Here is a 113,321-nt window from a genome sequence, read left to right as displayed (position 1 = left end):
GTGAACGCCGCCAGCGGCAGATCGTCGAAGCCGATCACCGCGACCTCGCCCGGCACCGACCGGCCCGCCTCCCGCAGGGCCCGCAGCGCTCCGGCCGCCATCGCGTCCCCGTGCACGAACAGGCCGTCGAAGAACAGCCTTGCCCGCAGCAGCCGCTGCGCGGCGTCGTAGCCGCCCTGCTCGGTGCCGTCGGCCTCGGTCACGCAACTGGCCCGCAGCACCGCCCCGGTGTCGGCCAGCCGGTCGCCGAAACCGGCCGCGCACTCCGCCACCGCCTCATGATCGGCAGGCCCTGTGATCATGGCCAGCTTCAGCCGTCCCGCCAGCAGCAGGTGCTCGGCCGCGCGGCGGCCGCCGTCGGCGTGGTCGGTGGCCACCGACGGCAGCCCGGACCCGCTCCCGGCGTCCACGACGACCACCGGCACCCCGCGCTCGCTGAGCTGCTCCAGCTCAGCGGTGGTGTCGGCGGGGCAGACCGCGAGAATGCCGTCGAAGGACTGCGCGGCGGCGCGGGAGGCGAACCGGTCCCAGCCGGTGCCGTCACCGGCCGGATGCAGTGACAGCGTGTAACCCACTGTCTGCATCGTCTCCGCGGCGCCGTGCAGCAGCTCGGCCAGCCAGGGCGTGCGGAGGTCCGGGGTGAGCACGCCGAGCGCGCGGGTGCGGCCCCGCGCCAGATCGACGGCGTGCGAGCTGGGCACGTACCCGGTGTCGGCCATGATCTGCTGAACACGCTGCTGAGTGGCCGGGTCGACATCGGGGCGGGCGTTGAGCACCCGGGACACCGTCGCCTTGCTCACCCCGGCCATCCGCGCGATGTCGGCGATGGTCGTGCGCATGGGCACCTCCGCTGCGGTACCGGTACCGGAAGCGGTAACGGTCACCTACGGTAAGGCTCGCCCGGCTCCGGATGTCAAGGGCCGGGATATCCGGTGGCGCCCGGTCCCAAACCTGGCACTAAGTTGGCGCCATGCCGTACATCTCCTCGGTCGTCATCCACTGCCGTGACCCGTATGTCATGGCGCCGTTCTGGAGCCTGGTCACGGGCCTGCCCATCGTGGACGAGGACGCGGTCAAGCTCGCCGACCGCTCCCTGGCCGAGCGGGAGTCGGTGCTGCTGCACGACCCGTCGGGCACCGAGCCCGACGTGTGGATCGCCGTGGCGGTCGACCTGCCGCCGGTAGGGCGGATCCACCTCGACATCGTCGCCGACGACGACGAGCGCGCCGAGATCGTCGCGGCCGGGGCGACCCTGGTCCGCGAGCAGGAGGACCTGACCGTCTTCGCCGATCCCGAGGGCAACGAGTTCTGCCTGCTGCGCGAGCGCCACTGAGGCGGCGGCATCCGGCCGTGGGCGTGCCGCCCCGGCCACTACGATGATCACATGCGCGCAACGGTGATCTACGCCCCGCACGACGTCCGCGTCGAGGACGTGCCCGACCCGAGCCTGCGGGAGCCGACCGACGCGGTGGTGCGGGTGACGCACGCCTGCATCTGCGGCAGCGACCTGTGGGCCTACCAGGGGGTGGCCAGCCGGCAGCCGGGCCAGCGCATCGGGCACGAGTTCCTGGGCGTGGTCGAGGCCGTCGGCGCCGACGTCAGCACCGTCAGGCAGGGCGACCTGGTGGTGGCGCCGTTCGTGTGGTCGGACGGGACCTGCCAGTTCTGCCGCGAGGGCCTGCACACCTCCTGCCCCGACGGCGGCTTCTGGGGCCAGCCCGGTTCCGACGGCGGCCAGGGCGAGGCCGTGCGGGTGCCGCACGCCGACGGCACCCTGGTGCCGCTGCCGTCCGGGCTCGGCGACGCGGAGCTGGTGAAGATCCTGGCGCTGTCGGACGTGATGTCCACCGGGCACCATGCGGCGCTCGCGGCGGGTGCCCGGCCGGGCGCCACGGTCGCGGTCGTCGGCGACGGCGCGGTCGGGCTGTGCGGCGTGCTGGCCGCGCACCGGCTGGGCGCTGAACGGATCATCGCGCTGGGCCGCCACGACGCGCGCACCGAGCTGGCGCGCCGGTTCGGCGCCACCGACGTGGTCGCCGAGCGGGGCGACGAGGCGGTGGCTCGGGTGCGGGAGCTGACCGGCGGGCACGGCGCGCACGCGGTGATCGAGGCGGTCGGCACCGAGCAGTCGATGCGTACCGCGATCGGCGTGGCCCGCGACGGCGGCGCGGTCGGGTTCGTCGGGGTGCCGCACGGCGGCTCGGCCGGAGTCGACATCGGCGACATGTTCGGCCGCAACATCGCCCTGCGCGGCGGGGTCGCCCCGGCGCGGGCGTACATCCCGGAGCTGCTGGCCGACGTGCTGGCGGGCAGGCTCGACCCGAGCCCGGTCTTCGACGTGTCCGTGGGGCTCGACGGGGTGCCCGACGGATATGCCGCGATGAACGACCGGAAGGCGCTCAAAGTGCTGGTGCGCCCCGGCGGGGGGTCGGTGTAGCTTGAGCGCCGTGGAAGAGACCGACCAGGCCATCGTTTCGGCCCTGACCGCCGACGGGCGGATGTCGTACACGGACCTGGCCGAGAAGGTCGGACTCTCCGTATCCGCGGTGCATCAGCGGGTGCGCCGACTGGAGCAGCGCGGCGTCATCACCGGGTACGGCGCGCGAGTGGACTACCAGGCGATCGGGCTGCCGCTGACGGCGTTCGTGGCGATCCGGCCGTTCGACCCGGCCCAGCCCGACGACGCCCCGGAGCGGCTGGCGCACCTGTCGGAGATCGAGTCGTGCTTCTCGGTGGCCGGTGAGGACTTCTACATCCTGCTGGTCCGGGTCGCGTCCCCGGCCGACCTGGAGCGGCTGCTGCAGGAGATCCGCACCTCCGCCAACGTCACCACCCGCACCACGGTGGTCCTGTCGACCCCGTTCGAGCAGCGCGCCCCGAAGATCAACCTCAAGGAGTGAGCTGAGTCGTCACCTCCGCATAAGTCGTATTTGAGTACGATTTATACAGTGCGGTAGTACGCTCGGGGAGCATGCGCCGGTAAGCGACAGCTCCCAGAGCGGGTGATGACGATGGCGAAAACGGCGACGACCGCGACCGCGACCGAGGAGTTCTTCGCGGCGCTGGGCCGCCGGGGCCACGAGCCGCTCCTGCGGCGGACCCGGGGCACGATCCGCTTTGACATCGGTCCGGCGGCCAGACCGCAGCGCTGGCTGGTCACTCTCGACCGCGGCGACATCGCGGTGTCCCGGCGCGGCGGCAAGGCCGACTGCGTCGTGCAGGCCGACGCCGACTCCTTCGAGAAGATCATCACGGGCCGGGACAACGGGATGGCGGCATACCTGCGCGGGGTGGTCATCGCGACCGGCCAACTGGAGCTGCTCCAGCTGTTCCAGCGCATGTTCGCGGGCCCGCCCGAGTCGGCCCGCCGGCGTGGAGCGGAGGTCTGACCATGGCCGACCAGGTGCGCATCCTCAACGGCAACACCTACGTCGTCAGCGACGAGCGCGGCGACATCGAGGCGACCTCCGCCGACCCGTCCGGGCTGTTCACCTGGGACACCCGGTTCCTGTCCACCTGGGTGCTCACCGTCGACGGCCAGCGCCTCAACCCGCTGTCGGTCGACGTGCTGCAGTACTTCGAGACGACGTACTTCCTCGTGCCCGGCACCGGGACGGTGTACGTCGACGCGAAGCTGTCGGTGATCCGGCGGCGCTCGGTCGACACCGGCGTCACGGAGACCCTTGAGCTGATCAACCACGGGGACGGTCCGACGGACCTGACGGTACGCATCGACGCCGCCTCCGACTTCGCCGACCTGTTCGACGTCAAGAACGACCAGAAGAAGAAGGGCAAGGTCTACCGCCGGATCGACGGCGACAAGCTCGTCCTCGGCTACCAGCGGGAGACCTTCCACCGCACCACCACCATCAGCTCCCAGCCCCGGGCCGACCTCGACGAGCACGGGCTGACCTGGACCATCCGGCTGCAACCGCAGCAGAGCTGGTCGACCACGATCCGGGTCACCCCGACCGTGGTCGGGCTCAACGGCAAGCCCGCGAACCTGGCCCTGACCGGACCGGTCGACCTGGCCGGAGACCTCGACCGGTGGCTGGCCGCGGCGCCCCGGCTGGAGTGCGACTGGGAGCCGCTGCGCCACACCTACCGCCGCAGCCTCATCGACCTGGCCGCGCTGCGGTTCTCCCCGCTGACCTCCGGCGGCCGCGCCCTGCCCGCCGCCGGGCTGCCCTGGTTCATGACCATGTTCGGCCGCGACAGCATCTTCACCAGCCTGCAGGCGCTGCCGTTCGCCCCGGACCTGGCCGCGACCACGCTGCGCGAGCTCGCCGAGCGGCAGGGCAGCCGGTTCGACGACTTCCGCGACGAGGACCCCGGCCGCATCCTGCACGAGATCCGGTACGGCGAGAGCGCGGCGTTCCTGGAGCAGCCGCACACCCCGTACTACGGCAACGCCGACGCCACCGCCCTGTTCGTGGTGCTGCTGGACGAGTACGAGCGCTGGACCGGCGACAAGACTCTGGTGCAGGACCTGGAGATCGAGGCCCGCGCCGCCCTGCGCTGGGTGCACGAGTACGCCGACCTGCTCGGCAACGGCTACGTCTGGTACCGCCGCCGCAACGAGAAGACCGGCCTGGAGAACCAGTGCTGGAAGGACTCGTGGGACTCCATCTCCTACCGCGACGGCCGACTGCCCGGCTTCCCGCGTGCCACCTGCGAGCTGCAGGGCTACGCCTACGACGCCCGCGTGCGCGGCGCCCGGCTGGCCCGCGAGATCTGGCGCGACCCCGACTACGCCCAGGAGCTGGAGCGGCAGGCCGCCGACCTGAAGAAGCGGTTCAACCGCGACTTCTGGGTCGCCGACGGGCAGTACTACGCCCTGGCGCTGGACAGCGAGGGCGGGCAGGTCGACGCGCTGTCGTCCAACATCGGGCACCTGCTGTGGAGCGGCATCGTCGACAAGCCGCGCGCCAGGGCGCTGGTCAAGCACCTGCTCGGGCCGCGGCTGTTCTCCGGCTGGGGCGTGCGCACCCTGGCCGAGGGGGAGCGGCGCTACAACCCGATCGGCTACCACGTCGGCACGGTGTGGCCGTACGACAACTCGTTCATCGCCTGGGGGCTGCGCCGGTACGGCTTCAAGCGGGAGGCGGCGCAGATCGCGGCGGGCATCCTCGACGCGGCCGAGTACTTCGACGGGCGGCTGCCGGAGGCGTTCGGCGGCTATCCGCGCGCCGACACCCGCTACCCGGTGCAGTATCCGACGGCGTGCAGCCCGCAGGCGTGGTCGACGGGGGCGCCGCTGCTGCTGCTGCGTACGATGCTCGGCCTTCAGCCGCTGGGTGACAGCCTGGTCGTCGACGCGGCGCTGCCGGAGGGCATCGGGCGCATGGAGCTGCTGGACATCCCGGGCCGGTGGGGCCGGGTCGACGCGTTCGGGCGCGGCCGGGTCAAGGTCGAGACGCCCAGCCGGCTGCGCCGGGAGCTCGGCACGGGCCGCCGCTGACGGCCCTGGCCAAACGCCGGTGCGGCCGCCGACAGCGGACCTACGATGCAGTTACGCGGCGGCGTGCGCCCGCCGCCCGCCATGGGGGGCGAGATGAAAGAGATCGAGGAGCTGGGCCCGGTCGACTACCTGATCCTGGAGTTTCCCGGCAACAAGATGACCGGTGAGGGCATCCCGCTGCTGCTGGACCTGGTCGACCGCGGCATCGTCCGCATCCTCGACCTGGCCTTCATCCGCAAGGACCTCGACGGCACCATCACGGCGGTCAAGGTCGAGGACATGGACTCCATGGGCGCCAAGGACTTCGAGGTGTTCGTCGGTGCCTCCTCCGGCCTGCTCGGCCAGGAGGAGTTCCAGGAGGCGGCCGAGGTCATCGAGCCCGGCAACTCGGCGGGCATCCTGATCTACGAGAACACCTGGGCGGCGCCGCTGGCCATAGCCTGGCGCAAGGGCGGCGCGCAGATGATCGCCACCGGGCGGATCTCGGTGCAGGCACTCATCGCCGCGGCCGAGTCCGGGACCGGCGTCGGCACCTGAACACGGACGGGGGAGAGATCATGGGACTTCTACGGGGAGTGGCGCGCACCGCGGTCATCGCGGGCACCGCCACGGCGGTCTCCAACCGCGTGTCACGCCGCCAGGCCGGCCGCTGGGCCGACCAGGAGCAGATGGAGCAATACCAGCAGGACCAGCAGATGCAGCAGCAGTACGCGGCCCAGCAGCAGTACGCGGCGCAGCAGCAGCAACTGGCGGCCCAGCAACAGCAGCAGTACGCGCCTCCGCCCGCGGCACCGGCCGCCGCGGCGGCCGGTGACCCGATGGCGGCGAAGCTGGAGCAGCTCAAGACGCTGGCCGACCTCAAGGCGCAGGGCATCCTGACCGACGCGGAGTTCGAGCAGCAGAAGAACGCGATCCTGGCGGGCTGACCCGCCGCGCGCACCCACGGCAGGTCCGGCTCCGGGCATCACCGGTGCCGGACCTGCTGCAACTGGGTACGGGAGCGGATGCCGGCCCGCCGGTAGACCCGCGTCAGCGCCGCCTCGACCGTCTTGACGCTGAGGAACAGCGCGGTGGCGATCTCGCGGTTGGAGGCACCTCCGGCGGCCAGTTCGACGATCCGGCTCTCCGTCTCGGTGAGCTGCAACCGCGCGTCGGTGTCGCGCCCGCGCTGGTGGCGTCCGGCCCCGGTGATCCGGGCCGCGGCAGCCCAGCCGGGCGCGCCCGCGTGCGCGAACACCTCCTCGGCGAGCTGCTGGGCCGCGAGCGCGGCGGTGCGGTGGCGGCGGCGGCGCTCGGCCGCGGTGAGCGCGACGAGGCTGCGCCCGCGCTCCAGCGGCAGCCCGAGCGCGGCGAACTGCTCCTGCGAGCGGCGCAGCAGCGACACCGCCTGCGCGGCGTCGCCGCGCGCGCAGTGGTGCAGCCCCTCGGCCCGGTCCAGCCCGGCGAGCACCCCGGCCCGGCCCAGCTCGGCGGCCACCTGCCGGGTCTCGATGATCAGCTGGTACGCCGCGTCGGCCTCGCCCGTGGCGGTGAGCGCCTCGGCGAGGTCGGCGTGCCACCGCAGCAGTGACGGATCGCGCACCTGCTGCGCCTGCTCCAGCGCCTGGACCCGGCGCAGCGCCGCCACGGCGCTGCCGGTGTCGCGCACCGCGAGGTGGATCTGCCCCGTGACGTGCCAGGCGCGGGCCAGGTAGACCTGGTCGCCCTCCTCCTGGGAGGCGCGGACCGCCCGCTGGGCGTACGACAGCGCCCGCGCGGGCGTGCCGGCCGCCAGTTCGGTGGTCGCCGCGGTGTACCAGCCGGGTCCGGGGGACAGGCCGCTCTGCTCGGCCAGCGCGACCGCGCGCATGGCTCGGGCGTGCGCGGCCTGGCAGCGGCCGCTGCGGACGTCGACCTCGGCGAGGCTGCGCAGGATGTCGACCACGTCCTCGGTGATCGCCGAGTCCTCGGCGGCGGGCAGCAGCTCCAGCAGCCCCGCGCGGGCCTCGGCGAGGCGGTCGTCGAACACGGCGTGCCGCAGGGCGACGTACGCGGGGGAGTTGTGGCGGCCGTACTCGGGCGGCGTCGGCGCCAGCGCCAGCGCTGCGGTGAGGGTCGCCTCGGCGGCGGGGTCGCCGAGGATGCGCTGCATGCGGGCCAGCATCGTGAGTGCCAGCGCCTCGATCGGGGCGTCCCCGGCCGCGCCCGCGTGGCGGGCGGCCTCGGCGGCGCGCTCACCCGCCCGGCGCGGTGAGCCTTCGGCGAGGTTGGCGCGCCACGCCAGGCGCAGGTGCACGGAGGCGAGCAACCGGTCGTCGCCGCCGGCCTCCGCCAGCGCGCGGGTGAGCATCTCGTCCTGGTCGTCCAGCGCCTGTCCCGCGGCGTCGGAGACGGCCAGGCGGGCCCGCGCGCGTTCGGCCGGCGCGGCGCCGTACTCCTCCAGCAGCGTCATCGCGCGCGTGGCCAGGTCGGTGCGGCCCGTCGCGGCGGCGGCCCGCGCGGCCGCGACCGCCCAGCCGACGACCTTGCTCCGGGGCGTGGCGGGTCCGGCCAGGTCGGCGGCGCGCAGTGCCAGCTCGGCGGCGCGGACGGGACGGCCGTTCGCGGCGGCGGCCTCGGCAGCCTCCGCGAGCGCCTCGGCGAGCGGGTCGTCCGGGGTCGTGCGGACGGCGGTGTGGTGCCACAGCCGGGTCGCGGCGTCGTCGGCGGCCGCGGCCAGCGCGTCGTGGCAGGCGGCCAGGCGGCCGGGGGCGGCACCGTGCCGCAGCACGTCGGCCAGCACCGTCGCGGTGAACACGACGCCGCCCTGCGGTCCGAGGGTGACCAGACCGGCCTGCCGGGCGCCGGCCAGATCCTGCTCCGCGGCCGCGTATCCGGCCCGGCGCAGCGTCCGCAGGCTCGGCCGGTCGGTGAGCGCCGCGGCGAGCAGCGTGTCGCCCACCGACGGGGCGACCGCGGCCAGCAGGTCGCGGACCGCCGCGACCACGGCCGCGTCGGCGGCCGCCGCATCGGGTTCGGGTCCTGCCGCCCCGACGGCCAGGGCCAGGCCCGGCAGGCCGCCGCTGGCGCGGTGGACCCGTCCGGCCAGGCGCGCGGGCAGGCCGTGCTCGTGCAGCAACCGGGCCAGGTGCGCCGGGTCCAGCGGGGACAGCGCCAGCGCGACGGTGCCCGGCAGCGGCTCGTGCCCGCTGCGCACGGACACGACCACGTGCAGGCCCGGCCCGGCGCGGTGCCACACGTACGCGAGCACGTCCCGGCTGTCCGGGTCGAGCAGATGCGCGTCATCGACGATGAGCATGCGCTCGCCCATCAGGGCCAGCACGGCCAGCCGCAGCGCGAGCGGATCGGCGGCGCCGGGCCGCACGCCCAGGACCGCCTCGACGGCTTCGCGCTGCCGACCGGACGGCAGCTGCCCGACCTGACCCGTGCTGCGCAGCTGCATCAGCAGGTCGGCCAGGGCGCAGAAGGCGACAGCCCGGTCGGCCGCCGCCGGGCGCAGGACCAGCGCGGCGCCGTGCTCCCGGGCCACCGCGTCCAGCAGCGCGGTCCGGCCGCCGCCGGACGGGGCGTGCACGGTCACGCGCCGCCCAGCGGCGAGCAGGTCGCGCAGGTCGGCGCGGGCCTTCTCGCGACCGATCAGTTCCACCATCGGCACACCACGTCGGGTCGGCGGCCGCCCTCCGGCGACCGCGGCCGGGTCGGCCCGGCTGAGCTCTGACAGTGGCGGCACGGCTGCCCGGACGCAAGAGGGGAAACCCTTGCCGTCGCGCGCGGGGTGCCCGCGGCCGCTGCTGCCCCCGTACCGGCACGCGGCGGCAGGCGGGCCCGGTGCTGACGGCCTCCGGGCAGGTCAGGGCAATCCCTTGTCTTCCGGCCGGCCCGCCGCGACGGGGTTCACCGGCCGGGCCGGACCGCCATATGGTCGGCCCGCCTCGCCCCCCGACAGCCCCATCCCCTGAAGGAGAACCCCCGATGCGAACACGCATACGCTTCACCGCCGCGCTGCTCGGCGCGGCACTCACCGGCGCGACCGCGATGACGGCGTGGCAGGCGGGCCCGGCCGCCGCCGTCCCCGCACCGTCCGCACCGGCCTCGGCGCCGCAGGCCGCCGCGGCCGGGCTGGCCCGAGCGCTGGGTGTCAGCACCGACGAGGCCCGCCGCCAGCTGGTGGCGCAGGACCGGGCGCACCGCCTCGCCGCGACCCTGCCCGCCGACCTCACCGCGCAGCTGGCCGGCAGCTGGTTCGACCCCGACGCGGGCGGCCTGGCCGTCGCGGTGACCAGCCCGGCCGCCGCGGCTCGGGCCCGCGCCGCCGGGGCCGTCCCGCACCTGGTCGCCCGCGGTCCGGCGGACCTGGCACGGATCCTGGCCCGGGTCCGGGCGGTCGTCGGCACCGGCGTCGCCGGAGTCTACGGCTGGGGCGCCGACGTCCGGGCCAACGACGTGACCGTGAACGTCGACACCACCCGTCAGACGGCCGCGACCGCCGCCGCCCTGGCCGCGCTGCGCGCCGTCGACGGCGTACGCCTGGTGTTCACCACCTCCGCGCCCCGGCAGCAGGCCGGTGACGTCCGGACCGGCAGCCCCTGGTGGCCGGGCAGCGAGTCGAACTGCTCGGTGGGCTTCCCCGCCACCGACAGCAGCGGCGGCAAGCACTTCCTCACCGCCGGGCACTGCACCAACGACGTGAACCAGCCCGCCTACGGCGCGTCGGGCCAGCAGAACCGGCTCGGCACGTCCAACGTCGGCGGCAGCCGCAGCGTCAACGGCCGCGAGGGCGACATGGGCGTGGTCGCGGTGACCGAGACGGGCTGGAACCTGTCCGCGTCGGTCAACACCTGGGACCAGCCCGCCATCACGCTCACCGGGTCGGCCGAGGCGATGGTCGGCGACCGGGTCTGCCACTCGGGCAACACGTCCAAGTGGCAGTGCGGCGTCGTCAAGTACACCCACAAGGCGGTCGACTACGGCGGTGGGCTGGTCATCGAGGACCTGACCTGGACCACGGCTTGCTCGCTGGGTGGTGACTCCGGTGGCGGCTGGCTGCTGGGCGACAAGGCCGTCGGCCTGCACGACGGCGGCCCGTCGCAGTGCGTGTCCAACCCGTCCGACGGCGAGCTGTCGATGTTCCAGCCGGTCAACGAGGCGCTGGCGAAGTGGAACCTGACCCTGGTCACCGGCGGTGGCGGCGGCGACACCGCGGCCCCCACGGCCCCGGGCAACGCCCGCTCCACCGCGACCACCGCGAACAGCGTCTCCCTGGCCTGGGACGCCAGCACCGACAACGTCGGGGTGACGGCCTACGACGTCTACCAGGGTGCGACGCTGGCGACCACGGTCACGGGCCTGTCCGCGACCGTGAGCGGGCTGAGCGCGGACACCGCGTACTCGTTCACGGTCAAGGCGCGCGACGCCGCGGGCAACACCTCCCCGGCGTCCAACACCGTCAGCGCGCGCACCCAGCCGGGCGGGGGCGGCGACACCCAGGCGCCGACCGCGCCCGGCAATCCGCGCTCGACGGCGAAGACGAGCAACTCGGTGACGCTGGCCTGGGACGCGAGCACGGACAACGTCGGGGTGACCGGCTACGAGGTGTACAACGGCACGGCCCTGGCGACCACGGTCACCGGGCTGACCGCCACGATCACGGGCCTGGCCGCCGACACGGCGTACTCGTTCACGGTCAGGGCGCGTGACGCGGCGGGCAACCGGTCGCCGGCCAGTGCGGCGGTGTCCGTGCGCACCGATCCGGGCACCGGGCGCACCTTCACCAACGGCACCGACTACGCGATCCTCGACAACCAGCAGTTCTACAGCCCGGTGCAGTCGACGGTGACCGGGTCGTCCCCGAGCACGGTGACGGTGTCCGTCACCGTCGACCACACCTGTGCCGAGGACATCGGCATCTCCCTGTACGCCCCCAACGGCTTCTCCTACCCCGTGAAGTACAGCGGCAGCGGGCAGTACACCTGCACCCCGTGGCACGGCACGAAGACCTTCACGGTCGCCAACGTGCTCAGCACCGCGACGGGGACCTGGCGCCTGCGGGTCACCGACTACGGCCCCGGCGACACGGGCACCCTCGACAGCTGGTCGCTCACCCTGTAGCACGGCCCGGGTGAACGGCGTGCCCACCCGGGCACGCCGTTCACCGTTTCACGGCCCGGTCGCGACTGCGCTTCCACCAGTAGTCCAGACCCACCCCGACCAGCAGGATCACGAGCAGGGTCACGGCGGTCGCGGGTTCGGCGACCAGTGTCGTGAACGCGAACGCCGCCAGCACCACGACCGTCGTCACCACGGCCAGCACCAGCAGCCACGCCTTCGCCCCGGTCTCACGCCGGACGCGCAGGTGGCCCGAAGTGGCCAGCGCGAACACGACCAGCGCCACCGCACTGCCGATCGAGGCGATCGCGGTCAGGTCGAAGCCGATGGCCATGATCGCGGCCAGGGCCGCGGTGACGAGCAGCCCCACCGAGGCGCCGGACCGGTGGCGGCGGCCCAGCGCCGGTGGGAACTGCCCGATCCCGGCCATGTGCTCGCACAGCCCGGCGGCCGGGTACAGGCCGGAGTTGGTCGCTCCCGCGGTGGCGAACAGCGCGGTGAGGGTCATCAGCGTGTAACCGGCCTGCCCGAGCGTGGGCTGGGCCGCGACGGCCAGCGCGGTGCCGCCCGAGGCGACGACCTGATCGACGGTGAGGGTGCCGAACACGCCCAGCGCCACCGCCACGTAGATGACCGTGGCGATGCCCAGGGCCAGGAACACCGCGCGGGGCAGCTGGCGGGCCGGGTCGCGCAGTTCGTGCGCGGTGAAGGTGATGACGCCGAAGCCGAGGAAGGCGAAGAACGTCAGCGCGACGCTGGAGACGATGTCGCGCGCCGGTGGGTAGTCGGCCGGTGCCAGCAGGGACGGGTTCGCGCCGGACAGCGTCACGGCGGCGAAGACCGCCAGGATGCCGACGACGACCACCACCACGACGGTCTGCGCATGGGCGACGGCCTGGGAGCCGAGCACGTTGAGCAGGGTCATCACCAGGATGACCAGGACGGCGAACAGCTTGATCAGCCAGGGGCCGCCGTGGAGGAGCCCGGCGGCGTAGCTGCCGAACGACACGGCCACCATCGCGGTGATGATGGCGTTGACGGCGTACAGCAGCCAGGCGACCACGCCGGTGACATGCCCGTTGCCGTAGCAGCGCACCAGGTAGTCGGCGAAGCCGCCCGCGGACGGGTAGCGCGCGCCGAGCTTGGCGAAGGAGTATCCCTGCAGCGCCGCGACGCCGCCCGCGAGCAGGAACGACAGCCACACAGCCGCGCCGGCGACCTCGCCCGCCGCACCGAGCAGGGCGAAGATCCCGGCCCCGACCATGGCGCCGACTCCGATGAAGGCGGCCTGCCGCACGCTGAGGGTCTGGCGGCCGCCGTCCGACGTGCCATCGACCATGATGACGCTCCCTAGCCGTGACCTCATCGTACGGCTGGTCACGGTCGTCACTGCCTGTAATCGGGTCTGTTGGTTTTCTGTGGGTCTTTCGCATATCCGCTGCACCCTATGGGTGCCGTAAATATAGTGTTCTACATCGGTACGCCGCCTACGCCCGTCTAGTCGGATTCGGCCCGGCTGTGGCTCGCGGGCGGCCGGTTCACCAGAAAGCGAGCGGCCATGGACGTGGATCAGGAGGCCGACAAGGGCAACCCCACGCCGTGGTACAGCCGCAGTGCCGCCGACGTCGCCCAGTCGTTCGACGTGCGGCCCGAGCGCGGCCTCACCGCCGCGCAGGCCGCCGATCGGCTCGCCGAGCACGGCCCCAACCGTCTCGCTGGCGGCCGGAAGGAGTCCGCGTTCGCGGCGTTCCTGCGGCAGTACCACGACTTCATGCAGATCGTGCTGCTCGCCGCGGCCGTGGTGAACCAGCTGGTCACCCGCGAGTGGGGCACCACCCTGGTGCTGGTCGGCCTGACCGTGTTCAACGCCGTGGTCGGCCTGCGCCAGGAGGCCAAGGCCGAGGAGAGCGTGCGCGCCCTGGCCCAGATGCTCAAGACCATCGCCCGGGTACGCCGCGACGGCCAGGCGGTCGAGGTCGACGCCGAGCAGCTGGTCCCCGGCGACGTCGTGCTCATGGAGGCCGGCAACCGGGTCCCCGCCGACGGGCGCGTCACCGTCGCGGCCACGCTGGAGATCGAGGAGGCGGCCCTGACCGGCGAGAGCCTGCCGGTCGCCAAGAGCGCCGAGCCCGTTCCCGGCACCGACGTGCCGCTGGGCGACCGGACCTGCGTGGCGTACATGAACACGTCGGTGACCCGGGGACGCGGCGAGATGGTCGTGACCGCGACCGGGATGGGCACCGAGATCGGCCACATCGCGCACCTGCTCGCCGCGACCGAGGCCGACAAGACGCCGCTGCAGAAGCAGCTCGACAGCCTCTCGAAGATCATCGCGACGATCGCGGGCATCGCGCTGGTGCTGGTCATCCTGCTCGGCCTGGCCCGGGGCGAGTCGTTCAACACCCTGTTCATCACCGGTGTCGCGCTGGCCGTCGCGGCGATCCCGACCGGCCTTCCCGCCGTGGTCACCGCGCTGCTGTCGATCGGCACCCGCGAGATCGCCCGCCGCAACGCCATCGTCAAGCGGCTGCCCGCCGTGGAGACCCTCGGCTCGACCTCGGTGATCTGCTCGGACAAGACCGGCACGCTCACCCTGAACAAGATGACCGCCCGCGAGCTGGTGATCCCGGGAAAGCACCGGTTCACCGTCACCGGCGAGGGCTACCGCACCGACGGCGAGATCAAGCACGTCGGCGGCCTGCGCATCGACCTCGACCCGTACCTGCTGCCGATGGTGCTGTGCGCCGACGCGGTGCTCGACGGCGACAACCTGATCGGCGACCCGACCGAAGGCGCGCTGATCGTGCTCGGGGCCAAGGGCGGGCTGGACGTCGAGGACACCCGGGCGGCGTATCCGCGCATCGCCGAGGTGCCGTTCGACTCCGACTACAAGTTCATGGCCACCTTCCACAACATGACGGGCGACGGCGGCCGGCCGGTGGTCCGCTGCTACGTCAAGGGCGCCCCGGACGTGCTGATCTCGCGCAGCACCTCCTACCGCGAACCCGACGGCACGGTCCTGCCGGTCACCGACGAGAACCGGCACCTGGCCCTGGACGCCAACGACCGCATCGCCGCCGCGGGCGAGCGGGTCATGGTGGTGGCCCAGCGCGACTTCGATCCGGCCGCGTTCGATCCGGCCGCGAACCTGATCGAGCAGGTCCGCGACCTGACCCTGCTGGCCATGGTCGGCATCGTCGACCCGCCGCGCCCGGAGGCCAGGGCCGCGATCGCGGAGTGCCGCAAGGCGGGCATCAGGGTCCGGATGATCACCGGCGACCATGCCGCCACCGCCGCCGCCATCGCCAAGGAGCTGGGCATCGAGGGCCGGGCGGTGACCGGCACCCAGTTCGCGGCGATGAGCGACGAGGAACTGCTGGCCCAGCTGCCGCAGATCGGCGTGATCGCCCGCGTCGCGCCCGAGGACAAGCTCCGCCTGGTCCGGCTGCTCAAGGCCAGCGACAACGTGGTCGCGATGACCGGAGACGGCGTCAACGACGCCCCGGCGCTCAAGGCCGCCGACATGGGCGTCGCGATGGGCATCACCGGCACGGAGGTCTCCAAGGAGGCCGCCGTCATGATCCTCACCGACGACAACTTCGCCACCATCGTCGGCGCCGTCGAGTACGGCCGCTCCCTCTACGACAACCTGCTCAAGTACCTGCGGTTCCAGATGTCGACCCTGGTCGCCTACATCGCGATCTTCCTGGGGGCGGGCATCCTGAACATCGCCGCCGGGGCGCCGCTGAACCCGCTGCAGATCCTGTGGCTGAACATGGTCATCGACATCCCGATCGCGATCGCGCTCGGCTTCGACCAGCCGACCGCCGGGCTGATGGACCGGCCGCCGCGCCCGGTCCGCGCCCCGGTGCTGTCGGCGGCGAACTGGGTGCGGCTGTGCATCCAGGGCGCGGTGATGACGATCGGGTCGCTCGCGGCATACCAGATCGGGCACGGCCAGGGCGGACCGGTCATCGGCGCGACCATGCTGCTGACCACGCTGTCGCTGTTCCACCTGGTCGGCGGCCTGCTCTCCCGCGACCAGCTCAACACGATCTTCAGCCGCGCGGCGATCCCGGGCATCGCCCAGCTGCGCCGCTACGGCTTCGCGCTGCTCGCCATCATCGCCGTCACGGCACTGGAGCCGCTGCGCCGGATCTTCGGCACCGCCTGGCTGAACCTCAACCAGTGGCTGATCTGCATCGGGATCGCGCTGACCCTGCTCGTCGTCGAGGAGCTGATCAAGCTGGTGCTGCGGCGGCGCGCCCACCAGACCCTGCCGGTCCTGGTCGAACCGGCACCCGCACCGGTCCCGGCCTGACCCGCCCGAGGAGGCACCCGCCATGGCGTTCAACCTTCGCAACCGCAGCTTCCTCAAGGAGCTCGACTTCACGCCCGAGGAGCTGCACTACCTGCTCCAGCTGTCGGCCGAGCTGAAAGCGGCCAAGCGCGGCGGCTACGAGCAGCCCCGGCTGCGCGGCCGCGAGATCGCGCTCATCTTCGAGAAGACCTCGACCCGTACCCGGACCGCGTTCGAGACCGCCGCCCACGACCAGGGCGCCCAGGTCACCTACCTGGAGCCGACCGGCTCGCAGATCGGCCACAAGGAGTCGATGAAGGACACCGCCCGGGTGCTCGGGCGCACCTTCGACGGCATCGAATACCGCGGCTCGGCCCAGGAGCACGTGGAGACCCTGGCCGCCTTCGCCGGGGTGCCGGTCTACAACGGGCTCACCGACGAGTTCCACCCGACCCAGATCCTGGCCGACATGCTGACCATGCAGGAGCACAGCGACAAGCCGCTGCACGACGTCGCGTTCTGCTACCTCGGCGACGCCCGCAACAACATGGGCAACTCGCTGATGGTCGGCGGCTGCAAGTTCGGCATGGACGTGCGCCTGTGCGCGCCCGAGCACCTGTGGCCGCGCGAGGACCTGGTCAAGACCTGTCACGAGATCGCCGCCGAGACCGGCGCCCGGCTCACCCTCACCGCCGACGTCGGCGAGGGCGTCCGCGGCGTCGACTACCTCTACACCGACGTGTGGGTGTCGATGGGCGAGGACCAGGGCGTCTGGGGCGAGCGGATCGAGCTGCTCAAGCCGTACCAGGTCAACATGGACGTGATCGGCCGCACCGGCAACCCGAAGGTGCGGTTCATGCACTGCCTGCCCGCGTTCCACAACCGGGACACCAAGGTCGGCGAGCAGATCTACCAGCAGTTCGGCCTCGACGCCCTGGAGGTCACCGACGAGGTGTTCGAGTCCCGGCACTCGATCGTCTTCGACCAGGCCGAGAACCGCCTGCACACCATCAAGGCCGTCCTCGTCGCCACGCTGGGCGACTGACCGTGCGCATCGTGGTGGCCCTGGGCGGCAACGCGCTGCTGCGGCGCGGCGAGCCGATGACCGCCGACGCGCAGCGCGCCAACGTGCGCGCCGCCGCGCCGATGCTGGCCGCGCTCGCCGGTGCGCACCAGCTCGTGCTCACCCACGGCAACGGCCCGCAGGTGGGGCTGCTGGCGTTACAGGGCGCCGCCTACGCCGGGGCCGAGCCGTTCCCGCTGGACGTGCTCGGCGCCCAGACCGAAGGCATGATCGGGTATGTCATCGAGCAGGAGCTTGGCAACCTGCTGCCCGAGCAGACCCCGCTCGCCACGATCCTCACCATGATCGAGGTGGACCCGGCCGACCCGGCGTTCGGCGACCCGACCAAGTTCGTCGGCCCCGTCTACGACCTGGAACAGGCCAAGCAGCTCGCCGCCGACAAGGGCTGGACCGTCAAACCCGACGGCGAGCACTGGCGCCGCGTCGTGCCGTCCCCGGAACCGAAGCGGATCTTCGAGATCCGGCCGATCCGGTGGCTGATCGAACGCGACGTGGTCGTCATCTGCGGCGGCGGCGGGGGCGTGCCGACCATGTACCAGCCGGGCGGCCGCACGCTCACCGGCGTCGAGGCGGTCATCGACAAGGACTTCGCCGGGGAGCTGCTGGCCCGGGAGGTCGACGCCGACCTGTTCGTGATGGCCACCGACGTCGACGCGGTCTACCTCGACTGGGGCACCGACCGGCAGCGCCGCCTGGACCGGGTCACGCCCGGCGAGCTGGCCGCGCAGTCGTTCGCCGCCGGCTCGATGGGCCCGAAGGTCGCCGCGGCGGTCCGGTTCGTGGAGCACACCGGCAGGCGCGCCGCCATCGGCAGCCTGGCGCAGATCGAAGACGTCGTGCACGGCCGGGCGGGCACCCAGGTGGTCGCCGCCGGCACGGCCGCGGAAGGAGCGGGGTGAGCATGGAAGGCTTCGGCGTCCACTCGGAGGTCGGCACGCTGCGCAAGGTGCTGGTGCACCGGCCCGACCTGAGCCTGCGGCGGCTGACCCCGTCCAACCATGACGACCTGCTCTTCGACGACGTGCTGTGGGTCGAGCGGGCGCAGTACGAGCACGACCAGTTCGTCGCCCGCATGCGCGAACGCGGCGTCGAGGTCTACCACCTGCAGGACCTGCTCGCCGAGACCCTCGCCGCCAGCGAACCGGCGCGGCAGCGGATGGTCGAGCTGTCGGCCTCGGAGTACACCGTGGGCATCTCGCTGGTCGACCCGGTCCGCGCCGCCCTGGACGCGCTGCCGCCGCAGGAACTGGCCCGCCACCTCATCGGCGGCCTCACCGTCGGCGAGGCCGGGCTCGACCTCGGCCTGTTCCGGGGCACCTCGCTCGGGGCGGCCGCCGCCGAGGACGACAGCGCGTTCATCCTGCCGCCGCTGCCCAACACCCTGTTCACCCGCGACTCGTCCTGCTGGATCTACGGCGGGGTCTCCGTCAACCCGATGTACTGGCCCGCGCGGCGGCCCGAGGCGTACAACGTCGCCGCGGTCTACCGGGCGCACCCGATGTTCGCCGACGCCAAGTTCGACTACTGGTATCCCGACCTCGGCGACGACGGCCGGTTCAACGTCGTCGACTTCGGCCGGTCCACGCTCGAAGGCGGCGACGTGCAGCCGATCGGCAACGGGACCGTCCTCATCGGGATGAGCGAGCGCACCCAGGCCCGCATGATCGAGGAACTGGCGCGGGCGCTGTTCGCCGCCGGTGCCGCCCAGCGGGTCATCGCGGTCGTGATGAGCAAGGACCGGGCCCACATGCACCTGGACACCGTCATGACGATGCTCGACCGCGACGCCGTCACCGTCTTCCCGAAGGTCGTCGAGAGCGTCCGGGCGATCAGCCTGCGCCCCGGCAGCAGCCCAGGGAAGTTCCACGTCACCCAGGAACGCGACCTGCTGTCGGCCATGGCCGACGCGCTCGGCGTCGGGCGGCTGCGCGTCGTGGAGACCGGCGGCGACGCCTACCAGCAGGAACGCGAGCAGTGGGACGACGGCAACAACGTGGTGGCGCTGTCGCCCGGCGTGGTCGTGGCGTACGAGCGCAACACCCACACCATCGCCAAGATGCGCGCCTTCGGCATCGAGGTCATCACCATCGAGGGCTTCGAACTCGGCAAGGGCCGCGGCGGCGGGCACTGCATGACCTGCCCGCTGCTGCGCGACCCGCTGTGAGGGGCCGCGCGATGCCCGACTTCCGCCGCGTGCTGCTGATCATCGTCGCGATCCTGGCGATCTTCATGCTGATGGCGTACGCCCGCGGCATCGCCCACCACCACGGCCGGCAGATCGACGGCCGACTGCCGTCGTCGGCGGCGGAACCGCACCATGGCTGAGGGCCCCGAGGCGGCGCTGCCGCACCGTCCCGTACGGCCGCCGACCATGCTGGACGCGCTCGCGCCCGTCGTGGTCCTGATCGCGCTGCTGGTCACCACCATCGCCCTGTTCGGCACCGGTGCCACCGACGGGCCGCTGCAGGTCGCGCTGCTGCTGGCCGCCGCGTTCGCCAGCCTGGTCGCGTTCAAGAACGGCCACAGCGTCGCGTCGGTCGCCGACGCCGCCGTCGGCGGGGTCACCTCGGCCATCGGGGCGGTGTTCATCCTGCTCGCGGTCGGCGCGCTGATCGGCACCTGGAACATGGCCGGGACCATCCCGACCGTCGTCGACTACGGCATCAGGCTGGTCAACCCGGCCTGGTTCTTCTTCACCACCGCGCTGGTCTGCGCCGTCGTCGGCATGGTCACCGGCAGCTCGTGGACGACCGCGGGCACGCTCGGGGTCGCGTTCGTCGGGATGGCCACCGTGATGGGCCTGTCGACCGCCGCCGCGGCCGGGGCGGTGATCTGCGGGGCGTACTTCGGCGACAAGATGACGCCCCTGTCGGAGACCACCATCCTGGTGCCGCAACTGGTCGGCCGGGGCCTGACCGTCGGTATGCACATCCGCAACATGGCCTGGACCGCCGGGCCCGCCCTAGGCATCAGCCTGATCCTGTTCCTGATCATCGGGCTGCGGAACCAGCCCGAGACCGCCGCCAGCACCGAAGCCGCCGAGCGGGCACTGGAAGGCGCCTACCGCGTCTCGGTGGTGTGCCTGCTCCCGCTGGCGCTGCTGGTCTACTTCGCGGCCCGCCGCTACCCGCCGTTCCTGGCGATCCTCGGCTCGGCCCTGTTCGCGGGCGTGCTCGCCCCGTTCACGCAGCCCGCCGCGGTGCGGGCGTTCGTGGACGACCCGTCGCTGGGCCCGGTCGCCACCGGAGTGGAGGCCCTGTTCAGCGCGATGGCCACCGGGTTCGTGAGCAACACCGGCGCCCCGAAGGTCGACCAGCTGTTCTCCCGGGGCGGCATGGCCAGCATGCTCACCACGGTCTGGCTGATCCTGGGCGCGCTGTCGTTCGCCGCGGTCATGGAGCACGCCGGGTTCCTCCAGCGGCTGCTGGCCCCGGTCGTGGCCCGCGCCCGCAGCCGCGGCTCGCTGATCCTGGCCGTCAACGCCAGCGGCGTGGGCCTCAACGTCATCGCCGGCGACCAGTACGTCGCCGACGTGCTGCCCAGCCGCATGTTCCGCGACGAGTTCGCCCGGCGCGGGCTGGCCCCGCAGGTGCTGTCGCGGGCGGTGGAGGACTCCGGCACGGTCACCTCGGTGCTGGTGCCGTGGAACACCTGCGGGGCGTACATCTCCGGGGTGCTCGGCGTCCCGACGGTGGCGTACCTGCCCTACTGCTTCTTCAACATCCTCAGCCCGCTGCTGGACGTCGCGTACGGCTACCTCGGCTTCAAGGTGCCGACCGCCGCACCGGAACCGGTTGCGGCGGGCGGCGGCCCGGCCCCGGCGGGAGGCGGCGATGACAGCCCAGAGCACTGAACCGGCGACACCGGCGGGCGGGCGGCGGAGGTTCACCCTGCCCTCGGCGTACACCATCCTGTTCGCCCTGATCGTGCTGATGGCGGTCGCGACCTGGCTGGTGCCCGCGGGCGCCTACGAGCTCGACGCCGACGGCAACCCGATCCCCGGCACCTACCACTCGGTCCCGGCCAGCCCGCAGCGGATCGTCGTCGACTCGCTGACCGCGCCCATCAACGGCCTCTACGGTATCGAGGACAAAGCCGGGAAGATCAGCTACTACAACTCCGGCGTGCTGTTCGGCGCGATCGACGTCGCGCTGTTCATCATCGTCATCGGCGGGTTCCTCGGCGTCACCATGCGCACGGGTGCGATCCAGGCCGGGATCGGCCGCCTGGTGCAGCGCCTGCACGGCCGCGAACGCTGGATGATCCCGATCCTGATGGCCGTGTTCGCCCTCGGCGGCACCACCTTCGGCATGGCCGAGGAGAGCCTGGCCTTCTACAGCCTGGTCATCGCGGTCATGGTCGCCGCGGGCTACGACACCCTCACCGGCGCGGCGGTGCTGCTGCTGGGCTGCGGCATCGGGGTGCTCGGCTCGACCATCAACCCGTTCGCCACCGGCATCGCGTCCGGGTTCGCGGGCATCCCGATCAGCCAGGGCTTCCTGCTGCGGCTGATGATCCTGATCGTGTGCCTGGCCGTCGGCACGGTGTTCGTGCTGCGCTACGCCGACAGGGTCAAACGCGACCCCGCCACCTCGGCCGTGTACGACATGAAGGCCGACAACGACGCCCACTTCCACCTGTCCGACGAGGCGTCCACCGCCGCGCTGACCGGACGCCACAAACTGATCCTCGGCGTGTTCGCGCTCGCCTTCGGCGTCATGATGTACGGCGTCATCCCCTGGTCGGACCTGGGCATCCCGCTGCCGACCCTGTGGTGGTGGTTCCCGGAGATGACCGCGTCGTTCCTGCTGTTCGCGATCCTGATCGGCCTGCTGGGCCGGATGCGGGAAGCGGCGCTGACCGAGGCGTTCGTCGACGGCGGCCGCGACCTGCTCGGCGTCGCCCTGATCATCGGCATCGCCCGCGGCATCACCGTCATCATGAACAACGGCCAGATCACCGACACCGTGCTGCACTGGGCCGAACTGGCCCTGGGCGACGTCGGCAAGGCCGCGTTCTCGATCGTCATGTACGTGCTGTTCCTGCCGCTGTCGTTCCTCATCCCGTCCTCGTCCGGGCTGGCCACCGTCGCGATGCCGATCATGGCGCCGCTGGCGTCGTTCCTCGGCGTCCCGCAGGACCTGGTCGTCACCGCCTACCAGAGCGCGTCCGGGCTGATGAACCTGTTCATCCCCACCTCGGCCGTGGTCATGGGCGGCCTGGCCATCGCCCGCGTGCCCTACGGCCGCTACCTGCGCTGGGTTTGGCCGCTGCTGGCGATCCTGGCCGGGGTCACCGTCGTGCTGCTCGCCCTCGCGGCCCTGCTGGCCTGACCGGGCCGAGTTCCCACCGCTGCGCGATCGGCGCCGCCGACAGCCCGTGCGCCAGCACGCTCAGCAGCACCGTCGCCGTGATCAGCACCGCCGTCAGCGCGGCCGCCGGTCCGCGCAGCTCCTCCACCGCCAGCAGCGCGAAGATCACGCTGGGCAGGCCGCACGGGCCCAGCCAGCCCAGCAGCAGCACCTCCCGGCGCGACCGGTGCGATCCGGCCAGGCTCAGCGCCACCGGCAGCATCCGCACCACGGTCAGGCTCAGCAGCGCGTACACCGCCACCTGCCAGTTCAGGGCGGCCATCGACTGCCACACCATCGACCCGAACACGAACCACACCCCGGCCGACAGCAGCATCACCACGTCGTGCACCGTCTGCACGTGCGCGGCGGGCAGGTCCCGGTCGGCGGCCCGCACCGCCAGCCCCGCCACGAACCCGGCCACGATCCCGTTGCCGTGCAGCGCGTGCGCGGCCTCGAACGCCAGCACCCCGACCGCCACGTACGCCAGCCGCTCGGCCGCCACCGCCGACCACGCCCGCTTGCGCGCCCACCGCAGCAGCCGCCCGGCGCCCGCTCCCGCCGCCACGCCGACCACCAGCGCGATCGCCAGTTCCCGGACGGTGTGCGACAGCAGCGGCGCCGTGCCCTCCTCATGCCCGGCCGCCAGCGCCCCGCCCAGGAAGAACAGCACCAGCGGGGCGGCCAGCCCGTCGTTGAACCCGCTCTCGACCTTCACCGCCAGCCGCACGTCGTGCGGGATCCGCTCGTCGTGCACCGCCGCCTCGGCCAGGCTCACGTCGGAGGCGGCCACCGCCGCGGCCACCAGCGCGATCACCCAGCCGCTCGCGGCCGGGAACAGCAGCGACCCGGCGAGGTATCCCAGCAGCACCGTCAGCGGGAAGGCGATCAGCAGCAGCCGCAGCGGCAGGTGCCCGGTCCCGCGCAGCCGCCCCAGCGCGATCCCGGTGCCGTCGGCGAACAGGATCAGCGCCAGCGTCGCCTGGAGCGGATGCTGCAACACGGTCGAGCTCGCGTCGATCGTGATCAGCGGTGCGGACCCGCCCGCCAGCAGGTGACCGGCCAGCATCAGCGCGATCGGGACCGTGATGCTGTAGCGCGCCGCCCGCCCGGACACCACGGCCCAGGCGATCAGGACCACGCTCAGTCCGATCAGTTCGTACACGGCTCAGCTCGCGCGGGGCTCACACCGTCGATTCTGTCATCGGACAAGCGGCGCATACCGGAAACCGGGCGTGGCCCGCCGGGCCCCGTCCGGCGTCAGCAGCAGCCCCTCGTAACCGGTCCCGGCCAGCAGCGACAGCCCGTCCGTGCCGCACGCGGCCACCGCGGTGGCGTACACGTCGGCCCACAGCAGCGACGGCCCGACCACGGTCACGCTCGCCACCCCGGTCGCGGCCACGCCCCGGTACGGGTCCACCAGGTGCGCCCCGCGCCGCGCCGTCCCCGACGTCGCCACCGCCCCCGCGGCCGTGTGCAGCACCCCGACCAGCCGCGCCGGGTCGGCCGGGTCCTCGATCCCGACCCGCCACGCCGCACCCCCGTCCCCGGCGGCCGCCACCAGGTCACCCCCGGCGTTCAGGCAGAACTCCCACCCGGCCAGCAGCCCCGCGGCCTCCTGCACCGCCCACCCCTTCACCAGCCCCGTCGGGTCGCACGGCAGCGTCCCGACCCGCCACGGGTCGAACCACCCGCCGGTACGCTCCCGCGCCTGCCCGCACAGCGCCACCACCTCCCGCACCGCCGCCGCACACCGCCCCAGCGGCAGCTCACCCCGGTTCCACCGGCACAGCTCGCTGTCCGGCCGGTACGGGCTGAGCAGCCGGTCCACCGACCGCAGGTGCGCGAACACCCGAGCCGCCGCGCGGGCCGCCTCCTCGCCGTGCACCCCGTCCCCGCGCAGGTGCACGCTCACCGGCAGGCCCATGATCTGCTCGACCCAGGCCCGCCGCGCCGCGGCGCTCACGCTCACTTCGCCGCCGCGTCCAGCGCCGCCTGCAACGACGTCAGGTACGCCTGGCTGGTGACCGTCGCACCCGTGACCGTGTCCACCTCGGCACTCTGCGCGGCCAGCACCGCCGCCCGCAGCAGCGGCAGCGCGTACTCGTTGAGCTCCAGCGAGTGGGCGTGGATGTCGTGGACCTTCAGCGGGACGACGTCGACCAGCCGGTTCCCGTCCAGTACGGCCCGGACCTGCACCGTGCCGAACTCCGTCGTGATCACCGGCCCGTCCACGTCCCGCGCACCCGGCGGCCGCGACGGCAGCGGCGAACCCGAGGGCGCTGCGGAACCCGACGCCGACGGCTCGGGGGAGTGCGGCGCCGCCGGGGCGGGCAGCGCCTCACCCCGGCTGGTCCGGTAGCTGAACAGCGCGACCAGCCCGGCCACGGTTCCGATCAGGAAGAACGCGATCTTACGCACGGCTCACCACCCGAACCGCTCGCTGTGGATCTGCCGCGCGGGCACCCCGGCGGACCGCAGCGCCGACCGCGCCGCGTCCATCCACGGCGGCGGCCCGCACAGGTACACGTCCCGCTCCGCGAGCCCCGGCACCAGCTCGGCCAGCACCTCGTGATCGGCCCGGCGCGCCGCCAGGTCGGCGGTCAGCCACGACACCCGGTCCGGCGGGGGAGGGCCGGGCAGGTACACCACCTCGGCGCCGCGCCGGGCCGCGATCTCGTCCAGCTCGGCCCGCAGCACGAGCTCCTGCTCGCTGCGCGCCCGGTAGATCAGCGTCAGGCCGCCGTCGCAGGCCATGCCCTCCAGCAGCGCCCGCATCGGCGTGATCCCGATCCCGGCCGCCAGCAGCAGCACCCCGCGCCCGCGCCGCCGGGACTCGGTCAGCGTCCCGAACGGGCCCTCCACCAGCACCGCCGTGCCCGGCGCCGCCGCGGCCAGCCGCGCCCCGTCGTCGCCGCCGGACCGGAACGTGAACCGCAGCCGGTCCGGCCGGGGTGCCTCCGACAGCGAGAACGGGTGCGCCCGCGTCCAGCCAGGACCCGTACGCAGCCGCCACAGCAGGAACTGACCCGGCCGCGCCGCCAGCCGGTCCAGCCGCCGCCCCGACAGGTACACCGAGTACACGTCCGACGCCTCGTGCGCCACCCGCTCCACCCGCAGCCGGTGCCGCATGCTGCGCCACCACGGCAGCGCCAGCCGGAACGCCAGCACCGAACCGGCCGCCGCCAGGTACAGCGTCCACCAGTAGGCGCGCGCGGCGGCGCCGGTGACGAACTCGGTGCCGTTCCACAGCTGGTGCGGCAGCGCCAGGCCGATGCCGAGATAGGCGTACAGGTGCAGCAGGTGCCAGTTCTCGTACCGCAGCCGCCGCCGCGCCGCCCGCACCGACAGCACCGCCACCGCCAGCAGCAGCCCGGCCCCGGCCGCCGCCAGCAGCATCCCCGGGTACGTCAGCACCAGCTGCACGAACCGGCGCACCGGCCCGGCGTCCGCCGTCGCCGCGTAGCCGACGCTGATCAGCGACAGGTGCGCCAGCAGGAGCCAGACCGAGGCGAACCCGGTCAGCCGGTGCCAGCGCGCCAGCCGGTCCTGCCCCCAGGCGCGTTCCAGCCACGGCACCCGCGCCATCGTGAACACCTGGAGCAGCAGCAGCGCCGCGGCGAGCAGTCCGGTCAGCCGACCGGCCGAGACATACGGCTGCGCGGCCAGGTCCCGCAGGCCGCCGCGGTCGAGCCACAGCGCGCACGGGCCGCCGAGCACGGCCGCACCCGCCATGGCGGTCAGGCCGCGCCCCAGCGCGGCGAGGTGGAGGAGGATCACGCACAGGCGAGTCCCCGGCGACGCCCGAGGTTCCGAGGAACTTTCCAGGCTCATGGGAGGTCGCAGCGGCAGTGGCGGATCACACCCGTCCGGACCCGTACGCCCGTATCGTGACGATATGGCGCAAACGGCCACCGCGCCGACCCCGGACGAGCTGGTACGGCGCCCGGACTACCTGCGACTGCTCGGGCTGGCCGGAGCGCTGGGCGTGCCGATCTCGCTGGCCGCGTTCGGCTTCCTGGCCGCCGTCCACCAGCTGGAGCACTGGGCCTGGGACACCCTCCCGCACGCCCTGACCGGCGGCACCGCCACGCCCTGGTGGTGGCCGGTGCCGCTGCTGCTCGTCGCGGGCCTGGCCGTCGGCGCGATCGTGTACACCCTGCCCGGCCACGGCGGCCACGTCCCCGCCGGGGGGATGGGGGCGGGTGTCTGCCCACCACCCGAACTGCCCGGCGTGGTCCTCGCCGCGTTCGCCAGCCTCCCGCTCGGCGCGGTCCTCGGCCCCGAGGCCCCGCTGATGGCCCTGGGCAGCGGCCTGGCCGCCTGGATCGCGGGCGGTCTGCGCATGGACCAGCGCCGCGTCGCCGTGATCGGAGTGTCCGGCGCGGCCGCCGCCATCGCGACCGTCTTTGGCAGCCCCGTCGTCGCCGCCATCATGCTCATGGAGATAGTGCAGCTCAGCGGCCTCGCCCTGTCGCTGGTCATCCTGCCGTGCCTGATGGCCGCCGGTATCGGCGCCGTCGTCTTCACCGGCCTGGGCGCCTGGACCGGCCTCCCATCAGCCACCTGACCCTGCCGCTGGCACCCGGCACGATCCGCCCCGACCCCGCCGACCTGCTGTGGAGCGTCCCGATCGCCCTGGTCGCCGCGCTGGGCGTCCGCTGGGTCCGGGGCCTGGCCCGCACGGTCGCCCCGTACGTCGCCGCCCGGCCGCTGACCCGCACCCCACTGATCGCCCTCGCCGTGGCCGCCTGCGCCTGCGCGTACGCCCTGCTCACCGGCCGCGACCCGATCGACGTCGCCTCCTCGGGCCAGCAGACCCTCGCGGCGGTGGCGTCCGCCCCGCAGAACTGGTCCGAGGCGGCGCTGGTGCTCCTGCTGCTGACCAAGGGCCTCGGCTACGCGCTGTCCCTGGGTTCGCTGCGCGGCGGTCCGGTGTTCCCGGCGGTCTGCCTCGGCGGCGTGCTCGGGGCCCTGGCCGCACCGCTGCCCGGCCTCGGGCTGATCGGCGGCCTCGCGGCAGGCATGGCCGCAGCCACGGTCGCCGCGCTGCCCGCCCCGGTCAGCGCCACCGTCCTGGTCCTGCTGCTGCTCGGCGGCTACGCGGTCGGCATGGCACCGGTCGTGCTGATCGCGGCCGTGGTCGCCTTCGTCGCCGAGCACATCTTCACCGACGGCCTGAACCGCGACCGAACTTCGGCCGGCTAAGCCCCACGCTCGTACCGCCGATCCACGCCGTCAATCTTTGATCTTGCTCGTGCGATGGACGACCAGGCGGGCAAACCAGTTGCCCGGCCGTGAAGGCGGCTGGCACCGTGAGCAGATGATCACGCGACCCACGCTCCTCCTGACGGTCGGCCTGCCGGGTGCCGGGAAGACGACGCTGGCGAAGCAGCTCGCGGATGAGCGGCGCATACTCCGCCTCACCCCGGACGACTGGATGGCTCCGCTGTTCGGAGACAGCGAGGCGGACGGTCGACGGGACATCCTTGAGGGCCGGATGATCTGGACGGCGCACGAGGTACTTCGCAGCGGAGCCTCGGTCATCCTCGACTTCGGGTGCTGGTCGAGCGACGAGCGGTACGCGATTCGGACGATCGCGGAGTCGACCGGTGCGGGATTCGAGCTGAGATATCTCAAGATCGACGAGTCGGAGCGCCGGGCGCGGGCGAGCCGTCGCTGGCGCGAGCACCCTGAGACGACGTTCCCGATGACCGACGCGGACCATGATCGGTTCCTGGCCCTGTGCCAGCCGCCCACGGCGGCGGAGCTTGACCAGGCACCGGTCCCGGCACCGCCGTCAGGTTTCGACAGCTGGCAGCACTGGGCCAGCGCCCGCTGGCCGACACTGCCGCGGCTGGACGGTCGCCGGGCCGCCTAGCCGGCCGCGCCCTCAGGCGTTCCAGCGCAGCAGCACAGGGGTCTCGCGTTCGTAGCCGAGCACGCTGGTCGTGCCGGTCTCCAGCCGGAACAGCGCGCCGTCGGCCGGAGGCAGTCCGAGCCAGCGGGAGGTGAGCACCCGCAGCTGGTGGCCGTGGCCGACCAGGGCGACGTCGCCGGTGGCCAGCATCGTGCGGGCGCGTTCGAGGACCCGGTCGGCCCGGGTGCCGACCTGCCCGGCCGTCTCGCCGCCGGGGCAGCCGTGCTGCCACTGCGTCCAGTCGGGACGTTCCAGCCTGATCTCGCTGGTGGTGCGGCCCTCGTACGCGCCGTAGTTCCATTCCAGCAGGTCGTCGTCGGTGGCGGTGACGTCCAGCCCGGCCAGCGCCGCGGTGCGCACGGCGCGCTGCAGGGGCGAGCAGAGCACGGCCGCGAACGCCCGCCCGGCCAGCTGCGACGCCAGCCGCCCGGCCTGCCGTTCGCCCTCGGCGGTCAGCGGCAGGTCGGTGAAGGAGGTATGGCGCCCGTTGGCGCTCCATTCGGTCTGCCCGTGCCGGATCAGCACGATCTCACGCATGATCACACGTTAGCGGTGCCTGGCCGCCTCCGGGCGCTATCCGCCGCCGAGTCGCATTCCCCACGTCACCGGATGCCCGCCTTCGGGCCGCGACATACCGAAGGGCGGGGCCGGGCGGGCCGGTGCGCTCCGAGAATGGAGAGGTGGGCGAACAGCCGCTCATCCCGCACTACGCCGTGGTGGACCGCACCCCGGCGGAGATCCGGGCGAGGATGGCGGCATACCTGGAGTCGGCGGCGGCGCACCCGTCGATCGGGCGCATCCGCGCGCTGGCGGCCGATGCGATGCGGCTGGCGCCCGGCCACCGGGTGCTCGACGGCGGCTGCGGGCTGGGCGAGGCGGTCTATCCGCTGGCGCTGCGGGTCGGCCCCGAGGGGTCGGTGGACGGCGTCGACAACTCGCAGAACATGCTCGCGCTGGCCGACCGCCGGTACGCGGTGTGGCTGAAGGCGCATCCGGGCGCGGCGCCGGTGCGTTTCGTCGCCGGTGACCTGACGGCGCTGGACTATCCGTCGAGCAGCTTCGACGCGGTGCGCTGCGAACGTACGCTGCAACATCTCGACGACGCCGAGGCGGTGGTGGCGGAGCTGGTGCGGGTGACGCGGCCCGGCGGGCGGGTGTGCCTGGTCGACACCGAACTGGGAGTCGCTGACGTTCGAGGGCATCGCCTACGAGGTGCTGACGCCGATGCTGTGGCGGATGCGGCAGCGGTCGGTGATGAGCAACCCGTCGATCGGGCGTACGCTGCGCAACCGGCTGAAGCAGGCCGGGGCGGTCGAGGTCGAGTGCCACCCGGTGACGCTGCACTTCTGCGACCCGGTCGAGGCACAGCACGTGGTGCCGTACTTCGAGCACGACCTGCTGATGCAGATCGTGGGCCACGATCCGGGCAACGACGAGATGGTGGGGCGATGGCTGGCCGCGGTGGCGGACGCGGCCGAGCGCGACGAGTTCCTGGTGGCGCTGACGATCTGGGTGGTGGCCGGGACGGCGCCGTCGGCCGGATACGCCGAAGGCGCCTGCTGAGCCCGGCAGGCGCCTTCGAAGGTCGTACGGTCAGGGTGGTCAGTCCTGGTGCTGCTGCTCCTCGACCTGCTTGCGCCACCACTTCTGGCCCGACTCGGGCAGGGTGTCGATCGGGTCGTAGTAGGCGTAGCGCTTGGCGAGCACCTCGGAGTCCTGGGTGGCCTCGATCGAGGTGCGGTAGTTCTTGGTCCAGTACGAGATGCCGTTGTCGCGGTCGTACTCGGTGAGCATGTGCACCCAGCGCTTGCCGACGAACGGCACGTCGCAGACGATGCGCGGGGTGGCGTAGCCGGGCAGGTAGCCCATGATGTCGTGCTGCAGGGCCTGGGCGTGCGCGACCGAGACGCGCCAGTGCTCGGCGTTGGGGATCATGTCGCACATGTAGAAGTAGTACGGCAGGATGTTGGCCTCGCCCTGGAGCGCGAAGCACAGGTCGAGCAGGTCCGGGCTGGTGGCGTTGACGCCGCGCATGAGCACGCCCTGGTTGCGCACGTCGCGCACGCCGACCTCCAGCGCCGTCTTGGCGGCGCGGGCGACGGTCGGGGTGATCGAGTTGACGTGGTTGACGTGGGTGTGGATGGCCAGGTTGACGCCGCGGCGGCGGGCGGTGCGGGCGACGCGCTCCAGGCCCTCGACGACGTCGGGCTGCAGCCAGTGCTGGGGCAGGCCCATCAGCGCCTTGGTGGCCAGGCGGATGTCGCGGATGGTGTCGATCTCCAGCAGCCGCATCAGGTACGACTCGAGGCTCTTCCACGGGACGTTGGCCACGTCGCCGCCGGACACGACGACGTCGCGCACGCCCGGGTGGGCCTTGAGGTAGGCGATGTGGGCGTCGTAGCGGTCGACCGGCTTGAGCTCCAGCTTGAGCTTCTCGACGGCGGGCGTGGAGTTGCCGACCAGGTCCATGCGGGTGCAGTGGCCGCAGTACTGCGGGCAGGTGGACAGCAGCTCGGCGAGCACCTTGGTCGGGTACCGGTGGGTGAGGCCCTCGGCGACCCACATGTCGTGCTCGTGCAGGCTGTCGCGGCTGGCGTGCGGGTGACTGGCCCACTCGGTGAGCCGGTCGGAGGCCACCGGGATCATGTAGCGGCGGACCGGGTCGGCGTAGAACGCCTCGGTGGTCAGCTCCTCGCGCGCCATGGTGTTGAGCATCTGCGGCGGGACCAGCATCGACATGGTGGCCATGTGCTTCTGGTCGGCTTCGAGGTCGGCGTAGAACCGCTCGTCGACGGTGTCACCGAGCAGGGCGCGCAGCTGCTTGATGTTCTTGACGCAGTTGACGCGCTGCCACTGTGCGGAGTCCCACTGCGCGGGGGTGACGTTCCGCCAGCCCGGGAACCGGGTCCAGTCGGGTTCGACGAGTTCCACGCGGCGGTACTCGTAGGGCTGCCCAGCGTTCATCGGTGGCCTCTCCTTTGCGGTCCAGATGACCATACTGGAACTTCTTCGGCTCACCAACTATTCTGCCGTAGAATTTCCCGCGACAACCATGTCGGGCAGCATATTTGCCTCCGTGATCGCGGGGGAGCGGCACTTTTTGAGGAGAAACGGACAATGACGTCACCGATCGGGCTGCACCGGGTGCTGGAGCCGAAGGGCGTGCTGCCCCAGGCGGCGCTTCGGCTGGACAATTCGGCGCAGATCGGGCAGGACGAGGTGCGCATCTCCGTCGAGCGCCTGAACCTGGACGCGGCGAGCTTCCGGCAACTGGAGACCAAGCACGCCGGTGACGGCGACGCCGTCCGCGCCGAGGTCCTGGACATCATCGGGGCGCGCGGCAAGATGCAGAACCCGGTGACCGGGTCCGGCGGCATGCTCATCGGCACCGTCGAGGCCGTCGGCCCGCAGTCCCCGCTCGGCCTGAGCGTCGGCGACCGCGTCGCGACCCTGGTCTCGCTGACCCTCACCCCGCTCGCCGTCACCGACGGGCTCAAGCGCTGGGACGGCCGCAGCGAGCAGGTGCCGTGCGAGGGCCACGCGGTCCTGTTCGCGCGTTCGATCGCGGCGGTGCTGCCCGCCGACCTGGACCCGGAGCTGTCGCTCGCGGTGATGGACGTGTGCGGCGCCCCGGCGCTGACGGCGCGGGTGGTGCGCCAGCACGCCGAGCGCGGCAACGCGCCCACGGTCGCGGTGATCGGCGGGGCCGGCAAGAGCGGGTCGCTGTCCCTGGCGGCGGCGCGGGCGGCCGGCGCGGCCCGTACCGTCGGGATCGTGCCGGTGGAGCGCGAGCGCGCCCTGCTGGAGCCGACCGGCCTGGCCGACGTCGTCGCGCTGGCCGACGCCCGCGACCCGGTGGCCCTGGCCGCGGCGGTGTCGGCGGCGCTGGGCGGCCCGGCCGACGTGACGGTGGTCTGCGTGGACGTGCCCGGCTGCGAGCACGGGGCGATCCTGTCGACCGCCGACGGCGGCACCGTGATCTTCTTCTCGATGGCGACGAGTTTCGCGGCGGCGGCGCTGGGCGCCGAGGGCCTGGCCGCGGATGTGACGATGCTGGTCGGCAACGGCTACGTGCCGGGGCACGCGGCGTACGCGCTGGGGCTGCTGCGGTCGGTCCCGGCGGTTCGGGAATTGTTCGAGTCCCGCCTGCGGCAGGAGTCCTCGTCGGCCGGGCCGGACACGGCACACTGACCACATGCAGACTTCGGTGACCCCCCTGCCGGCCGAGCCCACGACGCTGTGGTGCAACGCCGTCGTTCGCAGTCCCGCCGACCCGGCCGCGACGGCGATGCTGACGCGCGGCCAGACGATCGTGTGGCTGGGCCCCCTGGCCGACGCGCCGTCGGCCGACGTGCGGGTCGATCTCGGTGGTGCGCTGGTGACCCCGGCGTTCGTGGACGCGCACGTGCACGCCACGGACACGGGGCTGGCGTTGGCGGGGCTGGACCTGTCGGCCGTGCGCAGCGCGACGGACCTGCTGAAGGCGGTGTCGGGGTTCGCCGACGGGCTGGGGCAGGACGCGGTGGTGCTGGGACACGGGTTCGACGAGAGCACCTGGGGCGCGGCGCAGACGCCGCCGAGCGCGGCGGAGCTGGACCGGGCGGCGGGCGGGCGCAGCGTGTACCTGTCGCAGGCGTCGATCCATTCGGCGCTGGTCTCCTCGGACCTGCTGGCTCTGGCCGTCGGCGTGCCGGGCTACGACGAGTCGGGCTGGGTCCGCCGGGACGCCCACCATGTGGTGCGGGAGAAGGCGTTCGGGCAGATCACGTACGGGCAGCGGCAGCAGGCGCAGGTGACGGCGCTGCGGCATGCGGCGTCGCTGGGGATCGCGGCGGTGCACGAGTGCGGCGGCCCCGGCACGTCGAGCGAGAACGACTTCACCGACCTGCTCCGCCTGTCGGGCCAGGGCCTGCCCGAGGTGTACGGGTTCTGGGGCGAGCTGATGGGCGCGGCCAAGGCCCGGGAGCTCGGCGCGGTGGGCGCGGGCGGTGACCTGTACGCCGACGGCGCCCTGGGTTCGCGCACCGCGCACGTCACGAAGAACTACCTGGACGGCGAGCAGGGCTGCGGGCACGGCTACGTCACCGCCGAGCAGGTGCGCGACCACCTGCTGGACTGCCACGCGCACCGGATGCAGGGCGGCTTCCACGCCATCGGCGACGAGGCGATCTCCACGGTGGTGGCGGGGTTCGCGCTGGCCGAGCAGCGGCTCGGCGTGGACGCGATCCGCGACGCCCGGCACCGGGTGGAGCATGCCGAGATCATGGACAAGCGGCTGATCGCGGCGTTCGTGGAGTTCGGGATCGTGGCGAGCATGCAGCCGGCGTTCGACCGCCTCTGGGGCGGCACCGCCCAGATGTACGCCCAGCGCCTGGGCGTGGAGCGGAGCCTGGCGTCCAACCCGATGGGGCAGATGCACAACACCGGGGTGGCGCTGGCGTTCGGGTCGGACAGCCCGGTGACACCCCTGGACCCGTGGGGCAGCGTCCGGGCGGCGATGTGGCACTTCAACCCGCAGCAGCGGATGAGTGCGAAGTCGGCGTTCGCGGCGCACACGCGTGGCGGCTGGCGGTCGGTGCACCGCGACGGCGAGGGGGTGCTGGTGCCGGGGGCGCCGGCGACTTTCGCGGTGTGGCGCGCCCCGGCCGGGCTGCAGGGAACCCTTCCGATGCTTGGGCAGCATGACGAGCTGCCGGTTTGTGTCCGTACCGTCCTTCGTGGAGAAACCATCTATGCACAGCAATAAGCTGCATCTGGACCCGGAACTGGTCGCCCGTGCCCGTGCCCTGGCGGCACGGGCCGGGCGGCCGGTCGTGGACATGGCCCGCTCGCACACCACCGTGTCGGTGGAGCGGGCGGTGCTGCGGTTGGCCGGGATCACCGGCGCCGACGCCGACGGTATTCCGTGGGTGAACCGCCTGGTCGACGCGGTGCGCGCCGACGTGGGGCTGGGGCACGGGGTGGCGCTGCCGGTGTTCCACGCCGTGGCCGAGCACGGCCTGGCCGGGTCAGGTGCGGACCTGACGCTGCTGGCGCAGAAGGCGGCGTCGGGGTCGTTGCGGTTCGACCTGCCCGGCGGCAAGGCCGCGACGGCGGCGCGCAAGGCGTCGCGCCGGGCGGTCGCCGCCGGGATCAGGCAGGTCGACCGCAACCGCGTCGAACGCGACAAGATGATCAAGAAGTACGGCGACCCGAAGCAGCGCCCGTGGATCTACCTGATCGTGGCGACCGGCGACATCTACGAGGACATCCCGCAGGCGCAGGCCGCCGCCCGCGCGGGCGCCGACGTGATCGCGGTGATCCGCTCGACCGGCCAGTCGCTGCTGGACTACGTCCCCGAGGGCGCGACCCGCGAGGGCTTCGCGGGCACGTACGCCACGCAGGAGAACTTCCGCCTGATGCGCGCCGCCCTGGACGAGTCGAGCCGCGAGCTGGGCCGCTATGTGCGCCTGACCAACTACGCGTCGGGCCTGTGCATGCCGGAGATCGCGACCCTGGCCGGGCTCCAGCGGCTGGACATGATGCTCAACGACTCGATGTACGGCATCCTGTTCCGCGACATCAACCCGATCCGCACCTTCGTCGACCAGCGGTTCTCCCGCCAGATCCACGCCCGCGCGGGGATCGTCATCAACACCGGCGAGGACAACTACCTCACCACCGCCGACGCGGTCGAGGCCGCGCACACGGTCACGGTGTCGCAGCTGCTCAACGAGTACTTCGCGCACGAGGCCGGGCTGGCCGACTGGCAGCTGGGCCTCGGGCACGCGTTCGAGATCAACCCGGATCTGCCGGAGTCGTTCCGCCTCGAACTGGCGCACGCGCTGCTGGCCCGGGAGCTGTTCCCGGACGCGCCGCTGAAGTGGATGCCGCCGACCAAGCACATGACCGGCGACGTCTTCCGCGGCAACCTGCTCGACGGGTTCTTCAACCTGGTCGGGGCGCTGACCGGGCAGGGCATCCTGCTGGTCGGCATGATGACCGAGGCGGTGGTGACGCCGTGGCTGTCCGACCGCGACATCGCCCTGCAGAACGTCCGGTACGTGCTGAACGCGGCGGGCAAGCTGCACGAGGACTTCATGCCCGCGCCCGGCGGGTTCATCCAGCAGCGCGCCCACCAGGTCCTGGACGAGGCGATCGACCTGCTGGCGAAGATCGAGGACGACACCCTGCTCAAGGCGATCGCCGACGGCACGTTCGGGATCATGAAGCGGCCCGCCGACCGGGGCAAGGGCCGTGACGGCGTCGCCGCGCACGAGGACGGCTACTACAACCCGGCCACCGACATCCTGGAGCAGCCGGCCAAGGGGGAGCAGCAGTGAGCACGGTCATCCGCCCGTACGGCGACACCACCGGCGACGGCATGACCCAGGTCAGCTTCACGCTGCCGCTGCCGCACGACAAGAAGGCCGAGGGCGCGGCGCTCCAGCTGGCGGCGAAGATGGGCCTGGACCCGGCGATGCTGGTGCACGCCAAGCAGATGGGCGACGGGTTCACGTTCTTCGTCGTGTACGGCTCGGTCCGGCACCTGGTCGAGCTCGACAAGGTGCAGGTGGTCGAGCGGGACTTCCCGCTGCTGGGCGCGAAGGAGGTCAACACGGTCGTGAAGCAGAGGCTGCGGCGCAAGCTGTCGGTCGTCGGCGCGACCATCGGCACCGACGCCCACACCGTCGGCATCGACGCGATCCTCAACGTCAAGGGCATCGCGGGCGAGAAGGGCCTGGAGTACTACCGGGAGCTGAAGGTCGTCAACATGGGCGCCCAGGTCACGGTCCCCGAGCTGGTCGCCGCCGCGAAGGCGGAGAAGGCCGACGCGGTCCTGGTGTCGCAGGTCGTGACGCAGCGCGACGCGCACCTGCACAACACCCGCGAGATGTCGGCGGCGTTCCGGGAGGCGATGCCGGCCGACAAGCGGCCGCTGCTGATCGTCGGCGGGCCCCGCTTCGACGAGCTGATGGCCGACGAGCTGGGCGTGGACCGGATCTTCGGCCGCGGCACGACCCCGCGCGAGGTCGCCAGCTACCTCGTGCACGCCCTGATCACCCAGCGCGCCGAGCGCAAGAAGGAGAAGGCTGCCGCATGAGCGTCGGACTGACTGTCACGCACCGCCGGTATGTGCCCTACAGCCACGCCCACTACGCGGGCAACCTCGTTGATGGCGCGTACGCCCTGGCCGCGTTCGGGGACGTCGCGACCGAGGTGTGCATCCGCACCGACGGTGACGAGGGCCTGTTCGCGTCGTACTCCGACGTGCAGTTCAAGGCTCCGATGCGGGCCGGTGACGTGCTGGAGATCTCGGCGACGGTGACCAGGATGGGCACCCGCAGCCGCACCATCGACTTCGAGGCCCGGGTCGTGTGCCGGGGCCGGCCCGACGTGTCGGAGTCGGCGGCCGAGGTGCTGGACCCGCCGGTGGTCGCCGTGACCGCGACCGGCACCGTGGTCGTGCCGCCGAAGGCGTGACGTGCTGATCTGCTGCGTCGACGTCGGGTCGACGTTCACGAAGGCGGCCGTGGTCGACACCGACGGCGGGCGGCTGGTCGCCACCGGCAGCCACCGCACGACCGTCGGCACGGACGTGCTGCACGGCCTGGACGCGGCGGTCGCGGCGACCGGGCACACCCCCGACGGGCTGCTGGTGTGCTCGTCGGCGGGTGGCGGGCTGCGCCTGGCCGTCATCGGGTACGAGCGCCTGGTCACCGCGCAGGCGGGGCACCGGGTCGGGCTGTCGGCCGGGGCGAAGGTCGTCCACGTCGCCGCCGGGGTCCTCGACCGCGACGGCCTCACCGCGCTGCGGGCCGCCCGACCGGACGTGGTGCTCCTCGTGGGCGGCACCGACGGCGGCGACGCCGACACCATCACGGCCAATGCGACCCGCCTGGCCAAGGCCAGATGGCGGGTCCCGGTCGTGCTGGCCGGCAACGCCGACTGCCGCGACCGGCTGCACGCCCTGCTCGCCGACGCCGGGGTGCCGACGGTCGCGGTGGCCAACGTGCTGCCCGCCATCGGGACCCTGGATCCGGGTCCGGCGCGGGCGGCGATCCGGCAGGTGTTCCTCCAGCACGTCATCGGCGGCAAGAAGCTGTCGCGGGGTCCCCGGTTCGCGTCCCTGGTGCGGGCGGCGACCCCGGACGCGGTCCTGACCGGCGTCGAGCTGCTGGCCTCGAACCTGGGCCAGGATCTGCTGGTCGTGGATGTGGGCGGGGCGACCACCGACGTGTACTCGGTGCTGATCCCCGACGCCGAGCGGCTGGCCGGGGTCCGCGACGAGGTCGCCGGGACGCTGTGGGCGGCCCGTACCGTCGAGGGGGACCTGGGGATGCGCTGGTCGGCGCCCGGTGTCGTCGCGGCGGCGCTGGGGGAGAAGCTGCTGCCCCACGACGACACCCATGCGTTGCAGCAGGCCGCCGACCTGCGGGCCGAGCATCCTGGTTTCGTCGCCGACAGTGCCCTGGAGCAGGCTGTCGACTGGCGGTTGGCCGAGCTGGCGGTGACCGTCGCGCTGCGCCGTCACGCCCGGGGTGAGGCTGCCGTGACCGGCGGGCCGCGTCGTGGCGGTCGTGACCTGCGTGACGTGGCGCTCGCGATCGGGTCCGGCGGGGTGCTGCGGCACAACCCGCCGCCGGTGGCGCAGCGGATCCTGGCGGCCGGGTTGACCGACAGCGCGGGCGGGTGGCCCCTGCCACGTGCCCCCCGCACCTTCGTCGACTCGTCCTACATCCTGGCGGCGGCGGGGCTGCTGGCCGCCGAACATCCGGCCGCCGCGGGTGCGTTACTCGCCGCTGAGCTGCGGTGACGAGTCCCCGGACGGGTAATGGTCACGCTGCGTGCACGCATGCTCAAATTGACCCGGCGGTGCGCTCACGCGTACCGTCGTAAGGTCCTCCGCCGCATCAGCGATCGACTCGATGGTGCGGCAGGCGGCACGGCGGTGGCCAGTAGACAACGATCCGACGCCCGGCAGCCGGTTTGGCGCGGATCGGCCCGAAGGCCACCGGCCGCGGCCGCCTGTAGGAGTTGGGGAGTGCGGGGCGCGGCCGTCGGCCGCGCCCCGATTCTTGTGTAGCCTGTGCAGCACCCCGGGTGTGATCTTCCCTGGGCGGCGCGAAGCGCCCGACTGCGACAGATAGGTGAAGTGGTGACGGTGCAGACCCTGGCCCCGGCGACCCCGCCCGGCCCGCCCGCCCGCACCCCCGGCTCCGGCCCCCGGCTGTGGACCGCGTTCGGGCTGGCTGTCCTGTCGGGGCTGGCGCTGCTGGTGTCGTTCCCGCCGTACGGCCAGTGGTGGGCCGCCCCGGTCGGGGTGGCGCTGCTGGCGGTGGCGGTGCACGGGCGGCGGCTGCGCGCCGGTGCCGGGCTGGGTCTGATTTCGGGACTGGTGTTCTTCGCGCCGCTGCTGGCGTGGACGAACCTGCACGTCGGGTATGCGCCGTGGATCCTGCTGGCGCTGTTCCAGGCGTCGTACCTCGCGCTGCTGGGTGTCGCGCTCGCGTGGGTGACCCCGCTGGCGGCGCGCCGGGCCGGGCTGTGGCCGCTGGCGGTGGCGCTGCTGTGGACGGCGCAGGAGGCGCTGCGCGACCGGGCCCCGTTCGGCGGGTTCCCGTGGGGCAGGCTCGCGTTCAGCCAGGCCGACGCGCCCGCGCTGATGCTGGCCCGGTTCGGCGGCGCCCCCCTGGTGACGTTCGCGGTCGCGCTGTGCGGCGGCCTGCTGGCCGCGGCGTGGCTGGCCGTACGCGCACGTCCCGCCGACGGTGACGCCGTCGCCGGGCCGCGCTGGGGCGCCGTGGGCGCCTACGCGGCCGGGGCGCTCGTCGTGGCCGGGATCGGCCTGGCGGTGCCCGCCGCGACCCCCGCCGGTGCGCCGGTGACCGTCGCGATCGTGCAGGGCAACGTGCCGCGGCTCGGCCTGGACTTCAACGCCCAGCGCCAGGCCGTGCTCAACAACCACGCCCGTGCCACCCTCGACCTGGCCCGCCGCGTCGGCGCCGGTGAGCTGCCCCGTCCCGACCTGGTGATCTGGCCGGAGAACGCCTCCGACATCGACCCGCTGCGCAACATCGACGCCGCCGCCGCGATCGACCAGGCCGCGACCGCGATCAACGCCCCGATCCTGGTCGGCGCGGTCCTGTCCGGTCCGGGCGAGGGCCAGTCCCGCAACGCGGGCATGGTGTGGCTGCCCCGGCAGTCGGCGTACGGGCCGCCGCAGCAGATGTACCTCAAGCAGCACCCGGTGCCGTTCGCCGAGTACCTGCCGCTGCGCCCGATCGTCGAACCGATCGCGCAGGCGATCACGAACCAGGCGAAGCTGCTGCGTACGGACTTCGTCGCCGGGACCGAGCCCGGGGTGCTGACGCTGGGCCCGGCGAAGGTCGGCGACGTGATCTGCTTCGAGGTCGCCTACGACGACGTCGTGGCCGACACCGTGCGGCACGGGGCGCAGCTGCTGGCGGTGCAGACCAACAACGCGACGTTCGACGTCGCCGAGGCGACCCAGCAGCTGGCGATGGTGCGGCTGCGGGCCGTCGAGCACGGCCGCGACAGCCTGATGGCCTCGACTGTCGGTGTGTCCGGTTTTGTAACTGCTGACGGTTCTGTGCATGATGCAACTGGTTTCAATACCGAAGCGGTGGTGGTACGGCAGCTGCGGCTGGGCACCGGGTCCACGCTCGCGACCAGGGTGGGTGCGTGGCCGGAGGCCGCCGCGGCGCTGGCCGCGGCTGGGGTGCTGATCGCAGCCGCTGTGCTGCGCCGGCGCCGGTCGCGCGGAGCGTGACCGGCCCCGACCAGAGGAGGCCCCGGGTGGGTCAGGCAAGCGGCGAGGACGGCTACCCCGGTGTGGGCCGGGTCCTGGTGATCATCCCGACGTACAACGAGAAGGAGAACATCGGCTCGATCGTCGGGCGGGTCCGGGCCGCGACCCCGCAGGTCGACGTGCTCATCGCCGACGACAACAGCCCCGACGGCACCGGTGCGATCGCCGACGCGATGGCCGCCGCCGACGACCGGATCAAGGTCATGCACCGGCCCGGCAAGCAGGGCCTCGGGGCGGCGTACCTGGCCGGGTTCGCATGGGCCGACGAGCACGGCTACGACGCCGCGGTGGAGATGGACGCCGACGGCTCGCACGCCCCGGAGCAGCTGCCGCTGCTGCTGGACGCGCTGCGCGGCGCCGACGCGGTCATCGGGTCCCGCTGGACCAGGGGCGGCAAGGTCGTCAACTGGCCGCTGCACCGGCTGCTGCTGTCACGCGGCGGGAACCTGTACACCCGCACCGTGCTGGGCATGGGCGTCAAGGACGCCACCGGCGGCTACCGGGCGTACCGCACCGACGTCCTACGCAAGATCGAGGTCGAGACGGTGGCGTCGCAGGGCTACAGTTTCCAGGTCGAGCTGACCTGGCGCACGTTCCGCCACGGCTTCCGGATCGTGGAGGTCCCCATCACCTTCGCCGAGCGCGAGCACGGCGCGAGCAAGATGAGCGGGTCTATCGTGAAAGAGGCGCTGTGGCGGGTGACCGTGTGGGGGGCACAGGCTCGGCGGGACGCGCTGCGTCGCGCGTTCAAGCCCAGCGACCGCTGGCCGTGAGGCCGGCGCGGAGGTGAAACGGATTTGCGCAGGCTGCGGTGGGTTCCGGCGGCTGTCCTGCTCGTCGGGGCGGTCGAGTTCCTGATCTTCCTGTGGCTGGCGTCGCAGATCGGGGCGGGCTGGGCGCTGCTGCTGGTCGCGGTGCTGTCGATTCTCGGCATCGTGCTGATGCGCCGGGAGGGCATGGCGGCGTGGCGAAGGCTGCGCGCGGCCCGGCAGGGCGGCGATCCGCGCGGCGAGCAGGCCCTGGACGCGGTCGTGGGCCTGGTCGCGGCACTGCTGCTGATCATCCCCGGGCTGCTGACGGCGGTGGTCGGCCTGCTGCTGCTCATCCCGCCGGTGCGGCGGCTGGTGCGCTCGCGGGCGCGGGCGGCCACCGAGAAGCGGATCCCGGCGGGGGCGGCCAACAGCGTGTTCGGGCCGCGCCGGGTCCGGGTGACGACCACGACCCCGCACCACCCGCCCGCCCAGCCCCCGGGCGCCGCGCCCCCGACGCCGCCCGGCACGGCCTCGTCCGAGGTCATCGAAGGCGAGATCGTCGACTGACCCAGGGACCGGGGCGGAAACCTGGTGCGGTACGGGGCGGTCGGGGCGGAGAATGCCGCAGTGATGATCGACTACTGGCCCCTATACGGGCTGCGGCTGCGCACCCCGAGGCTGGAACTGCGGCTGCCCGTCGGGGACGAGCTGGCCGCACTGGCCGACGCGGCCGCCGCCGGGGTGCACGCGCCGGACCGGCGCCCGTTCCTGACCCCGTGGACCGAGGCCGCGCCGGCCGAGCGGGGCCGGGCGGTGATCCAGCGGCAGTGGCGCCGGATCGGCACCTGGGACCGGCAGGACTGGGCGCTGGGGTTCGCGGTGTTCCGCGACGGGCAGCCGATCGGGGAGCAGGAGCTGGCGGGGCGGGAGTTCGCCGTGCGGCGGGAGGTGCGCAGCGCGTCGTGGCTGGGCCTGGCCCACCACGGCCAGGGGCTGGGCACCGAGATGCGGGCCGCGGTGCTGCAACTGGCGTTCGCGGGCCTGGGTGCGGCCGACGCGACCAGCGCGTCGTTCGCCGACAACCCGGCACCGCTGCGGGTGTCGCAGCGGCTGGGCTACGAGCTGGACGGTCTGGTCCGCGATGTACTGGACGGGCAGGTGGCGCTCACGCAGCGGCTGCGGCTGACCCGGCAGCGGTGGGAGCAGGCCGCCCAGGTCCCGGTCGAGGTGGACGGGCTGGCGGCGTGCCTGCCCGAGTTCGGGCTCTGAACACGGCGAAGGCGCTGAACACGGCGAAGGCGCCCCGGTTCACCCGGGGCGCCTTCGTGTCGGTTCAGCGGCCGCGCTTGACGCGGACCTCGGCCAGGCGCTCGTTGAGGATCTCCTCGAGCTCCTCGATGGAGCGGCGCTCCAGCAGCATGTCCCAGTGGGTGCGCGGAGGCTTGACCTTCTTCTGCTCCGGCTCGGTGCCGTCGATGAGACGGGCGACGCTGCCGTCGAACTTGCACTCCCACATCGACGGGACCTCGGCGTCGACGGCGAACGGCACCTCGAAGCGGTGGCCGTTGGCGCACTGGAATTCGCGGATCTGCCGGGGCGCGAGTTCGGTGTTGCGGTCCGACTCGTAACTCACGGCTCCCAGTCGGCTTCCCCGCAGCATGCGCTCGCCCATACCAGCTCCTCACGTTGAGAACAGACTTCGGGTGGTGCAACACGCCGGACGGGTCCAAGATTCCCTCGAAGGTGACGCAGCGTGTCGTAGAACTGTAGCGGCCCCGGATTCGTGAGTCTGCCTCACCCGTACCCCCGACCGCGATATTGTCCGATTGGACCTGTATTGCGGGGAACATCACATCCGGGAGGACGCGATGGCCAGCACCACGGCGGCGGCCGCCGCCAGGCCGGTCAAGACCTGGATGGGTCACCCCGGCGGCCTGGTGGTGCTGTTCCTCACCGAGATGTGGGAGCGGTTCAGCTTCTACGGCATGCGGGCGATCCTCGTGCTGTTCCTGGCCGGTTCGGCCAGCGCCGGGGGCTTCGGCATGACCGCGGCCGCGGCGGCGGTGCTGTACTCGATCTACAACTCGATGGTCTACTTCATGGCCCTGCCCGGCGGCTGGGTCGCCGACCGGCTGCTGGGCACCCGCCGCAGCGTCCTGTACGGCGCCATCGTCATCGCCCTGGGCCACTACAGCCTCGCCGCCGGGTCGAAGGCCATGTTCTACCTCGGACTGGTGCTCATCGTGCTCGGCACCGGGCTGCTCAAACCCAACATCTCCGCCATGGTCGGCGAGCTGTACGACAAGCACCCCGAGATGCACGAGTCCCGCCGTGACTCGGGGTTCACCCTGTTCTACCTCGGCATCAACCTGGGCGCGTTCTTCGCCCCGCTGCTGACCGGCTACTTCGCCGCCAAGAACGAGTGGCATGTGGCGTTCGGCATCGCCGCGGTCGGCATGACCCTGGCCGTCATCCAGTACCTCTTCGGCCACCGGCGGCTGGAGGGGGTCGGGCTCAAGGCCCACAAGCCGCTGCTCTCCCACGAACGCCGGAAGCTGCTGACGGTCGCCGCGATCGTGGTGGCGATCGTCGCGGTGCTGATCATCGCCGACGTCGCCGCCGGCACGTTCCGGGCCCAGCACGTCATCACCGCGCTGACGCTGATGGCGCTGGTCGTGCCCGCGGCGTACTTCCTGATGATGTTCCGCGACAAGTCGCTGACCACGCAGGAGCGTTCCCGCGTCAGCGCCTATGTGTGGATCTTCATCGGCGCGGCGCTGTTCTGGATGATCTACGACCAGGCGGGCAGCCTGGTCAGCCTGTTCACCGAGAACGACGTCGACCGGCAGGTCGGCAGCTTCGAGATCCCCACCGCCTGGTTCCAGTCCATCAACCCGGTGCTGATCCTGCTGCTCGCGCCGGTGTTCGCCTGGCTGTGGACCAGGCTCGACCGGCGCCAGCCCGGCACCCCGGTCAAGTTCTCCTGGGCGCTGCTGGGCATCGGCCTGTCGTTCCTGGTCATGGGCGCCGCCGGGGCCGCCGCCGGGCGCGGTCTGATCTCTCCCTGGTGGATCGTCCTGGTCTACTTCATCCAGACCTGCGCCGAGCTGCTGCTCAGCCCCGTAGGCCTGTCGGTCACCACCAAACTCGCCCCGCTGCGCTACGCCAGCCAGATCATGGGCCTGTGGTTCCTGGCCAGCTCCGCCGGCAACGCCCTCAACACCTGGGTCACCCCGCTGGCCGAGAAGCTGCCCGCGGGCGTCTACTACGGCGGCCTGGGCCTGCTGGCGATCCTCGTCGGCATCTGCTTCTGGCTCGGCGCCCGCAGGATCGGCCAGCTGATGCACGGCGTGCACTGAGGAACGGAACCCGATGAGCCACGACACCGCGATCATGGATCTGCGCCGCGACCTGACCGACGAGGCCATGGTCCGGCTGCACGGCGACCTGGCCGACCTGGCCCGCCGCTACCCGGTCGAACCGGTCACCGCCGTGGCCGGGCAACTGCTGGAGACCCAGGAGCTCGGCTTCACCGCCCTGGAGGCCGGACCCGACCCCGACCGCGACCGGCACCGGTACGCCCTGGTGGCGGTCGCGACCGGGTTGATGGCCCACGTCAGCCACGACCTGGGCCGCAGCCATCAGGCGATGGCGCTGGCCCGCACGATGTACGCGTGCGCCGACAACGCCGACCACGGCTGCCTGCGGTCCTGGGCCCGCGGGATGCAGAGCATGATCGCGTTCTGGGCCGGCCGACCGCAGGAGGCGGTCCGGTTCGCCGAGTCCGGCAGCGCCATGGCCGCCGAGTCCACCGGCACCGTCGCCTGCTGGCTGACCAGCCTGCTGGCGCGGGCGCACGCGATGCTGGGCGCCGTCGAACCGACCCGCCTGGCCCTGGTCCGCGCCGACGACCTGCGGGAGCGCCACGTCAGCGACGACCTCGACGCCCTGGGCGGGCAGCTGACGTTCAGCCCGGCCCGGCAGCACTGCTACGCCGCCCACGCGTACGCGACGCTGCCCGAGTGCGCGCAACAGGCTGCCCACGAGGCCACCCGCGCCCTGGCCCTGTTCGGGTCCGGCCCGGCCGAGCAGCGCTCCTACCGCGACGAGGCGGCGGCCAGGTGCGCGCTGGCGCTGTCACGGGTGCACACCGGCGAACCCGACGGCGCCCGCGACGCGCTGGCCCCCGTGCTGTCACTCGACCTGCCCAGACGCGTCACCGAGGTCATGGTCAGCGTCAACCGGGTGTACACCGCCCTGCGCGAGCCCCGCTACGCCGACGTCGCCGTGGCCCGCCAGCTGCGCGACGAGATCGAGTTCTTCACCCAGCGCCCCGCCTCCGCCCTGACCAACTGACCGACCCGGCCCGGCCCCGACCGCCGGGCGCGGGGGTGCGTGCAATTTCGGGGAAAGTGCTGGAATCAAGGCCTCCTTTCGAGCACTTTCACCGAAACTGCGCGAACGCGTCCCGAACGCGGCGGGGCGGGGGCGGGGGCGGGGGCACGGCGGGGTGCGGCGTGTCACCTGGCGCTGCGGGCCAGGCGCACGACCGTGGCGTGGGCGTCGGCGACCACGTCGGCGTCGGGGCGGTGGCCGTGCAGCGCCCGGGCCGCGTCGCCCGCGGCGATCAGGGCCAGCACCGGCACGCCCAGCCCGTCGGTCAGGTCGGCCCACTCGTTCCACGTCGGCCGGTCCTCGCCCCACCACAGGTAGCCGCCCGGCGCGGCGGGCCAGAACCGCTCCCGGTAGCGCAGCAGCACCTTCTCGGCCTGGCCGGTGCCGACTCGCGCCAGCGCGGCCGCGTGCCCGGCCGGCAGCGGCGGCTCCAGCACCAGGGTCGGCAGCACCGCCAGCGGCACCGCGAGCACGGCCCGGTCGGCGCGCAGCCGCCCCCACGGCCCGTGGACGGTGACGCCGTCCGGGTCGGTCCTGACACCGGCCACCGGGTGGTCCAGGGCCACCTCAAGCCCGTCGGCCAGGGCCTCGCACAGCCGGGACATGCCCGCGGGCAGCCACCGGTCGCCCTCGCCGACCCCGGGCTCACCGAACGTCCCGCGCGCCGACGCGACGCTGAAGTCCAGCCCCGACTCCAGGGTGATCGCGGCGGCCACGGCGTAGTCCAGGACCCGGGCCCGTGCCGGGTCCAGGGTCGCCCGGTGGGCGGCCAGGACGTCGGCGACCGGCGCGTCGGCGGTCGCGGTGGCGGCCGCGGCGTGGGCGCGCAGCGCCGCCAGGGCCTCGTGCACCCCGGAGACCGGCCCGGCCGGTGACAGCGGCAGCGGGGCGCCGAAGTCGGTCGCGACCGCGACCAGGCCCAGGTCGGCGGCCACGCGGCCCAGCGGGTTGCAGGGGTACTGCTGAAGCCACGCCGCCCCCAGGTCGGCGCCGACCCCGCCCAGGTCGACGGTGCGTACCCGGCCGCCGACCCGGTCGCGGGCCTCCAGCACCCGCACGCGCAGACCGCGGTCGCGCAGCACCCGGGCCGCGGCCAGCCCCGCCATCCCCGCCCCCACGACGGCGACGGTCTCGCCGGGCCGGGCGGTGGCCAGCAGGTGCGCGGCGGCGGCGCGGCCGGACTCGTACGCGCCGTGGACCATCGCGGGGCTGGTCGGGTGCACACCCTCACCGGCGAGCACGAGCCGGTCGCCGATCGGGGCGGCCAGCCGGGCCCGGTCGGCGGCGGTGCCGCCCAGCAGCAGGCCGGTCCAGGCGCCGCGCGCGTACGGGTCGGTGCCCCACCGCGACACCGCCCACGCCACCGGCCCGCCGCCTCGGCTGTCGTCCATCAGTGCAGTGTGCCGCCCCGGGTGGGCCACCGCCGGGATTGCGGCGGTCAGCCGGGCACGGGGCGGCCGACGACCGCCTGGTACGCCTGCTCGTAGCGGTCGTCGTCGAGGTCCAGGTGCCCGGCGGCGTCGCGGTGGAACGCGCCGTTGGCGAAGCACGCGTTCACGACGGCGGCGAGCTGGGCGATGCTGTCGAACTCGATCGCGGCCGGGCCCGCCTCCGGCAGCACCGCCGCCACCGCCGGTTCGGCGCCGTCGGTCCACACCGCCGCGTACAGGTCGGTGCCGCAGCAGACCAGCAGCGGCAGCCACGCCCCGGCCAGCAGCGGGTCGTCGCCGCCGCTGTGGGCGGCTTTGACGGCCAGGGCCTCGTCCAGGCTCGCGTGCCAGTACCAGGGCATGGTGTAGGCCTCGTCGACGGTCTGGCCCGGGGCGTCGGCGACGCCGTCGCAGCAGGCGAACCACTCGACGACGGCGTCGGGGATGCCGGGGCCGAGCGCGGCCTCGATCTCGGCCCGGCTGCGGCCGGGCAGTAGCAGCGGCGCGGACGGCAGGTCGAGGCGGGCCAGCCAGGCCCGCCACTGGCCGAGCTGCTCGGTGAGGGTCTCGGTGCGGGGCACGGCGGCATCGTGCCACGCGCCGCGCCCGCGTGGGGGGCGGGCGTCAGCTGGGGCCGGTGGCCAGCCAGGTGGTCCCCAGGGCGTCGAGGCCGCTGCGCTGCGCGGCCGTCAGCGGGGTGCGGCCCATCGCGGCGCGCAGCAGGTCCGCCCGGTCGGCGCCCAGCAGGGCGGCGGCCGCGCCGGCCTGGTGGCCGAACAGCAGCCCGGTGACGACGTCGGCGGCCTGCGGGGTCAGCCACGGGTCCGCGCCGAGGGCGTCGGCCAGGTCCAGGCCGTGCACGGCCAGCTCCACCACCCGGGTCACCTGGAAGTCGGTCAGCCGCATCGGGTCGCCGTGCCGGGTCGCGACGAGCCGCTCACCGGTGGCGGCCACCCGCTGCACGACCGCCGTGCACTGCTGCTCGCACCAGTCGATCAGCTGCGGGCCGGTCCGGGCGGCGGCGAACTCGTGCGCGGCGGCGACCCGGGCGCTGTCGGCGGCCGGGGCGAACCGGTCGTCGGGGGCGTAGTAGGCGGGGGTGCTGATCGGCAGCGCCTGCGGCGGGTCGGCGTCGAGCATCTCCAGGGTGCGCCAGACCGCGACGGCGGTATGGGCCAGCTCGTCGCGCACCGACCAGGGCGGGCAGCAGGTGGGGGAGTCCAGGTCCGCCTCGGGGGCGGCCCGCAGCCCCGCGGCCAGGGCCGCAGCCTCGGCGGCGAGTGCGGCGTTGACGGTCTCGGCGTCGGGGACCAGCGACACGACCCGGAACCGTTCGGCCACGCACACGGTGTCGTCGCCGACGGTGAACCCGGGATCGCCCAGGTGGGCGCGCAACTGCTCGCTGTGCCAGAACCGCTCGTGCGCGGCGCGCCACTGCGCGACCGACGTGTAGCCCTCGCCCTCGTCGACGGCATGGTCGAGGTCGACGTCGGCGAGGGCGACCAGCCGTACGCCGGTGAGCTGGATGATCGCGAGCGGGGCGCCGGCGGAGTCGATGACGACGCTGCGCTCGCCGGGGGCGGGCAGGGGCTCGCCGTCGTGCTCGTACTCGGCGAGCAGGCCGGTGGAGGAGGTCTTGGCTCCGGCGAGGATCGCGGCGGTGAGCTGGTCGCGCAGCGGGCCTGGGAAGGCGAACTCGGCCACGGGCAGGTCGGCGTAGGTCACGGACGCCGAGCTTAGCCCTCGGGCGCCGGGTCGTGATCGGACGGTGCCGCCGGGGGGCTTGACGGTCTTGCTACGCGCTGCGATGCTACGCGCAACGTAATAGAAAGGTGGTGTCGTGGCAGGACTGTCCGACCTCGGCCGGTACTCCGAACCCGCCCTGTACGTGCTGATCAGCCTCGCCGAGGGCCCCAAGCACGGGTACGCGATGCAGGACGACATCGGCGCGCTCACCGGCACCCGCCCCGGACCCGGGACCCTCTACGGCGCCGTCCGGCGGCTGGAGGAGCACGGCTACATCGAGGCCCTGCCCGAGCAGGACCGGCGCAAGCCGTACCGGCTCACCGACACCGGCCGTGCCGCCCTGACCGCCGAACTGCGCCGGATCGAACACCTGGCCGGCACCGGCCTGCGCCGCCTGGCGGTGGCCTGATGCGCCGCCGCCTGATCACGCTCGTGCTCGCCCTGTACCCGCGCGGCATCCGCGAACGCTATGGCGACGAGATCGCGGACCTGCTGCATGACTCGACCCGCCCGTGGCGGGACCTGGCCGACGTGACCTGGTGCGCCCTCGGCGACCGGGTCACCCACCGAGCGGAGACGATCACCATGGCCCGTGCCCGCACCACCGCGCTGCGCGCCGCCTGGCTGCTGGCGTCCCCGGCCGCGCTGACCGCCGTCCTGGTCGCGTTCATGGCCGCGGCGGGCCCGGCCCTGTTCCTGGCCGAACGGTTCACCCGGGTCGACGAGCACGCCGCGCACACCGCGTACGCGGTGATGGTCCTGCCCACCGCCGCGCTGGCGGCGCTGCTGGGCGCCTGGACCGGTCGCCGCGGCGTGGCCCGGGCCTGGCTGACGGTGCCCGTCGCGATGGCGCTGGGCCTGGTGGCGATCGCGTCGGTGCCCGGGGCCGGGCAGATCCTCGGCGAGCACACCGGCGCCAGCGCGGCCGCGATCGCGCTGTGGGCGGCGGGCACGGCCGCGCTGGCCCGGCTCAGCCCGGCCCCGGGTGAGCGCGGCCGCGGCCGGTGGCGCCGGCCCGCGCAGGTGCTCGGGGCCCTGGCCGTGCTCGAACTGGCCACCATGGCGTACGTGCTGATCAGCCTCGACCAGGTCCGCGCCCCCCGCCACTACGCCCTGCTGTGGTATCCCGCGGCGATGACGAACCTCGACCGCGGCGTGGTCGACGGCGCGTACCTCCAGCTCGCCGACGTCATCAAGTTCCTGCCCGCGATGCTCACCGTGTGCACCGTGTTCGCGCTGACCGTGAGCGCGGTCACGGCCAAACCGGCCCGCGTCGCGGCACAACCGGCTTGACTCTCACGTAACGGCAGCCCACAGCCTTGTCCACGGAAGGGAGAGAACCGTGGCATACACCGTGGGAAAGGTCGCCGACCTGGCCGGAGTGACCGTGCGCACGCTGCACCACTACGACGAGATCGGCCTGCTGTCGCCCGGTGGGCGCTCGCACAGCGGCTACCGCCGCTACGACGACGCCGACCTGGAACGCCTGCAGCAGATCATGTACTACCGGGAGCTGGGGTTCTCACTGGAAGAGATCGCGGCCATCCTCGCCGATCCGCGCGCCGACGCCACGGCGCACCTGCGCCGCCAGCACGAACTGCTGACCGGCCGGATCAAGCGGATGCAGGAGATGGTCACCGCGATCGAGTTCGCGATGGAGGCAGACAAGGTGGGAATCCAGCTCACGCCGGAGGAGCGCTTCGAGGTGTTCGGGGACTTCAACCCCGACGACCACGCCGAGGAGGCGCGGCAGCGCTGGGGCGGCACCGACGCGTACCAGGAGTCGGCACGGCGTACCGCGCAGTACAGCAAGGACGACTGGCTGCGGCACAAGTCCGAGAACGAGGACTGGGGGCGGCGCGTCACCGAGCTGATGGACTCCGGTGCCGCCGCCGACAGCCCGGCCGCGAAGGAACTGGCCGAGGCGCACCGGCAGATCATCAGCCGGTGGTTCTACGAGTGCTCGTACGAGATCCACACCGGCCTGGCCGACATGTACCTGGCCGACGAGCGGTTCACGGCCACGTACGAGGCGATGAAGCCGGGGCTGACGCAGTTCCTGCACGACGCCATCCACGCCAACGCCGTCGACCGGGCGTAGGCACCCCGTACCGCCGCAGGTCCCGCCAGGTGCGCGGGCCTGCGGCGGTCAGTTGTCGGACTTGATGCGGGTGTCCGGGCCCGGGTACAGCAGGCCCTCGTGCTGGTCGTCCTCCCAGCGCACCGTGTACGGCGGGCTGCCGTCCTCGTGCGGCACCGCGACGATCACACCGATGCGGCGGTGGTCGCCGACGTGCGCGCCCTCGACGATGATCGTGTCCCCGATCTTGGCTTTCATGGGGCTCACCTCCTCGTCCATTGTCCGGTCGGTGGGGCTCCGCCGCAGGTCAATGCGAACCCGTCCAGCCGGGCAGGGGGAGGGACCAGCGCAGGGGGTCGGTTCGGGTGAAGCCGAGGCGGGCCAGGACGGCGGCGCTGGGCTGGTTGTCGAACTCCAGTTCGGCCGTGACCCGCCGGGCACCGGCCCGCGCGGCCGCCCCGACCAGCGCGCCCGCCGCCTCGGTGGCGTAACCGTTGCCGCGGGCCGACCGGGCCAGCCCGTAGCCGATCTCGACCGTGCCGTCGCCGTCGGGCAGACCGTGGAAACCGGCTCCGCCGACGAACAGGCCGCTGTCGCGGACCTGGACCGCGTACGGCACCCACAGCCCGCCCGGCGCCCCCGCCTCCAGATACATCCGGGCCGTGACCTGGTCACCCTCGAACGGATAGTCCGGCGCCCAGCGCGGATCACGCGGCGCGGCGTCGGCGATGCGCGCCGCCAGGATCGGGGTGTACGGGTGCAGCACCAGCCGCGCCGTCTCGATCACCACCACGGAACCTTACTCCCGCACGCGGGCGAGCGCCCGGCCCGCTCATCGGCGAGGATGACTGCCATGACGTGGACCGCCCCGCCGACCACCCGCCCGGACCTGCCGACCACCGGCGACGAGCGCACGATCCTTGAGGGCTACCTCGACTGGCACCGTGCCACCGTGCTGCTCAAATGTGCCGGGCTCACCGGCGGGCAGCTGTGCCGGGCGGCCGTGCCGCCCTCGCCGCTGACCCTGCTCGGCCTGGTCCGGCACCTGGCCGACGTGGAGCGGATCTGGTTCCGGGTCCGGTTCGCCGGGCAGCAGGTGCCGAAGCTGTACCAGCACGCCGACGGCGCCCCCGGCGCCTCGTTCGACCTGGCCGACCCGGCCCACGCCGAGCGCGACCTGGACCGGCTGGTGCAGGAGTGGCAGGAATGCCGGGATGCGGTCGCCGGGGCGGACCTGTCCGACGAGGTCGAGCTCGGCGGCAAGCCGGTGTCGCTGCGCTGGATCTACGTCCACATGATCGAGGAGTACGCCCGCCACAACGGCCACGCCGACCTGCTGCGCGAAGGCGTAGACGGCACCACCGGCGCCTGAACCGGCCGGACAGCCCCGCCGGGGGTGCGGCCACACCCGCGGTGAGCTGCGCGACCGCACCCGTGCGGGCATGCGTCATGTCCCGTACGCGCCAGACCCGCTACGCTTCGCAGTGTGGACCGCCGCGACCGCCGCGCAGCGGCCGCGCCGCAGCAGGCGCGGCCGGGCCGCCATGCCGTCGTCGTGGCGGACCTGGCCGAGCTGCACGGCCCGACCGGCGGGGTGGTCCAGCTGCCGCACCGGCTGTTCTGGCAGCGCGACCGAGGCGTCGACCTGGCCGACACCCACCTGCTGACCTGGTTCTACGAGACCGTGCTGCGCGAGGCCCGCAGCAGCACCGAACTGCGGGCCTGGTTGCACGGCCCGACCCTGGTGCGGCTGTGGCCCGACCTGTTCCTGCCCCGCGGCATCCGCCGCGCCTGGGAGGAACGGCACCCGCAGCTGCGGCCGCAGGTCCCCGCCCCGTGAACAGCGGCGCTCAGGCGCTGCAGGACGACGTCGCCCGCATCGCCCTGTCGGTGGCGCGCGCGCACGGGTTCGCCCTCGGCGGCGGCCACGCCCTCAACCTGTACGGCATCGTCCACCGCGCCACCGAGGACGTCGACCTGTTCACCGACCTCGACGGCGGCGTGCGCGCCGCCGGGCAGATCGTGGCCGCCGCGCTGCGCGACGTCGGGCTACACGTCACCGAGCACGGCGACGACCTCGGCGACCTGTTCGAGGGCCTCGACGACGAGCTCGTCGAGTTCGAGGTGACCCGCGGCCCGGACGTGATGCGGCTGACCCTGGCCCGGTTCGACCGCGAACGCGGCCCCGTCCTCGTCATGGACATCGGACCGGTCCTGCACCTGGACGACGTGCTCGGCGGCAAGATCGCGGCCCTCGCGGCCCGCGCCGAACCGCGCGACTACGTCGACGTGGCCGCCGCGCAGCGCCGCTACGACCGCGACCAGCTGATCGAGCTGGGCCTGCGCGCCGACCCGTCCCTGACCGGCGACGACTTCGCCGCCGCGATGCGGCGCCTGGACCGCCTCGACGACACCGTCTGGCAGCACCTGTACGGGCTGAGCCCGCAGGCGTGCGCGGCGGTGCGGGACGCGTTCGCCGACTGGCCCCGCTGAACGACGCGACCCGTCGCGCCCCGGATCGATGTGCTGCGGGGCTGAGCGCACCGGCCGCGGCCGCGGCTGCTTGGATGGGGCCATGACGGAGCAGCCGCGGTCGGCGGACGAGATCCTCGACATCGTCGACGAGCAGGACCGGGTGACGGGCCAGGCCCGCCGCGCCGACGCGTACGCCCGCAGGCTCATCCACCGCTGCGTGTTCATCCTGGCCAGCGACCCGGACGGGCGGATCTTCGTACACCGGCGCACCGCGACCAAGCTGGTGTTCCCGTCCTGCTACGACATGTTCGTCGGCGGGGTCGTCGGGGCGGGGGAGTCCTACGACGAGGCGGCGCAGCGGGAGGCGGCCGAGGAGCTGGGCGTGGCCGACCTGCCCGAACCGCGGTTCCTGTTCAAGTTCCTGTACCAGACCCCGGAGCACGCGTGGTGGTCGGCGGTGTACCGGGTGACGGTGCCTGGTCCGGTCGACCCGCAGGTCGAGGAGGTCGCCTGGCACGACTTCCTGACCCGGGAGCAGCTGGACGCGCGGCTGGGCGAGTGGGACTGGGTGCCCGACGGCCTGGCCGCGTGGCGAGAGCTGGCGGCGCGCGCCTGAAGCGCCCCACGCCAGGCGACGCCCGCGATCACGCGCGCCCGCGGCGTCCCGGCTGTCACAGGAGCAGCGTCTCGAGCTGCGGCAGTCGACCGAACAGGTCAGGCAGGCCGCGCAGGCCGTTGCGCACGGACTCGTGCGACAGCGCCAGGTCGGGGCCGGTGCTGGCCTCGACACCGGCGAGGCAGCGCAGGATGTTCCACCTCGTGTGCCCCAGCCAGCCGCCGATCAGGTACACGAACCAGCTCGGCCCTGGTGGCGGCAGTGCCCCGCCCGCCGCGGCATAGCCGTCGAGGACCGAGCGGAAGACGGCGGGCTCGATGTCGTCGAAGCCGGGTCCCTTCGCGAGACTCAGCGCGGTCGAGCCGAGCTCACCGGACAGGTCGAGCCGCCCCGAGAGTTCCCAGTCGAGCACCACCGGCCTGCCCTGTCGGGCGAGCAGGTTCCACGGCTGGACGTCCCGGTGGGTCAGCACGACGGGGCCAGGCCGTTCGCAGGTGTCGACGAAGCGGGCGATCGCGAGCAACGTCTCGACGTGGGCGGCGAGTTCGTCGGCCCACGGCTGTCCGGTCGCCGCCGCCCGCGCGGCGAGCTCGGGCCAGTCCCGTGACACCGGCTCCTCGTCCGACACCTCGGGCCACGCGACGTCGAGCGCGTGGACGCGGGCGAGGATCTCACCGATCTCCGCCGCGTACGCCGCGGACACCGGTGCTTCGGGCACCGTCTCCCCCTCGGCCCAGCGGTGGACGAGCGTGTCATGGTCGGCCGAGATCGGCTCCGGCATCGGGATGCCGGCGGCGAAGGCCGCCCGCTCGAACCTGAACACGTCCTCGACGCGGTAGGCCGAGCGGCGGTCGGCGAGGTTCAGCTCCTTCACCGCGAACGACCCCTGGTCGGTGTCGAGCCGGTACATCCGGTTGGCGAACCCGCCGTGGACGCGGACCATCGGCCCGGTCGGCGCGCCGAGGTGCGAAAGGTCCACCCTCGCACTCTAAGGGCCGGCGGGTTCATCGATGCGCCGGACCGAAGGCGCCTCAGATCGGTTCGACCCCGGTCGGCAGGCGGCTCCACGCCGACTCCTCGTGCAGGTATCCCAGCAGCACCTCCCGCAGCGCCCGCGCGGCGTGGGTCGGGACGACGTCGCGGCGGTGCGCCAGCGCGATGGTGCGCTGCACCCCGGGCGGGGCCAGGGGAGTGGACCGCAGCCGGGGGCGGCCCGACAGCACCAGCGACGGCACGAGCGCGACCCCGAGCCCGGCCTCGACGAATCCGAGGACCGCGTCCATCTCGCCGCCCTCGATCGCGAACGACGGGGTGAACCCGGCGCGGCGGCACGCCTCCAGGGTGGTGTCGCGCAGGTCGTATCCGGGCCGGAACATGACCAGCGGCTGGTGCTCCAGCTCCGGCAGGGTCAGCGCGGCCGCCTCCGTCGGGGCGGGCAGCGTCGTGGCGGAGGCGACGACCAGGCTCTCGCGCAGGATCGGCTCGGCCCGCAGCGCCGGGTCGGTGCCCTGGTCGGGCAGCACGATCAGGGCCAGGTCCAGGCCGCCGCGGGCCAGTTTGCCGACCAGGTCCTGCGAGCCGCCCTCCTCCAGCAGCAGCCGCACCCCCGGGTAGCCCTCCTGGTAGCGGCGCAGCACCGGCGCGACGAGACTGGTGCACAGGCTCGGGGTGGCGCCCAGCCGCAGCCGTCCCCGGCGTACGCCGATGAGCTCCTGGACCTCCAGGCGGGCGGTCTCGACGTCGGCGAGGATGCGCCGGGCGCGGGGCAGCAGCGCCTCCCCGGCGGGGGTCAGCGTGATGTTGCCGCGCGAGCGGGTGAACAGCGGCGCGCCGAGCTCGGTCTCCAGGACGTGGATCTGCTTGCTCAGCGACGGCTGGGTCACCCCGGCCTGCTCGGCGGCCTGGGTGAAGTGCCGTGTCTCGGCGACCGCGACGAAGTACTTCAGCTGCTGCAACTGCACTCCGATAGCGTACGGCCATCAACCGCCCACCCACGATGCCCGGGGTGGGGCGGGGGAGAGGCCAGTGAGGTTTCACACGCCGTGAGGGATGGGTCACAGGGACGGCGGGGGCCGCTGGGGCGCATTGGCTGCTGCCTGGCCTGAAAGCACGCTGAAAGATCAATACCCGAGGTTTCGGTATAGCCACCGGCTATCGACTCCGCACGACCGATGCATTGGACGCCTGATCCACACCGTCCTAGCCTGCGAGACGTGGCAGTAGCGAATCAGACCCTCACCCGACCTGGACTTCTGCGGTCCACGGTCGGCCAAAAGGTGATCATGGCGGTTTCGGGAGCACTCCTGGTGCTCTTCCTCGTCGCGCACATGGTCGGCAACCTCAAGATCTTCTTTGGCGCGCAGACGTTCGACTCGTACGCCCACTGGCTGCGCGAGATCGGCGAGCCGATGCTGCCGTACTCGGCGTTCCTGTGGATCCAGCGGGTCGGCCTGGTGGTCGCCGTCGTCGCCCACATCTGGGCCGCGACCGTGCTGACGATCCGCGCGAAGAAGGCCCGGCCGGTCAAGTACGCCCACCGCAAGCCCGTGCAGGGCAGCTACGCCGCGCGCACCATGCGCTGGGGCGGTGTGATCATCGTGCTGTTCGTGGTCTACCACATCCTCGACCTGACCACCCGCACCATCAACCCGGTCGCCAACACCAGCAAGGCCCACGCGGCGGTCGCCGCCGACTTCGCCCCCGACCGCTGGTACGTCGCCGCGTTCTACGCCCTGGCCGTGATCGCGCTCGGCTTCCACCTGCGCCACGGCATCTGGAGCGCGCTGCAGACCCTGGGCGTCAGCAACGACCGCCGCGAGCGCGCCCTCAAGGGCGTCGCGCTCGCCGTGGCCGTCGTGATCGTCGCCGGGTTCCTCTCCGTCCCGTTCGCCGTACTCACAGGGCTGGTGAAGTGACATGTCGGACTACTACACCCTCGGCGACCCGGTCGCCGACACCAAGGCGCCGCAGGGCCCGATCGAGAACCGCTGGGAGCAGCGCCGCTTCGGCGCGAAGCTGGTCAACCCGGCCAACAAGCGCAAGCTGACCGTCATCGTGGTCGGCACCGGCCTGGCCGGCGGCTCGGCGGCGGCGACCCTGGGCGAGCTCGGCTACCAGGTCAAGTCGTACTGCTACCAGGACTCCCCGCGCCGGGCGCACTCGATCGCGGCGCAGGGCGGCATCAACGCGGCGAAGAACTACCGCAACGACGGCGACAGCGTCCACCGGCTGTTCTACGACACGGTCAAGGGCGGCGACTTCCGCAGCCGCGAGTCCAACGTCCACCGGCTGGCCCAGATCTCGGTGCAGATCATCGACCAGTGCGTGGCCCAGGGCGTCCCGTTCGCCCGCGAGTACGGCGGCCTGCTCGACACCCGCTCCTTCGGCGGCGCGCAGGTGTCGCGGACCTTCTACGCCCGGGGCCAAACGGGCCAGCAGCTGCTGCTGGGCGCGTACCAGGCCCTGGAGCGGCAGATCGCGGCCGGCACCGTGCAGATGCACGACCGGCACGAGATGCTGGAGCTGGTCATCGTCGACGGCCGGGCCCGCGGCATCGTCGTACGTGACCTGGTCACCGGGGAGATCACCACCGAGTTCGCCGACGCGGTCGTGCTCGCCTCCGGCGGATACGGCAACGTGTTCTTCCTGTCGACCAACGCCAAGGGCTGCAACGTCACCGCGTCGTGGCGGGCGCACCGCAAGGGCGCGCTGTTCGCCAACCCGTGCTACACGCAGATCCACCCGACGTGTATCCCGGTCTCCGGCGACCACCAGTCCAAGCTGACCCTGATGTCGGAGTCGCTGCGCAACGACGGCCGCGTGTGGGTGCCCAAGGCCAAGGGCGACGCCCGGGTCCCGGCCGACATCCCCGAGGATGAGCGCGACTACTACCTGGAGCGCATCTACCCGGCGTTCGGCAACCTGGTGCCGCGTGACATCGCCTCGCGTGCCGCCAAGAACGTGTGCGACGAGGGACGCGGCGTCGGTCCCGGCGGTCTGGGCGTCTACCTGGACTTCGCCGCCGCGATCGGCCGGCTCGGCCGCGACGCGGTCGAGGCCAAGTACGGCAACCTGTTCGAGATGTACCAGCGCATCACCGGCGAGGACCCATACACCACGCCGATGCGCATCTACCCGGCCGTGCACTACACGATGGGCGGGCTGTGGGTCGACTACGACCTCCAGTCGACCGTCCCGGGCCTGTTCGTGATCGGCGAGGCGAACTTCTCCGACCACGGCGCCAACCGCCTCGGCGCCTCGGCGCTGATGCAGGGCCTGGCCGACGGCTACTTCGTGCTGCCCAACACCATCGGCGACTACCTGGCCGCAGGCCCGTTCCCGAAGCTGGACGCCGAGAACGCGCAGGTGGCCGAGGCCCGCAAGCAGGTCGAGGACCGCATCGAGAAGCTGCTGTCGATCAACGGCGACCGCACCGTCGACTCGTTCCACCGCGAACTCGGCCGCATCATGTGGGAGTACTGCGGCATGGAGCGCACCGACGCGGGCCTGCGCAAGGCGATCTCCGAGATCCGCGAGCTGAAGGCCGAGTTCTGGCAGCGGGTGAAGGTCCCCGGCGACGGCGAGGGCCTCAACCAGTCGCTGGAGCGTGCGGGGCGCGTCGCCGACTTCTTCGAGCTGGCCGAGCTGATGTGCATCGACGCGCTGCACCGCGAGGAGTCGTGCGGCGGGCACTTCCGGGCCGAGAGCCAGGACGCCGACGGCGAGGCCCAGCGCGACGACGAGCGGTTCAGCTACGTCGCGGCCTGGGAGTTCACCGGCGACAGCCCGGTCCTCCACAAGGAGGACCTGACCTTCGAGTACGTACACCCGAGCCAGCGGAGCTACAAGTGACCCAGAAGTCGATGAGCCTGAAGCTGCGGATCTGGCGGCAGGCCGACGCCCGGGACAAGGGCGCCATGGTCACCTACCAGCTGCAGAACGTCTCCCCGGACATGTCGTTCCTGGAGATGCTCGACGTGCTCAACGAGCGGCTGACCCTCGACGGCGAGGACCCGGTCGCGTTCGACCACGACTGCCGTGAGGGCATCTGCGGCATGTGCAGCCTGGTCATCAACGGCGTCCCGCACGGGCCGGAGAAGGCGACCACCACCTGCCAGCTGCACATGCGGCACTTCAAGGACGGCGAGACGATCGACATCGAGCCGTGGCGGGCCAAGGCGTTCCCGGTCGTGAAGGACCTGGTCGTCGACCGCCGCGCGTTCGACAAGATCATCCAGGCGGGCGGGTACATCTCCGCGCCCACCGGTTCGGCCCCCGACGCCCACGCCGCGCCGGTGCCCAAGGCCGACGCCGACGCCGCGTTCGAGGCCGCGACCTGCATCGGCTGCGGTGCCTGCGTGGCGGCGTGCCCCAACGGCTCGGGCATGCTGTTCACCGCCGCGAAGATCACCCACCTGGGCCTGCTGCCGCAGGGCCAGCCCGAGCGCGACGCGCGCGTCATCGACATGATGCACGCCCACGACGAGGCCGGGTTCGGCGGCTGCACCAACACCGGCGAGTGCACCTCGGTGTGCCCGAAGGGCATCCCGCTCCAGGCCATCGCTCGGCTGAACAAGGACTTCCGGCACGCCCTGCGCGCCGCGTCCTGACCCCGTACGCCGGAGAAGGCCCGCACCCGCCGTGACGGGTGCGGGCCTTCGCGGTCAGTCCGGTCTGCGGCCGGACCAGATGGGCGTGGTACGCCGCAGGACGAGGTCCCCGTCGGACAGTGCCAGCACCCCGCGGTGGAACCGCTCGCGGTGCTCGTCGGGCAGGGCCTCGACGAACGCGCGGTAGCCGTGGCTCATCGCCCACTGCCACAGCGTCGCGGTGTCGGCGAACGGGATCGCGACACCGGCCTGGTCCTCGCGCAGGTCCACGAAGCCCGCCTGCTCCAGCAGCTCGGCGGCGTCGATCGGCCGCCCGAACTCGCTGCCGGGCGCCAGATGCCCGGAGAACTCGATGAACAGGGCGTCCAGGCGGCTGCCCAGCGCGGTCGGGTCGTGCGGGGAGCCGCCGCGCGAGCGGGCGCTGCCGCCGGTGATCGCCAGCCGCCCGCCCGGCGCCAGCACCCGGTACGCCTCGCCGACTGCGGCAGCCGGATCGTCGACCAGGTGGACGACGAACGAGGACGCGACGAGGTCGAAGCTCGCGTCCGGCAGCGCCAGGGCCTGTGCGTCCATGACCCTCGCCTCGACCTGCGGGTATGCCGCGGCCAGCTGCGCGACCATCGCGGGTGCGGCGTCCACGGCCGTCACCGCGCAGCCCCGGGCCAGCGCGGCCGCGGTCAGCGCGCCCCGCCCGCAGCCCAGGTCGAGGAACCGGCAGCCCGACGGCGGGTCGATCGCGGCGACGATGGCCGTGCCGTACTCGGCGAAGAACGGGGCCACCTGGTCGTAGTCGGCGGCGATGCGGTCGAAGAGCTTCCACGTGGGTCCGGTCACGACACCGGAGTGTCGTGGTGATCTTCCGGGGCCGCAACCCGTTTTCGGCGCTCACCGGGCCGGGACGAGGCTAACCGCCGTGTCCTGATCGGAACGGGTGCGCAGGCCCCAGCCGACCAGGGCCGGGTACGCCAGGCCGCCGACGACGAAGATCGCGCCGACCCCGGCCCAGCCGGCCGCGCCCGCGCCGACGACCAGCGCGGTCAGCAGCGGCGGGGAGACCATGTTCCCGATCTGCCGTCCAGTCTGGTACGCACCCTGGTACTGCCCCTGGGCCCACTCCGGGGCCAGCCCGTACACCACTGCCCAGGTCGCGGTGGACAGCCACAGCTCGCCGAGCACGTGCACGACGGCTGCCGCGAGCACCAGCCCGGTGACGACCGCGGTCGGCAGCCGCCCGGGTACGCCGAACAGCAGGCACGACGCCGCGACCGTCCACGCGCCGCGCCGCCCGATCCGGGCCGCGTAGGCCAGCCCGTCGACGCCGCCCGCCGCCCACACCTGCAACGTCACGCAGCCGATCGTGTTGACCAGCAGCGCGGCCGACACCAGCCACAGCGGTGCGCCGCCCCGGGTGGCCAGCCACAGCGGCAGCGCCAAGCCGACCATCGCGTTGTACAGCGCCTGCATCAGCCCGTCGACGAGCGCGAACGCCACGAACGGCCGGTCGCGCAGCGCCACCAGCCGCGGCTGGGCGGCCGGGGTCGGCAGCGGCGGCACCCGCGTGGCCCGGCTCAGCACCAGCGCGGCCGCCGCGCAGGTCGCCGCGTCGACGAACAGCACCGCGAGGTAGCCCGCGCGGCTGTCCAGCAGCAGCGGCAGGCCGCCGAACGCCGCCCCCAGGGCGATGCCCGCGTTGTTGGCCGACCGCAGGTACGCCCGCGCGCGCAGCCGCTGCTCCGGCGGCACCGACCGGGCGACCATGGCCCCCGCCGCACTCTTGACCGCCGCCTCCCCGGCGGCGATGACGCAGGCCAGCGCGGTGAACGTCCATACGCCGCCGACAGTGGCCAGCAGGCAGTAGCAGGCGGCGAGCACCAGCAGCGCGCCGCGCTGCACCTCGCGCGGGCCGAGGCGGTCGGCGAGCAGGCCCATCGGGGTGCTGAGCAGCATCGCGGCACCGGCGGCGACGGCCAGTCCGAGGGCGACCTCGCCGGGGGTGAGGCCGACCGACCGGGTCAGGAACAGCACGCTGACCGACAGGTAGGCCCCGTTGCCGAAGGTGTTGACCAGGGTGGTGGCGGTCAGGATGCGGGCGTTGCCGGGCGGGGGGAGGAGCATGCCGCCGATTTAACAATACGTACGTACGGTTTGCAAGATAATTGATGATGACCACTTTTCTGTGGAGCCCGTGAGGTGCCACACGGATGGCTTCACAAGGCCTGCGTCAGGCGCCTGTGGCTATTCGATCTCTTGCGCTTCTGGCTGAGGTGGTGAAATGCGCTGGATGGTGTACTCCACTTGGACGAAGTTGCCGTGTGTCCGGATATCTCTGGCAATCCGGCGGAGGCTCTCGGGCTTCAGTCCAATGCGGAGCAGCAGGCACAGGCGAGTTACATCGAAGATGCTCTCGGCAAGGAAGAACAGGTCTCGTCCGTCATACTGTGGGCGGTCTTCGTCGAGATGCGTAAGATCGTTACGGACCTTCTTCACGGTGTGAACCCAAGCGTCGACGTTGTTACCCACTAGGGAGTGGGCCGAGTCCCCGAGTTCCTGTGCCAGACCCGTGAGCCGGTCAGCCAGGCTCGGAGAGTTGGCGTGGGCGAAGAGGTCGTTGAACCACTTATGGTGCTCATCCGGGAGATATCCTCGGAGTTCCCGACGCAGGCGCCTGAAGGCGGAATCTGGTAGGTACCTTCCGCCAACTGTTGCACGATGTAGGCCTTCGGCGGCGGATGCAAGGTTCAGGAAGCGATTCTCGCTGTAGATCTCACGGTGCCTCATTGACAGTAGTGCGCCAATGATTGGCATGATACCAGGGGACCTGTCTAGCCAGCTTGCCAAGCCTGCTATGCCGAGATCATCGAAGGGTACGGGAACATCATCTGCCGAAAGAACCTTTGCGTCGACAGGCAGACTCCGGTCTCCGAGTCGGGCCCGCAACTCGATCTCCTGCTGCGTGCCGGGGAATTCATCCCCGGTGAGGGCCTTCTGTGGAAGGTCCGTCCGGTAGAGATGAATGCGGTCGAAGAGACCGGGTCGATCGGTGCAGAGCGACATCAGATTATAAATATTGCCGGCATCTTCGATGATTTTGCTGACGGAGGTCCTATCGTCGTAGGTTAGCTCAAACTGCGGCCATTGTTCGATCGCCATGCTCTTGAACTCGATGTCCTGGCGGGACCAACGGAAGTCGAGCGCCACCTCGCCTCGCGCGAAACGCGTAGAGATGCGCGGCGGCCGATCGAGTCGAGCCGTCAGTTCTCGACGCTCGACGCCGTCCAGGGCTGTGTCGACCTCGACAGAGATCGCATCTTGCCCGAGCCAGGCCCCGGCGTCATTGAACCGAATGCTGGCTGATTCGAACACGGTTTCTTCATCGGTCGCAAAATGGGCGCCGATAAGGATCATATGGGCGTGGTATTTCGTTCGTGAAAGCCAGAGGCAGTCGAGCAGCGTAACGGGCTGGTCGTAACTTCGTTTGTGCAGGACGCCGAGCACGTGGCTCCGCGTACCGCCTCCTTTCTCGTGCCTCTCGTGGTTGTCGGTGATTTCTGCCAGGGTATCCGCCAGGTGGACGATTCCACCGTCCTTCGTATTGAAGGTGAGGCGGCCGAATACGGCTATCCGCTCCTGGTTGGGGAGCCAAAAGGTGCCCATCACATCAAGGTCCTGCACTGGCCGGCGCTCCTTGCCTCGATCTGAGGGGGTAGGGGTGGTGGCCCGATCGACCTGGCGCCTCCGACCGGTAAACCTGACGCTGGAGATTGCGTGACGATCGCCTACAGAAATATGGGTGGGTGTCGGTGATCAGACGCCCCATTGCTCGTTGGCTGCACCCGGCCAGGCACTACTCGCCCATGGTAGGTGCAGCAGCGGCCTTGCCGGGCTAGGGTGACGCGCGTGGAGCGGATCGTCGTGCTCGGCAACGGCGGCAGCGGCAAGACGACCCTGGCCCGACTGCTGGCCACGCGCCTGGACCTGCCGCTGACCCACCTCGACGCCGTCTACTACGGCCCGGACTGGACGCCGCTGCCCGCCGACGCGTTCGCCGCCGAACAGCGGCGCCTGGCAGCCGGACCGCGCTGGATCATCGAAGGCAACTACGCCGCCACGCTGCCGATCCGGCTCGCCACCGCCGACATCGCGATCTTCCTCGACCTGCCCGCCGCGACCTGCCTGTGGGGTATCGCCCACCGCCGTCTGCGCTACCGGGGCGGGCAGCACGCCGACGGCGTCCACGACCGCATCACCTGGCAGTTCCTGCGCTACGTCGCGGGCTACCGCCGCCGTATGCGCCCGCGCGTACACGCCGCCCTGGCCGAGCACAGCGGCCTGCGGGTCGTCACGCTCACCAGCCGCCACCAGGCGGCTGCCTTCGCCGCAGCACCGCGCTGAGCCTCAGCCCTGATTCCACCAGCGAGGCAGGAAGGTATCCGGTGTGTCCGGGCTGTGGAAGTAGAACGGCACCCCGAGCCTGTCGGCGAGCTCCGTGCCGATACGCCGGGCGTCGGCGGCTTCCGGCCACGGCGGCACCTGCCCGTTGAGTACCCGCAGGTCGCCGCCGTACCGGAAGGCGCCCAGGCACATCTCGTCGAAGGCCGGGTGCTCGCGGCCGGGGCGGCGCACGATCGCAAACAGCACGACGATCCAGCCGATGCTGTCGCCGTCCCACAACGCCTCGACGGCGGCCACCGGCACGGTGATCGCGTCGAGCGCCGCAGTGGCCTCAGCCAGGTCCGTCCGAATGGTCCCGTCGTCGATCGGGATGCCGAGCTCGGCACGGCGCGCATCGATCATTTCCCGTACGTCGTGCAGTCTCAGGGCGGCCGGGCCGCCGTCGCGGCGGACGAGCGCCATCGCCTCCATCGTCGCGCCCGTGCTCAGCAGGCCGTCCACCTGCTCGCGTACCGGGTGGGGCAACCCGGTCCACAGTCGGTTCGTCACGGCGGGAATGTACCGCCGTCCGGGAAGCGGCGACGCCCCCAGCAGGTCACACCAGGTCGGGGTCCAGCAGCAGGCTCAGCCAGTCGGCGACCTCGCCGCCGTATTCGGCCATGGCGGCGGCGTCGGTGCCGTCGAGGGAGCGCCGCCATGAGACCGCCCGGCTGACCTTGGCCGCGGCCAGGGCGAACGTCACGTCGCGGCGCAGCGCGGCCGGGTCGGCCAGGTCGGTCCAGGGTTCGAGGTAGGCGTCGCGCAGGCGCCGCAGCACCGGGTCGCCGGCGGGCAGGCCGTACCGGTCGGCGGCCACGCGCAGCGCGACCAGCAGCACCCCGAACGGGTGCGCGACCGACGCGTCGCCCCAGTCGAAGAACCGGTAGCCGTCACCGACCAGCACGTTGCCGTCGTACAGGTCGTCGTGCTGCACCGACGCGGGCACGGGGCTCTCGGCCAGCCGGGCGCAGACCCGCGCGAACTCGGGCTGGTGCGCGTGCAGCGCGGCCGACTGCTCCGGTGACACCGTCGCGTGCACGAGCGGGTCGGCCAGCAGCGCGGCCAGGTGTCCGGGCAGCCGCGCGGGACGCATGTCGGGCACGCCCAGGGCCAGCATCCGGCCGGTGTGGCCGACCAGGTCGCGTTGCAGTTCGGCGTGGCGGGCCAGCATCAGGACCCAGTGCTCGGGGTCGTCGGGGGCGGCGCGGCGCAGGGTGGTGCCCCCGTCGGGCAGCAGGGCCCAGCCGCGCAGCGGCTCGACCGCGACCGGTTCGAGCACCCGGCCCGGCGCCCACCGGGCAAGGGCGGCCAGCAGCGGTGCCTCGTACGTGGAGCAGTGGCCGTTGGCCTTGAACCAGAGCGCGGTGCCGTCGACCGGCACCCGGGCCAGCAGTGACCAGGGCCGCACCCGGGTCTGCTCGACCGGACCGGTCCGGGGCCGCCCGGCGGCCGCCAGCGCGGTGTCGATCCAGGCCAGGGCCGCGTCCCAGTCGGGCACCACTGTGTCGGGCATGCGCGCAGGTTACAGGCCCACGATCAGCAGCGCCGAGATCAGCAGCGCGGCCAGGTGCAGGGCCTGGTCGGCGGCGTACATGCCGCTGACGGGGGTGGTCAGCTCGGCGAAGCGGGGCGAGCCGGTCGCGCGCAGGATCGCCCGTACCGGCCAGCGGCGGTCCAGCAGTCCATGGGTGGCCAGCGAGAACCCGAGCCCGGCGGCGAGTCCGGTCCACGACAGCGGCAGGCCGAGCAGGGTCGTGGTGCCCAGCAGCAGCACCAGCAGGGTCAGGTGGTAGCCGAGCAGGTGCCCGGCCATGGCCCGCCAGCCGTCCCGCCCGGCCAGGGCCTTGCCCTCGGCCTGGTGGTCGGTCTGGGCGATGTGGTCGCCGACCTGGTGCCCGACGTACAGCACGAGCAGCACGACAGCGAAGGTCGCCGCGCGAGCGACCACGAGCGGTTCGGTGAGCAGCTGCTCGGCTGGGGAAGACATACGTCAATGGTTACCCGATCGCCGCCTGCGGCGCTGCGAGGCAGCCGACAGTTCGGCTGTGTCCTGCGCTACGCGGCCGGGGCCTGCTGCGCGGGCAGCAGCCGCAGCCCGGCCGCGGCGACGAGCGCGACGGCGGCGCTGAGCAGGTTCAGCACCAGTGCCAGCCCTGCCCCGGCCACCGCGGTGGCCAGCAGCGCGCCGGTGACCAGGGCCACGGCGTCGCTGGCGTAGAACGCGGCACTGACGCGGCCCAGCAGCCGGTCGGGGGTGAGCCGGGGCAGCGCGGTGTGGACGGTCACACCCGCGACCGCACCGGGAACCCCGGCGGCGGCCGCGGCGAGCACCGCCACGACCAGGTTCGGGGCGTTGAAGAGCACCAGGAACGCGGCGGCCACGGCCGCGTACGCGGTGACCAGCACGGTTCGGGCGGGCCGGTCGGCGACCCGGCGGCTGAGCGCCGCCCCGGCCAGGTAGCCCGCGCCGAGACCGCTGATCAGCCAGCCGAGGTCCTGGCCGGGCCGGTGCAGCAGCTGCGCCAGGTACGGCACCAGCAGCGCGCTCAGCGCCGCGTTCAGCATCCAGAACGCCCAGCTGGTCGCCAGCAGGCCGCGCAGCACGGGGCTGGCCGCGACGTAGCGCAGCCCCGCCGCCAGCGCCGACCCGACCGGTTCGCCCTCGGGCGGGGCGGCGGCGGGCCGCCGCGTCATCGCCAGCACCGCCAGCGCCCCGAACAGGTACGTGGCGGCGTCGACGGCCACGACCGTGCCGAGGCCGGTCTGGCTGTACAGCAGCGTGCCCAGCGGCGGCCCGGCCAGCCGCACCACCCCGAGCGTGAACGCGTTGACGGAGTTCGCCTCGACCAGCCGCTCGCCGGCCACCGCCGGGACCAGCGCCCGCGCCGCCGGGGCCATCAGCACCGCGGCGAGGCTCTCCACCAGCAGCCCCGCGTACACCCATGCCGTCCCGGCCGACATCAGCACCACCCCGGCCGCGGCCACCGCGTTGCCGACCACCAGCAGCGTCCGGCGGCTGTACCGGTCGGCCAGCAGCCCCGCCCACGGGCCCAGCACGACGGCGGGCAGCCCCTCCACGGCCAGCGCGAACCCGGGCGCCAACGCCGACCCGGTCACCGCGTAGAGGTGTGCGGGCACCGCGATCACCACCAGGTATGTGCCAAGCTGCGACACCGCAGACCCGAACCACAGCAGCCGGAAGTCGCGGTCGTCGCGCAAGATCCCCATGGGCGGCAAGATTATCCGCATCGGACGGTTCGCGCCGTCCCGGCTCGGGTGGCCGAAGCGCGGCGGTGGCGCTACCGTGTGCGCGGCCGACGCCACACCGTCCACGGGGAGCCCGCAATGCAGGATCAGGCGACGCAGTACGCCGCCACCGTCCGTCCCGCCATCGACCGCGTCTACTCGTCCATGCGCCGCGCGTCCATGCCGCACGCGCGGGCCCTGGCCGAACGCACCGGCCGCAGCCCCGGCTTCGGGATCAGCTTCTACTTCGGGCTGCTGGCCCGGCCCATGGACGCCGCCGGGTTCGCCGCCGCGACCACCTACTCCGGCGCCGACATGAGCACCGAAGTGGAGCAGGGCGTCGCGTGGCGCAGCCCCGACGGCGCCTGGCACCTGACCGACACCGGCCGCGAGCTGGTCCTGGAGTTCCAGCAGGTGCTCGCCGACGCCGCGCAGGAGCACTGGGCGCAGACCACCCTGCCGACCATGCCGGGCCTGGCGGCGCTGCCGCGCCTGGCCGAGCTGCTGGCCGTCCTGCTGGAGGCGGGCCGGGCCACCGGCGGCCCCGCGTTCACGACCCTGACCCCGGTGTACGAGCCCGAAGGCGCCTCCGACGCGCTGCGGGTCTGCTCCCGGCTGGGCGCGCTGCGCCACCACCGCGCCGACGCGCACCGGGCCGCGTGGGCCGCGGCCGGGCTGACCCTGGAGCAGCTGCGTGCCCTGGACCCGGACAGCCCCGCCCGGCGTGCGATCGAGGACGACACCGACCGCCGGGACGCGCCCGTCTACCAGGCGCTCTCGGCCGAGCAGCGGCTGGAGTTCCTGGGGCTGCTCGCGGCGCTGCCCTGACCTCGCGGCGCCGCCTGGCCGCGGCTCAGACGCCCAGCGCCTCCAGCACGGCGGCGCCGGGCAGCCCGGCCAGGACCTTGCCGGGCACGATCAGCTTGCCGCGCCGGTTACCCGACCCGATCACGACCCAGGGCGCGTCGGCGACGGCGGCGTCGACCAGGATCGGCCACGTGTCGGGCAGGCCGATCGGGGTGATGCCGCCGTACTGCATCCCGGTCAGGGTCACGGCGTCGTCCATCGGCGCGAACGACGCCTTGCGGGCACCGAGGTGCTTGCGGACCAGGCCGTTGACGTCGGCACGGGTGCTGGCCAGCACCATGCACGCCGCGTAGGTGACGGTCTCGCCGCGCTTGGCGGCCACGACCACGCAGTTGGCGGACTGGTGCGGCTCGACCGCGTACGCCTGGCCGAAGTTGCCGGTGTCGGCCAGGTCCGGGTCGGTGTCGACGGCCAGCACCGACTCGACGGGCTCGACCCCGGTCCAGGCGGCCAGCGCGGCGGCCACGGGTGCGGCGACCAGGTCGGGGCGGGTGGCGGCGGGCCAGGCGGCGTCGAATTTTCCGATCGGTGCGGCAGACATGCCCCCGATACTAGCCACGCTGCCGATAAGCTTCCCGTTGCCATGCAGGGCTGCCTGTTCTGTGAGATCGCGGCCGGGGACCGGCCGGCTTTCGTCGTGCACGCCGACGACGCGGCGGTGGCGTTCCTCGACACCCGCCCCGTGTTCCCCGGGCATGTGCTGGTGGTGCCACGCCCGCACGTGCCGACGCTGCACGACCTGCCCGCGGCGACGGTCGGGCCGTACTTCCAGCTGGTGCAGCGCGTCGCCGGGGCGGTCGAGACCGGGCTCCAGGCGCAGGGCACGTTCGTGGCGCTGAACAACCGGATCAGCCAGAGCGTCCCGCACCTGCACACCCACGTGGTGCCGCGGCGCAAGGGCGACGGGCTGCGCGGCTTCTTCTGGCCCCGTACCAAGTACACCGACGACGACCAGGCCCGGCAGTACGCCGACGCCATCGCGGCGACCCTGGCCGGTTAACGCAGCTCGCGGCGGATCACCAGGCGCAGTCCGGACCAGGTCGCGTCGATGGCGCACACCTTGTTGTCGACCAGCCCGGTCGGCAGCGCCACCTGCCGCACCACGTCCTCGGTCAGGTCGGTCGGGACCTTCGACGCCCGCTTCGGCCACGCGACCCAGAACCCGGCCGCCGGGGCCATCCGGGGCCGCACCGCCGCCAGGTTCCGGTCCAGCACCGTACGCATCGCCGCGAACAGCACGATCACGTCGAGTGGTGTGGTGCCGTGCAGGCCGTCGGCGACGGCGGCACCGTCGGGCAGGTCCGGCACCGTGAAACCGGCCGGGGCGTGCAGCAGCGCGACCCGGTGCCCGGCTTTGATCCCCAGCTTGCGGGCCAGCGGCGTGCCCGAATAGCCCTCGCTCACCCGCCCAGCCTAGAACTCAGCGGTTGGACTGGAACACCGCCGTGGTGGTGGCCAGGAAGTACACGAACATCAGGACCGCGGCCAGCAGCGCCGCCCGGGTGGCCAGCAGCCACGCGGTGCGCGCGCCCTTCAGCGCCGCCTTCGCCTTCGGCACTCCGGCCACCGCTCCCTTGTACCCGGCGCGGGCCTGGGTCATCTTCAGCCAGCGGCGGCCGAGCAGCACACCGAGCAGCACGCCGATGATGCCGACCATGAGGGCGTCTGGGGACATGGCCGCAACGGTAGCGTGCCCATCGACTCTGCGCGATCACTCATTCACCCGACGGATCCGATCACGACACCGTACGGTGATGCGGGTGATCCCGCCCTCCGTCCTGGCCGACCGGATCTGGCCGCGCCGCGCTGCCACGGCGTCGAGCAGGCCCGGGGTGCGCAGGGTCGGCCTCAGGTCGGGTCGACGGGATAGAACCGGCCCGCCAGCCGCAGGTATTCGTTGGAGTCCAGGAACCGGGCGAGCACGAACCCGGACGCGGGCGTGAACGCCCGGCCGCTGAGGGCCTCCTCGCCGGGCACGAACTCGGCGACGACGCCGGGCCGCGGCACGATGTCGGGGCTGAACGCGGACGTCGGGGCGGCGAAGAAGTACACGTCGACGTGGGTGCCGGGCAGGTAGCCGTGCCAGAACTCGACCGGGTCGGCGTCGACGGGCAGGCCGGTCTGCTCGGCGATGTGCCGCCTGGCGGCCACGGCCGGGGTCTCGGTCGGCCGGACGGCGCCGCCGGGCAGGCTCCACCGGTTGGCGCGCACCGCCGACTGCTCGTCGCGCATGCGCAGCAGCACTGCTCCGGTCCGGCCCACCAGGGCCGTCAACGCGATCCGCGTGGTCATGAGGCGAGCGTACTTCGCGTCGGCATCCCGTGCCGTCCCGTGCTTTCCGTCTACATCGCCGCAGGCAGGCGGCGGGCGCAGTCGTTGATCGTGCACCACGGCGACTATGGTGGGCGGCGTGCTGATCCTGCTGCCGCCGTCGGAGGGCAAGGCCGCGTCCGGCAAGGGCAAACCGGTCGACCCGGCCACCCTGTCCCTGCCCCCGCTGCACCCCGCCCGCGCCGCCGCGCTCGACGCCCTGGTCACCCTGTGCCGCGGCGACGCCGACACCGCCGCGCAGACCCTCGGCCTCACCCCCGGCCTCCAGCCCGAGATCGCCCGCAACGCCGCCCTGCCCACCGCCGCGGCGATGCCCGCCGCCGCCCTGTACACCGGCGTCCTCTACGACGCCCTCGACCTCGCCGGGCTGCCCGCCCCCGCCCGCCGCCGCGCCACCCGCACCATCCTCATCTTCTCCGGCCTCTGGGGCGCCGTACGGCTCGACGACCGCATCCCGCCCTACCGGTGCGCCATGGGCGTCAAACTGCCCGGCCTCGGCACCCTCGCCGCCCACTGGAAGACCCCGATGGCCCAGGCCATGGCCGAGACCGCCCCCACCGGGCTCATCCTCGACCTGCGCTCCTCGGCCTACACCCCCGCCTGGACACCGCGCGCCGACGCCGCCGCCCGCACCGCCACCGTCCGGGTCCTGCACGAACGCCCCGACGGCAGCCGCGCCGTCGTCAGCCACTTCAACAAGGCCACCAAGGGCCGCCTCGTACGCGACCTGCTGCTCGACGGCGCCGCCCCGCGCACCCCGGCGCAGCTCGCCGACGCGCTGCGCGACCTCAAGTACACCGTCGAGCAGCCCGCCACCCCCACCGGCAGGGCCCCGCAACTCGACGTGATCGTCAACGAACTGTAGGCGGCGTACGCTGCCAGCCATGCGCAGCGTGTACGCCGACCTCGGCGGCCCCGTCCACCACGTCGACTTCGGCGGCCCCGACGGCGCACCCCCGGTCGTGCTCGTGCACGGCCTCGGCGGTTCCCACCTCAACTGGACCCGCCTGGCCGCCGAACTCACCCCCCACGCCCGCGTCCACGCCCTCGACCTGCCCGGCTTCGGCCGCACCCCGGCCGCCGGGCGGCCCACCACCGTCACCGCCAACGCCGCCGTGCTGCGCCGCTACCTCGCCGACGTCATCGGCGGCCCCGCCGTGCTCATCGGCAACTCGATGGGCGGAATGATCTCCACCCTCACCGCCGCCGGCAGCCCGGACCTGGTCCCGGCCGTCGTCCTGGTCGACCCCAGCGTCCCCATCGCCAAGGGCGCCCGCATCGACCCCGCCGTACGCCTCAGGTTCCTCACCAACCTCATCCCCGGCGTCGCCGGCTGGACCATGCGCCGCCGCCTGACCACGATCCCGCCCCGGCGCCGCGTCCTCGAAGACCTCGCCGTCATCTGCGCCGACTCGTCCCGCATCCCCGACCAGTTCGTCGCCGACACCCTCGCCCTCGACGCCGAACTGCCCCCACCCCGGCCCCGCGTCGCCGCGCACCTGGCCGCCAGCCGCTCCCTGCTGCGGCAGCTGGCCGCACCCGCCGGATACTGGCGCGCCATGCACGCCCTGACCATGCCGGTCCTGCTCGCCCACGGCGTACACGACCGCCTCGTCCCGGTCGCGTCGGCCCGCGCCACCGCGGCCCGGCTGCCGCACTGGACCTACGTCGAACTCGACTCGGGGCACGTCCCGCAACTGGAGCATCCGACGGAACTCGCCGCCCACATCCTGCCCTGGCTGCGCCGCCACGAGCTGCTGCCCACCGCGCCCGCGCCCGCCGCATGACCGGCGGCCCGCCCCACGCCTACCGCGTCACCAAGTACGACCCCGCCGACCGCGACGAACACGGCCACTACCAGGGCCCGCTCGACATCACCAGCGACCACGGCCCGGTCGAGGCCGCCTACCTGGCCGCCGTCGCCGCGTTCGCCCGGGACAGCGGCGTCGACCGCCTCGCCGTACGCGAACCCGCCCTCGCACCGAACACCCCCGACCGCGACCCCGCCCTCGCGGACCTGTTCCCCGACGGCGTCCACGACGGGGCCGAGGTCGCCATCCCCGCAGCCCAGCAGCTCGTCCAGCACATGCTCCGCGACAGCGGCGGCTTCTGGGGCCGGATCTGGTGCCGCCTGGAACACGGCGACCTGCTGACCGTCCACATCGGCTGGGACCAGTACATGTACATCGCCAGCCACCGTCCCTGCGAGCAGGCCGTCGCCGACACCCGCCGCCTCGGTCTGCACCCCGAACCGATCCCGCACTCGCCCTACCGCCACGACCCCGCCGACGAGGACGGAACGCGCCGCCCCGCCGACGACACGTTCTGGGCCGACCTGGCCGACCTGGCCGTCCGGCACGACCGGGTCCTGCTCGAAGAGGGCTACGCGGGCAACACCGCCCGCTGGCACCGCGTCACCGCCGCCGGCCTGCCCGGCCTGCGCCCCCGCCTGGCCCCCCGCGCCCGGCTGACGGTATGGCCCGACCTGCGCGACGACACCGCCGCCGTCGCCGCCGACCTGCCCGACGGCCTGCACGAGGTCGTCTGGCAGGACGCCGACGGCACCGTCAGCGGACGCCTGTGCACCGAAGACGACCACGACCAGACCCGCGCCACGCTCGCCGCCGCGACCGCCGCGGCCGTCCTGTCCGGCTACGCCGACGACCGCGTGCCGCTGCTCGCCGCGATCATGACCGACCCCGACGGAGTGCTGCGGGCCCGCTGGTCGGTGTGACCGGCGTCAAACGGCTCTTCACCACGTGGGGAGTGGTCGGGGACCGAAATGCGCCGGGGTACCCGTCAAGGATCGGCGCCGGGTCGGTGCTGACGGCGGCGTGTGATGCCGGGCCGTCGGCGATAATGGGAGCGTGGAGTATGTGTCCAGGGTGCCCGGTCCGCCGCTGGACGGGCTGATCGGCGACCTCTACTACCTGGCGGGCGCCCCGCCGTACTCCCGGTTTCTGCTGCCGGCGGCGCCCGCGCCATTGCTCATCGTCAACCTCGGGGCGCCGTTTCTCATCCGCGCAGGCGACGACGTAGACGCCGTCGAGTACGCCGACGGCTGCGCGGTGACCACGCCCACGCGTGCGTGGGAGTTCAGCTACCCGACCCCGACCCGGTCCGTGGGCGTCCACTTCAGGCCGTGGGGCCTGGCACCGTTCCTTCCGATGCCCGCGGCCGAGTTGTGCGACCGACCTGCGACGGTGGGCCAGATCTGGGGCCGGCCCGCTGTCGCTGCCTTGCGACACCGACTGACCTTGGCGGGCACACCGCACGACATGCTGATGTTGCTGGAGGAGGAACTGGTGCGACGGCTGCGGGTGATCGACGGTCTTGACCTGGTCCGCCAGATGAGCAGCGCCGTCGCGGCGACAGGCGGGACGGTGCCGATCAGCGACATCGGTGTGGCGGCCCGCGCCAGCAGCACGTATCTGGCGAAGCGGTTCAAGGCCGTAGTCGGTGTCACGCCGAAACGGCTGGCTCGCAGCTACCGCTTCAGTTCCACCGTGTTGGCGCTCGACGTCGCCGCACCGATCGACTGGGGAGACGTCGCCGCCGGCGCGGGCTACTTCGACCAGGCCCACTTCGTGCGCGAGTTCCGGGAGTTCACCGGGCTCACGCCGACCCGGTACGCCGAAGCACGGCGGCGATTCCTGCGCGATCATCCCGACCACGCCCTGGACGGCTGGCCGCTCCCAGCCGATTGATTTCGTACAAGAGCGACAGCTCGCGCCGCACCAGACTGGGGACTCCGGAGAGGGGAGAATCCATGGGGAAAGTGGTCATGAACGCGTCGGTTTCGGTGGATGGTTTCATCGCGGCTGAGAACGACGATCCGGGTCCGATCTTCGAGTGGCTGGTCAGCGGTGACGTGCCGCTGGACGACAGTGGCGTGCTGAAGGTGTCGCAGGCTTCGTTCGACCACGTCCGGCCGTACTGGGACGAGGTCGGGGTGACCGTTGTCGGCCGTCACGCCTTCGACATCACCGACGGCTGGGATGGGACGCCTCCGAGTGGGATCGACCATGTGGTCGTGGTGAGTCACCGTGGTGCGCCCGAGGGCTGGAACCTCCAGGCGCCGTTTCACTTCGTCGACGGTATCGAGGCGGCCGTGGCCAAGGCGCAGGAGCTCGCGGGTGACCGCACTGTCGAGTTCGCTGCCGGCGACGTCGGCGGCCAGGCGCTCGCGGCAGGTTGGGTCGACGAGGTACGCATGGACGTCGCACCCGTCGTGCTCGGGTCCGGTAAGCGTTACTTCGGCTCCGTCGACGCGCAGCACCTGCTGGAAGGCCCTGACGTGGTCGTTCAGGGCAACCGGGTGCTTCACCTGCGCTATCGGGTGCGCCGTTGACCGTTCGCCGACGATGCCCAGGTCGAGGTCGAGGCCACCTGGGGATCTGCCGGCGGATGAGCGACGACTACCCGTTAAATCCTTTGCCCGCCCGGCGGCCGCGCCCGTACGGTAAACCCCGTAACCAGCACCACCGGCCACGGGAGACAGACATGTCACGCCAGGTTCCGCTCGCACCGCGATGGCAGACGCCGCGCGGCGAGACGGCCCTGCCCGGTGCCGGACGCAGCGGTGACGCCAACCGCAACCGCCGACTGCAAGGACCGAAGACGGCCCGGCGCCACTGAGGTGCCGACGTCACGGCAGGCTCGCCGCCCGCCCGGTCCATACCGGGGTCAGGGCGGTTTCGTCTATCCGAACCACTTCCAGCGGGTGTAGCTCAACGGCAAGAGCACCGGCCTCCAAATCCGGCGGCTACAGGTTCGAATCCTGTCACCCGTGCTCGACCAGTCACCGGCGCCGGTGGCAGGTCCGGTCACGCCCCATGGGGATGAGGGCGTGACCACCCCCCGCCCGGGTAGCCCAGCTGGCAGCGGCGACGCGCTCAGATCGCGTTCAGTGCAGGTTCGAATCCTGTCCCGGGTACCTGTTCGTGATCGACACGGCCTCGCCGGTGGCGCGGGTTCGGCGGGCAGGACTGCCGCCCTGCCCGCCCGCCGCGATCGCCTCTGTCCCCTGGTGCGTGCTGAAGTCACTTCGCGATGCGGTAGACCACCAGTTCGCCGTCCGTCGCGACGAGCAGGAACTTGCCGCTTCCGGCATAGTCCAGGCTGCTCGGCAAGGTGAGCTGGCCGAGGTCGGTCTCGTGCATGGTGGCGACCGGGATGCCCGACAGTCGCAGGCGCACCTGCTTGTCGCCGAATTCGATGTTGACGCCCAGCAGGTTGCCGGCGTCAAGCCGCGACAGGGAGGTACGGCCAGACACGGTGAGGGTCGGTCGTCCATGATCGTCAAGTACGACATTGGCGTCGTATTCAACGGATCGGTTCACTCTCACGCTGGTGCCGATCGGGCCCAGCGTGGTGACACCCGGCATGGCGACACGCCAGGCCTCCTTGCCCGCGACGATGGCGACCACCGTCGTCTGCGTCGACCTGGCGTCCTCTGCGTCGACCACGCAGATCCCTCGGACGCCGCACGGCGTGAAGTCACTGATCGTGTGTCCGGCGAACTCCTGGATCTGCTGCCCGTCGGCCAGGTGCAGGCGAGTCAGCGCGTGCTGTCCGATGAGGTAGATGTCGCCGTCGTACGCGTCATACCACTCGGCCTGCGGCAGGTTGGGCCAGGTCCGGCCGGTGGGACGGCCGGTGGTCACCGAATACTCCGTGATGGTGCCGCTTCGGTCGGCGGCGAACAGGACGTCACCGCTGAAGACCGTGCGTGGTGGGGTTCCGTTCTGCTCCAGCCGTGCGAGATCGGCCACGCTGCTCATGCCGAAGACCTCTTCGACGGGGCCGGCGATCGACCACTGCGCGCCTGTGGCTAGGTCGATACCGACGGCGACGTGGGAAACCCCGTCGAGGTACACCGCGACTCCGGGGAAGAAGACGGTCTCGGAGAGGTCGACCTCCAGGGCACGCTGCCAGCGCACCTTTCCTGTCGCCGTGTCCACGACGTAGACGTGGCCGACGGTGTGGTCGATCGCCGCGAACAGGCTGTGTTGCGCGACCACGACGGCCCCGGGAACCAGCCTCGCCCCGCCGCCGTCCTGTATCCGGCCCGGAATCGTGACCGTCGGCCACAGCGTCACGCCGGTGGCGAGATCGACGCCGGTCACCTGCACGCTGTCGGCCAGCTGTACGACGGCGAACCCCCGGCCGTCCTGGATGCCGAGTGTGAAAGGCTCCTTGGCGATCGACACACCGGCCACCCGCTGCATCGGTGAGAACTCCATCGGGCTGCCGGTCGGCGTCACCGCGGGCGGCGGCAGCGCGCGGCTACGCCCCAGCAGGCCCGTGACCAGCACGATCGCCGCGAGCACGGCCAGGCCGCCGGCCGTCACCGACGCCACCACCCGCCGACGCCGCTTGCGCAGTCCCAGCTCCGCGACGCTGCCGACCGGCGGGATCTTGACTTGGTCCACCTCGTCGCGCAGCGCCGCCGCCAGCTCGTCGCGTCCGCGCGACAGCCACGACTTGACCGTTCCTTCGCTGGCTCCGGTCTCCGCGGCGATCTGTCCGATGGACATGTCCATCAGGTAGTGCAGGGCCAGCGCCCGCCGGTGCCGCTCGGGCAGCTGCTTCATGGCCGCCACCAGCAGCACCGTCTCCTCCGACGGTGCCGGCACGGTGGCGGGCACCCCGAGCACGACGTTCTTGCGTACCAGCAGATGGCGCCACCAGTCGAAGACCAGTCGCGAGACCACCAGCCGCACCCATGCCTCCGCGTCGTCGTAGCCGCTCAGCCGCCGCCAGCGCTGCCATGCGCGGGCGTAGGCCTCCTGCACGACGTCCTGCGCCTGCGGGAGATCGCCGGTCAACCCGTACGCGTAGCGAAGCGTCCGATGCGCCGTCGCCTGGTAGAACTCCACAAACTCCACAGCCACCGTCCGTGTGGTCAGATCCGTCGCTTAGGGACACGGGCCCGATCCGCAGAAGGTTGCGCGAAACGCCGGTCAGCCGCGTTGAGCCCGGCTGGTCTATTTCCCTCGCCTGGACCGTTGCGGGTCCTCCGGATCCGGTGTCACCGTCACGCCGGCACCGCAGGCTCGGCCGACCGGGTCGTCGCAGGCCGCACCGCGGTCACCGCCCACGTCGCCCACGACAGCGAGACCCCGACCGTGAACACCGCCAGCGCGAGCGCGATATCGGAGTCTGCGCCGTTGACCGGCGGGTTGCCCGCCAGCGACGTCAGCAGGCCGCCGACGGCCATACCCCCGATGATCAGGACTGCGAACCCGCCGACCGCGCCTGGCACGGCCAGCGCGAGCAGGCCGGCCAAGCCTGCCGTGCCCCGCACGCGCGGCGCCGCGACCGCGACCAGTGCTGAGACCGTCGCGGCCCACAGCGCGAGTACGAACGGCAACCCCACCGGCGCCAGCACCGCCAGCACCGTCGCGCAGACGGCCGCCACCGCGACGGCCGCGACCGTGACGCTCCGGTTGGCGGCCGGAACGCCCGCCACCATGGCCGCGCATGCCGCGAACAGCACCGCCAGCACCACCTTCACGACGGTCAGTTCCGTCTCCAGCCGGGCTTGCACGGCCGTCTCGACGACGTCCCACGGCGTCACCACCAGCAGCGATCCCACCGCCAGCAGCGCCGCCGTCCCCGCCGCCACATGCCGTGCCGCCGCACCCCCGGGCCCTGCCGGTGCCAGTCGCGCGACCAGGACGACGACCGCCGCGAAGTACGCGGCACCGCACACCCCCAGCAGCACCGCCGCGGCCGGGCCCGACACGTCGTACCGGTCCACGGCCAGGTCGGCGGCCAGCCACACCACGGTCGCGGCCGCGCCGACCGAGAGGGCCCGGCGGGACCAGCCGCAGGCCACCACCAGGCCCGCGAATGCGAGCAGGATCGCCAGTTCCCGGGTCTCGCGCGGCCAGTACGTGTTGTTCGAGGCCACGTTCGGGTATGCGACGCCGTCGTCGGCGATCCACACCCCGCTCGGCTGCATCAGCGGCATGTGGATCGCCGACCCGACCGCCCACACCACCGCCGCGGTCAGCCCTGTCAGCCCTGCCAGCCCCACCCGCCGTACGTCCATCCGACCATGGTGGGCCAACCCGGCCCGGCACGGAACCCCGCGTTCACCGGAACCGGAACATCGTCCCGCCACCGGGCAGGGGAGCCGGTGCGCCGCCGAACTCGTGCACCCCGACGGTGAACAGGACCTCGTCCGGGGCGTCGAACGCCCGCTGAGCGAACCCGGCGTCGGCGAACCAGCCCCGGATCGCCGGGGTCAGGTCCGGCGCCCGCCGGGAGCGGGTCCAGATCACCGTCGCGCCCGGCGCGCACAACGACGGCAGCGCCGCGACCGTGGCCGCCACGTCGGCGTCGTCGACGTTGCCGAACACGCCGCACAGCAGCACCAGGTCGGCGGGCACCGTCCCGGCGTACGACGCGAGCCCTCCCGCGTCGGCGCACACCACCTCCACCCCGGGCAGCGCCGCCGCCCGGGATGTCGCGGCGGCCGCGTTGCGCGGGTCGTACTCGATCAGCCGGGCCCTGACCCGGGCCGCGTCCGGCCGCTGCGCCAGCACCCCCAGCAGGTCGTCGCCCTGCCCGGCGCAGGCGCTGACGACCCGCAGCAGCGGCTGCGGCCGCCGGTCCAGCCACGCCCCGATGTGCGCGCGGACCAGCGCCAGCCGCTGCGACAGCGGCGAGCCGGGGTCGGTGTAGTCGCGGTGCCAGTCCGCCCAGTCGGTCACCGGTCCAGTATCGCGATCCGGCCGCGACCTGGCCTGCCCCGGCCCTAGCCTGAGAAAGCACCCCGGCGACCAGGGAGGACCCGCGATGGCCACACCGACGATCGTGCTGGTGCACGGATTCTGGGGCGGCGCCGCCCACTGGGCCAAAGTCATCGTCGAGCTGCACCGGCGCGGCTTCACATCGCTGCACGCCGTCGAGAACCCGCTGACGTCGCTGGCCGCCGACGCCGACCGCACCTGCAAGATGGTCGAGCAGATCCCCGGACCCGTCGTGCTCGTCGGCCACTCCTACGGCGGCGCCGTCATCACCGAGGCAGGCGGCCTGCCCAATGTCACCGCGCTGGTGTACGTCGCCGCGTTCGCGCCGGACGCGGGGGAGAGCCCCGGCGGCATCAGCCAGGAGCTGCCGCCGCAGGCGTTCGGCGCGATCGGGCCGCCCGACTCCGACGGCTACCTGTGGATCGCGCAGGACCGGTTCCGCGACAGCTTCTGCCAGGACCTGCCCGACGACGAGGCCCTGGTCATGGCCGTCACCCAGAAGGCGCCGCTGGCCTCGACGTTCGGCGACACCATCACCGCGCCCGCGTGGCGGACCAAGCCCGTCTGGTACCAGGTGTCGGCCCAGGACCGGATGATCCACCCCGACAACGAGCGCCGGATGGCCGCCCGCATGGACCCCCGCGCCACGATCGAACTCGACGCCGGCCACGCCTCGCTCGCCTCGCAGCCCGTCCCGGTCGCCGACCTCATCGCGCAGGCCGCCGCAGGCTGACCCGGTCAGGGTCCGGTCAGGACCGCCCAGCTGCGCGGATCACTCCACACCGCGTCCGGGTGCAGGTACGGGCGCACCAGTGCGCTCAGCTCCGCGTCCCCGGCACCGTCGAGCTCATCCGTGGCGATCTTGCGGATCACCCCGGCGAGCACGTCGGCCAGCTGCACCCGGGCATCACCCGACGACGCCACCAGCCCCAACCCGGCCAGCGCGGGCAGGTCCCGCCGCAGCTGCGCCACCCGCTCGGGCGACAGCGTCGTCTGCCGGTCGTGCGCGACCAGCACCGGCGCCCCGTCGCGGCTCCACCAGCCGACCGCCGCCACGAGCGCCGGCAGCAGCGGATCCAGCAGCCCCGTCGACTCCGGCTCGTCGGCGAGCCGCCGCCGGAACGCCACGGCCCGCCCGACCGCCGCCCGCATCGCCGCGAGCACCTGCGCCGCCTCGCCGTCCTGCGCGACCGCGACCAGGTCGTCCAGCGCCCGCGCGAACCGGTCGACCGGCTCGGCGGTCAGTTGCCGGTCGCGGACCCGCAGCAGGTCATTGCCGGTATGCAGCAGCGTGGACCATGCGCCGGCAGGCAGCGCCGGCCGGGCCCCGTACAGCACCCGCGCGGCCTGCCGCGCCGCCCCGTCGGCCGACAGCCCCACGCCCAGCGCCGCCTGCGGCGCCGCCAGCAGGAGGTCGGCGACCTTCCCCAGCACGTAGAACGCCTTGTCCAGCAGGAACACGTGCGCGTGGCCGACCAGGGGCGCCTGCTCGCCCAGCAGCCATACCAGCACCCGGCGGTGCTTGTCCCGCAGCAGGTGGTTCGCCTTGTACTCCGTCGCCGGCGACCGGATCCGCTCCCGCAGCTCCCGCATGCAGTCCTCGGCCGCGGCGGCGTCGAGGTCCAGACCTGCATGGGCGAACACGGCCGTGGTCGTCCCGATCAGCTTCTCGCCCTCGTACCCGGACTCGTCACACGCGATCTCCACCCACATCCGGGCAGTCAACCCCCGCCCCGCGACCGGCCGCAACCGGATTCACAGCGGCCGCCCGGTCACCCCGCCCCGGCCCGGCGTCAGGTCGTACATGCTGTGGCAGGAACCCCACGAGATCGCCCGCTGCCACGGCACCGGCCCCGGCCAGTCGAACGGCCACCCCGACCCGATCTCCTCCGGCGGCAGCAAGAAATACCGCCGGTACGGTCCCGCCGCCGCGTCCGCGACCACCGGCACCGGCCACGCGTCCGTCGGCACGAGCCCGCAGTCGGTCACCTCATACCGCAGCTCGATGCTCACCGACCGCCCCGCCGCCAGCCGGTAGGGCAGCGCCACATCGGTGCCGACCAGCCGCAGTCCCGGCCCGTCGCGGCCCACCGCCAGCAGCGTCATGTCGGTCCAGCCGTCGTTGCGGATCGTGATCGTCTGCGACGGCGGGCTCCCGCCGTGGTGCACCGACGGCTGCTCACCCAGCGCGAACCGGGGTGCGACCACTCCCGACCGCCACAGCGCCAGCAGCACCGACGCCACGACCACCACCAGCACCACCGGCCTGGTCACCTGCCCGGAACCCACGGGTCGGCCAACTCCGTCCACGACAGCCCGCGACCCGGAGCGGCGGGCCCTGACGCGGCGCAGCCTAGCCGCGCCGCGCCCCCGCCCGCCTCGTCCGGTCAGCCCGAACCCGCCGCCCGGACGCGCTACTGCCAGAACCGGAACAGGTCGAACCCGTACCCCGCGCCGAAGAGCGGCGCCCCGGTCCAGCCCATGATCGACGCGGTCAGCCAGCCGAACGGGCCGCGCAGGACGTACAGCAGCACGAACACCAGGATCAGCCCGAACGGTTTGATCTTCTCCCCGGTACGGCGCGCACCCGGCGGCAGGTAGGGCTCGATGATCCCGTACCCGTCCAGCCCCGGCACCGGCAGCAGGTTCAGCAGTGCCGTCGCCACCTGCAGATACGCCATCAGCGACAGCGCGGCCCAGAACACCGCCTGCGCATCCGGGGCGTCGAACACGAACACCGGCCCGAACATGCCCACCACGAACAGCAGCAGCACCGCGGCCACCACGTTCACCGCCGGGCCCGCCGCCGACACCAGCGAGTCCCGCAGCCGGTTGCGCAGCCGGTGCGTCTCGATCAGCACCGCCCCGCCCGGCAGCGGCAACCCGCCCATCACCAGGAACAGCAGCGGCAGCAGCCAGGTCAGCACCGGATGCCCGTACCGGCGCAGGTCCAGCCGCAGGTACCCCTTCTCGACCACCGTGTGGTCACCGCCGCGGTGCGCCGCCAGCGCGTGCGAGAACTCGTGCAGGCACAGCGTCACCAGCCACCCGGCCAGCGTGAACACGAACACCAGCAGCCCCGCCGGACCGGTCCCGGTCCACATCAGCACCCCGCTGACGACCGTCAGCGCCACCAGCGCCACGAACAGCAGCGAGATCCCGCCACTGCGGCCGCCGGAGCGGCGCGGCAGCGACGGCCGCAGCGACCGCATCCGGCGCCCCCGCGCCACCTCGTTCTCCACCGCCCGAGCCCGCCGCGCCCAGTCCTCCTCGGCCGCCAGCCGGTCGAGCGGGTCCTCGGCGTCGCCTGCGGGTCTGCTCATAGCGCGCAAGGCTACCCGAGCCCTTCCACGGTCATGTCCCCGTGCCGGTCCGGCCGGTGCCGGTGGTCGCGGGCGGCGCCGTCGGCTTCGGCTTCGGCAGCACCTGCTCCGGCGTGCCGACCTTGCCCACACACCACGACACCAGGTCACGGTCGTGCACGTACAGCTCGTACTTGCCGCTGCGGTACAGCACCGGGTAGTGCTCGCGGATCCACGTGACCGCCTTCGGGCGCTTCTTCAGCCGTCCGGTGGACAGGAACACCGCGTCGGCGCCGCGGGCCGCGGCGATCACCTCCGCATCGGACAGCCGGCCGGAGTCCAGCCGTACGTGTGACGTGTCGGCCAGCCATGGCGCGGTACGCAGCCCCGCCCGCGAGATCATGCCCTGGTCGTCGGTGACCACGGTCAGGTCCCGGGGCAGCCGCTGCACGCACGCCTCGACCGCGGTCGGCGCGGCGTACGGACCCACCTCCCAGTGCCTGGCCTGCCATACGCACGCCCACGCCCCGGCGAGCACCACCGCGGCCGTCAGCACCCCGAGGCGGCGCAGCCGCAGCCCCGACCACAGGCTGGCCACCGCCACCGCCAGCACCCCCGCCCACGCCGCCATGAACATCAGCAGGTGGTGCTTGAACGTGGGGTGGTGCAGCTGCTCGAACGGCACGACCGCGGCCGCCCACAGCACCAGCGCCAGCACCCCGGTCCGGCGTACCGCCCCGGCGGGCCAGCACACCGCGACCAGCGCGGCGATCCCGGTCGCGATCAGCAGCGGCATCGACCACGGGCCGCCGGAGGTGACGAACCGGTACACGTCGTGGGTCGCGGGCTGCTCGGCGGCGGTGATGTGGAACCCGAACACCTGATCCCAGGACTGCCTGGGCGGCCGGAGCCAGGCCAGCACCGCCGCGACGGCCGCGGCGAATCCCAGCGCCATCCAGGCGCCCGCCGCGGCGGTGCGCCGCGCCCATGCCGCGGCCTGGGCCCGCCACCGGGCCAGCGCGTCCTGCGCCAGGTCCGGGTCCGGGTCGGGCAGCGGCCGCGACACCAGCCACGCCACCAGCAGGGCCGGCACGAACACGATCGCGACCAGTTTCACCATGGTGGCCAGCGCCAGCATCATGCCCGCGCCCAGCCACCACCAGCGGGCCCGGCGCCGTCCGGCGATCCTGGCCCGCATGGCGCACAGCAGCGCCATCCCGCCCAGCGCCGCGGTCGGCAGGTCCGCCCCGAACTGGTAGCTGTACCGCTGGACCAGCGGGATCGCCGCGACGCCGAGCGCGGCCAGCATCCCGGCCCGCGGTCCGCGCACCGTGGCCGCGATCCCGGCGACGGCGGCCACCAGCAGCAGCGTGAACGCGACCATCAGCCAGCGGCCCGCGTGCGCGCCCGCGGCGACGTCGCCGGGGTGGTCGCGGAAAGGCACGGCCAGCAGCCAGGCGAACAGCGGCGGCTGCGCGTGGAACACCTCCGAGTACGGCCGGTGCCCGTCGGCCAGGGCCAGCGCGGTCTGCCAGTAGATGCCGTCGTCGTTGTCGACGGTCTGGCCGGGGGAGTGCTGCAGCCGGTACTGGAAGGTGAAGAACACGACCCCGGCCACCACCGCCCACAGGCCGAGGTCGACGAGCGTGCGCAGCCGCGGGGGCTGCATCGGGGGCAACCGGAGGCGGGACAGGCTCAGGCGGGGGCGGCCGGGCAGGGCCAATTTCATGCGGTCCGTCCAGTGCGTCGGAATGTCGGGCAACACCACCCCAGATAACGGACAACTCACCAGCAAGCGATGCAAACAGTGATATTTGTCCTACGAATCTCATCCCGGTCGGCGAGGGACGGGGATATGTCAACCTGAGTTGACAATGCCGCCCTGTCAACCTACATTGACAGCATGAGCGACGCCACCAAACTGGCAGCCGCCGCAGGCAGCCCGGACCCCGGAACCGGGCTGCGTGCGGTCCTCGCCCTACGCCGCCTGCTGGAGACCCTTGAGATCCTCCAGGTCGGCAACGCCCGCAAACACGGCTGGTCCTGGCAGGACATAGCCGACGCCCTCGAGGTCAGCCGCCAGGCCGTGCACAAGAAGCACGCCGGACGCTGGCCCGACACCGACCGACGGGACGCCTGATGCTCGAACGATTCACCACCGCCGCCCGCAGCACCGTGCTCGCCGCCCGTGCCGAGGCCCGCCAGCTCGGCCATCCCCAGATCGGCACCGAGCACCTGCTGCTGGCCATGCTGCACCCCGACGCGGGCACCGCCTACGACGTCCTCTCCGCCGCGGGCCTCGACCACGCCCGCGTCACCGCGGCCGTCACCCGCCTCGTCGGCACCGTTCAGCCCTTCGGCCCCGCCGACACCGCAGCCCTCGAAGCCATCGGCATCGACCTCGAAGCCGTACGCGCCAGACTCGAAGAGACCTTTGGACCCGGCGCCCTCGACCCCGCCCCGCCGCCACCGCGCCGCGGTCTGTTCGGCCGCCGCCGCGCCGAACCCCGCACCGGCCGCTTCGGCCCCCGCGCCAAGGTCGTGCTCGAACTCGCCCTGCGCGAAGCCCTCCGGCTCCGCCACAACCACATCGGCACCGAACACCTGCTCCTCGGCATCATCCGCGAAGAGAAGGGCCTCGCCGCCAAGGTCATCACCGACGCCGGGATCGACCTGCGCGACCTGCGCCGCGACACCGAAGCCGCCATCGGCGGCCACGACAACCCCGCCTGAACCACGTCGCGGCAGCCGGCGCCGCGGCACAGGGCACCTAACCGGCGTCCCCGACCGGCCACGCCACGATCATCGGGGCGATCGGGATCCCCGCCGACTGCGGCACCACCCCCGGCAGCGGCACCCAGTCCAGCCCCACCATCATCGGGCAGTCGCAGCCGTAGTCCTCGGCCCCCAGCACAGGCTCACCCGGCGCCACCTCGACCGCGAACACCGTGGTCGGCCCCGACGGAAACGGCATGTCCGCCAGATGCCGCACCGACACCGCGGTCAGCCCGACCTCCTCGGCCACCTCCCGCACCACCGCGTCCTGCGCCGACTCCCCGGCCGCGATACCGCCACCGGGCAGGGTCCAGTACTCCACTCCGTCATGGCGACCTTCCGGGCCCCGACCGCGCTCGCGCACCATCAGCACATGCCCGTCCCGGACGATCACCGCCGCTGCCCGACGCCGTGCCATACCCACCGCCTCCCACCACGTCCAGCCTGACCGACCCGGCAGGCACCGGGCAAGCCGATCACCCGGCGAAGAACAGGCGCAACCGCCGGGCGTACACCGAACGCTGCTCCGCGCTCGCATAGCCCGGCATCGGCGCCGACGCGTACAGCTCGTCCCCGGCGTAGCGGGGGAACACGTGCACGTGGTAGTGCCACACGTCCTGATTGCCCGCGGGCTCGTTGTGCTGGCGCACCGACGTCCCGTCGCAGCCGTACGTCGACCGGATCGCGATCGCCACCTCACGCACCAGGTCGTGCACCGCGTGCCCGTACTCCGGCGGCAGGTCGTACAGGTTCTCGACGTGCGCGTTCGGCACGACCAGCACGTTGCCGTGGTTGTTCGGCCACCACCGCGGCGAGATCAGCGCCGTGGCCAGTTCCGTACGCCGCACGATGTCGTCCTGCCCGTTCAGCGCGTCCTCACCACCGGCCAGCAGCCGACAGAACGGGCACCGGTAGCCCTGCGGCTCGTGCTCGTACACGTTCACTCCCCGCCGTTACTGGACATCGCCGCCGTACACGTCCTCATCAGGGACCTCGGCCACGCCCTCGTCGTAGATGGCGTCCATGAACTCGTCGTAGGCCGTCTCCGGCACCTCCGGCCCGGCGACCTCGTCCAGGTCCTGCGCGAACTCGTCCTCGCCCGCCGCGTGCCGCGGCGCGGGGACGACGACGGCGGCCGCCCCGCCACCCGCGCGTTCCCACTCGGCGGCCTCCCGGTCACCCCTGGGCGGAGTGAGCCAGCGCCGGTAGAAGCGGTCCTCCACACCTGCCAGGAACGCGGCGGCAGCGGCCTCGGTGTCGCCGGTCTGCACGAACACCTCGGCGACCCGCGCCATCGTGCCGGGGGAGAGCTTGAGCTGCTTGGCGTTGATGGTGCGCGGGGCCCGGCCGGGGTCGTTGCGGTCCTTCACGATGAGCACCACGGCCGCGTCATCGGGCGCGGTCGCGGCCCACGCCCGGCGTACGCCGAAGTCCACCTTGTCCAGCGTGTGCCGGCGCGGCTTCGGGTCCTTGCCGGCGTTCCACTTCTCGAACCAGCGCTGGAACGTGCGCCGGTCCACCCCGGCGATCTGCGCACCCTTGGTGACCCCGACGGTACGCCGCAGCTCCTCCGCCTTCTCGCGGAAGCTCATCGGCGCCTGCTCGACCTCCCGGCCGCGCATCACGCTGACCAGCCGGTTGCCCAGACCGCTCATCTGCCGACCTCGGTTCCCGCGACACGGCTCTTACGGGTCGCCTTGTGCTTGTACGCCCCGAGCTTCATCCCGGTCGGGTCGAGGCTCCACCCGGCCGGGATCGCGGCGATGCCGTCCTCGATGTCGGAGGCGTACCACACATTGTCCACGTCCACCCACAGCGGCCACCGATTCTCCTCCCGGCCGGTCCGCCACATCTTGCGCCAGCGGTTCGCGCGGTCCGTGGCGATGATGGAGAACCACCAGTCCGGCCGGTAGATCCAGTTCGTTTCGCTGGCGAGCATCCCGAGCGTCTTGCGCCCGGCCTCCTTGAGCGCCTTCAGGACCCGGTCGGCGTCGCGCGGGTCGTCGGTCGCCCCAGCCGCGGCCGCATAGGCGTCGCGCATCTTCCACGCCCACGGCCGGAGCAGCTCCGCGCCCTGCGAGACCCGGCTGTCCTTGATCGTCACTCCGCCGTACACGCCCTGCTCGGTCAGGTCCTGCAACAGGGCGACAGTGGCGGTCGAAATCCAGCGCGGGCCCTTCGCGGCGGAGTATCCGGCCGGGTCGGGTATGCGCTTGTCGTTCCACGGCGACAGCTCGCACAGCCACCAGCCGCCCAGCTTCGGGTCGAAGGCCGTGCCGCCCGGCTTCAGCTGCCACGGGGCGAGGATCGCGTTCGCGGCCGCCGCGATGTAGGCGCGGTTCGCGTCGTAGGCGTGGGCGAACCTCATACCGGACGCGGGAGCGCGGAAGTGATCGGCGTGGTAGTCGTCCTCGAACCCGGGGACCAGCTCGATCTTGGGCTTCCACGTCGGTTCCATCTTCTTGGTGCCGACCCTCGTCAGGCGGCTGAGGACCGCCGTGCCCGCGATCCCGGTGGTGCCGTGGTAGGCGCTGCCCGTGACCCGGTGCCAGAGCGCGAGGGACGTCAGCGTGCCCATGCCGTCCTTGGGGTCCGGGTCGAGCAGCGGGAACGTCGCCGGGTCGATCGCGGGCAGCAGGCCGACCCGCAGCACCAGCCCTTCCCGCCGCAGGGTCGTCCAGTCGGTGAGCTTCCTGACCTCCCAGCCGTCCGACCGGATCTCCCGCAGCAGGTCGTGGTCGCCCTCGACGGCGGCCAGCCCGTCACGGGTGGTCGGGAGCCGCATGGCCTTGGCCGCGTCCAGGTCCACCATGACGACACCCTCGTCATCGAACCGGTCGGCCAGCCGCGCCAGCACCGCCCCGAGGCCGGGCTCGTAGACGCCCGCCGGGACCGGGTGGATGACCTCACCATCCGTCATGAGCATGTCTGCCCCGAGTTGGATGGCTTTGTAAGTCGCGCCCATAGCTGGACACACTAACCCGGGCACTGCGTACTGCTGCCGTCAGTCGCAGTGGGTCGGCTTGCGGTCAGTCCTCATCCTCCGACGCCCGATGGATGCTCTCCGCGATGGCGTCGACGTCCCAGCCGTCGTCCGACCCGCTGTCCCGCCACGCGGCGACCGCCTCCTCGGCCTGCTCCCCGTCCCAGTCATAGTCCTCGACGAGAGCGGCGGCGATGAGCCGGTCCAGTGTCAGGTCGTCCATGTCGAGTCAGTCTACGGATGCATGGTCCGCCCGGGCGGACAGCCGCCGAAAGCGTCTGTGCTGATCTGGGGCGCGCGCCGGGCTGCCCGGCGCGCGCCCCGTCTCACCTGCGGATCGAGTACGTCACCACGAGACTCCGTGGGGATGCAGGTCGATGAACGGCACCAGGTTGTTGTTGCCGTCCCAGCCGTACAGTCCGCCGTTCAGGTCCCTGAACGCGGGGGTGACGCCGATCAGCACCTTCTGCTGCGAGGTGACTGCGTGACCGTTGAACTCGTAGCGGACCTGGCGTACGGCATAGGTGGGAACCACTACCACCTTGAGCTCCATGCCCTTGGGCGGGCTGACGGGAACGCCCTGCAGGCTGACGGTCATCACGCTTCCGACGCTGTGTTCCTGGTAGTGGCTTTCGCTGTAGGTTCCGTTGGCGCCGATACCTGCGACCTCGATCGTCTCGCCGTACTGTTTCACCTGCTCGGAGCCGATCGTGTCGATCGTCTCGTTCGCCGCCGCGAAGTCGTACTGCCCTGGGCCGTTCCAGTAGGTGCTGAGAATGGACTCGTCGTCGTAGTCCGTCATCGAGCGCCAGGGCCCTGCCGTCAGACACGGTCCGTCCCCGAGGAAGAAGCTACGCAGGGAATTCCTGCCGCAGGACGGCGCGGGGGCGACCTTGAACGGGGCCATGGCGTCGACCGGCCTCAGGTGCGACCGCCGGTACGGGTCGTGGTAGCCGTCCGCCACGGTGTCCGCGACCGCGTTGGCCGCCTTGAGCGCCTGGCACACCCAGTCGCACTGCGGCGGGGTCGTGTAGCTGGACTCCGGCGGCGGAACGTGCAGGCCGCTGGGGTCGCTGTAGGTGACGGGGTTGTCCGCGGCGTACGCGTACGCGTTGAGCTGTCCCGCACCCGCGGTGTTGACCGGGTCGGGGCTGATGAACACCCCGGCTGCCGGGTCGTAGAACCGGGCCCCGTTCTCCACCAGTCCCACGTCGTAGTCCTGCACGTGCCCGAGGAAGCCCCGGTCGGTGATGGGCCGCAGTGCCTGTCCGCCGCGCTGGTTGCCGAACGGCGTGTAGTACTGCCTGGTCACGGTGCCGGTGCTGGTCACCGCGAGGCTCGCGGTGCCCTGCGCGTCGCCGAGCAGGTAGGTGACGCCGGACGCGCTGCGCTGGGCGACCGTCGTTCCCGCCAGGGCGTAGTAGCGGTTGGCGCTGACGGTGCCCGCCGCTCTGGTGTAGACGAGTTCCTCGCCGCCGATGAACAGCACGGCGTCGCCGCTGGGGTCGTGGCGGATCAGCCGCGTCCCGTCGGCGCCGTAGATGTTGCCGGTGGTGCTGGTGCCGCTGGTGAGGCTCTCCAGCTGCTGCAACCGGTTCCAGGTGAGGGTGGTGGCCGTGCCGGCCGTGGTCCTGCCGGTCTGGTTGCCGTTGGCGTCGTAGGTGTAGGTGCCGGCGCCCACGATCGTCGGGGCGTGCTCGTGCGCCGCGTCGGTGTACCCGTACGCGGTGGTCGTGCCGGTGATGTTGTCGGTCACCGCGGCCAGGGCGTTCATGCCGTCGGTGACCGCGGGGACGGTCGTGCCCGACACCGTCCGGACCGGGGCCGAGTACGCGTACGTCGTGTCGTACGCGGTCTCGCCGGGGACCGGGGTGAACGTGTGGTCGGGTGTGGCGCAGCCGCTCGCCGTGGTGGTGGTGAACGCCTGCGTGAGCCGGGCCAGGCTGTCGTAGCGGTAGCACTGGGCCTGCCCGTTGACGGTGTCGGTCAGCGAGACGACCTGGCTGGCCGCGTTGCGGGCGTAGACGTCGTTCTGGATCGTCGTGCCGCCGGAGGCGGCCGCCAGGCCCTGCAGCGCACCGGTGTCGGCCTCGTAGCCGTAGGTGCGTACGACACCGGTGCCCAGCGTGCGTCCCTTGAGCCGGTTCAGCACGTCGAAGGAGCCGGTCGCGTACGTCTGGCTGCCGACCAGCGACACGGCGTCGCCGTACTGGTCGTAGGTGGTCGTCGCCGTCTCGGCGGGCAGGCCGTCGTTGCCCGGGTAGGTGAGCGACGTGGCGTTGCCCGCCGCGTCGTAGGCGACCGATGCGGTGTAGGTCCTGCCCCCGAACCCGGGTTCGGCCGACGGGATCGTCCAGGACGTGCCCAGCGACCGGCCGCGGCTGTCGTATCCGGTGACCGCGGTGGTGTACGCGTCGGCGCCGGAGTACGTGGTCTGGGTCGCGAGCCTGCCCTTGCCGTTGGTGATCGTCGTCGAGTCGTAGGTGGTGGCGTTGACGACTCCGGCGACGGTGGCCGTCTCCTGCGTGTTCAGCGCCCTGGGATACACCTGGACGTCGGACAGGGAGCCGTGGAGGAAGGACGTGGTGACGCCCTGCGACCGTACGGCGCCGAGGGTGAAGGTCCCGCTGTCGGCGGCCGCGGTGTTGTGCGTGCCGGTGCCGGACAGGGTGCCGTTGACGTAGAGCGCGAGCTTGTGGCTCGCCGCGTCGAAGGTGGCGGTCAGGTGGGTCCAGGCCCCGACGGTGGCCGGGATGCGGGAGACGGCGTAGTCGGCCAGCGGCGCGGGGCTGCTGTCACCGGCACCGACCCGGAAGTGCCACAGGTGGTCTGCGGCGTCCGCCCAGATGGTGAAGCCGGTGTTGGTGCCCGCCCGCTGCGCGGCGGCGACGCCGCCGAGGGCCTGCGGCTTGACCCAGAGGGAGACGCTGAACGACGCCGTGGTGTCCACGACCGCCGTGGTGGCGGTGGCGGCGCCGGAGGTGCCGTCGAAGACCGCCGCGCCGCCCCGGTCGGTCGACCAGGCGGCGCCGCCGGCCAGGGCCAGCGGATGGGTGCCCCCACTGTCCGCGGCGGTCGTGCCGGTGCCGTCCGCCAGCTTCCAGAAGCCGGTCTTGCCCGTGGTGTACGGGAAGCCGCCGGTGTTCACGACGGCGGTCTTGCGGCCCAGGGCGTCGTACCCGGTGAGGGTCGTCTGGCCCAGGGCGTCGGTCGCCGAGATCACCTGGCCGTTGCCGTCGTAGACGCTGCTCGTCTGCCCGGCGTCCGGGTCGCTGCCGGTCAGGCGGCGTCCCAGCAGGTCGAGCCCGTAGACGGTGTCGTGCCCGGCCGCGTCGGTGATCTGCCGCAGGTAGTCGTGGTCGTCGTACTGGTACCGCGTGGACAGCACGCCGGCGGGTCCGGGCTGGTCGACCTGGGTCTCGCGGCCGAACTCGTCGAGCCACGTCGTGGTGGCCGCGGTGCCCGATCCGGTCGGGCTGGGGCCGGTGACGACCTTGCGGTCGTCGAGGTAGGCCGTGCTCGTGGTCATGCTGACGCCGGACCGGGTCACCACGGCGCCCTGGTAGAGCCGCGACACCGACACCGGCCGCCCGGCGGCGTCGTAGACCGTGTCGGTCTCCCTGATGCCGGTCAGCCCGCTCAGCATGCGCGGGCCGCTGGACGGTGCGCTGTTGGCGACCTGGAAGGGCTCGATCTGGCGCATGACCCGGCCCTGCGGGTCGAACATCGTCGCCGTGTAGATCGAGGACGTCCCGTCCGGGGCGGCGGTCGCGGTCTGGAACGTGCGGCCCAGGCCGTCGACGTAGGCGTACCGGGAGGTGTAGCCGCTGCCGGAGGGCTTCCGGTGACTGGTCGTCACCATGTTGGTGCCGCCGGTCGTCCGGGTGATCGGCGACCAGGTGACCGACTGGTACGCGAACGTGTCGGTCGGGGTGCCGCCGCTGGGGTTCCACAGGCCCCCGGCCGGTGCGTCGCCCGGCTGCCACACGCCGGTGAGCCGGCCCAGGCTGTCGTATCCGAGCGCGGTCGCGTTGCCGTTGACGTCGGTGCTGCGTTCGGTCAAACCCCGGCCGGGGTCGAGGTCGACCGAGCTGACCTGCCCCAGGGCGTTGGTCGTGGTCACCGTCAACGGGTTGTGGTAGAGCCTGCCGTACGAGGTCGACGTGGTGCTGCCGGTCGGGTCGGTCATCGAGGTGACCCGGCCGTATCCGTCGTAGACCCGGCTCGTGGTCAGCGCGTGGCCGGCGTCGGTGAACTGCGCCGTGGCCGTCAGATCGCCCTTGGTGAGCGGCTCGGTCAGGCCGTCACCGCTGTAGCCGTCGTAGGAGTCGACCGTCCAGCCGTCCTGGGTGCCGCTGGCGCAGTCGCCGCTCCAGTGCTCGGCGCGTGACGGCAGCTCCCAGGTCGGGTCGCCGGGACCGGCCGAGCCGGACCGCGCGTAGTACTGCGTCTGGCAGCGGTAGGCCGTGTTGTCGCTGCGCCGCTCAGAGGTGGTGCGCACCTTCCCGAGGTTGTCGTGGGTGTACGAGGTGTAGCCGTACCTGCCGTTGGCGTGCCAGACCACGTCGTACACGGGCACGACCAGCGCCGACTGCGAGCTGTAGCCGTTGGTCAGCTGCGTGCGCCCGGGGTCGACGGCGAAGGAGTGCCAGTCCACCTGGCCCGACATCTGGTTGCCGGACGGGTCGAAGTGCTGGTGGGCGCGCAGGCGCCCGTTGAACTCCCACCGGTCGGCGATGACGTCGTTGCTGCCCAGCGTGCTGGAGGCGGGATCGCCGGTGGGCAGTCTCGTGTCGTTGGCGAACGACGAGCGCACCGAGACGCTCCTGGTGGCGGTGCACTGCTTGTCGGTGCAGTCGGCGTCCATGCCGCGCATGAACACGTACGCGTCCCGGCTGTCGACCGTACCGGCCGAGCAGGTCAGCTCGTCGCAGACGGCGGCGGCGTGGGTGACGGTCACGTTGCGGTAGCCCCGGTAGTCGGTCCAGGACCGCTGCGCCACCGCCGGGCCGGTCGGCGCGATGGCGTTGCTGGTGAACCGCCACGCCGCCCCGGTGTTCGGGTCGCCTTCGGAGGCCGCGGCCTGGTAGGCGTATCCGGTGTAGCCGTTGTACAGGACCGTGCCGCCGACCGTGGCCGTGTCGAGGTAACCGGCGGTGTTGTCCTGGACCACCGTGTACTTGACCAGGTACTTGTTGAACCAGCCCCACGGGGTCCCGCTGGTGCCGTAGCCGGCGCCGCCGGTCGTGGTGCCCTGGCCGTCGCCGGCGCCGAGGTACTGCGGGAAGCAGTCGTAGTTGTTGAGGTTGGAGTTGGCCGACATGACGTCGGCGGGCCCGGGCCCGGTGCACGGGTCGGGCTGGTAGTAGCCGATGCGGACCAGGCCGCCAAGCGGGGTCACGATCTCGCCGAGCCGGTACATGTTCACCGGCGGCCGGGTGCCGTGGTTGCCGTTGTTGTCGATCCGGTTCGGCAGCGGCGTCGCGACGTAGTTGGCGCCGGCGTCCTGCGTCCAGGTCGAGTACAGCCAGGTCGTCTGGGGCGGCGCGGAGCCGGTCGTGCCGTCGTTGCCGTAACCGGTGCGGGTGATGTTGCGCAGCCACAGCGACGCCGCGGTGGCGGTGTCGTCGGTGGCCAGGTACGAGTAGGACAGGTCGTAGCGGTCGACGTCGCGCCAGCCCGCCACCGCCTGGGTGACGCCGGCGGTGCTGTCCGCCGCCCGTGTGGTGATCGCCGTGAGCAGCTTGGTGTGGTAGAAGACCGGCGCGTTGGTCGGGCACACCGTCTGCGTCGAGCAGATCAGGTCGCTGGGCACGTCCGGGAACGACGACCCCGAGTTGGGCGCCGTGCAGGTGCCGGGCACGGTCGGGGTGCCGTTGTTGCAGCGGTACGCGTAGTCGAAGTGCATCCAGCCCGACTGGTTCCAGGTGCCGTCACCGTTGGGGTTGGCGCCGTAGTAGATGTCGGCGACGTACGCGTCCCGGGTGAACCCGACCTTGGTGTTGGCCGCGACCGACTGGTAGGAGGTGTTGCCGTCGCGGTTGTAGTACCAGGACTGGGAGTTGCCGTGCGGGTCGACGACGTAGTCGAGGTTCCACCGGTAGGCCTTGTAGCAGTAGTGGTGGCCACCGGTGCCGACCGGGCCGCCGGTGCAGCTGTCCTTGCCGAACACCGGCCGGGTCTGCACCGACGACGTCGGGTTGGCCGAGGCCGGGGTGCGGCCGGAACCGAAGAAGTACTTGACGCCCTCGGTCGTGGTGATGACCCAGTACTCGCCGCCGTCCTTGTCGTCGTTGACGGCCCCGGACAGCTGCTGCACCGTCCAGCCGTTGTCGTTCTTGAGCGTCCACTGACCGGTGTTCTGCGCGTTCTGCACCAGCGGCGACGCGACGCCGTCCAGCGACAGGGTCGCGTTGTCGGCGATCTTGTTGGAGTCCCAGCAGGCGTCACCGGAGTCGGCTATCCCCGAGGCCCCGCCCGAGAACGTCCACTGGTCGCCGCAGGAGCGGTACTGCCGCTCGATGAACGGCTGGCTGCGCTCCCAGCCCATGCCGACGTCGGATGCCTGCCCGTTGACCGCCGAGGTGCGCCCGTCGACCGACTGCGAGCTGTACGCCAGGTCGATCTTGGGTAGCAGTCCGCCCGGTGCCGGTGGCGCCGCGATCGGATAGCTGTAGCTGAACCCTCCCGACTGCGTGCCGGTGTTCCACGTGTCCGACGGCTTCAGCGAGTCCGCGGTGTAGTCGCCCACCGCGCCCGCCGACGGCGCCGAGGTCAGCGCGTACACCGTGGCGGCCGGCCGGGCGGCCGGTTCGGCGACCAGGTCGGCCGAGATCTTCTGGTGCGCGACGTCGTTGTCGGCCCGCACCGGTGTGCCGCTGCGGCAGGCGGCCACCTGCGGCGTCGTGGCGAGACAGGCCGGATAGGCGACGACCGCCAGCCGGTACGCGAAATCGCCGCTGTAGGCCCCGGCGAAGGCGGAGTAGTCCAGCGTCGCGCGGACCTCCCCGCTCGACGGCGCCGCATCCCGCCGGGACAGGGAGAACAGGAAACCGGAGACACCGGCGCGAACCGCCGCATCGTGGCCGAGCAGGTCGACCCGCACCAGGTCCGGGCCCGCCGAAGCGGACTGCCGGGCCGGCCCGGTGGCGGCGCCGACCGACACCGGCGAGGAGACGGCCCGGGTGGCGCCGGCGAGGGCGAGATCCGTGGACGACGCCGACGGCCAGCGCGGCGGCGCGGCCTGCTGCGGTCGGCGCTCGCGGGGAACGACGGCCTTGGCGGGTGTGACGTTGCGGGTCCTGGCGGGGCTCACCGGCGAGCCCGCCGGGCGTACCGGTGCGGCGCCGGCGGGCGACGGCAGGACGGCGGCGGCCGCCGACATGGCGAGGACCGCCGCCGTCATCACCCCCAGCGCGCGCAGACGTGATCCGATGTGTAGCAAGAGTTCCTCCGAGCTCGAAATGGACAGACACGGCACGGCATCGCCCGTGTCCGTGGTCTCAGCACCGCAAGCCTCCCGCCCGGCCATGGCAAGATCCATGGCGTTGGCATGGTGTTGACTTGGCGTTCGAGGCGTGTCGAAAATGGCCATCGAGTGGAGCGGCCTCCGCTTCACCGAACCACGGGGGCGTAGAGGTGTTCGGTGAGATGCTGCGCGGTTTCCGGCTGCGCGTCGGCTGGACGCAGGAGGAACTGGCCGAGCGGTGCGGCATCTCGGTCCACGCCATCAGCGTCCTGGAATCCGACCGCCGCCGACCCCGCCTGTCCTCGGTCAGCCGGCTCGTCGACGCGCTCGGACTCGACAGCGGCGAGCGCGACAGGCTCATCGCCGCCGGCACCGGCCGTGCCAAGCCCGACGACACCGGTACGGCCGGACCTGCCGGCGCCCCGGCGCCCCAGCAGCTACCGGCGGACCTGAGCGACTTCACCGGCCGTACCCAGCAGGTGAACCAGGTGCGCGAGCTCTGCGAGGCGCGCCTGGACCGCACCGGCGTCATCGTGCTGTCCGCCGTGGTCGGCGCGGGCGGGGTCGGCAAGACGAGCCTGGCCGTCCACGTCGGCCACGGCCTGCGCCCGCGTTTCCCCGACGGGCAGCTCTACGCGAGCCTGCGCGGCATGACCACCCCGGCCCGGCCGGTCGACGTCCTCGACCAGTTCATCCGTGCCCTGGGCGGCCACCCCGCCGCCGCGACCGACAGCGAGGACGCCACGGCGGCGAGGTATCGCACCCTGGTGGCCGACCGCCGCATCCTCATCGTGCTCGACGACGCGGCCGACGCCGCCCAGGTGCGTCCGCTGCTTCCCGGCACGACCACGTGCGCGGTACTGATCACCAGCCGTCACCGGCTGGCCGGGCTCGACGGCGTGGCCCGCATCGACCTGGACGTGATGAGTCCCGCCGACGGCCTGACCATGTTCGAGCGGATCGTGGGCGCGCAGGCCGTCGCCGCCGAGCCCGAAGCCAGCTGGCAGGTCCTGCGGGCCTGCGGCGGGCTGCCGCTGGCGATCCGGATGGCCGCCGCCCGGCTGACCGCCGAACCCGGCTGGAGGATCCGCACGCTGGCCGACCGGCTGGCCGACCGGTCCCGGCTGCTCGACGAGCTCGAAGTCGAGGACCGGGCGGTCCGCGCGACCCTGGCCGTCGGCCACCAGCGGCTGACCGCCGCGCAGGCCCGCGCGTTCGCCCTGCTCGGCAGGTGGACCGGTCCCGAACTCGGCGTCGAGGCAGCGGCCGCGCTGCTCGACCGGAGCGTCGCCGACACCGGGGCCGTCCTGCGTGACCTGGCCGCGGTGCACCTGCTCACCAGCCCGAGCCCGGACCGGTACGCCTTCCACGACCTGGTCCGCACGTACGCGGCCGAACAGCCCGTCGACGGGCAGGCCGAGGCGGTCCGCCGGTTGACCGGCTGGTACCTGCACTGCGTCGACGCGGCCATGCCGTACCTGCGCAGCACCCCCCTGCGGCTGGACCTCGCCTCGTCCGAGTCCGGCCGGCCGGCCCTGCGGTTCGCCGACCGGGTCGCCGCCGTCGCGTGGCTGGACCTCGAGCACGCCAACCTGGTGGCGGCAGTCGAGTGCGCGGGCGGTGCCGGCGCCGCCGACATCGCCTGGCGGCTGCCCGTGCTGCTGGGAAACTACTTCCTGCTGCGCGGCCGGTGGGCGGACTGGGCCCAGACGTGCGCGACCGGGCTGGCCGCGGCCCGCGCGACCGGCGATCTGCACGGTCAGTGCCGTGTCCTCAACGGGCTCGGTGGCGTCCTGGTCCGGCAGGGCCGCCCCGCCGACTCTGCGGCCTGCCTGCGCGAGGCTGTCGAGATCAGCCGGGCCGCCGGTGTCACGTCCGCCGAGATCGCCGCGTTGAGCAATCTCGGCTACACCTACGGCGAGATGGGCGATCTCGACGGCGCCGTCGAGGCCCACCTCGCCGCCCTGGAACTCAGCCGCGAAGCCGAGGAACGCTTCTCGGAGGGCAACCTGCTCGGCAACCTCTCCAGGATCGCGTTCCTGCGCGGCGACTTCACCCAGGCGATCTCCCGGTGCGAGCAGGCGGCGGCGATCTTCCTGGCGATCGGCGACCACCACACCCACGCGATGGTCCTCAACAACCTCGGTGAGATCCACAGTGCCGCCGGAGACCACCCCACCGCCGTCTCGTACCTCACCGAGGCGGTGCGGCGGCATCGCGAGCTGGACAACCGCCACATGCAGGCGGACGCGCTGGTCACCCTCGGCAACGCCCTGTGCCTGAACGGCCAGCCGGCCGAGGGCCGGCAGCGCTGGCAGCAGGCGCTCGAAGTCATGGAATCGGCCGACGATCCGCGTACCGGCACACTGCGGTCCGCCCTCGCGGACGTGACGCCGCAGACGACGGGACTCAGCCTCTGAACACCCGGCCGGGCCCTCACTCCGGCGCGTCCAGGGCGAGCAGGATCTCCTGCTCCTTCACCCGGTCGCCCGTGCCCCGGGCCAGGGCCAGCGCGTCCCGCAGATGCTCCCGCCGCAGCTGCGGCCGGCCCAGCTCGGCGTAGACCTGCGCCAGCTCGACATCGGCGTCGAGCTGCACCCGGGAGTTGCCGATGTCGCGGGCGAGGGCGTGGGCGGCGCGGAGCCGGTCCAGGGCGTCGTCGTGGCGGCCGCGCCGGAGTTCGAGGTGGCCGAGGTTGATCAGGCTCAGCGACTCGTCGGCCTGGACGCCGGTGGCGCGGGCCACCTGGAGTGCGTGGGTGAGGTGGGCCGCGGCCAGGTCGTAGTCGCCGCGGTTGGCGTAGGCGTTGCCGATGTTGTTCAGCACGGCGCAGTTGGGCGCCCCGGGACGCAGCGCGTGCGCCGCGAGGAACGCGGCCAGGGCGCTGTCGGTGTCGTTCATGGCCTTGTAGGCGACACCGAGGTTGCAGTAGGCGGTCGCCTCGGCGTTCGGCGCCTGCTGCAACCGGGCGATCTCGATCGCCCGTTCGAGATGGACCAGGGCCTGCGCGGGGTTTCTGGCGTTGTTGTAGAACGCCCCGAGGTTGTTGCGGGCACGCCGCTCACCCAGCAGGTCGCCGCGAGCCCGCGCGATCGCCAGGGCCTCACCGGCCAGGTCGATCGCGGCGGTCACCGCGATGCCCCGTTCGAGCACGTGGTAGAGCGCGACCGGGATCTGCGACGCCGCCTCCTCGCGTCCGCGCCCGGCCGCGTCGCGGATCACCGCCAGGACGTTGGCCATCTCGGCCCCGAGGAACGCCGTCGCGGCGGCCGGGTCCCGGCCGAACGGATACCCGGCCGTGGGGAACCCGACCGTCGGCACCACCGGCGGCAGCTGCGGGTTGACCACCTCGTGCACGGTGACCCCGAGGCCGACATACCAGGCCAAAAGCCGGTCCATGGCCGCCGTACGCTCCTCGTCGGGGTCCTCGGCGGCGCAATGGGACTCCGCGAGTTCCCGGATGAGGTCGTGGAAGCCGACCCGGTCCGCCCCGACCTCGATGAGCAGGTTCGCGTCCACGAGCCGCCGGACCACCACCGCGGCCTCGGCCGGGTCCCCTCCGGTCAGCGCCGCGGCGGCGGCGACGGTGTAGTCCGCGCACGGTGCGGCGCCGAGGAGCCGGAAGAGCCGCCGCTCGGCGCGGTCCAGGGGACGGTAGGAGTGTTCGAAGACCAGTGCCAGCGCGCTGGCCGGATCATCGGGGACCTCCAGCGCGGTGAGGCGGGCGCCGTCGCGCAGCAGCGCCACCGTGTCCGCCGGCGTCCGGCCGGTGCCGGTGGTCAGGTTCGCCGCCATGATGCGGATCGCCAGCGGCAGATGGCCGCACAGGTCGGCGAGCTGCCGCAGGACGTGGGGCTCGGCGAAGACGCCGGCCTGGGCGAAGAGCCGGTCGATGAGCGCCACCGACTCGTCCGGGCTGAACACGTCGACCGGCATCGCGATGGCGTCGTCGCGGGCGACCAGCCCGGTCAGCGACGTACGGCTGGTGATCAGGACGACGGTATGCCGCCCACCCGGTAGGAGTTCGCGCACCTGCGCCGCCGACCGGGCGTTGTCGAGCACCACCACCGCGCGTTTGTCGGCCAGCGCCGCCCGGTAGCTGGCGGCGGCGAGGTCCGGGTCGGTGGGCAGCTGCGCCGGGGGAGTGCCGACCGCGACGAGGAGCCGGGTCAGCGCCTCCAGCATCGTGAGCGGCCGTCGGCCGTCGAAGCCGCGCAGGTCCACGTAGAGCCGGCCGTCCGGGAAGCGGTCGGCCGCGGACTGGGCCCAGCGCACGGCCAGCGCGGTCTTGCCCACGCCGCCCATGCCCGACAGGACGACGACCGGCGCGGTGTCACCGGCTGCCGCGAGGTGGTCCAGTCGCGCCAGCCACCGCGACCGGCCCTCGAAGATCCGCGCATGGGCCGGTAGCGTGGCGGCGGACCGGTCCGGGGGCCGTTCCTGCCCGTCGGCCTGGAGCACCAGCGTGAACAGGGCCTGCGCCTGCGGGCCGGGGCTGATGCCCAGCTCACTGGCGAGGTGCTCGCGTAGCCGCTGGTACTCGTGGAGCGTCTCGGTGCGCTCACCGGACCGCCAGGCGGCGAGCATGAGCGATGTCGAGAACCCCTCATGTCCCGGGTGCAGGGCGACCAGTTCGGCGAGTTCGGCGCGCAGCTCCCGGTGCCGGCCGGCGTCGAGATCGGCGGTGATGCGCCGCTCCACCGCCGCCAGTCGCAGCTGCTCCAGACCCGCGGCGATCGGATGCCGCGCCGGGCTGTCGCCGATACCCGCCAGGGCGTCACCGCGCCACAGCGCGAGCGCGTCGCGCAGCGCGGCGGACCGCTGCTCCGGCGCGGCGACCAGGGCGGCGGCGGCGACCGCCGCCCGGAACCGCAACGCGTCCACGCTGTGGGCGGGGGCGCTGAGGAGGTATCCGCCGGGCGCGGCCCGCAGGTCGATACCCCCCTCGGCGAGGACGGCGCGCAGCCGGGAGATGTGCACGATCACCACCCGGCGTGCCTTCGGCGGCGGATCGGCGTCCCAGACGAAATCGACGATCTGGTCAGTGGTGGTGATCGATCCGAGGCGTGTCGCGAGCAGGGCCAGCACGGCACGGCGCTTCGACGGTCCGATCTCGACCTCGGCGCCGTCGGCCCAGACACCCACCGAGCCGAGCAACCTGATCTCCATGTCGCCCCCAACCTGTGCCCGCTGGCGGCCAGATCCCGCGTGCGACCTGCGACGCAACGATAAGGCAACCGCCGGAGCCGACACTAGCGCCCGTCTAGATCACCTCGCCGCCGGCAAACCGCGGTCCCATTCGGCGGCGACGGACCCCGCATCATCGTCAAGGAGAACGCATGCGTCACAGAGCACGAAGGCACGCCGGGGCGGTCGCCCTGGCGGTGGCGGTACTCGCCGTGCTGTCGCCGGGCCTGCCGGAGGCGGCCTCGGCGGCTGCCGTCGCGCCGTGGTCGCCGAGCGCCCCGTCGCGGACCTCGGTGCCGGTGGGGACGGTCACGGCGAAGGCGCCCCCGGCGAACGCCGTCGACCTCGCCAAGGTGACCACCATCGGCCGGCGGACGCTCCCGGCCGGCGGCACCGGCACGGTGGCCGCGGACGGCCGGGCGGCCAGCGTGGGCGGTCTGACCGTCACGGTGGCAGCACCCGCGGTCGCGGCAGCCGCGACCGCGACGGCGAAGGCCGCCCCGGTGTCGAAGCTCGCGGTGACCGTCATGACGCCGTCGCAGACGGCGGCGGCCGGGGTACGGGGGGCGCTGTTCACGGTGGCCCGCGCCGACGGCCGCACCGGGGCCGCCCCCGTCTCCGCGGCGTTCGACTACCGCGCGTTCGCCAACGCCTACGGCGCCGACTTCGGCAGCCGGCTGCGGCTGGTGTCGCTACCGGACTGCGCGCTGACGACCCCCGCGGTGGCGGCCTGCCAGACCCCGACCCCGGTGCCGTCGCGCAACGACGGCTCGTCGGTGTCGGCGACGCTGACCGTGTCGGCGACCGCCACGGCCCAGCGCTCCGCGACGTCGGCGCCCGGCGGCGCGACGGTGCTGGCGCTGATGTCCGGTCCCGTGTCGGGGTCGGGCGTCTACAACGCCACGGACCTCTCCGAGGCGTACTCCTGGTCGGCGGGGACCCAGGGCGGATCGTTCACCACCCGCTATCCGATCAGGGTGCCCACCGGCCTGGGCGGCCCGCAGCCGGACCTGGCGATCACCTACGACTCCGGCGTCGTCGACGCGCAGACCCTCTCCCAGAACGCGCAGACGTCCTGGCTGGGATCGGGCTGGGACCTGCAGTCGGGCTTCGTCGAGGAGTCGTTCCGCTCGTGCGCCCGCGACGGCGGCACCACCGGCGACATGTGCGACTTCTCGCCATACAACGCGACGATGCTGTTCGGCGGCCGGTCGGTGGACCTGGTCTGGGACGGCACCACCTGGCACGCCTCCGCCGACACCGGTCTCAAGATCGAGCACCTGACCGGCGCGACGGGTAACCGGGGCGACAACGGCACCCACGACAAGGCCTACTGGAAGGTCACCACCCAGGACGGCACGCAGTACTTCTTCGGCGCCAACTACCGTTACGCCGGCGACACCCGGCCCACCAGGAGCGCCCAGTGGATGCCGGTCTACGGCAACAACACCGGCGAGCAGTGCCACCAGTCGACCTTCGCCGCGTCCTGGTGCCAGCGCGGATACCGGTGGAACCTCGACTACGTCGTGGACACCTCCGGCAACTCGATGAGCTACTTCTACAGCCCCTACACCAGCTACGTCGGGGCTAACAACAACACCAACGTGCAGCTGTACGTCGTCACCGACACTCTCACCGACATCGAGTACGGCCAGCGTGCCGGTACCGAGGCGACTACGCAGGCACCGGCCCGGGTGCACTTCAACCTGGGCCAGCGGTGCATCGACGACCCCGACCAGTGCCACGCCGACACCACCGACTACCCTGACACCCCGTTCGACCTGTACTGCGGGTCGAGTTCGTCGTGCCCGAACAACCTGACGCCGACGTTCTGGACCCGCTACCAGGTGAAGAACATCTGGTCTGACGTCTGGTCCGGCACCGCCTGGCGCCACGCCGACACCTACAACATGACGTACCACTTCCCCGACAACGGCGACGGCACCTCCCCGCAGCTGTGGCTGGACTCGATCGGCCACAACGGGTACGCCCCCGACGGGGTGACCTTCCTGGCCGACCCCACCGTGACCACCGACGGCGTACGGTTCACCAACCGGGTCGACTTCGACGCCGCCAACGGCAGACCGGAGATGCGCCGCTGGCGGGTCAAGGCCCTCTACAACGGCGCCGGCGGGGAGACGTTCATCAACTACTGGGGTACCCCGTGCGTCAGCGCGGACATCCCGAGCGACCCGTCCCAGAACACCAAGCCGTGTTTCCCGCAGACCATCACCCTCGACTCCGGCGCCACCAGTTCCGGCTGGTTCCAGAAGCGGTGGGTCAGCCGGGTCACCCAGATGGACCTCACCGGCGGCTCACCCGACGAGCAGTGGGACTACACGTACTCCACCGCCGGGTCCACCGACGACGTGCTCTGGCACATCACCACCGACGAGATGTCGCCGGTGGCGACGCGGACCTGGTCGCAGTTCAACGGCTACAACACCGTCACCGTCACCCACGGCGCCACCGGCGGCCCGCAGACCGTCACCACCTCCCGGTACTTCCGGGGCATGGACAAGGACGCCTACCTCAACGGCGGCGGCGTCCCCGTCTGGAACGCCCGCCAGGTCCAGGTCACCGACTCTCAGGGCGTCAAGTACGCCGACGCCGAACGCATGCAGGGCATGCTGCTGGAGCAGACCCACGCCGACGGCGCCCAGGTCCTGTCCTCGACCATCCACACCTACGCCTCGACGCTGACCGCGACCCGCGCCAAGCCCGAACCCACCGGCGCCGACGTACGCGCCTACATCGTCAAGGACGTCGCCGACCGGACCCGCACCTGGCTCCCGCAGACCTCCACGTGGCGGTGGATCGAGAACGACACCAGCTACGACGCCTACGATCTGGCCACCGACCAGACCAGCCTCGGCGACGTCGCCACCACCGCCGACGACACCTGCACCCACACCGACTACAACCGCAACCCCGCAGCCGGCATCGTCGGCACCGTTTCCCAGGTCGTGCAGACCGACTGCGCGGTGACGGCCGCGACCACCCTGGGCATCGGCGCCAACAGCTACGACAGCGTCGCGCTGGCCGACATCACCGGCGACGGGAAGAAGGACCTCGTCTACCGCACCCCGGACGGCCGGATCTGGATGGGCGCCCGCACCACGGGCACCGGCATCGCCTCGTTCAGCGCCCCGGTCGTCGTCGCGTCGACCTACTGGCCGTGGGCGTACCCGAACATGTACTTCGCCGACCTCACCGGGGACGGCAAGGCCGACATCATCACCCGCGACAGCAACGGCAACCTGTTCGAATACGTCAACCAGGGCAGCAGCACCTTCGGCGCCCGGACGGCAGCCGGCACCGGCTACACCCCGACCGGGTACCCGGATCTCGCCTTCGCCGACCTCACCGGCGACGGCAAGGCCGACCTGCAGGCCCGCTCCGGCGACGACCTGTTCTTCTACCTCAACAACGGCGCCACCCCCGTGTCGTGGACCAACAAGACCCAGACCGGCAGCGGCGCCTGGTCGACCTACAGCTGGATCGGCCTCGCCGAGGTCACCGGCGACAGCAAGGCCGACCTGCTGGCACGCAACAGCGCCGGCAACCTGATCCAGTTCACCAACATGGGCACCAACGGCGCCGGAATGTGGTCCACCACCAAGTACTGGGTCGTCTCCGGTGCCTTCAGCACCCCCACGGCGCTGGCCGCCGGGGACCTCACCGCCGACGGCAAGGCCGACATCATCGGCCGCGACCCCAGCGGCACCCTCACCCAGTACACCGACACCGGCACCACCACGACCGCCGCGTTCACCTACGCCGCGCCGCCCGCCACCGCCCTCACCGGCCGGCAGGTCTACTACGACGGCGCCACCAGCCTCACCACCGCCCCGACCAAGGGCCTGCCGACCCTGGCCAAGGCCCTGGCCACGGTCAGCGGCCAGACCCTGACCTGGGCCCAGTCCGCCAAGACCGGCTACGACGCCAACGGCCGCACCGTCGACGACTGGGACGCCGTCAACCGCAACACCCACACCGCGTACGCCCTCAACGCCGCCGGACAGATGACGACCATGACGGTGACCAACCCACTGGGCTGGACCAGCGTGTCGGCCATCGAACCCGGACACGGATCGGTCACCTCCGTCGTCGACGCCAACGGCAAGACGACCACGATCGCCTACGACGCCCTGGGCCGGACCTCGAAGGTGTGGCAGAACAACCGGTCGTCCACCCTGACCCCGGACCAGCAGTACACCTATGTCGTCTCCAGCACCGCGCCGAGCTGGGTCCAGACCCAGACCCTCGGCCCGACCGGGACGCAGATCTCCTCCTACACCATCTACGACGGCCGGCTGCGACCGCGCCAGACCCAGACGCCGACCCCGGTCGCCAACGGCGGACGGGTCATCACCGACACCGCCTACGACGGCCGTGGCCTGACCGCGAAGACCAGCACCTTCTACAACACCGCCACCGGCCCGTCCGGGGTCCTCGCGACCTTCGCCGACGCGGCCGTGCCCACACAGGACCGCTTCACCTACGACAACCTCGAACGCCCGACGGTGGACGCGTTCTACAGCGCCGACGTGCAGAAATGGACCACCACCACCGCGTACGCCGGCGACCGGATCACGGTCGTCCCGCCGACGGGGGCCATGCCGTCGACGAAGGTGTACGACACCGCCGGCAACGCCACCGAACTGCGCCAGTACCTCACCACCAGCACCACCGGGCCCTACCAGGCCACGGCCTACCTCTACGACCGGCTCGGCCGGCTGACCACCACCACCGACTCGGTCGGCAACTCCTGGACCAGCACCTTCGACCCCCGTGGCCGCGTCGTCGCGGCCACCGACCCGGACTCCGGCGCCTCCACCGCGACCTACGACGACGCCGGGCAGGTCCTCACCTCCACCGACGCGCGCCCGGTCACCACGGCGTTCGCCTACGACGCCCTCGGCCGCCCGGTCGACACCTACCTCACCACCCTCACCGGCACCCACCTCGACCACTGGACCTACGACACCCTCGCCAAGGGCCAGCCCACCACCAGCACCGAATACCGGGGCACCACCGCCTACACCACCTCGGTGACCGGCTACGACGACGCGTACCGGCCGCTGGGGTCCACGGTCACCGTCCCGGCGGCGGAGGGCACCGCCCTCGCCGGTGCCTGGACGTCGACGACGACGTACAACGTGGACGGGTCCACGGCGTCGGTCACCTACCCCGCGGCGGGCGGCCTCGCCGCCGAGACGGTGAACAACGTCTACGACGCCAACGGGTACCTCCTCACCACGGCCGGACTGGACACCTACGTGTCGGGCACCGGCTACCAGTGGTGGGGCGAGGTCTACCAGCAGACCCTCGGCACCGGCACCAAACGCGTCCAGGTCACCACGGACGCCTGGGCCGACACCCACCGCCCCAAGCTGATCTCGGTGGGCACCGAGCACAGCACCACCCCCGGCACCTACGACGAACAGCTGACCCAGCAGTACAACTGGACCCCGGCGGGCACCCTCGCCTCCGTGGACGGCAGGCACGCCGGCGCCACCACCGACTCGCAGTGCCACACCTACGACCACCAGCAGCGGCTGACCGTGGCGTTCACCACGACACCCGCCCTGGGCGGGTGCGCGGCCACACCGTCGACGTCCACCGTGGGCGGTCCCGCCGCGTACTGGCAGACCTACACCTACGACGCCACCGGAAACCGCAAGACCCTCGTCAGCCACGGCCTCGCCGGGGCCGCCGACACCACCAGCACCTACACCTACCCGGCGGCGGGCGGCACGAAGCCGCACACCCTCACCGGCGTCTCCACCACCGGACCGGGCGGCACGACCGCCAACAGCTACACCTACGGCACCGTCGGCCAGCAGCTCACCTCGACCGTCGCCGGACTGGCCAGCGACTTCACCCTCACCTACCAGGGCCGGACGCAGACCGTCACGGTCCACGCCGTCGGCGGCGACCAGACCACCACCTACCTGTACGACGCGTCCGGCAACGAGATCCTGCGCGACGCCCCGACCGACCGGACGCTCTATCTCGGCGGCACCGAGGTGACGGCGAACGCCGCCGGCACCGCCACCACCGGCGCCGTCCGCTACTACACGGCCGGCGGCCACACCGTCGGATCCCGCAGCACCTCGGGCGGCCTGTCCTGGCTCGCCGGCGACCACCAGGGCACCACGCAGCTGGCGGTGAACCAGACCACCCAGGCCGTCACCATCCGCCGGCAGGACCCGTTCGGCAACCCGCGCGGGACGGCGCCGAACTGGCCGAACCCGCACGGATTCGTCGGCGGCACCGCCGAACCCGCCGGGCTCGTCCACCTGGGCGCGCGGCTCTACGACCCGGCCACCGGCCGGTTCACCTCCGACGACCCGGTCACCGACGTCACGGACCCGCAGTCGCTCAACGGCTACGCGTACGCCGACAACAGCCCGCTGACCCTCAGCGACCCGACCGGCCGCAACGCCTGTAGCCGTAACCCCGAGGAGTGCAAGGCGGCCCCGGCGCCCCCGCCGCCGCCGACCAGCGGCCAGCTCTGCCGCCGGCACCGGACGAAATCCTGCGGCCCGGTCGTCGTGCCGCCCACCGGGGTCGACAACTCCGTCGACTGCTCCAGCCTGAAGCTGTACGGCGTCTGCGTCCCCAAGGGCCCCTACCTGCGGGACGCGAACATCGCCAACGGCGCCGACCAGTACGCCCTAGGCCTGGTCGAGGCGCAGCACGGTACCTGCACCTACGAGTTCTCGACGCAGATCGTCTGCTTCAACGTCTCCGGCATCCAGGTCGGGGACCATCCGCAGACCATCGGCGACGTGCTGCTCATCCCGTACGGCCGCAGCCGGTTCGACCGGGACCAGCAGGATGACAAGAACGACAAGAACGCCCTGCTGAACTGCCGCGGCAAGGACTGCTTCACCCCGAAGGAGGTCGACGTCTACGCCAAGGACCTGCTCGCCCACGAGGCGAACCATTCCAGTCAATGGACGCTCTACCACAGCGTCAACGGGTTCATGACCCAGTACGTGCTGTGGGAGCTGGCGTCGCACCACTACGCCAACTGCGACTTCGCGTCACCGGGCGCCTGCAATCCCTTCGAGATCAGCGCCAACCCGTGGCAGGGCGGCTACTGGGACCTGCCGACCAAGGTGAACGGCGTGATCACGTGGGCACCCGGGAGCATGTCCACCGATGACGCCGACACGATCGTCTACAACTGGATGATGAGTTTCGGCAGCTGATCCACCCCCGGTACGACGGCGCCGCAGACCGTGAGGTCTGCGGCGCCGTCGTACCGCCGTCGAGCCGGCTACGCCGAGGCCGGCCCCACCCATGGGCCGACGAGTGCCTGCACCGCGGAGCCGTCGAGGTCGGCCAGCTTCGCCCCGGCGAAGGCACGTGCCTGCGCGGACGTCTGCACCCGGAACGCAGGTCTCGCCGCGCCTAGCACGTCCACGACGCACGTCGCGACCTCGGCGGCGGGCTGGGCGTTGTCGAACACCCGCTGGGTGCGTTCGAGGTATCCGGCCAGGGCGGGCGCGTACGGCCCGGCGGCAGCCGTCATGGCCGCGGCGTCCACGCCGACGTTGGCCACGAACTCGCTGGCGACCGCGCCCGGCTCCACCACGACCACGTCGACGCCGACCGTCGCGGCGACCGGCGCGAGCGCCTCCATGAAGCCCTCGGTGGCGAACTTCGCCGCGCAGTACGCCTCGTTGAACGGCTGCCCGACCACTCCTCCGACGCTGGTGACGGTCACGAGGCGTCCCCGGCTGGCCCGCAGGGCGGCCATCGCGGCTCGGGTCACCTCGACCACACCGAAGAAGTTGACCTCCATCACCTTCCGGACGTCGTCCGTGCTGCCCTGCTCGATGGTGCCGAGGTGCCCTGCGCCGGCGTTGTTGACCAGGGCGTCGAGCCCGCCGTGCGCGCTGAGGACGCGATCCATGCAGGCAGCGATGCTCGCCGGGTCGGTCACGTCCAGGTGCTCTATGTGCAGGCGGTCGGTGACGCCCGCCTCGGCGGCGGCTGTCCGCAGTCTCTCGGCCTTGCCGAGGTCGCGCATCGTGGCGATCGTCGTCCAGCCCGCCTGAGCGCAGGCGACTGCGGTGACCAGGCCGATTCCGGTCGACGTGCCGGTGATGAGCACTGTCTTGCCAAGCGGGTCCACGCGAGCTCCACTTCTGTGTGTGTGCACGCATCTTAACTTTTATGTGTGCGTACACACAAATTGGTAGCATGGCCCGCATGGCACGCGACGACATAACCCTCGGTGGCCTCGCCCCCCGCGACCACGCCTTCTACGGCCTGGTCTGGGCCGCGACCACGCTGTCGGCGACGGTCGACCGGGCCCTCGACAAGACCCACGGTCTGCCGCTGTCCTGGTTCGAGATCATGTTGTGGCTCAACAGCCAGGACGGCCCGATCGCGCCCACCGACCTGGGTGCCAAGACGCTGCTGAGCCGCAGCCAGGCGTCACGTGTGATCGACGCGCTCGCCGCCCGCGACCTCGTCGAGCGGACGCGCTCCACGACCGATGGCCGGTCGGTGGCGATCGCGCTGACCGAGTCCGGCCGACAGGCCTTCGCCGCCGCCGACGCCACCCGTCGCGCGGCGCTCGCCGAGGTCTTCGACGACCTGCTCGACGACGCCGACATCCAGGCTCTCGAAGCGATCTGGACCAAGCTCAAGAACCGGCCGCCGCAAGTCTGACGGCAGTCGACGCCCGGCTGCGGGCGGATCCGGTCCTCGCGCTCCGGACAACCTCCATCCAGGCACATCCAGGCACATTGATATTTCGATCTGCACTGGTTAGCGTCCTCCTCCATGGGCCGCGTTGGGCTGCCCATGGAGGAGGAGCCAGTGAAGCTCAGGTCGATCGTCACGCTGGCCGCGGGCGCAGCCGTGGCCACTGTGGCAACACTCGCCGTGCCGGCCTCGGCACAGACACCGTCGGCCGTGGACACTGCGGCCACCCAGGACGCGTCCACCCAGTACATCGTCAAGTTCAAGGCCGGGGCGGACCGCGGCGCGCTGCTGAAGTCCGTCGGCGCCCGGCTCGGCATCTCCCTGACCGACCAGCGCGAACTCGCCGTCGGCGGCCACGTCGTCACGGCGGACCGGCGCACCGCCGGCCTGCTCGCCGCTCTGCAGGCCTCCGGCCAGGTCGAGTACGCCGAGCCCGACACGCAGATGTACGCGCTGTCGACCCCGAACGACCCGAGCTACCCCCAGCAGTGGCACTACTTCGAGCCGACCGCCGGCATGAACCTGCCCGGCGCCTGGGACCTCGCCACCGGAACCGGCGTGGTGGTCGCCGTCCTCGACACCGGCAAGACCTCCCATCCCGACCTCGACAGCCACTGGCTGGCCGGATACGACTTCATCAGCAGCTCGACGACGGCCCGCGACGGCAACGGCCGCGACGCCAACCCCCAGGACCAGGGGGACTGGTACGCCGCCGGCGAGTGCGGCTCGACCACCGCGGCGAACTCCAGCTGGCACGGCACCCACGTCGCCGGCACCATCGCCGCGCTGGGCAACAACAGCCTCGGCGTGGCAGGCGTCGCCTACGACGCCAAGATCCTGCCTGTACGGGTCCTCGGCAAGTGCGGCGGCACCAGCTCGGACATCGCCGACGCCATCGTCTGGGCCTCCGGCGGCACGGTGTCGGGCGTGCCCGCCAACCCCAACCCGGCCAAGGTCATCAACCTGAGCCTCGGCGGCAGCGGCACCTGCTCCACCACCTACCGCAACGCGATCAGCTCGGCCAACAGCCGCGGTACCACCGTGGTCGTCGCGGCTGGCAACTCCAACGCAAACGCCTCCGGCTTCACCCCCGCCAACTGCGCCGGGGTCGTCACGGTGGCCGCGCTGGACCGCGCCGGCAACCGGGCCTTCTACTCCAACTTCGGCGCCACGGTGGAGGTGTCGGCGCCCGGCGGCGAGGTCCGGCTGGAGACCGACCCCCCGGGCACCCGGTCGACCCCCCAGGACGGCATCCTGTCCACCCTCAACGACGGCCTCACCACCCCGGGCAACCCCAGCTACACGACGTACATGGGTACCAGCATGGCCGCCCCGCACGTGGCCGGCCTGGTCGCCCTGATGCTGAGCAAGAAGCCGACCCTGACCCCGGCACAGGTGCTCAGCGCCCTGCAGGCCCACACCCGGCCCATCCCCGGCACCTGCACCGGCGGCTGCGGGACCGGGCTGGTCGACGCCGCGGCCACGGTCGCGGCGCTCTGACCCGTCGAATGACCAGGACACCTCGGCACGCCTGAGGATCCCGAGCGCGGGCCGGCTTCTCCCCACGGGGGCGAAGCCGGCCCGCGGTCGTCCCGGCCGAGGTATGCACCAGCGAAGCCCAGCCGCCGCGGCGGCCCCATCGAGGAGGCGGCACCGGACACGCGCCCAACCGGCCCCGGACTGACCCGGGCCGCCGGGACACTGCTGCGCGCCCGTGTCCTGCCCGCACGCTGAAAGCCCGCCTCTACCGAAGGAGACGTCGATGGCGAGAACTGTTCCGCGACTGGGACGGCTGACCCGGGCCACGCTGGTGGCCTGCGGAACAGCACTGCTACTCGTGGTCTCAGGCACGGCCGCGGCGCAAGCCCGCACCGGCCTGAACGCCACCACCGAAGTGTTCATCCAGGACACGTCCAGCGACACCGGCGCCGAGCCGTCCACCGTGTCCCCGTACTGGACGAGCCCGGCGATCAAGGTCTGCCCCTGGACCGCCACGACACCGCCGGTCGAGTGCTCGGCCAGCCAGGACCAGTTGGTGATCGGCAACAGCTATCACGTGTGGGTCACCCTGTCCAACTCCGGGACCGCCGACGCCGTCGGCACGCTGGAACTACGCCGCACCAAGCCGGGTGGCGCGACCAACTGGAACACCGACTGGGCCACCATCGGCGTCAAGACCGAGGTGACGGTCCCGGCCGGCGGTGTCACCCGCGTCTTCGTGCAGTTCGACAACGTCCCCGGCCCCGGGCACTTCTGCCTGGCGGCACTCTGGGACTCCGACGGCGACGAGCTCAAGGCCTTCCCGGCCGACCAGGACAAGGTCGTGACCAACGACAACAACGTCGCGCAGCGCAACGTGAACTCGATCGCGCTCAAGAAGTCGCAGCAGGAGTCGCGCTCGTACTCCATCGGCAACAACACCGGCGTGACCACGCATACCAACCTGGTCCTCAGCGCGCTCGGCACGCCGTTCCAGCTCTCCGGCGGGCAGATCGTCGTCGACCTCGGGCCGGTCCTCTTCCAGCGCTGGCAGCAGGCGGGCAGCTGGAGCAGCGGAGTCCAGCCGATCGGTGGCACCCGGCTCCAGCTGGTCTCCTCGACCGCGAAGATCGAGGAGCTGACGCTCAACCCGGCCGAACGCGTGACGGTCAGCCTCCTGTTCACCGCCGGAAGCAGCATGCCGGTGGGCGGCGTCTACGGGCTGTCGGTCGATCAGGGCAAACCCTCGCCGATCACCTGCAACCCCGGCCCTACCTCATGCCCGCCCCCGCCCAACCGCACGCCGGTCGGCGGCGTCCGCTACGCCATCACCGTCACGGCCTAGTCACCGCCAGCGGGCGCCGCGCGACGCACCGGCGCCCGCTGCCCCACGCCGTCACCCACCATCGAACGTGAAAGGCGGGACACCGAATGAACGCCACCCTCTCGTCGGTCCTGTCCGCCGCCGTCGCCCTCCTGCTGGCGGCGACGCCAGCGGCGGCCCAGGCCAAACCGGCTCCCTCACTCACGGCGCCGCTGGTCACCACCCAGGTCGTCCCGGCCGGTTTCCAGACCTGGACCGAGGTGTACGACCTGCAGGCCCGGCTCAACGAAGCCGCGGACCAGATCCTGCGGGCCGGCGACGCGGGCAACCCGAGCATCGTCGCCGACCCGCTGCGCCGCGAACTCCTGGTGCACTGGCATGGACCCGTCCCCGCCGCCGTCCGGGCCCGGGCAGCCGCCACCGGTGTGCCCGTGCGGTTCCTGCCCGCCCGGTACACGCTGCGGGAACTCACCGCCGAGGCGCAGCGGCTCATCACCGGCGACCAGCGCATCACAGAGATCAGGCCCGACGCCGACGGCGGCGGACTGACCGCCACCGTCACCCCGACCGCCCTCCCGACAGGCCGGCAGCACCTCCTGGACACCGCCCGGGTTCCGGTGGCCGTCCACGACGGAGCCGGCCCGCAGGCCACCGGCCGGCAGGCCGACAGCCCCCAGTTCTGGGCAGGTTCGGCATACACGATCGGCAGCACCCAGTGCAGCACGGGATTCACCGTCAAACGCGCCGGGCAGCCGCTGCCGTCCCCGCTGATGCTCAGCGCGGCGCACTGCGCCCGGCCCGGCGGTGGCGGCTCGGTCGTCATCGTCGGCCAGCCGAACCCGGCCGGCAGCGTGGAGGCCGGCAGCACCCGCGACTGCCGCGACACGCTGCTGCTCAGCCTGCCGGGCGGCGCGGGCGGCGCGGTCTACACCGGCCCGTGGAGCTCGTCCACCGGCGCCGTCGTCGGGCAGGGCGGCGTCACCGCCGCCAGCGACTTCGTCGGCAACTTCGTCATCTCCAGCGGCGCAGGCACCGGCATGCACCCGAACCTGCGGGTGGAGGCGGTCAACACCGCCGCCCGCATCAACGGCTCCCGCTGCGCCGACCCGGTCAGCCCGCTGACCCGGGCCACGGTGACCAATATGGCCGACTGCGCGGTCGGGCCCGGCGACAGCGGCGGCCCCGTGTTCACCGTGCCCTACTACCAGGGGCGCGGCACCATCGCCGGCGGCCTGCCCGACGACGACGCGGACCGGACGACCTGCCCGTCGGCCGCACCCTTCGGCGCCCCCACCGTCGGTTTCAAGACCGTCTGTACGCG

Annotated in this window: 100 protein-coding genes, 2 tRNA genes and 3 pseudogenes (1 of these 105 running past the window's edge); 61 read left to right on the top strand and 44 right to left on the bottom strand. The window is 72.5% G+C overall.

From position 1 onward, the window contains the following. A protein-coding gene (locus Cs7R123_RS20905; protein ID WP_212829403.1) for a LacI family DNA-binding transcriptional regulator crosses the window boundary here: on the bottom strand, positions 1–839 show its 5' portion. It extends 217 nt beyond the left edge of the window; the window shows 839 of its 1,056 coding nt (coding positions 1–839); it begins with the start codon at positions 837–839; the stop codon falls past the left edge of the window. 131 nt (positions 840–970) lie between these two features. Here Cs7R123_RS20905 and Cs7R123_RS20900 point away from each other — a divergent pair, with 131 nt between their 5' ends. The 7 genes from Cs7R123_RS20900 (at position 971) to Cs7R123_RS20870 (ending at position 6,387) form a co-directional block, all read left to right on the top strand. Further along, complete coding sequence (locus tag Cs7R123_RS20900) at positions 971–1,333, top strand: VOC family protein (protein WP_212829402.1); 363 nt, start codon at positions 971–973, stop codon at positions 1,331–1,333. A 51-nt stretch (positions 1,334–1,384) separates the two neighbouring features. Beyond that, the gene (locus Cs7R123_RS20895) at positions 1,385–2,437 is read left to right on the top strand and encodes a zinc-dependent alcohol dehydrogenase family protein (protein ID WP_212829401.1); all 1,053 of its coding nucleotides are present in this window, start codon (positions 1,385–1,387) and stop codon (positions 2,435–2,437) included. A gap of 10 nt (positions 2,438–2,447) precedes the next feature. Beyond that, a complete protein-coding gene (locus tag Cs7R123_RS20890; RefSeq protein WP_212829400.1) occupies positions 2,448–2,900 on the top strand; it encodes an Lrp/AsnC family transcriptional regulator in 453 nt (150 codons plus the stop codon). A gap of 111 nt (positions 2,901–3,011) precedes the next feature. Then, positions 3,012–3,389 (top strand): SCP2 sterol-binding domain-containing protein, encoded by a 378-nt coding sequence (locus Cs7R123_RS20885; RefSeq protein WP_212829399.1) that lies wholly within the window; start codon positions 3,012–3,014, stop codon positions 3,387–3,389. A gap of 2 nt (positions 3,390–3,391) precedes the next feature. After that, entirely contained in the window at positions 3,392–5,461 is a 2,070-nt protein-coding gene (locus tag Cs7R123_RS20880) for a glycogen debranching N-terminal domain-containing protein (RefSeq protein ID WP_212829398.1), read from the top strand. Positions 5,462–5,554: 93 nt separating this feature from the next. Next, entirely contained in the window at positions 5,555–5,998 is a 444-nt protein-coding gene (locus Cs7R123_RS20875) for a DUF6325 family protein (protein ID WP_212829397.1), read from the top strand. A gap of 20 nt (positions 5,999–6,018) precedes the next feature. After that, positions 6,019–6,387: an SHOCT domain-containing protein gene (locus Cs7R123_RS20870; protein ID WP_212829396.1), complete on the top strand. Its 369-nt coding sequence runs from the start codon at positions 6,019–6,021 to the stop codon at positions 6,385–6,387. 38 nt (positions 6,388–6,425) lie between these two features. Here Cs7R123_RS20870 and Cs7R123_RS20865 read toward each other — a convergent pair whose 3' ends face one another. Beyond that, a complete protein-coding gene (locus Cs7R123_RS20865; protein ID WP_212829395.1) occupies positions 6,426–9,089 on the bottom strand; it encodes a LuxR C-terminal-related transcriptional regulator in 2,664 nt (887 codons plus the stop codon). A gap of 323 nt (positions 9,090–9,412) precedes the next feature. On the opposite strand from Cs7R123_RS20865, the gene Cs7R123_RS40265 reads away from it, so the two are divergent. Next, positions 9,413–11,548: a fibronectin type III domain-containing protein gene (locus Cs7R123_RS40265; RefSeq protein ID WP_244872048.1), complete on the top strand. Its 2,136-nt coding sequence runs from the start codon at positions 9,413–9,415 to the stop codon at positions 11,546–11,548. A 40-nt stretch (positions 11,549–11,588) separates the two neighbouring features. Here the strand turns inward: Cs7R123_RS40265 and Cs7R123_RS20855 are convergent, their stop codons facing one another. Next, complete coding sequence (locus Cs7R123_RS20855; RefSeq protein ID WP_212829394.1) at positions 11,589–12,884, bottom strand: APC family permease; 1,296 nt, start codon at positions 12,882–12,884, stop codon at positions 11,589–11,591. 219 nt (positions 12,885–13,103) lie between these two features. Here Cs7R123_RS20855 and Cs7R123_RS20850 point away from each other — a divergent pair, with 219 nt between their 5' ends. From Cs7R123_RS20850 to Cs7R123_RS20820, 7 genes are read left to right on the top strand one after another with little or no spacing between them, the layout of a single operon-like run. Beyond that, complete coding sequence (locus Cs7R123_RS20850) at positions 13,104–15,866, top strand: cation-transporting P-type ATPase (RefSeq protein WP_212829393.1); 2,763 nt, start codon at positions 13,104–13,106, stop codon at positions 15,864–15,866. Between the two features lie 22 nt (positions 15,867–15,888). Then, positions 15,889–16,890, top strand: a complete 1,002-nt coding sequence (argF, locus tag Cs7R123_RS20845) for an ornithine carbamoyltransferase (RefSeq protein WP_212829392.1) — start codon at positions 15,889–15,891, stop codon at positions 16,888–16,890. A 2-nt stretch (positions 16,891–16,892) separates the two neighbouring features. Continuing rightward, positions 16,893–17,828: a carbamate kinase gene (gene arcC, locus Cs7R123_RS20840; protein WP_212829391.1), complete on the top strand. Its 936-nt coding sequence runs from the start codon at positions 16,893–16,895 to the stop codon at positions 17,826–17,828. A 2-nt stretch (positions 17,829–17,830) separates the two neighbouring features. Then, the gene (locus Cs7R123_RS20835) at positions 17,831–19,093 is read left to right on the top strand and encodes an arginine deiminase (RefSeq protein WP_212834371.1); all 1,263 of its coding nucleotides are present in this window, start codon (positions 17,831–17,833) and stop codon (positions 19,091–19,093) included. A gap of 11 nt (positions 19,094–19,104) precedes the next feature. Continuing rightward, the gene (locus Cs7R123_RS20830) at positions 19,105–19,254 is read left to right on the top strand and encodes a hypothetical protein (protein ID WP_212829390.1); all 150 of its coding nucleotides are present in this window, start codon (positions 19,105–19,107) and stop codon (positions 19,252–19,254) included. After that, entirely contained in the window at positions 19,247–20,782 is a 1,536-nt protein-coding gene (locus Cs7R123_RS20825; protein WP_244872047.1) for a Na+/H+ antiporter NhaC family protein, read from the top strand. Before Cs7R123_RS20830 ends, Cs7R123_RS20825 begins: the two co-directional genes overlap by 8 nt. Further along, positions 20,763–22,262 (top strand): YfcC family protein, encoded by a 1,500-nt coding sequence (locus Cs7R123_RS20820; RefSeq protein WP_212829389.1) that lies wholly within the window; start codon positions 20,763–20,765, stop codon positions 22,260–22,262. Before Cs7R123_RS20825 ends, Cs7R123_RS20820 begins: the two co-directional genes overlap by 20 nt. Here Cs7R123_RS20820 and Cs7R123_RS20815 read toward each other — a convergent pair. Genes Cs7R123_RS20815 through Cs7R123_RS20800 form a run of 4 tightly spaced genes read right to left on the bottom strand, consistent with a single transcriptional unit; the run spans position 22,222 to position 26,060 of the window. Next, positions 22,222–23,445, bottom strand: a complete 1,224-nt coding sequence (locus Cs7R123_RS20815; protein WP_212829388.1) for a cation:proton antiporter — start codon at positions 23,443–23,445, stop codon at positions 22,222–22,224. The two genes, Cs7R123_RS20820 and Cs7R123_RS20815, sit on opposite strands and share 41 nt — an antisense overlap. A 36-nt stretch (positions 23,446–23,481) precedes the next feature. Beyond that, entirely contained in the window at positions 23,482–24,246 is a 765-nt protein-coding gene (locus Cs7R123_RS20810) for an FAD:protein FMN transferase (RefSeq protein ID WP_212829387.1), read from the bottom strand. 2 nt (positions 24,247–24,248) lie between these two features. Beyond that, positions 24,249–24,701 carry an FMN-binding protein gene (locus tag Cs7R123_RS20805; RefSeq protein WP_212829386.1) on the bottom strand — a complete coding sequence of 151 codons (453 nt, stop codon included), beginning with the start codon at positions 24,699–24,701 and terminating at the stop codon, positions 24,249–24,251. A gap of 3 nt (positions 24,702–24,704) precedes the next feature. Continuing rightward, entirely contained in the window at positions 24,705–26,060 is a 1,356-nt protein-coding gene (locus Cs7R123_RS20800) for a ferric reductase-like transmembrane domain-containing protein (RefSeq protein WP_244872046.1), read from the bottom strand. Between the two features lie 118 nt (positions 26,061–26,178). Here Cs7R123_RS20800 and Cs7R123_RS20795 point away from each other — a divergent pair, with 118 nt between their 5' ends. Genes Cs7R123_RS20795 through Cs7R123_RS20785 form a run of 3 tightly spaced genes read left to right on the top strand, consistent with a single transcriptional unit; the run spans position 26,179 to position 28,161 of the window. Next, positions 26,179–26,850 (top strand): chloride channel protein, encoded by a 672-nt coding sequence (locus Cs7R123_RS20795; protein ID WP_212829385.1) that lies wholly within the window; start codon positions 26,179–26,181, stop codon positions 26,848–26,850. Then, on the top strand, positions 26,772–27,488 hold the full coding sequence (locus Cs7R123_RS20790; RefSeq protein ID WP_212829384.1) for a hypothetical protein: 717 nt from the start codon (positions 26,772–26,774) through the stop codon (positions 27,486–27,488). Before Cs7R123_RS20795 ends, Cs7R123_RS20790 begins: the two co-directional genes overlap by 79 nt. A 49-nt stretch (positions 27,489–27,537) precedes the next feature. Beyond that, on the top strand, positions 27,538–28,161 hold the full coding sequence (locus Cs7R123_RS20785) for an ATP-binding protein (RefSeq protein WP_212829383.1): 624 nt from the start codon (positions 27,538–27,540) through the stop codon (positions 28,159–28,161). Positions 28,162–28,173: 12 nt separating this feature from the next. Here the strand turns inward: Cs7R123_RS20785 and Cs7R123_RS20780 are convergent, their stop codons facing one another. Further along, positions 28,174–28,737: a histidine phosphatase family protein gene (locus tag Cs7R123_RS20780; RefSeq protein ID WP_212829382.1), complete on the bottom strand. Its 564-nt coding sequence runs from the start codon at positions 28,735–28,737 to the stop codon at positions 28,174–28,176. Between the two features lie 212 nt (positions 28,738–28,949). Between Cs7R123_RS20780 and Cs7R123_RS41125 the strand changes: the two are divergent. Continuing rightward, positions 28,950–29,363, top strand: a pseudogene (locus tag Cs7R123_RS41125) (methyltransferase domain-containing protein); the annotation flags it as partial. Positions 29,364–29,412: 49 nt separating this feature from the next. Further along, positions 29,413–29,763 carry a hypothetical protein gene (locus Cs7R123_RS20770; protein ID WP_212829381.1) on the top strand — a complete coding sequence of 117 codons (351 nt, stop codon included), beginning with the start codon at positions 29,413–29,415 and terminating at the stop codon, positions 29,761–29,763. 39 nt (positions 29,764–29,802) lie between these two features. Here the strand turns inward: Cs7R123_RS20770 and Cs7R123_RS20765 are convergent, their stop codons facing one another. Further along, positions 29,803–31,164: a KamA family radical SAM protein gene (locus tag Cs7R123_RS20765; protein WP_212829380.1), complete on the bottom strand. Its 1,362-nt coding sequence runs from the start codon at positions 31,162–31,164 to the stop codon at positions 29,803–29,805. A gap of 153 nt (positions 31,165–31,317) precedes the next feature. Between Cs7R123_RS20765 and Cs7R123_RS20760 the strand changes: the two genes are divergently transcribed. From Cs7R123_RS20760 to Cs7R123_RS20715, 10 genes are all read left to right on the top strand, one after another. After that, positions 31,318–32,391, top strand: coding sequence for a zinc-binding alcohol dehydrogenase (locus tag Cs7R123_RS20760; protein ID WP_212829379.1), 1,074 nt, complete (start codon positions 31,318–31,320; stop codon positions 32,389–32,391). Between the two features lie 4 nt (positions 32,392–32,395). Further along, a complete protein-coding gene (locus tag Cs7R123_RS20755; protein WP_212829378.1) occupies positions 32,396–33,946 on the top strand; it encodes an amidohydrolase in 1,551 nt (516 codons plus the stop codon). After that, positions 33,933–35,522, top strand: coding sequence for a lysine 5,6-aminomutase subunit alpha (locus Cs7R123_RS20750; protein WP_212829377.1), 1,590 nt, complete (start codon positions 33,933–33,935; stop codon positions 35,520–35,522). Before Cs7R123_RS20755 ends, Cs7R123_RS20750 begins: the two co-directional genes overlap by 14 nt. Next, positions 35,519–36,283: an OAM dimerization domain-containing protein gene (locus Cs7R123_RS20745; protein ID WP_280517319.1), complete on the top strand. Its 765-nt coding sequence runs from the start codon at positions 35,519–35,521 to the stop codon at positions 36,281–36,283. Before Cs7R123_RS20750 ends, Cs7R123_RS20745 begins: the two co-directional genes overlap by 4 nt. Continuing rightward, positions 36,280–36,663 (top strand): hotdog domain-containing protein, encoded by a 384-nt coding sequence (locus Cs7R123_RS20740; RefSeq protein WP_212829376.1) that lies wholly within the window; start codon positions 36,280–36,282, stop codon positions 36,661–36,663. The genes Cs7R123_RS20745 and Cs7R123_RS20740 overlap by 4 nt, the downstream gene beginning before the upstream one ends. A 1-nt stretch (position 36,664) precedes the next feature. Continuing rightward, complete coding sequence (locus Cs7R123_RS20735) at positions 36,665–37,996, top strand: glutamate mutase L (RefSeq protein ID WP_212829375.1); 1,332 nt, start codon at positions 36,665–36,667, stop codon at positions 37,994–37,996. Positions 37,997–38,410: 414 nt separating this feature from the next. Then, positions 38,411–39,973, top strand: coding sequence for an apolipoprotein N-acyltransferase (lnt, locus tag Cs7R123_RS20730; RefSeq protein WP_244872440.1), 1,563 nt, complete (start codon positions 38,411–38,413; stop codon positions 39,971–39,973). Positions 39,974–39,999: 26 nt separating this feature from the next. After that, positions 40,000–40,785, top strand: coding sequence for a polyprenol monophosphomannose synthase (locus tag Cs7R123_RS20725; protein ID WP_244872045.1), 786 nt, complete (start codon positions 40,000–40,002; stop codon positions 40,783–40,785). A gap of 24 nt (positions 40,786–40,809) precedes the next feature. Beyond that, complete coding sequence (locus tag Cs7R123_RS20720) at positions 40,810–41,331, top strand: FxsA family protein (RefSeq protein ID WP_212829372.1); 522 nt, start codon at positions 40,810–40,812, stop codon at positions 41,329–41,331. Between the two features lie 63 nt (positions 41,332–41,394). Then, positions 41,395–42,033, top strand: a complete 639-nt coding sequence (locus Cs7R123_RS20715; RefSeq protein WP_244872044.1) for a GNAT family N-acetyltransferase — start codon at positions 41,395–41,397, stop codon at positions 42,031–42,033. A 64-nt stretch (positions 42,034–42,097) separates the two neighbouring features. On the opposite strand, the gene Cs7R123_RS20710 is transcribed toward Cs7R123_RS20715, so the two are convergent. Beyond that, positions 42,098–42,436, bottom strand: coding sequence for an RNA polymerase-binding protein RbpA (locus Cs7R123_RS20710; RefSeq protein WP_212829370.1), 339 nt, complete (start codon positions 42,434–42,436; stop codon positions 42,098–42,100). Between the two features lie 196 nt (positions 42,437–42,632). Here Cs7R123_RS20710 and Cs7R123_RS20705 point away from each other — a divergent pair, with 196 nt between their 5' ends. Then, positions 42,633–44,123: a peptide MFS transporter gene (locus Cs7R123_RS20705; RefSeq protein WP_212829369.1), complete on the top strand. Its 1,491-nt coding sequence runs from the start codon at positions 42,633–42,635 to the stop codon at positions 44,121–44,123. 13 nt (positions 44,124–44,136) lie between these two features. Further along, positions 44,137–45,120 carry an XRE family transcriptional regulator gene (locus Cs7R123_RS20700; RefSeq protein WP_212829368.1) on the top strand — a complete coding sequence of 328 codons (984 nt, stop codon included), beginning with the start codon at positions 44,137–44,139 and terminating at the stop codon, positions 45,118–45,120. Positions 45,121–45,284: 164 nt separating this feature from the next. On the opposite strand, the gene Cs7R123_RS20695 is transcribed toward Cs7R123_RS20700, so the two are convergent. The 4 genes and pseudogenes from Cs7R123_RS20695 to Cs7R123_RS40255 all read right to left on the bottom strand — a co-directional run. Then, the gene (locus Cs7R123_RS20695; protein WP_212829367.1) at positions 45,285–46,550 is read right to left on the bottom strand and encodes an FAD-dependent oxidoreductase; all 1,266 of its coding nucleotides are present in this window, start codon (positions 46,548–46,550) and stop codon (positions 45,285–45,287) included. 47 nt (positions 46,551–46,597) lie between these two features. Beyond that, positions 46,598–47,170, bottom strand: coding sequence for a hypothetical protein (locus Cs7R123_RS20690; RefSeq protein ID WP_212829366.1), 573 nt, complete (start codon positions 47,168–47,170; stop codon positions 46,598–46,600). Between the two features lie 43 nt (positions 47,171–47,213). After that, positions 47,214–47,930, bottom strand: coding sequence for a maleylpyruvate isomerase family mycothiol-dependent enzyme (locus tag Cs7R123_RS40260; protein ID WP_374707090.1), 717 nt, complete (start codon positions 47,928–47,930; stop codon positions 47,214–47,216). Then, a pseudogene (locus tag Cs7R123_RS40255) lies at positions 47,904–48,314 on the bottom strand (ASCH domain-containing protein); the annotation flags it as partial. The pseudogene Cs7R123_RS40255 and the gene Cs7R123_RS40260, both read right to left, overlap by 27 nt. 115 nt (positions 48,315–48,429) lie before the next feature. On the opposite strand from Cs7R123_RS40255, the gene Cs7R123_RS20680 reads away from it, so the two are divergent. From Cs7R123_RS20680 to Cs7R123_RS20670, 3 genes are read left to right on the top strand one after another with little or no spacing between them, the layout of a single operon-like run. Beyond that, on the top strand, positions 48,430–48,744 hold the full coding sequence (locus Cs7R123_RS20680; RefSeq protein WP_244872043.1) for a PadR family transcriptional regulator: 315 nt from the start codon (positions 48,430–48,432) through the stop codon (positions 48,742–48,744). After that, complete coding sequence (locus Cs7R123_RS20675; protein WP_212829363.1) at positions 48,744–49,628, top strand: hypothetical protein; 885 nt, start codon at positions 48,744–48,746, stop codon at positions 49,626–49,628. Before Cs7R123_RS20680 ends, Cs7R123_RS20675 begins: the two co-directional genes overlap by 1 nt. Before the next feature lie 49 nt (positions 49,629–49,677). Beyond that, positions 49,678–50,436, top strand: coding sequence for a MerR family transcriptional regulator (locus Cs7R123_RS20670; protein WP_212829362.1), 759 nt, complete (start codon positions 49,678–49,680; stop codon positions 50,434–50,436). Between the two features lie 48 nt (positions 50,437–50,484). On the opposite strand, the gene Cs7R123_RS20665 is transcribed toward Cs7R123_RS20670, so the two are convergent. Both Cs7R123_RS20665 and Cs7R123_RS20660 read right to left on the bottom strand, forming a co-directional pair. Further along, on the bottom strand, positions 50,485–50,673 hold the full coding sequence (locus tag Cs7R123_RS20665; RefSeq protein ID WP_212829361.1) for a DUF1918 domain-containing protein: 189 nt from the start codon (positions 50,671–50,673) through the stop codon (positions 50,485–50,487). A gap of 49 nt (positions 50,674–50,722) precedes the next feature. Continuing rightward, on the bottom strand, positions 50,723–51,205 hold the full coding sequence (locus tag Cs7R123_RS20660) for a GNAT family N-acetyltransferase (protein WP_212829360.1): 483 nt from the start codon (positions 51,203–51,205) through the stop codon (positions 50,723–50,725). Positions 51,206–51,268: 63 nt separating this feature from the next. Here Cs7R123_RS20660 and Cs7R123_RS20655 point away from each other — a divergent pair, with 63 nt between their 5' ends. The 4 genes from Cs7R123_RS20655 to Cs7R123_RS20640 all read left to right on the top strand — a co-directional run bounded on the left by Cs7R123_RS20655 (position 51,269) and on the right by Cs7R123_RS20640 (position 53,506). Further along, positions 51,269–51,787: a DinB family protein gene (locus Cs7R123_RS20655; RefSeq protein ID WP_212829359.1), complete on the top strand. Its 519-nt coding sequence runs from the start codon at positions 51,269–51,271 to the stop codon at positions 51,785–51,787. Positions 51,788–51,901: 114 nt separating this feature from the next. Continuing rightward, on the top strand, positions 51,902–52,255 hold the full coding sequence (locus Cs7R123_RS20650) for a hypothetical protein (protein ID WP_212829358.1): 354 nt from the start codon (positions 51,902–51,904) through the stop codon (positions 52,253–52,255). Then, positions 52,252–52,908, top strand: a complete 657-nt coding sequence (locus Cs7R123_RS20645; RefSeq protein WP_244872042.1) for a nucleotidyl transferase AbiEii/AbiGii toxin family protein — start codon at positions 52,252–52,254, stop codon at positions 52,906–52,908. The genes Cs7R123_RS20650 and Cs7R123_RS20645 overlap by 4 nt, the downstream gene beginning before the upstream one ends. Before the next feature lie 82 nt (positions 52,909–52,990). Further along, a complete protein-coding gene (locus Cs7R123_RS20640; RefSeq protein WP_212829357.1) occupies positions 52,991–53,506 on the top strand; it encodes an NUDIX domain-containing protein in 516 nt (171 codons plus the stop codon). 55 nt (positions 53,507–53,561) lie between these two features. Here the strand turns inward: Cs7R123_RS20640 and Cs7R123_RS20635 are convergent, their stop codons facing one another. Beyond that, positions 53,562–54,485, bottom strand: a complete 924-nt coding sequence (locus Cs7R123_RS20635; protein ID WP_212829356.1) for a phosphotransferase family protein — start codon at positions 54,483–54,485, stop codon at positions 53,562–53,564. A gap of 52 nt (positions 54,486–54,537) precedes the next feature. Continuing rightward, positions 54,538–55,467: a LysR family transcriptional regulator gene (locus Cs7R123_RS20630; RefSeq protein WP_374707007.1), complete on the bottom strand. Its 930-nt coding sequence runs from the start codon at positions 55,465–55,467 to the stop codon at positions 54,538–54,540. Positions 55,468–55,677: 210 nt separating this feature from the next. Between Cs7R123_RS20630 and Cs7R123_RS20625 the strand changes: the two genes are divergently transcribed. From Cs7R123_RS20625 to Cs7R123_RS20615, 3 genes are read left to right on the top strand one after another with little or no spacing between them, the layout of a single operon-like run. Then, positions 55,678–56,421, top strand: coding sequence for a succinate dehydrogenase cytochrome b subunit (locus Cs7R123_RS20625; protein ID WP_212829355.1), 744 nt, complete (start codon positions 55,678–55,680; stop codon positions 56,419–56,421). 1 nt (position 56,422) lies between these two features. Further along, positions 56,423–58,357, top strand: coding sequence for a fumarate reductase/succinate dehydrogenase flavoprotein subunit (locus Cs7R123_RS20620; protein ID WP_212829354.1), 1,935 nt, complete (start codon positions 56,423–56,425; stop codon positions 58,355–58,357). 11 nt (positions 58,358–58,368) lie between these two features. Next, a complete protein-coding gene (locus tag Cs7R123_RS20615) occupies positions 58,369–59,115 on the top strand; it encodes a succinate dehydrogenase/fumarate reductase iron-sulfur subunit (protein ID WP_212834358.1) in 747 nt (248 codons plus the stop codon). A gap of 54 nt (positions 59,116–59,169) precedes the next feature. Here the strand turns inward: Cs7R123_RS20615 and Cs7R123_RS20610 are convergent, their stop codons facing one another. From Cs7R123_RS20610 to Cs7R123_RS20600, 3 genes are all read right to left on the bottom strand, one after another. Further along, positions 59,170–59,949, bottom strand: a complete 780-nt coding sequence (locus tag Cs7R123_RS20610) for a class I SAM-dependent methyltransferase (protein WP_212829353.1) — start codon at positions 59,947–59,949, stop codon at positions 59,170–59,172. Between the two features lie 51 nt (positions 59,950–60,000). Beyond that, positions 60,001–61,230 carry an MFS transporter gene (locus Cs7R123_RS20605; protein WP_212829352.1) on the bottom strand — a complete coding sequence of 410 codons (1,230 nt, stop codon included), beginning with the start codon at positions 61,228–61,230 and terminating at the stop codon, positions 60,001–60,003. 120 nt (positions 61,231–61,350) lie between these two features. Then, positions 61,351–62,787, bottom strand: a complete 1,437-nt coding sequence (locus tag Cs7R123_RS20600) for a HEPN domain-containing protein (protein WP_212829351.1) — start codon at positions 62,785–62,787, stop codon at positions 61,351–61,353. A 225-nt stretch (positions 62,788–63,012) separates the two neighbouring features. Here Cs7R123_RS20600 and Cs7R123_RS20595 point away from each other — a divergent pair, with 225 nt between their 5' ends. After that, positions 63,013–63,507: a topology modulation protein gene (locus Cs7R123_RS20595; protein ID WP_212829350.1), complete on the top strand. Its 495-nt coding sequence runs from the start codon at positions 63,013–63,015 to the stop codon at positions 63,505–63,507. 3 nt (positions 63,508–63,510) lie between these two features. Here the strand turns inward: Cs7R123_RS20595 and Cs7R123_RS20590 are convergent, their stop codons facing one another. From Cs7R123_RS20590 to Cs7R123_RS20575, 4 genes are all read right to left on the bottom strand, one after another. Further along, the gene (locus tag Cs7R123_RS20590) at positions 63,511–64,008 is read right to left on the bottom strand and encodes a hypothetical protein (RefSeq protein WP_212829349.1); all 498 of its coding nucleotides are present in this window, start codon (positions 64,006–64,008) and stop codon (positions 63,511–63,513) included. Between the two features lie 94 nt (positions 64,009–64,102). Beyond that, complete coding sequence (locus Cs7R123_RS20585) at positions 64,103–65,059, bottom strand: phosphotransferase (RefSeq protein ID WP_212829348.1); 957 nt, start codon at positions 65,057–65,059, stop codon at positions 64,103–64,105. Positions 65,060–65,068: 9 nt separating this feature from the next. After that, positions 65,069–65,533, bottom strand: a complete 465-nt coding sequence (locus Cs7R123_RS20580) for a DUF3307 domain-containing protein (protein ID WP_212829347.1) — start codon at positions 65,531–65,533, stop codon at positions 65,069–65,071. A 68-nt stretch (positions 65,534–65,601) separates the two neighbouring features. Continuing rightward, positions 65,602–66,774, bottom strand: coding sequence for an MFS transporter (locus Cs7R123_RS20575; RefSeq protein ID WP_212829346.1), 1,173 nt, complete (start codon positions 66,772–66,774; stop codon positions 65,602–65,604). A gap of 117 nt (positions 66,775–66,891) precedes the next feature. On the opposite strand from Cs7R123_RS20575, the gene Cs7R123_RS20570 reads away from it, so the two are divergent. Further along, the gene (locus Cs7R123_RS20570; RefSeq protein ID WP_212829345.1) at positions 66,892–67,620 is read left to right on the top strand and encodes a hypothetical protein; all 729 of its coding nucleotides are present in this window, start codon (positions 66,892–66,894) and stop codon (positions 67,618–67,620) included. 25 nt (positions 67,621–67,645) lie between these two features. Here the strand turns inward: Cs7R123_RS20570 and Cs7R123_RS20565 are convergent, their stop codons facing one another. Beyond that, a complete protein-coding gene (locus tag Cs7R123_RS20565) occupies positions 67,646–68,200 on the bottom strand; it encodes a YbaK/EbsC family protein (RefSeq protein WP_212829344.1) in 555 nt (184 codons plus the stop codon). 42 nt (positions 68,201–68,242) lie between these two features. Between Cs7R123_RS20565 and Cs7R123_RS20560 the strand changes: the two genes are divergently transcribed. Then, entirely contained in the window at positions 68,243–68,659 is a 417-nt protein-coding gene (locus Cs7R123_RS20560; protein WP_212829343.1) for an HIT family protein, read from the top strand. Here Cs7R123_RS20560 and Cs7R123_RS20555 read toward each other — a convergent pair. The 3 genes from Cs7R123_RS20555 to Cs7R123_RS20545 all read right to left on the bottom strand — a co-directional run bounded on the left by Cs7R123_RS20555 (position 68,656) and on the right by Cs7R123_RS20545 (position 69,951). Next, positions 68,656–69,063 carry a DUF3052 domain-containing protein gene (locus Cs7R123_RS20555; protein ID WP_212829342.1) on the bottom strand — a complete coding sequence of 136 codons (408 nt, stop codon included), beginning with the start codon at positions 69,061–69,063 and terminating at the stop codon, positions 68,656–68,658. The genes Cs7R123_RS20560 and Cs7R123_RS20555 overlap by 4 nt on opposite strands. A 16-nt stretch (positions 69,064–69,079) precedes the next feature. Then, positions 69,080–69,334, bottom strand: a complete 255-nt coding sequence (locus Cs7R123_RS20550; protein WP_212829341.1) for a hypothetical protein — start codon at positions 69,332–69,334, stop codon at positions 69,080–69,082. A 173-nt stretch (positions 69,335–69,507) separates the two neighbouring features. Further along, positions 69,508–69,951 (bottom strand): NUDIX domain-containing protein, encoded by a 444-nt coding sequence (locus Cs7R123_RS20545; RefSeq protein WP_212829340.1) that lies wholly within the window; start codon positions 69,949–69,951, stop codon positions 69,508–69,510. A gap of 118 nt (positions 69,952–70,069) precedes the next feature. Here Cs7R123_RS20545 and yaaA point away from each other — a divergent pair, with 118 nt between their 5' ends. From yaaA to Cs7R123_RS20510, 7 genes are all read left to right on the top strand, one after another. Continuing rightward, positions 70,070–70,855 carry a peroxide stress protein YaaA gene (gene yaaA, locus Cs7R123_RS20540; protein WP_212829339.1) on the top strand — a complete coding sequence of 262 codons (786 nt, stop codon included), beginning with the start codon at positions 70,070–70,072 and terminating at the stop codon, positions 70,853–70,855. 19 nt (positions 70,856–70,874) lie between these two features. After that, positions 70,875–71,777, top strand: coding sequence for an alpha/beta fold hydrolase (locus Cs7R123_RS20535; RefSeq protein WP_212829338.1), 903 nt, complete (start codon positions 70,875–70,877; stop codon positions 71,775–71,777). After that, positions 71,774–72,724 carry a hypothetical protein gene (locus tag Cs7R123_RS20530; RefSeq protein WP_212829337.1) on the top strand — a complete coding sequence of 317 codons (951 nt, stop codon included), beginning with the start codon at positions 71,774–71,776 and terminating at the stop codon, positions 72,722–72,724. Before Cs7R123_RS20535 ends, Cs7R123_RS20530 begins: the two co-directional genes overlap by 4 nt. A gap of 133 nt (positions 72,725–72,857) precedes the next feature. Beyond that, positions 72,858–73,697 carry an AraC family transcriptional regulator gene (locus tag Cs7R123_RS20525; RefSeq protein ID WP_244872040.1) on the top strand — a complete coding sequence of 280 codons (840 nt, stop codon included), beginning with the start codon at positions 72,858–72,860 and terminating at the stop codon, positions 73,695–73,697. 62 nt (positions 73,698–73,759) lie between these two features. After that, positions 73,760–74,341 carry a dihydrofolate reductase family protein gene (locus Cs7R123_RS20520; RefSeq protein ID WP_212829336.1) on the top strand — a complete coding sequence of 194 codons (582 nt, stop codon included), beginning with the start codon at positions 73,760–73,762 and terminating at the stop codon, positions 74,339–74,341. A gap of 368 nt (positions 74,342–74,709) precedes the next feature. Further along, positions 74,710–74,782, top strand: a tRNA-Trp gene (locus Cs7R123_RS20515). Between the two features lie 70 nt (positions 74,783–74,852). Then, positions 74,853–74,926: transfer RNA gene (locus Cs7R123_RS20510), tRNA-Leu, on the top strand. A 106-nt stretch (positions 74,927–75,032) separates the two neighbouring features. Here the strand turns inward: Cs7R123_RS20510 and Cs7R123_RS40985 are convergent. The 3 genes from Cs7R123_RS40985 to Cs7R123_RS20495 form a co-directional block, all read right to left on the bottom strand. Then, positions 75,033–76,886 carry a sigma-70 family RNA polymerase sigma factor gene (locus Cs7R123_RS40985; RefSeq protein ID WP_212829335.1) on the bottom strand — a complete coding sequence of 618 codons (1,854 nt, stop codon included), beginning with the start codon at positions 76,884–76,886 and terminating at the stop codon, positions 75,033–75,035. Positions 76,887–77,029: 143 nt separating this feature from the next. Beyond that, entirely contained in the window at positions 77,030–78,049 is a 1,020-nt protein-coding gene (locus Cs7R123_RS20500) for a hypothetical protein (protein WP_212829334.1), read from the bottom strand. A gap of 43 nt (positions 78,050–78,092) precedes the next feature. Beyond that, positions 78,093–78,713, bottom strand: a complete 621-nt coding sequence (locus Cs7R123_RS20495; protein ID WP_212829333.1) for an SAM-dependent methyltransferase — start codon at positions 78,711–78,713, stop codon at positions 78,093–78,095. Between the two features lie 85 nt (positions 78,714–78,798). Between Cs7R123_RS20495 and Cs7R123_RS20490 the strand changes: the two genes are divergently transcribed. Next, positions 78,799–79,485 (top strand): alpha/beta hydrolase, encoded by a 687-nt coding sequence (locus Cs7R123_RS20490; RefSeq protein WP_212829332.1) that lies wholly within the window; start codon positions 78,799–78,801, stop codon positions 79,483–79,485. A gap of 5 nt (positions 79,486–79,490) precedes the next feature. Here Cs7R123_RS20490 and Cs7R123_RS20485 read toward each other — a convergent pair whose 3' ends face one another. The 4 genes from Cs7R123_RS20485 to Cs7R123_RS20470 form a co-directional block, all read right to left on the bottom strand. After that, positions 79,491–80,465, bottom strand: a complete 975-nt coding sequence (locus Cs7R123_RS20485; RefSeq protein WP_212829331.1) for a hypothetical protein — start codon at positions 80,463–80,465, stop codon at positions 79,491–79,493. A gap of 42 nt (positions 80,466–80,507) precedes the next feature. Next, positions 80,508–81,041 carry a hypothetical protein gene (locus tag Cs7R123_RS20480; protein ID WP_212829330.1) on the bottom strand — a complete coding sequence of 178 codons (534 nt, stop codon included), beginning with the start codon at positions 81,039–81,041 and terminating at the stop codon, positions 80,508–80,510. Positions 81,042–81,166: 125 nt separating this feature from the next. Further along, complete coding sequence (locus tag Cs7R123_RS20475; RefSeq protein ID WP_212829329.1) at positions 81,167–82,075, bottom strand: site-2 protease family protein; 909 nt, start codon at positions 82,073–82,075, stop codon at positions 81,167–81,169. Positions 82,076–82,106: 31 nt separating this feature from the next. Next, positions 82,107–83,783 carry a glycosyltransferase family 39 protein gene (locus tag Cs7R123_RS20470; protein ID WP_212829328.1) on the bottom strand — a complete coding sequence of 559 codons (1,677 nt, stop codon included), beginning with the start codon at positions 83,781–83,783 and terminating at the stop codon, positions 82,107–82,109. 174 nt (positions 83,784–83,957) lie between these two features. Between Cs7R123_RS20470 and Cs7R123_RS20465 the strand changes: the two genes are divergently transcribed. Both Cs7R123_RS20465 and Cs7R123_RS20460 read left to right on the top strand, forming a co-directional pair. Continuing rightward, entirely contained in the window at positions 83,958–84,194 is a 237-nt protein-coding gene (locus Cs7R123_RS20465) for an HTH domain-containing protein (protein WP_212829327.1), read from the top strand. Then, positions 84,194–84,787, top strand: coding sequence for a Clp protease N-terminal domain-containing protein (locus Cs7R123_RS20460; protein ID WP_212829326.1), 594 nt, complete (start codon positions 84,194–84,196; stop codon positions 84,785–84,787). Before Cs7R123_RS20465 ends, Cs7R123_RS20460 begins: the two co-directional genes overlap by 1 nt. A gap of 37 nt (positions 84,788–84,824) precedes the next feature. Here the strand turns inward: Cs7R123_RS20460 and Cs7R123_RS20455 are convergent, their stop codons facing one another. The 6 genes from Cs7R123_RS20455 to Cs7R123_RS20430 form a co-directional block, all read right to left on the bottom strand. After that, positions 84,825–85,247, bottom strand: coding sequence for an NUDIX domain-containing protein (locus Cs7R123_RS20455; protein ID WP_212829325.1), 423 nt, complete (start codon positions 85,245–85,247; stop codon positions 84,825–84,827). 58 nt (positions 85,248–85,305) lie between these two features. Further along, positions 85,306–85,767, bottom strand: a complete 462-nt coding sequence (locus Cs7R123_RS20450) for an HIT family protein (RefSeq protein WP_244872039.1) — start codon at positions 85,765–85,767, stop codon at positions 85,306–85,308. Positions 85,768–85,782: 15 nt separating this feature from the next. Then, positions 85,783–86,484, bottom strand: a complete 702-nt coding sequence (locus Cs7R123_RS20445) for a hypothetical protein (protein WP_212829323.1) — start codon at positions 86,482–86,484, stop codon at positions 85,783–85,785. Continuing rightward, a complete protein-coding gene (locus Cs7R123_RS20440) occupies positions 86,481–87,749 on the bottom strand; it encodes a hypothetical protein (RefSeq protein WP_212829322.1) in 1,269 nt (422 codons plus the stop codon). Before Cs7R123_RS20440 ends, Cs7R123_RS20445 begins: the two co-directional genes overlap by 4 nt. A gap of 109 nt (positions 87,750–87,858) precedes the next feature. Beyond that, positions 87,859–88,035, bottom strand: a complete 177-nt coding sequence (locus Cs7R123_RS20435) for a hypothetical protein (RefSeq protein ID WP_212829321.1) — start codon at positions 88,033–88,035, stop codon at positions 87,859–87,861. Positions 88,036–88,158: 123 nt separating this feature from the next. Continuing rightward, positions 88,159–95,217 carry a LamG-like jellyroll fold domain-containing protein gene (locus Cs7R123_RS20430; RefSeq protein WP_212829320.1) on the bottom strand — a complete coding sequence of 2,353 codons (7,059 nt, stop codon included), beginning with the start codon at positions 95,215–95,217 and terminating at the stop codon, positions 88,159–88,161. Between the two features lie 245 nt (positions 95,218–95,462). Between Cs7R123_RS20430 and Cs7R123_RS20425 the strand changes: the two genes are divergently transcribed. After that, positions 95,463–97,700 carry a tetratricopeptide repeat protein gene (locus Cs7R123_RS20425; protein WP_212829319.1) on the top strand — a complete coding sequence of 746 codons (2,238 nt, stop codon included), beginning with the start codon at positions 95,463–95,465 and terminating at the stop codon, positions 97,698–97,700. A 16-nt stretch (positions 97,701–97,716) separates the two neighbouring features. Here Cs7R123_RS20425 and Cs7R123_RS20420 read toward each other — a convergent pair whose 3' ends face one another. Next, positions 97,717–100,449: a BTAD domain-containing putative transcriptional regulator gene (locus Cs7R123_RS20420; protein ID WP_212829318.1), complete on the bottom strand. Its 2,733-nt coding sequence runs from the start codon at positions 100,447–100,449 to the stop codon at positions 97,717–97,719. Between the two features lie 170 nt (positions 100,450–100,619). Between Cs7R123_RS20420 and Cs7R123_RS20415 the strand changes: the two genes are divergently transcribed. Beyond that, the gene (locus Cs7R123_RS20415; RefSeq protein ID WP_212829317.1) at positions 100,620–107,690 is read left to right on the top strand and encodes an FG-GAP-like repeat-containing protein; all 7,071 of its coding nucleotides are present in this window, start codon (positions 100,620–100,622) and stop codon (positions 107,688–107,690) included. Positions 107,691–107,758: 68 nt separating this feature from the next. On the opposite strand, the gene Cs7R123_RS20410 is transcribed toward Cs7R123_RS20415, so the two are convergent. Beyond that, positions 107,759–108,619 (bottom strand): SDR family NAD(P)-dependent oxidoreductase, encoded by an 861-nt coding sequence (locus Cs7R123_RS20410; protein ID WP_212829316.1) that lies wholly within the window; start codon positions 108,617–108,619, stop codon positions 107,759–107,761. A gap of 77 nt (positions 108,620–108,696) precedes the next feature. Here Cs7R123_RS20410 and Cs7R123_RS20405 point away from each other — a divergent pair, with 77 nt between their 5' ends. The 4 genes and pseudogenes from Cs7R123_RS20405 to Cs7R123_RS20390 all read left to right on the top strand — a co-directional run. Continuing rightward, complete coding sequence (locus Cs7R123_RS20405; protein ID WP_212829315.1) at positions 108,697–109,161, top strand: MarR family winged helix-turn-helix transcriptional regulator; 465 nt, start codon at positions 108,697–108,699, stop codon at positions 109,159–109,161. A gap of 150 nt (positions 109,162–109,311) precedes the next feature. Beyond that, positions 109,312–110,697 carry a S8 family peptidase gene (locus Cs7R123_RS20400; protein WP_244872038.1) on the top strand — a complete coding sequence of 462 codons (1,386 nt, stop codon included), beginning with the start codon at positions 109,312–109,314 and terminating at the stop codon, positions 110,695–110,697. Positions 110,698–110,959: 262 nt separating this feature from the next. Further along, entirely contained in the window at positions 110,960–112,021 is a 1,062-nt protein-coding gene (locus Cs7R123_RS20395) for a hypothetical protein (protein WP_212829314.1), read from the top strand. Between the two features lie 86 nt (positions 112,022–112,107). Then, a pseudogene (locus Cs7R123_RS20390) lies at positions 112,108–113,321 on the top strand (S1 family peptidase); the annotation flags it as partial.

The sequence above is a fragment of the Catellatospora sp. TT07R-123 genome, from assembly GCF_018327705.1.
Classification (GTDB): domain Bacteria; phylum Actinomycetota; class Actinomycetes; order Mycobacteriales; family Micromonosporaceae; genus Catellatospora.
The sequence above is the reverse complement of the archived record's forward strand: the minus strand, read 5'-3'. Positions and strand labels throughout refer to the sequence as shown.

What these genes read in the sequence shown, in the direction of transcription:
- Cs7R123_RS20460 (WP_212829326.1), top strand. Translation starts at nt 84,194, where the DNA reads ATGCTCGAACGATTCACCACCGCCGCCCGCAGCACCGTGCTCGCCGCC.
- Cs7R123_RS20780 (WP_212829382.1), bottom strand. Translation starts at nt 28,737, where the DNA reads ATGCGTGAGATCGTGCTGATCCGGCACGGGCAGACCGAATGGAGCGCC.
- Cs7R123_RS20865 (WP_212829395.1), bottom strand. Translation starts at nt 9,089, where the DNA reads ATGGTGGAACTGATCGGTCGCGAGAAGGCCCGCGCCGACCTGCGCGAC.
- Cs7R123_RS20395 (WP_212829314.1), top strand. Translation starts at nt 110,960, where the DNA reads ATGGCGAGAACTGTTCCGCGACTGGGACGGCTGACCCGGGCCACGCTG.
- Cs7R123_RS20830 (WP_212829390.1), top strand. Translation starts at nt 19,105, where the DNA reads ATGCCCGACTTCCGCCGCGTGCTGCTGATCATCGTCGCGATCCTGGCG.
- Cs7R123_RS20425 (WP_212829319.1), top strand. Translation starts at nt 95,463, where the DNA reads ATGCTGCGCGGTTTCCGGCTGCGCGTCGGCTGGACGCAGGAGGAACTG.
- Cs7R123_RS20530 (WP_212829337.1), top strand. Translation starts at nt 71,774, where the DNA reads ATGACCGGCGGCCCGCCCCACGCCTACCGCGTCACCAAGTACGACCCC.
- Cs7R123_RS20430 (WP_212829320.1), bottom strand. Translation starts at nt 95,217, where the DNA reads ATGACGGCGGCGGTCCTCGCCATGTCGGCGGCCGCCGCCGTCCTGCCG.
- Cs7R123_RS20490 (WP_212829332.1), top strand. Translation starts at nt 78,799, where the DNA reads ATGGCCACACCGACGATCGTGCTGGTGCACGGATTCTGGGGCGGCGCC.
- Cs7R123_RS20475 (WP_212829329.1), bottom strand. Translation starts at nt 82,075, where the DNA reads ATGAGCAGACCCGCAGGCGACGCCGAGGACCCGCTCGACCGGCTGGCG.
- Cs7R123_RS20875 (WP_212829397.1), top strand. Translation starts at nt 5,555, where the DNA reads ATGAAAGAGATCGAGGAGCTGGGCCCGGTCGACTACCTGATCCTGGAG.
- Cs7R123_RS20470 (WP_212829328.1), bottom strand. Translation starts at nt 83,783, where the DNA reads ATGAAATTGGCCCTGCCCGGCCGCCCCCGCCTGAGCCTGTCCCGCCTC.
- Cs7R123_RS20835 (WP_212834371.1), top strand. Translation starts at nt 17,831, where the DNA reads ATGGAAGGCTTCGGCGTCCACTCGGAGGTCGGCACGCTGCGCAAGGTG.
- Cs7R123_RS20445 (WP_212829323.1), bottom strand. Translation starts at nt 86,484, where the DNA reads ATGAGCGGTCTGGGCAACCGGCTGGTCAGCGTGATGCGCGGCCGGGAG.
- Cs7R123_RS20900 (WP_212829402.1), top strand. Translation starts at nt 971, where the DNA reads ATGCCGTACATCTCCTCGGTCGTCATCCACTGCCGTGACCCGTATGTC.
- Cs7R123_RS20550 (WP_212829341.1), bottom strand. Translation starts at nt 69,334, where the DNA reads ATGTCCCCAGACGCCCTCATGGTCGGCATCATCGGCGTGCTGCTCGGT.
- Cs7R123_RS20675 (WP_212829363.1), top strand. Translation starts at nt 48,744, where the DNA reads ATGCGCCGCCGCCTGATCACGCTCGTGCTCGCCCTGTACCCGCGCGGC.
- Cs7R123_RS20665 (WP_212829361.1), bottom strand. Translation starts at nt 50,673, where the DNA reads ATGAAAGCCAAGATCGGGGACACGATCATCGTCGAGGGCGCGCACGTC.
- Cs7R123_RS20655 (WP_212829359.1), top strand. Translation starts at nt 51,269, where the DNA reads ATGACGTGGACCGCCCCGCCGACCACCCGCCCGGACCTGCCGACCACC.
- Cs7R123_RS20880 (WP_212829398.1), top strand. Translation starts at nt 3,392, where the DNA reads ATGGCCGACCAGGTGCGCATCCTCAACGGCAACACCTACGTCGTCAGC.
- Cs7R123_RS20795 (WP_212829385.1), top strand. Translation starts at nt 26,179, where the DNA reads ATGGCGCAAACGGCCACCGCGCCGACCCCGGACGAGCTGGTACGGCGC.
- Cs7R123_RS40265 (WP_244872048.1), top strand. Translation starts at nt 9,413, where the DNA reads ATGCGAACACGCATACGCTTCACCGCCGCGCTGCTCGGCGCGGCACTC.
- Cs7R123_RS20625 (WP_212829355.1), top strand. Translation starts at nt 55,678, where the DNA reads ATGCATTGGACGCCTGATCCACACCGTCCTAGCCTGCGAGACGTGGCA.
- Cs7R123_RS20535 (WP_212829338.1), top strand. Translation starts at nt 70,875, where the DNA reads ATGCGCAGCGTGTACGCCGACCTCGGCGGCCCCGTCCACCACGTCGAC.
- Cs7R123_RS20710 (WP_212829370.1), bottom strand. Translation starts at nt 42,436, where the DNA reads ATGGGCGAGCGCATGCTGCGGGGAAGCCGACTGGGAGCCGTGAGTTAC.
- Cs7R123_RS20895 (WP_212829401.1), top strand. Translation starts at nt 1,385, where the DNA reads ATGCGCGCAACGGTGATCTACGCCCCGCACGACGTCCGCGTCGAGGAC.
- Cs7R123_RS20705 (WP_212829369.1), top strand. Translation starts at nt 42,633, where the DNA reads ATGGCCAGCACCACGGCGGCGGCCGCCGCCAGGCCGGTCAAGACCTGG.
- Cs7R123_RS20575 (WP_212829346.1), bottom strand. Translation starts at nt 66,774, where the DNA reads ATGGGGATCTTGCGCGACGACCGCGACTTCCGGCTGCTGTGGTTCGGG.
- Cs7R123_RS20485 (WP_212829331.1), bottom strand. Translation starts at nt 80,465, where the DNA reads ATGTGGGTGGAGATCGCGTGTGACGAGTCCGGGTACGAGGGCGAGAAG.
- Cs7R123_RS20545 (WP_212829340.1), bottom strand. Translation starts at nt 69,951, where the DNA reads ATGACCACGCGGATCGCGTTGACGGCCCTGGTGGGCCGGACCGGAGCA.
- Cs7R123_RS20820 (WP_212829389.1), top strand. Translation starts at nt 20,763, where the DNA reads ATGACAGCCCAGAGCACTGAACCGGCGACACCGGCGGGCGGGCGGCGG.
- Cs7R123_RS20700 (WP_212829368.1), top strand. Translation starts at nt 44,137, where the DNA reads ATGAGCCACGACACCGCGATCATGGATCTGCGCCGCGACCTGACCGAC.
- Cs7R123_RS20870 (WP_212829396.1), top strand. Translation starts at nt 6,019, where the DNA reads ATGGGACTTCTACGGGGAGTGGCGCGCACCGCGGTCATCGCGGGCACC.
- Cs7R123_RS20695 (WP_212829367.1), bottom strand. Translation starts at nt 46,550, where the DNA reads ATGGACGACAGCCGAGGCGGCGGGCCGGTGGCGTGGGCGGTGTCGCGG.
- Cs7R123_RS20885 (WP_212829399.1), top strand. Translation starts at nt 3,012, where the DNA reads ATGGCGAAAACGGCGACGACCGCGACCGCGACCGAGGAGTTCTTCGCG.
- Cs7R123_RS20415 (WP_212829317.1), top strand. Translation starts at nt 100,620, where the DNA reads ATGCGTCACAGAGCACGAAGGCACGCCGGGGCGGTCGCCCTGGCGGTG.
- Cs7R123_RS20565 (WP_212829344.1), bottom strand. Translation starts at nt 68,200, where the DNA reads ATGTCTGCCGCACCGATCGGAAAATTCGACGCCGCCTGGCCCGCCGCC.
- Cs7R123_RS20640 (WP_212829357.1), top strand. Translation starts at nt 52,991, where the DNA reads ATGACGGAGCAGCCGCGGTCGGCGGACGAGATCCTCGACATCGTCGAC.
- Cs7R123_RS20855 (WP_212829394.1), bottom strand. Translation starts at nt 12,884, where the DNA reads ATGGTCGATGGCACGTCGGACGGCGGCCGCCAGACCCTCAGCGTGCGG.
- Cs7R123_RS20420 (WP_212829318.1), bottom strand. Translation starts at nt 100,449, where the DNA reads ATGGAGATCAGGTTGCTCGGCTCGGTGGGTGTCTGGGCCGACGGCGCC.
- Cs7R123_RS20405 (WP_212829315.1), top strand. Translation starts at nt 108,697, where the DNA reads ATGGCACGCGACGACATAACCCTCGGTGGCCTCGCCCCCCGCGACCAC.
- Cs7R123_RS20740 (WP_212829376.1), top strand. Translation starts at nt 36,280, where the DNA reads ATGAGCGTCGGACTGACTGTCACGCACCGCCGGTATGTGCCCTACAGC.
- Cs7R123_RS20615 (WP_212834358.1), top strand. Translation starts at nt 58,369, where the DNA reads ATGAGCCTGAAGCTGCGGATCTGGCGGCAGGCCGACGCCCGGGACAAG.
- Cs7R123_RS20570 (WP_212829345.1), top strand. Translation starts at nt 66,892, where the DNA reads ATGCAGGATCAGGCGACGCAGTACGCCGCCACCGTCCGTCCCGCCATC.
- Cs7R123_RS20585 (WP_212829348.1), bottom strand. Translation starts at nt 65,059, where the DNA reads ATGCCCGACACAGTGGTGCCCGACTGGGACGCGGCCCTGGCCTGGATC.
- Cs7R123_RS20750 (WP_212829377.1), top strand. Translation starts at nt 33,933, where the DNA reads ATGCACAGCAATAAGCTGCATCTGGACCCGGAACTGGTCGCCCGTGCC.
- Cs7R123_RS20560 (WP_212829343.1), top strand. Translation starts at nt 68,243, where the DNA reads ATGCAGGGCTGCCTGTTCTGTGAGATCGCGGCCGGGGACCGGCCGGCT.
- Cs7R123_RS20440 (WP_212829322.1), bottom strand. Translation starts at nt 87,749, where the DNA reads ATGACGGATGGTGAGGTCATCCACCCGGTCCCGGCGGGCGTCTACGAG.
- Cs7R123_RS20715 (WP_244872044.1), top strand. Translation starts at nt 41,395, where the DNA reads ATGATCGACTACTGGCCCCTATACGGGCTGCGGCTGCGCACCCCGAGG.
- Cs7R123_RS20455 (WP_212829325.1), bottom strand. Translation starts at nt 85,247, where the DNA reads ATGGCACGGCGTCGGGCAGCGGCGGTGATCGTCCGGGACGGGCATGTG.
- argF (WP_212829392.1), top strand. Translation starts at nt 15,889, where the DNA reads ATGGCGTTCAACCTTCGCAACCGCAGCTTCCTCAAGGAGCTCGACTTC.
- Cs7R123_RS20580 (WP_212829347.1), bottom strand. Translation starts at nt 65,533, where the DNA reads ATGTCTTCCCCAGCCGAGCAGCTGCTCACCGAACCGCTCGTGGTCGCT.
- Cs7R123_RS20825 (WP_244872047.1), top strand. Translation starts at nt 19,247, where the DNA reads ATGGCTGAGGGCCCCGAGGCGGCGCTGCCGCACCGTCCCGTACGGCCG.
- Cs7R123_RS20765 (WP_212829380.1), bottom strand. Translation starts at nt 31,164, where the DNA reads ATGAACGCTGGGCAGCCCTACGAGTACCGCCGCGTGGAACTCGTCGAA.
- Cs7R123_RS20620 (WP_212829354.1), top strand. Translation starts at nt 56,423, where the DNA reads ATGTCGGACTACTACACCCTCGGCGACCCGGTCGCCGACACCAAGGCG.
- Cs7R123_RS20500 (WP_212829334.1), bottom strand. Translation starts at nt 78,049, where the DNA reads ATGGACGTACGGCGGGTGGGGCTGGCAGGGCTGACAGGGCTGACCGCG.
- Cs7R123_RS20520 (WP_212829336.1), top strand. Translation starts at nt 73,760, where the DNA reads ATGGGGAAAGTGGTCATGAACGCGTCGGTTTCGGTGGATGGTTTCATC.
- Cs7R123_RS20605 (WP_212829352.1), bottom strand. Translation starts at nt 61,230, where the DNA reads ATGCTCCTCCCCCCGCCCGGCAACGCCCGCATCCTGACCGCCACCACC.
- Cs7R123_RS20435 (WP_212829321.1), bottom strand. Translation starts at nt 88,035, where the DNA reads ATGGACGACCTGACACTGGACCGGCTCATCGCCGCCGCTCTCGTCGAG.
- Cs7R123_RS20760 (WP_212829379.1), top strand. Translation starts at nt 31,318, where the DNA reads ATGACGTCACCGATCGGGCTGCACCGGGTGCTGGAGCCGAAGGGCGTG.
- Cs7R123_RS20850 (WP_212829393.1), top strand. Translation starts at nt 13,104, where the DNA reads ATGGACGTGGATCAGGAGGCCGACAAGGGCAACCCCACGCCGTGGTAC.
- Cs7R123_RS20755 (WP_212829378.1), top strand. Translation starts at nt 32,396, where the DNA reads ATGCAGACTTCGGTGACCCCCCTGCCGGCCGAGCCCACGACGCTGTGG.
- Cs7R123_RS20465 (WP_212829327.1), top strand. Translation starts at nt 83,958, where the DNA reads ATGAGCGACGCCACCAAACTGGCAGCCGCCGCAGGCAGCCCGGACCCC.